The following is a 115,343-nucleotide window of genomic DNA, read 5'->3' on the forward strand; positions in this document are numbered from 1 at the left end:
CCCGGATCCCCTATAATTGCAATTGTCTTAGAGACACAATGTGACACTTAATTTGGATTAAAACTGCGCCGTTATGCGGACCTGCAATATTTGGACTTTGAATATTCCAATTTACCACATTGATAAACTGTCCAAGGAACTTTTGGTTTTGTAGTTTATCCTTATCGTTCATGATTATACATTATAGAACGTAGGTGAGCGATGTTGCACAGCCTAGGGTGTGAGGATAAGAACATGGAAAACAATGAAGTTGAAATCAAGAAGGTTGGGCCAATTGTCGAGACTGTCTGGGGCGTGTTCCTGCTTGTGGCGAGCTGCGCGCTAATCGTCTTTGCCGCTTAATCCTTGATTGCAAAAAAAAGAAAGTCCGTCTGTGTTGGAGACGGACTTCTTTTTTTCAATAGTTGGGTTTAATTTTTTATTTCGCTCCAGGCGCATTCGTTAGCAGGCGGGATATATCGGTTGTTGTAGTATGCAGCGCAAACTGTGGGGTTTGGAGCCTTTTCGCATGTAGTATCGCGAATTTCAACGAGCTTGTCATAGACGTCTCTGTTCTTTACAGATCTGAATAGCAATGAGTTCTGGAGGCATTCAAAACAGCATAGTCTGTCATAGACATGCATTGTCTTTTCGATTTTTTCAATCACCTTTGTATCACCTGTGGCAGAAAAATAGGCCCAGTGGGCATCGATATCTTCGCCTTCGCATGTGACCGAGTCCATGAAAAATTCGTGACCTTGAATATACTTGCTTATGCTTTGTTGTGCCGGGAATCCTGTTGGGAAGACTCGCTGAAAATCTTTCTGTTCTTTTTCATCGAGGTGAGACATAATCCAGTTCTCATCAAGGTAATCGCGGTTCTTTAAACTTATGAGGTTGATTAGAGTAGGGTAGTAAACTCTTGCGTTTTCCACATTGAGCGTATTTGCTCTAATTATAGCCACGATGAGTTCGTTCGTGTATTCGGGTTTCATCCTGTAGGCTTCACCGATGAACAGGTCTACAGAATCGGCTAAGGCGGGAGTTAAATCATCCCGCTTAAAGTTCTCATTTATTTGGGGCTTGAAAAATGCACAGCTTGATAGGACTAGAATGGCTAGAACAAATGATAGGTATAGTTGCTTTGTCATAAATAATCCTTAGTTTGGTTACAATATACATAAAAGTCCGTCTGTGTTGGAGACGGACTTCTTTTTTTAGAATGCTTTATTGTCTGTTACTTTTTTGCTTTCTTTGCCGTTGTGTTAGCGGCGGCCTTCTTTACAAGCTTTGTTTTAATCGGGGTGAATTTAATGCCTTCGGGAATAAGCTTTGCGATTGCTTTTGCAACTTGCTGTTGACCTTTATCGATTGCTGTAAGGTATTTGACGATCGCCTTGGAAATGTTATTGCAGAATTTTTCAGGAATATTTTCTTGAAGCTTTTCAAGTGTATTGGCTTTTGCGTTCTTGATATTGATCGAAGGTTGTACATTGAAACCGGCTATCTCGACAGCTTGTTGTATTGTGAATCGGTTTTCTTGGACGGCTAATGCATAATTTCCTGCATAGAGGCTTGCTGCGGAAGCGACTTCATGGATGTTGTTGAACCAAGGTCCAGTAGGTCCATGTGGTCCAAAAGGAGGCCCTCCCCAGGGCGTTCCGCATGGCCATGGTTCAAAATCGTCATAGTATCCGCTTGGTATATAACTAGTTATTATGCTGTGTCTTATTGCTTGTCTGAAAATATTGGTGGCTTCGAAGTCTTTATTCGGAGTGAGTTCAATACTATCGGGAATAAGCTTTTGGGCTTCCTTGATAATTTCATTCTGGCCTTTTTCGATGGCCTCTAAGTAACTGATTATAGCCTTGGCTATGTTATTGCTAATTTTTGCAGGAATGTTTTCTCTTAGTTTTGCAATAGGACTTATTTTGGAATTCCTGAAGTTGGCAGCTATGCTTGCTTCTAGGCCTGCATTGTGGATAATATCCAGTATTATATCGCCATTTTGCAAAAAGACTTTTGGGAATCTTACTGAATAATCTTTTACCTCAGCAATGAGTTCACTGATGTGGTGAGGCCATGGTATCGGGTGTCGCCACCAGGGTGTTCCACAAGGCCATGGCTCGTAAGTGTCTTTTTTTGTTGAATAAGCCGCAACTAGGGCTGTTACTGCTATTTTATTGAATAATTTGTGGACTTCAGATTCTTGAATTGTTGCTGTAGAATCTTTTTCATTTGTTTTGTTAGCCATTTTTTTCTCCTTAGGGTATATATATAAGTGTATATATTAAGAAGATAAAAAAGGATTAATGTAAAGTATTTTATACAAGTTTGAATTTTTAGTACAAAAAAACGGAATTCGTTCTGAATTCCGTTAAGTTGTTTGTTTTAATTTGACTTAGACTCTTCCGAAACGGCGTGTCTTGCGGAACGGCTTGTCGCCAAAGCTGCGCTCGTCGCGGTCCTTACGGAAGGGCTTGTCTTCGAACTTGCCGGGCTTGCGGTCGGCGAATTGGCGCTCACGGCGTGCCTTGCGGTTTTCGAACGGCTTGTCGCCAAAGCTGCGTTCACCACGGTCTTTGCGGAATCCGCCACGGCGTTCATCGTCTCGGAAGCCTCCCTTGCGGTCGCGATGGAAGCTGCGGCGTTCTTCGCGGCTGGCATGCGGTCTTGTTCCTGGTGCGGGACCCTCGGGTGGTTCGTCGGTCATCACGCGGAAGCGGGCGTCGTTGCCGCGGATGGTCATTTCGGACAAGATGTCGAGAACGTCTTGCGGGAGTGTGTTCGGGAGTTCAACGGTACTGAACTTGTCAAAGAGCTTGATGCGGCCGATGTTGCTGCTGTTGATGTTCGCTTCGCCGGCGATTGCACCCACGATGTCGCGCGGGGTGACGTGGTCAATGCGGCCAACGCCGAGGTAATAGCGCAAGAAGCCTTCTTCGACGCCGTTCAGGCCTTCCTTGCGTTCCTTACGCATACGCTTCTGTTCTTCGCTGTTGAGGCCGAAATCTTCGCCATTGCCGAGGAAGTCTCTGCCGCTGCGGACCTTTTCGCGGCGTTCCTTCGGAGCTTCGAGCGGCGGGAGGTTCGGGAAGAGCGGCTGCTTTTTCTGGTACATCTTGATGACGGCTGCTGCGATGTCTTCGGCGGTCATTTCGTTGACGGTACCGTCTTCGAGGGCGACGCCATCCTTCATGTTGCAGCCTTCTGCGGCGAGTGCGCGGACGAGTTCCTTGAACTGGTCGAGTTCACCGTAGCTCACGACGCTCTTGACTTTAGCCTTGAATGCTTCGACGCGCTTTTTGCTGATTTGTTCGGAGGTCGGCATTTCCATCACGTCAATCGGCTGGCGCGTAGCCTTTTCGATGGTCTTGAGCATACGCTTTTCACGCGGCGTGATGAACAAGATGGCGTTACCGCTGCGGCCTGCACGACCTGTACGGCCAATGCGGTGCACGTAAGATTCCGTGTCGTACGGAATGTCGTAGTTCACAACGAGTGAAATGCGGTCCACGTCAATACCGCGGGCGGCGACGTCTGTTGCGACGACGATATCGAGCTTGCCCATCTTGAGACGGTTGATGGTGCGTTCGCGCATGGACTGGGCGAGGTCGCCGTTGAGCGGGGCTACGTTGAATCCGCGGCTTTCGAGTTTCTCGGCTACTTCGGTGGTGTTCTGCTTGGTGCGCACGAAAATGAGTACGCCGTCAAATTCTTCGCCTTCGAGAACGCGGGCGAGCGCTTCGATTTTGTGTTCGTTTTTCACGAGCAAGTAGCGCTGGCAAATGTTTTCGACCGTGGTCGTCTTGCCTTCGATGCGGGCTTCTTCGTATTCGCCCAAGTGCTGGTCGATAATCTTTTTGACGCTATCCGGCATGGTGGCGCTAAAGAGGGCGCGCTGGGCATCGGCGGGGATTTCCCTGAGGATGGTTTCCACGTCTTCCATGAAGCCCATGTCGAGCATTTCATCCGCTTCGTCGAGGACGATAGCCTTGACCGCTCCGAGCGAAATAGAACCGCGCTTGATATGGTCAATCAAACGGCCCGGGGTGGCAACAACGATGCTTGCCTTGCGCTTGAGGGCGCGCAACTGGATTGCAATATCCTGACCGCCATAGACCGGAACAACAGTCACGTTCGGCATCTTGACGGCGTATTGCTGGATGGCATCCGAAACCTGGATCGCAAGTTCGCGTGTCGGCGTGAGCACGAGCATGGACGTTTCACGTCCGTTGAAGTTGATGCGCGAAAGGAGCGGGAGCGAGAATGCTGCTGTCTTGCCGGTACCAGTCTGTGCTGTTCCGAGAAGATTTGCTCCCTGCAAAAGCGCCGGAATTGCCTTAGCCTGAATGGGCGAGGGCGTTTCGTAGCCGGCGAGCTTGACGGCTTCGAGAACTTCCGGAGAGAGACCGAGATCGTCGAAAGTCACCAAAGATTCGTCGCCGACATCTTCTTCGTCTGTAGACTCTTCATTTAAGTTTGCCGGGCTAGTCGCAGCGACTGTTGCTTCATCAGTGGTTGTGTCATGCCCGGCTTGAACGGGCATTTCCTTTTCAACGCCGCTTACGGCTTCATCATCGTCGATAAATTCGACTTTTTCGCCTTTCTTGATCTTGGAATTTGCGCCGGATTCCAGAACTTCGCCGTTATCATCAACGACGATGCCGTCTGGATTTGCGGCAAAGAATGCGGCTTCGTCTGCCTGGTCTTCGTCTGCGCCGCTTGCGATGGCGTTCAAGAACGCATCCGCTTCGAGCTGCAATTTAGAGTTATCATTATTTTCCGGAACGTCGATTTCCGGGCCGCAAGAAATATCTTCTGCCATAAGTCACCTTCGGGATCCGTAAACTTCATCTGCAGCACATGCCGCGTCATCACTTTGCTCGAATCGAGCATTCAATAAGCCCCGAAGTGCACTCGCACTTATAAACCTGAAGTCTGTTGGGTCCCCAATAATTTGCGCCAAATGTAGAAAATAAAGGTTTGAAATCAAAGGTTTTTAAAAACGCTGGTGACGAAGTAATAAAAAAGAATGTTGCGCCCGCGTCGGAATTTTTCATAGACAGTTTAAATGAATTATACTATATTATGCAAACCTCGGAGAGATGCCAGAGTGGTCGAATGGGCCGGTCTCGAAATCCGGAGTCTGTCACAGGACCGAGGGTTCGAATCCCTCTCTCTCCTTTGAAACAAAAAGCGAAGCCGTAAGGCTTCGCTTTTTGTTTCAAGTGAAATAATAGTGGATGAGAACCCTCGCAGAGGGTTCGATTGACCGCGCGAGAGCGAAGCGAACACAGCGCGGTCAAGGATTACGGCCTCTGGCCGTAACCCGAAGGGCGGCGAAGGAACAGAATGTGACAGAGCCGTCCCATCCCTCTCTCTCCTAGAGAGAGGGTGAAAGGACTAGCGAAATGAAATGAGCTAGTTGTCCAATCCCACTCTCTCCTTGGAGTGAGTGAGAATGCTCTCGTATTGAGAGAGAACGTGAGGGAACTGAAAGTGACCGAACGATCCCATCCCTCTCTCTCCTTTAGAGAGGGCGCTCGAATTGTGAGAGCGTGAAAGGACTAGCGAAATGAAATGAGCTAGTTGTCCATCCCACTCTCTCCTCCCTCAAATTGGTAATAATCTCCCTAAAATGGTAGTTTTTAGCATTTTTCTGGTCTAAAAATGAATTTTTGTAATAAAAATGTATTCTTTTGCGAAAATTATATTATATTTATTTACGTGAACGTATCAGAGGGGAGCTTTGATTTGTTTGCAATGGGTGCAAACGCTATTTAGCTTTTAAAAGAAATAAACAGCATAATAAGGAACCGTGAATACGGTTTTGGTGTATTTGGAGTTTGTTCAAAAGTCTCTCATTCCAACTCGTAAAATACTGTCGCCCTCCAATCGAGGGCGACTTCCCGTTTTGCAAGTTTGGAACTAGTGCTTTGGCGTATGAGAAAGGATCGGCTTGATTGCCGGTCCTTTTTTATACCGCTTTGTGCGGTTAAAAAAAGACCGACTTTTCAGTCGATCTTTTTATACCCTGTGTCGCGGTTTGCTCGAGGGTATAAAAAAAGAACCCAACTTGCGTTGAGTTCTTTTTATACCCCCAAGCGGTTTCGAACCGCTGTTGCGGGAATGAAAATCCCGAGTCCTGGGCCACTAGACGATAGGGGCGTTTTGTGTGAGGACAAATATAGGATTTTATAGAATAATGTCAAGGGTGGATGGATAATTTTTTTTGAGGGGGCGCGGCTTTTCATAGTCCGCTCTTTTTATACCCTTTGAAAAGGTTGAAAAAAAGACCAACCTTGTGGTTGATCTTTTTTATACCCTGTGTCGCGGTTTGCTCGATGGTATAAAAAAAGAACCCAACTTGCGTTGAGTTCTTTTTATACCGCTTGGCGCGGTTACAAAAAAAGCCAACCTTGCGGTTGACTTTTTTATACCCCCAAGCGGTTTCGAACCGCTGTTGCGGGAATGAAAATCCCGAGTCCTGGGCCACTAGACGATAGGGGCGTTTTGTGTGCGCCAAATATAGATGTTTATAGGAAATTGTCAAGGGTTTTTATTTGAATTTTTTATTTTTTCTTCCGTGATTCTGAAAAAACGGCTAAAAAAGATACTTTGGCGTGGCGTTTTTCGCTTTTTGCCTGTGGCTTTGCTCGCGAGTGCTGCCGATGCGGCTTTGCTTTGGGGTGTTCGCTCTTTCATGGGGATTCTCCAGGGCGAGGCGATTTTCTCGCTTGTGCAGTGGCTTGTGCTGATGGTTGTTCTCACGGCGCTTCGCTTTGCCTTTTTTGTCTGGAAAATGAATATTTCCGAAAAATGGCTTTTTGGCGCTGGCTCTCTTGTGATGGCGTGGTTCCTGCATGCGCTCCGCTCTCTTTCGCCGCGCGTTTTCCATACGCCGGAAGGCGAAATGAAAGTCGAGGCTGCGTATGAATCGGCTGTTGTTCTGCAATCGAATGGTGGCGTGTTTTTCCAGGCGGTCCAGGCGGTTCTTCAGCTATTGGTGTTTTTGCCTGTGTTGTTTTACATTTCCTGGCCACTTACGTTGTTCCTCTTTGTTGTCGTTGTTCCGCTTGTGAGCTGGATGCAGCGCAGTCTGCATAAGATGGGGCCTGCCGAAGAAAACATTTTGACGGAGCGGTCGAGTTTTCGCAATTCGCTTTATCTTGCGCGAAAACTTTTCCGCCGCTGGAGTTCTGGCTTTGAACGCCGCGATGTTTCGAACGACTTGATGTCTCAAGTGCGTGTGCTCCGTGATGACGGGGTGGCGGTATCGCTCCGCAAAGGCGTTCTTTCGCTTGTTGCGGAATCGGTCTCGGTCTTGGCGATGGTCTTTGTGCTTGCGTTTTGCGCGCTCCTGATTTCGAAAGGCTGGATGGACGGCACGGGGCTTGTGCTTTACTGCTCGGCGGTTCTCCTTTGTTATAAACCTGTGAAGGAATGCGCTCGCGTGATGCCGCAGGCAAGGTCTGCGATGAGTGCGCTTCGCGTTTTGGAAAAGTTCGAAGCGTTGCCTTCGAAAAAATTGGACTCCAGTTCGGTTGAAAAAAGGTTCTCTTCGGACTTGGATTGTTTGGAAATCAAGCATGGCGATTTTTCTTACGAAGGAGCTTTTGCTACGCTTTTCAGTAATTTTTCGCTATGCTGGCAAACGAAAAAGCCGGTGCTGGTACGTGGGCGCAATGGCGTTGGCAAATCGACTCTGTTGCGCTTGATTGCTGGGCTTGAAGAATGGGATTACGGGAAAATTTCATGTTCCATTCCTTTAAAAAATAATGTGTTCTTTGTGGCCCAGGATTTAGAACTGCCTCCACTTCATTTGTTGAAAAAGCTTCTAGCACAAGCGAAGTTTGAGGCCGTTGCCGAATTTGCCCGCGCTGCCCGAGTGAACCAGATCGTTGCTAAAGAGGGAATGTCGGGGGGAGAACGTGCGCGTGTAGCTTTGGCTTGGGCGCTTGCTTCGGATTGCTCGGTAGTCTTGCTGGACGAGCCGTTTGCGTCTGTGGCGCTTGCTGACCGCGAATTGCTTTTGAGTGCTTTCCTTGACACGGCGGAACTGCTCCAGAAATGGGTTGTCCTCGTCAGTCACGATGTTCTTTCCCGAGAACAGGAACAAAGGTTCAATGTTGTGGAGATGGGTGATGCCTGATACAGAAAATAAGTTTTCTGCGTTTCTGTATCGCTTTCGCGGTTACATCTTGGGTGTAATGGCTGTAATTCTGGTGTGTGCGCCTCCGGGCAATGAACCCACCGCCCCCCTAATTGCTGTTCTTCTATACATTTTGAGTGCTTTTTTACGAGTGCAGGCTCGCCGGTTTATCGGCGAACATACTCGTGGCTACGAACATCAGGCGGATGCGCTTGTGACTTGCGGTCCGTACTCTCGCGTGAGGCATCCGCTTTACATTTCCAATACTGGTTTTGCTCTTGGAATCGCAATTTTTCATTTGGGTTTTTCGCTTTGGATTTTGCCGCTTATGCTTGTCGTGATTGCGTTCGAGATGGCGCTTTCGCGAATCGAGGATCGTTTCCTGGAACGGAAATTTGGCGATGTATGGCGCTTATGGGCGAGCGAAACTCCTGCGTTCTTTCCGCGTTTGCGAGCTTCGCATGGCGACTGTGCTGAAAAATTGCGGATGCTTCCTTTGCAAAGGACCTTCTGGCAGGCTTTTTTTGCGGATTCTTCCACTTGGCTGTGGCTCTTGTTTTGTAATTTATTACTGGTCGTAAGAAAAGTGGTGGTTTTCTATGTTTAAGGTTTTTGACATTGCAAGAGAGGCTTTAGGATCTGTAGCCAAAGTTGCTGCAAAAGTACCTGTTATAGAAAATAAGTACCATGTGAAATCGCGTCTGCGTGGCCCGTGGCCTAAGGGGCCGTTTCTTTGGATGCATGGCGCAAGTCTTGGCGAATGTAAGATGCTTTTGAATTTGGCGAAATTCCTCCAGGAGGATTTGCCGAATTGCCCGCGTCTTTTGGTGACGACGCAGAAAGTTGAAGTGGTTTCGTTTATCAAGGAGTCGGGGGCGGATGTGGCCGCCCATATTGCGCCAGTCGATGCACCTGCAACGATGAAGTCCTTTGTTTCGTCTGTCAAGCCGCTTGGACTTATTCTTGCCGAAAATGAACTGTGGCCGGGGTATCTTTCCTCGATGCTGCGGATTTCGACTCGGCCGCCTGTGGCTGTTGTTTCGGGGCGCTTCCATCATGCGGTTCCTGGAATGGACTATGCGGCGATTGGCTTTGTCAGCATGCAGACCGGGTCGGACTTGTCGCGCTTCTTCAGCGTTTCTGCGCGTTCGAACAGCTCGCGGATGATGATTGGCGGCGACTGGAAGCTTTTGCCTTGGGTCCGCTCGGGCAAGGCTGTTTTGCCTCCTGAAAATCCGACGGTCGATACTGTATTTGTCTCGATGCACATTCAGGAAATGCCGAGTCTCGGTCGCATGATTTTGTCTTCGATCAAGCGCGGTGAATCCGTGGTGCTTATGCCGCGTCGCTTGTCGGAAGTGGATGAATTCCGTAAGGCGCTTTGCGGACTTGGGGTATCGGTTGTTGACTGGCCCTTGGTGCAGAGCGGCTCAGTCTCGATGGTTCTCGAGTTTGGCAAGACGAAAGATGTGTTTGCCGTTTCTAGATCGGCGGTTGTTGGCGGCTCGTTTGCCCGTGGACTTGGCGTTCATGATTTTTGGGAGCCGCTTCAAAGCGGTCTTGCGACTTGTGTAGGGCCTTATGCCGCAGGGCAGGAAGAGACTGTGATGACGCTTGTTCGTGAAGGCGTCCTTGCGCAGTTACGCTCGGCTGAGGACTTTTCTCAGCGCAATAAGCCGGAATCCCGTTTGGTGCAAACATTTCTTGCTCATGAAAGTGCTAAAATTAGTGACTCGTATCAGCAGTTGCTGGAATTTTTGAAAAACTTGTTAAAGTAGATTAGGTGAATTATGAAAAAAATCGTTCTGGCTACGCCCCGTGGATTCTGTGCTGGTGTTGACCGTGCAATTCATGTGGTTGAAAAAGCTATCGAAAAATTTGGTACGCCGATTTATGTGCGCCATGAAATTGTTCATAACAAGTTTGTTGTTGAAACGCTTAAGGACAAGGGCGTTGTCTTTGTCGATGAGCTGGATCAAGTGCCGGAAGGATCCGTGGTGATTTTCTCGGCGCATGGCGTTGCTGAACGCATTTATGAAGAGGCTAAAGCCCGTAATTTGCAGGTGCTTGATGCGAGCTGCCCGCTGGTGCTTAAAGTGCATTTCAGCGCTAAGCGGCATTACAATGCGGGTCGCCATATCATCTTGATTGGGCATGCCGGGCATGCCGAGGTCGAAGGTACGCTTGGGCAGCTCCCGGAAGGCGCGATTACGCTTATCAGGAACGAAAAAGATGCGGAAATGGTTGATGTGCCTGCCGACAAGGAGCTGGCTTACATCACGCAGACGACGCTTTCTGTGGCGGAAACTCGCAAGATTATCGAAGCGCTCAAGCGCCGTTTCCCGAACATCATCGGGCCGGATGCGGGTGATCTTTGCTATGCGACGGGGAACCGCCAGGCGGCAGTTCTCGAGCTGTGCTCCGAGGTGGACATGCTTTTGGTTGTTGGTGCCAAGAATTCCTCGAATTCGTCCCGCTTGATGGAGCTTGGGCTTGAACAGGGCCTCCCGAGCCACTTGATTGCGGACGTGAACGATCTTGATCCGGCGTGGTTTGAGGGCATTGACACGGTTGGGTTGTCTAGCGGTGCGAGCGCACCGGAGGTGCTGGTCCAGGGCGTTGTCGATTGGCTGAAAGAAAAATTTGGCCCGATAGAAGTTGAAAATCTTGTAAAATTAGTGGAAAATACGAAGTTTAACTTGCCAAAAGCATTGCAAGATTAACTTTAGCCTTGACAGTTTTGAAATTTTTAGCTAAAATTGGTGCCTGTAAAAACAACGGAGTTTTAATATGAGCCGCATTTGTGAAGTCACCGGCAAAGCCGGTCTCGTGGGCAACATGGTTTCCCACTCTAACCGTAAGAAGTTGATGAAGCAGCTTCCGAACCTCCAGAAGAAGCGCTTCTACATTCCTGAAGAAGATCGCTGGGTGACGCTCCGCGTTAGCGCTGCTGGTCTCCGCACGATCAACAAGCTTGGCATCCAGGCTGTTGCTCAGGAACTCGGAATCTAATTTCTTAGATTGAAAGTTTGACGAAAGCCGCTATGCGTAGCATGGCGGTCTTTTGTGTATTTGTCGTTTTTTGTGCGGCCACCCGCCTTGTTATGCCGGACTCCGATCCGGCATCGGCTTTTTATACAAAAAATGCCCCGGCGCTTAGACCGGGGCTGACGAATTCTCTTTGTCAAGCCCTACTTGATAGGGCTTCTCCTTTTTTTTAAAGGAGATTCCCGGTCTAGCCGGGAATGACAAGCGTATGTCATTCGAAGATAATTTTACTTCCGACTTCCTACTGTCTACCGCCTACTTTCTAATGAACTGCGGGACGCCTTTGTACTTCGCCATGGCCTGCATGATGCTACCCATTTCCCATTCCTTTTCCTTGAGGCGGCGGCGGAGGAGGGCGACGAACACTTCCATGAGCATTTCGCAGTCGTACACGGAACGGTGCATCTTTTCTTCGTCGATGGTCATCGAGATTTCGCCACGCTTCATGAACATGTTTGCCATGAAGCCGAGCTTGTGGTTTGCAAGTTCCGGCATGATGGTCTTGGAAATGGCAAGGCTATCGACGACAGGGTTCCCAGGCGTGAACTGCGGGTTCTGTTCGTAGGCGGTGCGCAAGAAGCTGGCGTCGAAGTTTGCGTTGTGGGCTAGCAAAATGGATCCCGGTCCGCAGAATGCGGTGAACTGTTTGAGAGCTTCGCCGACCGGAGGTGCGTTTTCGACCATTTTGTCGGTGATGTGGTTCACGTTCGTTGCTTCGGCGGGGATGAGCATGTTGGGCTTTACGAGCGTGTCAAATTCCGAGATGAGCTTTGGCACGACGCGTCCGTTTTTCACCTCTACAGTGAACTTTACGGCGCCAATTTCAATGATTTCGTCTTTGCGGTTGACAAGACCAGTCGTTTCTAAGTCGAATGCGACAAATTTTGGAGGTAATGCGATCACGGCTGTGTTTCCTTATTTTGAATATTTTCGGGCAAAAGATACTTAATTTCGATGTCAATAGCTGTCAAAGGGAGCGGAATAATGAAATTATCCCATCCGTTTAGGCGAAAATGCTTGCCATATTTGATGCAAAAAAGCCAAAGGGGGCGGCCGCTCGCCTTGGAAAGCCACAGGGAACCCGGTTTTACCTGGAGGGCGGGGCCGTGCGGACCGTCGAGCGCCATGCCGACAAAACGGTCGTTCTTGAGCGATTTTAGCAGATGGCGGACATTTGTGGCCCCGTGCGTGTTGGAACCGCGGGTGACTTCGTAATGGAGCTGCTTGGCCGCCTGGGCGAAAAATTCGCCGTCGTTTGATTCCGAGACGAGGATGTGGACGTTCTTGTCCTTGAAGGCGGCGGTGCTTGCGAGCAGGTCCTTGTGCCAGAGTCCGAGGATCCCCGGGCGGAAGTCGTCGGGAACGCGCAGGCGGATGCGGAGGCTCCTCATCCAGAGGGCGCCGAGCGTGGCGAGCAATTTTGTCTTCATTTGGGTGAAATTCACGGCTAAAAATTAAAAAATTTCACTTTTTTTTGCGCGGACCCCTTGTAAGGGCGTCTTAAAATACTTATATTGCGTCTGCAATTATGGCGACGTACCCAAGTTGGTAAGGGGCGAGTCTGCAAAACTCTTATTCGGCGGTTCGAGTCCGCCCGTTGCCTCTCAAAAGACCTTTCGTGAAAGCGAAAGGTCTTTTTGTTTTCTCGAGGATTGCGGGAGGCGGGAACCGCGCACTCCATAAAAAAGCCCGCGCATTGAATATGCACGGGTCATGAAAAATAACTGGATCCTTCCGCCCTTTGGTCGTCAGGATGACGGGGACGCGGGCTGGGAAACTTATTCTGCTGGCGGAAGCGGGTTCTTGCGGGGGCGGCCACGCGGGCGCTTGACCGGCATTTCTGCTGCGGCTTCCGGGTGAAGTGCCTTGTTCTTTGCCATGAGCGCTTCGCGGATCTTCTTTGCGCGTTCTTCGATGCGCTGGCGGGCGAGGTCGGCTGCAGACACGATGACGGTCTTTGGCTTGTCGCCTGGCTTTGCGCCGAACGAGCCCTTGAGGACGCGGCCTGAAGGCGGTTTGGGCGGTTCCGAGATGACGCTCGTGAGCACTCGCTTGGGCGCTGCTGTGGGAACCGTCTTTTCGATAATCTTCTTGACTTCGGCGTCTTCGGCCTTAGGTGCGGCGTTCTTTGCGATTTTCTTCAGGATGCTGTTGATTTCGGCATCGTTTTCTGCTTCACGCTGCTTTGCGCTTTCGGGCTTGATGTACTTGGCCACGAGCGAATTGAACTTGGCGTTTTCGCTCTGCTCTTTGAGTTTTTGGCGCTCGCGCTTGGACGGGCGCTTGGCCCCGTTGTGCTTTTTACCGATAAATTTTTTCTCTTTGCTTTCCGAGTTGCGAATGATTTCTTCGTCGGAAAGACCACGCAGTTCGGGCGGAACTTCAGTGACTTGAAGAGCCTCTTTTCTAGTGGAATCTGTCATGATTTCTGGGTCTTTAAGCGGTTTTTAGCTTTGTCAAGGTTTTTTTTGCACTTTTTTTGCAAAAAATCTGAGAAAAATTTAAAAAAATTTGAAAAAAATGCTTGTCAAGGTCTAGAAAAAAAATTCTTTATGGACTATTTTTGGAGTACAATGCTTCGGTTTACACAAGAAATATCTCTCGCTTTGCGCTCTATCGCTAATGAAGAAGAAGCGCATGAAATGTCTAAGAAGGCTAGGGAGCAATTTGAATTTCTCGGAATCAGATTGGTTCCCCGTCGTGAAGTCACGTACCCGATTTTTGACAAGTACCCGCCAAAGGACGGGGACGAACTCGTGTCGAGGGTTGAGGACATGTGGGCGCAGCCGTATAGGGAATTCCAGTACGCGGCTTGTGACTACCTGTTCCGCCATCGTGTTCTTCTCGGTGGCCAGCACCTGAATTTTTTGAAAAAGCTCATTAAGACCAGAGCTTGGCGAGACACTGTCGATACCCTCGCTTCTTGCGTCTTGGGTGATTTGGCGCTACGTCTTCCGGCGTTGCGTACAAAGATTGCCTCCTGGATTCGCGACCCGAACATCTGGGTTCGCCGCAGTGCAATCATCTTCCAGGTGCAGTACAAGGACCGCACCGACTGGCCGCTTTTGCGTCAGTTCTGCCTCACTTGCGCGAAGGACGACGACTACTACATCCGCAACGGCATTGGTCGTGCTCTTTCTGAATACGCCCGCATCAATCCGACTGAAGTCCGCCGCTTTGTCCAAGATAACGCATTTGCTGAACAGACCGCTCAGGAAATCTTGCGCCTTATCTAAGTGAGATTGCTGGCGATCCGTTAAATTTGCAATGCGAATTGCGCAAAGCCTCGGCTTTTAAAGACTCTCGAAAGAGGGTCTTTTTTATTTGCTTTTCTTTTCGGCTTTCCCCTTTTCCTTTAGTGGAAAGCTGAAACGGCCCTGAAGGACGCAGCCTTTTGCCCCTGGGTCGCATTCCTGTTTGCGTTTCTCGCAAAATGTCTCGTTGAGGTATTTGCATTCCCAGCTCATAAGAATCTCCTTCTTGAAAGAGGTGGTTGTGCTTGCGGCACTTTTATTAATCTAAACAAAAAGTGGGCAAATAAGCCTATAATTTTGAGTGGGAATGGTCTAATTAAAATGTATATTGCTTGTAAATGAAGAAAAAACGAGCGAAAAAATCGGTGAAAAAGTCGTACAAGGCGAAAAGTTTTGTGGGTGTTTGCCTTTTTTTAATACCTGCACTTTTTGTGTTTGTTGTGTTCGGAGTTCAAGTTGGTTACGATTTTATTGTAAATGATTTTGATGACATTAGAGAACATTTATCTATATGGTTCTTTGTCGTATATTATGTTTTTATTGGTTTTATACTCTTTTTGATTTTGAATCTTAACCCGGTAAGGATAAATATTGATGGTGATGAAATTGAGTTTGTCTATGTTTGCCGGAATAAAATTCGCGTAAATATTGATGATGTAAAAGTGCTGAGCTATGCGGACTATGGAAAAACGTGGTATGCCATAGTGTATGTACGTAAGCGATTGATGCGTATTTCTTCAGCGGAATTCCCGGCTTTGAAATATTTGTTTGAAAAAACTTAAAAACACTCACCTTAATCAAAGTGGCACTACTAGCGTAGTGCACTTTGTGGCGGCTCGGTCATGGCAAATTGAGCAAGCTCATTTGTCACGACTCTCACCTTAATCAAAGTTGAGGGTTCGTCTGTATGGCGTGAATCCTGCGTTTTTGATGAAATTTTCGGCTTGTTCGATAGTCGTGAGCCCGTGGTTTTGGAGCACGTTCTCTTCGATGACGATGCTGTTGATGTCGTCGGCGCCGGCATGCAGCCCGAGTTCACCGAGCGAAAGTCCCATGCCGAGGAGCGAAACTTCGATGTGCGGGACGTTGTCGAGGTACAGGCGGCTGAGCGCGAGCAGCTTGAGGTATTCATCGCCGCGCACATGGCGGATCGGGAACTTGTCTGTCTGCGGCTGGAACGTCCACACGACAAAGCTCTTGAAACCGCCCGCAATGTCCTGCGTCTTGCGGACGTATTCAAGATGCTCGATGACTTCTTCGGCGGTTTCGGCGCTGCCGATGACGATGTTTGCACTGCCAGGGAGTCCTTTCTTGTGGCAGGCGGCAAGCGTATCGCTCCATTGCTGTGCCGGAAGTTTTTTCGGGCTTAAGATTTGACGCATGCGGTCGGAGAGTATCTCGGCGCCTGCGCCCGGGACGGAACTGAGACCTGCATCCTTGAAAATGTCAAGCAGTTCGTCAAGCGGTATGTTGTTGAATTCCGCAATGCGGACAAGTTCAACCGGCGAGAATCCGCGCACCTTAACGCCCAATTCTTGCGTGAGCATTTTCAGTACGTCGGTGTAATAGCTGAGCGGAATTTCTTTGTTGACTCCGCCTTGTAAAAAAATCTGGTCGGCGCCTTTGGCTTTAGCTTCGAGCGTCTTTTGACGGATTTCGTCTAAACTCAAAATGTACGCTTCGGGGTGCTTTGCAGGGCGGCAAAAACTGCAAAAGCTGCAAGTCACTTCGCAAACGTTCGTGTAGTTCACAATGCGGAACGCCGTGTAACCGACGCGGTTCCCGGGGAGCTTCGCCTGGCGTACGGTATCGGCTGCTTCGACGACCTCAGTCCAGGGGACGTTCTTTAAAATTTCGAGACCTTCCGCCGGAGTGAGGCGTTCTTGAGCGATTGCTTTGTTTAACAAGGAATTCATTGGTTAAATAATAGAAAAAATAAACCTCATACCTCAAAGGCTCGAAGAGCCGACCTCACACCCCATGCCCTGTTGACTAATTGTCCACGAAACTACTATTGCGGCTTGTGTTTTGGCTCACCGACGAGGATATATTACAGATGGGTTTAGTTAGGTAGAACACTGGTGTGTCCATGCTTGGTTTTGTGGAACCACGCTGTTGCGTGGCATATCTCCTTGCGTGTATCAAATCAGTTTGGAGGACTTGTCCTTTCGGGATGAAGAGTTAGGAATGATACAACAGGAGAACAGGTATGAAACACCTCAGTTTAAAGTGTGCAGCAATGGCTCTTGCTTTTGCTGCATCTGCACAGGCTTTTACCGTTACGGGTAAGGTCAACGATGAAAGCGGCAAGGCTATCGAAAAAGCCTCCGTAGAACTTCTTAAAAACGCACTCAAGACAACGACCGATTCCAAGGGCGAATTCAAGCTTTTCAAGGAAGAGGCCAATCCCGGTGATTCCTTGATTGGCATCCATTCCATTCGTCCGAGACTCGGCTATGTGAGCGTGATGAACGGCGTTCTGTCTTATTCCCAGAGTACGAATGAACCGGTGCGCATTCAGGTCTTTGACGCCGTGGGTTCCCGTGTCTTGAACGAGACCGTTTATGGCTCAGGTACGCTTGACATGCAGTCTGTCGTGAAATCTCAGGGTTCTTATTTTGCGCGAGTGAGCGTTGGTAGCGCAAAGAGCAATTTCCGCTTTGCATCCAATGGTAATTACGGGGTCTCGTTTGGCGAAGCTGTGGCTCGTGGCCTCAAGAAAGAAGAAGCCGGCGATAGCCTCCGCGTGATTGCAACGGATTATGATACGTTGACAGTTGCTCTTTCTAACTTGGATACAAACGTTACACTCAAGCTCAAAAAGACGGTCAAACAGCCGGAATACGCTTACGGTTGGGGCCTCAAGAACGATCCGGTGCCGACACGTGGTTGTGGCAAGGATACAAAGCTTGACTACAAGTATCGCGGTGACAAGCCGTATATCGATTTCAAGTGGAGCAAGGGTACGCGTACCGTTCGTATCGATATTCCCAAGAACTACGATAAGAATAATCCGTACAAACTCATTTTCGGTATGCAGTGCATGGGCGGCTGGGCCGGTGGCGTGCAGGATGAAGGCTATTATGGTCTGAAACCGCTTGATACGGAAAATACAGCCATCTTCGTCGCTCCGGAAGGCAATGGAAACCAGGCCCCGTGGGATCAGAACGACTACATTCTCTTCGATGAACTTCTTGCATACCTCGAAGGCAACTTCTGCATTGACTCTTCTCGTGTGTTCTCGACCGGCTTTAGCTACGGCTCCATGTTCTCTAACGGACTTTCCTGGAACCATCAGGACGTGCTCCGTGCTGTTGCCGTGTACGAAACAGCTGAACGCAATATTTGGCTCCCGCAGCGCAAGCAGATGGGCATCGGCTGGATGGGTGTGCTCGGCTTGCAGGACAATCTCTGCACTCCGGTCATGGGCCGTGCTGCTCGCGATATCATCTTGGAACTCAACTCCGAAGGTGGCAAGGCCAAGAACGAGCGTGCTCAGGAATACGGTGGTAACGGTCCGCACGTGTGCTATGACTACACGACTGTTGAAGAACGCTTCCCGGTTCGCTGGTGCACACAGAACGGTGGCCATATCTGGGACCACAAGGATCCGGGTTCGAACCAGTCATGGGTTCCGAAGACCACTTGGGATTTCTTCAATAAGTTCTAATATCTAAGATTCTTTCCTCCTCACAAAACTCTCGGTTTCGGCCGGGAGTTTTTGCCTCCCCAAAAGCAAAAAAATCAAAAAGTGGCGGTTTTTACGTTAATTTTAAGTTTTTTTTGAATTTTTGACGTAAAATTTTGATGTTGTCTGTAATTTTTGGGCCGGTTTTTCGATTTTTGCGCTGCTTAACGCCTCAAAAGTGGCACGAAAATGCTTTTTGAGTGAAAAAATCGGGATAAAAAACGAAAAATGGTCGTTGAAATTCAAGAAATTTGTTATTTTGTATGAAAAATTACGTAAAATTGGGGCGAAAATTATCGTTTTTGACGTAAAAAGAGCTGAAAATCATTTTTTTTTTGAAAAAAAATGGATTTTATTTTGTTTGAAAACTAGGGCGAGTCGTCGCTAATGTTGTAAAAATTTGCCGCTCCGTTGGGCTTTTTCTATCTTTGGGTGCATGGAATTCAAGCGCTTTGAAGCTCTGATCGAGATGTTTCCGCAGGTGCAGATTTTCAGCACCGAGGGCGAAGATCTCGACCGAGTCATTACTCATTTCTTAAATCAACGTGAAAATGTCTCCACGATGTCGGAGGCTATGCAACGTAAAATCCAGCAGGCGTTGGCCCCGTTCTTCCAGCAGCGTTTTATCAGCTTGCACGATGCGGAAGCTCCGCTGGTGCGCAACCTGCTTCTGGACAAGAAGTTCTTTTTGCAGACGGACCGCTACATTGACGATATGGCGTGGCCGCTGACTGACCCAGAAAAGCTTGGCGAAGCTTTGAACATTGCTGACCTTGCCGAAGGGATTCTTGACCGCAAGCTGTTGAGCCTTTCGAACGGCGAACTGCGCCGAGTACTCTTGGCCCGCATGTGGATGGAAAAGCCGGAATGGGTTTATTTCAACGACTTGTTTGGCGGACTCGACCCGGAGTACCGTGCGCATTTGGCGGGCTGCGTGGCTGACCTTGCAAAACGTCCGGGCTTGAAAGTCGTGGTGCGCCTCGCTCGCGAAGATGAACTGCTTCCGGAAATCCCGGCGTTCGTTTATGCTGACAAGACGTTCTCGCAGTATGAAGGTGAACTCCCGAAAGCCGCTGCAACCCCGAAGTTCAAAAAAGCAGAACTCAAGGATTATGAAATCGTTGATTTGAGACGAGAGAACGGCTCTGGCGAGCCTACAGACGAAAGACGAGAGAGTTGTGACTCCGCTCATCTCTCGTCTGATTCAGAAATTCTCTTTGACCTTAAGCACGTGAACGTCCGCTTTGGCGATACGGACGTGTTGAAGGACCTTAACTGGACGGTTCGCAAGGGTGAACATTGGGCGGTGATGGGCGAAAACGGTGCCGGCAAGAGTACGCTCCTCGGCATGCTTACCGCTGACCATCCGCAGATTTACAACAACGACATTACGCTCCTAGGTGAACGTCCGGGGCATGGCCTCAACATTTGGGACCACAAGGCAAAACTCGGATTCTTCTCGCCGGAAATGGCACTCCAGTACCGCGAAGACTTGAGCCTTCTGGATGTGCTTTGCACAGGATTCACACCGAACCTTTGCCGCGCTGAAAACATCACGTGGGAAGAAAAGGCTAAGGCTCGCGAATGGCTTACGTACTTGGGCTTTGAAGATACGTCGATTTCTATTCGCAAGATTTCGCCGATTGACAAGCGCCTGGTGCTGATGGCCCGTGCTGCAATTCGCCCGCCGAAAGTCCTTTTGCTCGACGAACCGACGCAAGGTCTCAAGGGCGAGTATCGCGAAAAGCTGTTCCACCTGTTGCAACTGCTTTCGACGGAGACGACGATTATCATGGTCAGCCATTACGAAGAAGAATGGCCGCCTTGCATGACGCATCTCCTCCGCATGCCAAAATTCTCGCTGAATTAGACGAACGCAAAAAGGTCCCGAAATGAACTTCTTATTCGTTGCTCTTGGCGGTGCTCTCGGTAGCGTACTTCGCTACTTCCTTTCGCTTGTGATCCCGAAGGTCGCCGGGTTCCCGTGGCCGACCTTTGTCGCAAACGTCCTGGGCTGCCTATGCATCGGAATTTTTTCGGGACTCTTCCTCAAGTGCGACTCCCTCTCGCCGAACCTCAAGCTCTTTTTGGTGACGGGCTTTTGCGGAGGCTTTACGACGTTCAGCACTTTTGCGAGTGAAAACCTGGCGCTTTTGCAAAGCGGAAAATTCGGGATGTTCATAGCCTACGCACTCGCCAGTTTTGTACTTGGTGTTGCCGCCTGTTTTGCCGGACTTTACCTCATGGGTTACAATCGGTGAAACTAATGACTATTGACTAGTGACTAATAACCAATTGTCAATCACTTTGTTAAAAAAAGTAAATGTGCATACGCTTCGATAACTTTTGATGTATTTTCTTTTAATACTGACTTATGTTGGTTGTAAAAAGGAAAACAAGTTATATCTATCAGGAGTTAATAATGGCAAAAGCAGCAAAAAAAGTTTTGCTTCTGTGTGGCGATTTTACCGAAGATTACGAAACGATGGTCCCGTTCCAGTCGATGTCCATGTTGGGTTACCAGGTGGATGCCGTGTGCCCTGACAAGAAGGCGGGCGAAACGGTTGCTACTGCAATCCATGATTTCTTGGGCGAGCAGACTTACGCAGAATCCCGTGGGCACAACTTTACCCTCACGGCAGACTTTGATGCTGCGCAGGTAAAGGATTACGAAGGCTTGTTCATTACGGGTGGCCGCGCTCCGGAATACATTCGCTTGAACGAACGCGTACTCAAAATCGTGAAGGAATTTTTCAAGGCTAAAAAGCCGGTGGCCGCCATTTGCCATGGTCCGCAGGTCCTTGCTGCAGCCGGCGTCTTGAAAGGCTATAAGGCTACGGCTTACCCAGCCGTTGGCCCGGATATCACTCTTGCTGGTGGTAAGTATGTGGCTGTGAACGTAGACGAAGCTGTGGTGGACCGCAACTTGGTTACGGCTCCGGCATGGCCTGGCGATACGGCTATTGTCCGTGAGTTCGTGAAACTCATGGGCGCAAAAATCAAGATTTAATATTTGCACAATTTTGCATTTTTAAGTCTCTTAAAAAAATAGCTCTCTTCAAAAAGACATATACTTCGGTATATGTCTTTTTTTCTTTCTGGACCTTTTAATGGGGTGAAAAATCTAGCTGTAAAAAGTCCTGGATCTTTTGCGTTGCCCAGGATTGATGGACTGCGATTTGTTAAATTAAAACAAAAACTTTTTTTACCCCATACCTCAAAGCGAGCTTGCTAGCGACCCCATAGTCCAAAGGCTCGTAGAGCCGAGCTGTAAAAATGCAATTGAATGAGCAAAATATTTTAAGTGCCTTGCGCGCGGTCCAGGATCCGGACTTGCACAAGAATATTGTAGAACTAAACTTTGTTCAAAACCTAAAAATTGAAGGCACGAAGGTTTCCTTTGATTTGCGCCTCACGACTCCGGCATGCCCGATTCGCGACCGCTTCAAGGACCAGTGCATCACCATCGTGAAAAGCCTGGGTGCCACCGAAGTCGAAGTGACGCTTACTTCTTCGCAGGGCCGCGTGGGCGAAGACAATTCTGCTGCAAAGGCTCCGCAGAACTCGCACATTGGCGAAGTGGCACATGTGGTTGCTGTGGCTAGTGGAAAGGGCGGTGTCGGTAAATCGACTGTGACGGCGAACCTCGCTATGGCGCTCAGCCTTTCTGGCGCTCGCGTGGGTATTCTCGATGCTGACATTTACGGCCCCTCTATGGGCCTCATGTTCGGGATCGACAAGGCTCCTGAAGTTTTCGAAGACAATACGATTGCGCCTGTCGAGGCGAAAGGCGGCATCAGCATCGTCTCGATGTGCATGTTCGCAGACTCCGACAAGGCGACCATCTGGCGTGGACCGATGGTTTCGCAGATGATCCAACATTTCATCCATCATGTGCGCTGGGGCAAGCTCGACTACCTCCTCGTGGACTTTCCTCCAGGAACGGGCGACATCCAGCTTACGCTCACGCAGAATTGCCCGATGGCAGGTGCGGTCGTCGTGACGACTCCGCAGCAGGTGGCTCTCGCCGACTGCCAGAAGGGAATAGCCATGTTCGATAACGTGGGCGTCCCGGTGATTGGCATTGTCGAGAACATGAGCTACTTCATTTGCGATGAGTGCGGCAAGCACCACAACATTTTCCCTGCCGGTGGCGGTCAGAAGATTGCCGAAAAGTGGGGTGTGCCGCTTATCGGTAAGGTCCCGATGGAACCTGCTGTTGCAGATTGCGGTGACAGTGGCACTCCGGCCGTGCTCCGCTACCCGAACTCCGAATCGGCGAAGGTCTTTATGGATGCCGCCGAAAAGATGGTCCGTACGCTTTCTGTGTTTGAATCTGAAGGCGATGGAGTCCTCAAAAACTTCAATTACGATTTCGAACAGCTGCCCGTGGAGGAAGTATGATCCAGCCAAAGAAAGTATTCAGGACAAAAGAGGGCAAGCTCGGTTTTGAATGGAATGATGGCAGTCGAGGCGCCTGCGATGCCCGTACGCTCCGTTTAGCTTGTCCGTGCGCACTTTGTGTGGACGAACATACAGGCGAAAAACTCCTCGATGAATCGACTGTTCCCTTGGATGTAAAGCTTGAACACATCCAGTCGATTGGTCGTTATGCCGTGGGGCTTTCTTTTAGCGATGGCCATCGTTCGGGAATTTACCCATACGATAAACTTAAGGAATTGACGAAATCCGCATAATAAACCATATTTGAAAGAGTCTAAGACAGTTTGTCCAAGGCAAAAGGTGTTGTTTTATGAGTGATTTTAACGAAGCTCTTTATTTTCGTGACTTGAATAGGTATCCTACGCTGACTCCGCAGGAGGAATCGGCGCTGTTGAAAATTATCAAGAACGGTGAAACCGAAGAAATTCGAAAGTCTGCCTTGCAGCGCCTTATCCGTGGCAACTTGCGATTTGTGGTGAGTGTCGCCCGCAAGTACCAGGGTCGTGGTCTTTCGCTTTTGGACCTCATCAATGAAGGTAACCTCGGTCTTTTCAAGGCGGCTAAGCGCTTTGACATGGACAAGGACGTGAAGTTCATCAGCTATGCCGTGTGGTGGATCCGTCAGTCTATCCAGAAGGCTTTGTTCGAACAGGTGGGCGCAGTCCGCATTCCGCCTAACAAGCTTGCCCTGGTGAACCGTTTCAAGCGCGCCTTGATGCAGAACGGCGGTGACTACGACAAGACCATCTCGATGGAAGAATTTGCCCCGTACGAACGCGATATTGTTGAAGTCATGGAAAAGATTGTCGATATCTCGCTCGACGCTCCGATTGGCGATGATGCCGGTGTCTCGAGCGCTGATTCTGTGAGTACGCTTATGGACGTGCTCGGCAGCGATGGCAACCAGGACGAGGACATGGAACGCGAAGAGCGCAAGAAGCTCATCCAGGAAACGCTTTCGTCACTCCCGCAGCGCGAAGAAGAAATCCTCCGCATGTTCTACGGCCTCGATACGGTCGAAGATACGACGCTCAAGGACATCGGCGAAGACCTCAAACTCAGCCGTGAACGCGTCCGCCAGATCAAGAACAAGACTTTGCGTCGCTTGCAGAAGAGCAAGGAACATAAAGAAAAACTGGCCGACTTCCTGGAAATCTAATTGGAACTCTAATGTCGAATCCTTCATCTGCGCCTCGTACTGCTGCGTACCTCTTTCTGATTTTTTTCTTTGGGGCGCTGCTTGCGTATGGCGGATTCAAGCTTTATAACAAATACGGACCGTCCAAGACGGTCGTAGGGGAGATACCGTTCGGGCTTGAGGCGGGCACTTCTGTGCTGAATGGCGATGCTCCGAATTTCAAGGCCGATGTCGAAAGCCTCCCGGTGCAGGCGCAGGCCGAATTCCGCCGTGCAGGTGAACTCTCGCGCAGCGGGGCGACCAAGGCCGCTTACGAAATCTACGATGCGCTTGTGCTCCTTTACCCGAATGTAGATGCTGCAGTCTGGGGCGAAGTCAATACTTTATTCCATATGGACTCCGTGTCGGAGTCGATGCGTGACCGCGCTGAACTCTTGATTGGGCGCCTCATGGCGCGTTACCCGAATACGGGCATCAGCTTTTACCTGGACAGCCGCAAGTCGCTCCTTGCGGGGAACTTGACGGTTGCCGTTGAACTGGCGAAGATGGCAAGCACACGTGCTCCTTCCATTTACGAGATTAGACTTTGGTATGCGGAACTCCTGCACAAAAATTCCAATTTGCGGGACGCCGCAAACGAATGCCGTGCGGCGATTAGCCTTTCTGCGGGTGACTCGCAGCGCGCGTTTGAACTCTTGGCGAAAGTCTACCATGACGACGGAATTCTGGACAGTGCGGCACTCGTCGTCGATTACGCCTTGACGCAGTTCCCGCTTTCTTCGGAACTGATGCTTTTGCGCGGCTACCTTGCTGAATACAATGGCAAGTTTGATGTGGCCGAAAAAACGTACCAGCGCATTCTTGCGTTCCGCCCGGATTACGAAAAGGCTCGTCGCGCGATGGCGACTATTGGCGAAAAGACAGCTCCTGGCAAGAACGGCCATTATGCAGGCTCCTCTCGTGACCGCGCTCAGGTGGCATGCGACATCCTTGCTCCGCTGGTCGAACGTTATCCTGAAAACTTGCCGCTCCGTGAAGCCATGGGCATTGCCTATACCAAGGCCCACATGTTTGACATGGCCCGCCGCGAGTTCAACTACATCCTCAAGAACGACCCGGATTACCCGGACATCAAGTCTCGCCTGAATGAACTCGAACAAGTGCGCAAGGCTGCCATCGAGGAATACAACAACGGTCTTACGGCAAACCTGAACCGCGCTGTGGATAGCCTCCGCGAATCCATGATGCCCGAACGGAAACACGACTTCTCGACAAAGTTGGGACATTACCTTGTTCGCTACGGTGCTTCTTCGCAGGAGTTCTTTAAAAAGTATTCCGCCTCCAATTTTAAACAAGTGAAACGCTTTGTCTGGCAGGAATCCTTCTATGAAAATCCCTACCATCACACCTATACGGTCGTCTTTGATTCATTGAACCGCTTTAAGGAAGTCCATGTGGTCGTTTTTGATTCCGCTTCTAATTCGAACCATCTTGGTGTGGCGCCTGAGATCTTTACGCGACTTCTCAAGCAAAATTCCAGAATTTCTGGCATTAGCAACAATACTGGCGAAACGGACTGTGGTGATGGCGTTGTCATGGATGCTGCTGTCTGGGAGACCCGCGATAACTTCGAAATCCTGGCCCGAATCGTCGGAAAGCCTGCCGAAGTGCGCATGGTTCGCCTCGATCGCAATAGATTGCCCCCGTCAGGCATGAAACTTTGCGATTATCTGCCGCTTCTTATGGAATTTTAGCTCGCAAATATCTATTTTATAGCTATATGTTCCGTGGTCGTTTTTTAGCTTTAATCTTGTTTGCTGCATTGTTGGATGGTTGCACGTGCTGTGCCTATTTGAATCACATGTTCAATGCAGAACGGCTCTATGACGAAGCGACCGAATTGCGGACTGCGCGTCTGGACAGCGTTCCTGACGAGACCCAGTCTTATCCCGGAAGCGAGGAATCGCAAAAGTACGAAAAGGTGATTGAAAAAGGCTCCCGTGTACTGGAACGTTTCCCCAAAAACAAGAAGCGCACTGCTGAAGCCGTCTTCCTCATCGCCGAGTCTTACAGGCACAAGGCCGACTGGCCGAAGGCCATTACCAAGTACGACGAATACGAACGCTACTTTGCCGATAACGATTCCATGCGTGCTGTAGAATATCAGCGTGCTTACTGCCTCTACCGCAACCAGGAATTCAATATCAGCCGATTTGCGCTGGAACCAGTCGTTGCTGACAAAAACCACCCTTATTATTTCCAGGGTCTCAATCTTCTCTCGCTTTTGGACGAAAAGTCCGAAGCCCCGGAACAGGCTATTGCTGCCCTTGAAGCCGTGCTTGCCGATACGAGCGGAACCCCGTACATGAAGGGCAAGGCGCATTTCCGCTTGGCCGGGCTTTACTACAAGATGGAAAACTGGGACAAGGCCCACTTGCACTATAATGCCAAGGAAATCGAAAATCTGAACGATCGCGAACGCCAGACGGCGGGCGAGCAGTCGGCGGAATGCCTTGTGAATATGAAGGAATATCTCAAGGCGGCAGATGAATTCAAGAAACTTTATAAAACAGAAGCTTACGAAAGACAGCGTCCGCTTTATTTAGTGCGCATTGGTGAAACGACGCTTTTGGCCGGTCGCAACGCCGATGCTTACGTGATTTTCAATAAGGTCAATTCGGAATACCCAAAGACGGAACATTCGTCCCGTAGCTATTTCAACATGGGTGATTACGAACAGTCCAAGACCTTGAATTACGAATTGGCCATGTCTTATTACGACAGCAGCTATATCGCACGGGCAATCAGTGATTATGGTCAAAAGTCCCGTGATCGCCGTAATGCCTTGAAACGCCTTGTCTCGATGCGTGAAAAGAACAATGAGATTCTCCAAAACAAGGATTCGATTCCTGACATGAAATCGTTCTTCAGCAATGAATTCATGATTGCGGAATTGTTCTTGCTCAAGCTTTCCGAAGCGGACAGCGCTGTTACTAGGCTCACAAACGTGATCGAGAAGTCCGATGATACGGCAAGCGTCATGCGCGCATCGTATGCGAGGGCTTTTATCTATGATGAGTTCTTGCACGATCCCGACACGGCTGAAGACCTTTACAAGGAAATCGTCGAGAAGTTCCCGAATACGGAATACGCGAAGCAGGCGCAGGCGAATCTTGGCATGCGTGTCACGATGAAAACTCGTGAAGACGAAGCCCGTGACCGTTACATGGTTGCAGAAAGCCTGTGGACTGTGGCATCTGAAATACCGGTAAGCAAGATGGATCAAGTGGATTCCGCTTACGCGACGGCCTTTAACGCTTTTGATGGCGTTTATAAGGACTACCCGCAGACGCAGTCGGGTATTCAGGCTCTTTACATGAAGGCCATTTATTTCCAGATGACGCCGGAACGCATTGATAGTGCCGTTGCCATTTACCGTAATTTACGTGATAATCATGGCCAGACGACCTGGGGAAAACGTGCCGCCTATGTCCTGAACACGCGCCTGACAACATCGGACGATGATATTGCAAGACTCCGCAAGCGTACTGCGCAGAATATTGAAAATATCGATAAAAAATCGGCCAAGTATTATGAGGAGCTGAAGGCGAAGCCTGAAGAAAAGAAGGCCGACATCATCAGCAAGGAAGACGAAATTCTCGAAAATACGTACAACAGCATGTACGACTTTGAGTAGGTCTATGGATTCCCGACTTGTTTTTGCGGTTCTCCTTTGTGTCCTGGTGGCTTTTTCGGGTTGCTCTGGATCGACTCACCGCAAGGGATACACCCGTGTAACTAGCGCTTCCCGTGTTCAGAAAAAAGCGCAAATTGGTTATACGTTTTCGGGAGATGCAAGTTATTACGGTAAGGGGTTTGATGGCAAGAAAACTGCGAGCGGTGAAATTTTTGACCGCAATGCAATGACTTGTGCGCATCGGTCACTTCCATTCGGAACGAAACTCAAGGTTGTTCGCGTAAAGACGGGAGCTTCTGTTGTTGTGCGCGTGAATGATCGTGGACCATATGCGAAAAGGCGTGTACTCGATTTAAGCGAAGCTGCGGGCAAAGTGCTTGGACTTGATAAAGCTGGCCATGCTCAGGTCACTGCGACTGTGATAGAATAGTTGTTGCGAGTGTAAATGCCGCGACTTGTCATGCCTGCCGCTGAGCAGGCATCTCCTTTTATCGTGTCATCTTGAGTGTGGTTCGACAAGCTCACCAACCTTATTAAGGTCCCTGAGCAAACGAAGTGCGTCGAAGGGCGAAGTATTCAGTCAATTTTTTTTATTAAATATGAAAATGTCAGCTTCTGACATCTTGTGATTCTATATTAGTGCACGTAAAGACACTAAACGCCAAAAGGTGAGTATATGAATCGCAAAGTAGTTAAAGTGAATAAGCATGTAGTCGAAATTCCGGAACAGACTCCGTGGGATTCCGGCTTTTCCATTTTCAAACGCCGCATTGGGGAACTGATGCAGTTGAGCGGTAACGACGATTCCGTTATTGATGATGACGACTTGATCCCGTATTACCGCATGGGCGAAAGCGAAACATTTGTGCTCTCCGCCCTCGGCTGCTCCATGTGCTAAAAACGCGGCAGTGCCGCGCGAATTTTAGCGTCATTCCCGCAGGAGCCTGTCATGCCGGACTTCGTTCCGGCATCGCCTTACACAGTTCTACTTCGCTTTGTAACTCACGAAGCGGACGTTGTTGCAAAAATCTTTGTGGATTCCCGTGAATTCCAGCCACGGATACTTCTCGGCTTCGGCCTTGAGCATTTCGCCTTGTTCCGACCCGATTTCGAGCAAAATAGAAGCTCCCGGCTTGAGCTTGCCTTCGGTCTGCTGTAAAAGCTTGCGGACAAGGTCAAGGCCGTCTGCACCGCCAAACAATGCGAGGGCCGGGTCGTACTTTGCGACTTCGGGCTGGAGCTTGTCCTTTTCGCTGTCGGGAATGTAGGGGAGGTTTGCAATTAGGCAATCGATTTTGGGTAAGGTCGCTGAGTCTGCCGAAGCGCCGGCGACATTTGCGATAACGTCTGCGGTCACTGCGTTCAGCAAGTCGCCCTGTGCAAAGGTCAAAGTGCTTGTCGGGGATGCCGCGCTTGCCGAAGCGTCTGCTGCGGAATTCGCGCTTTGTTCGCTAGAATTGCCCGCAAGGCCGTTTGCTTCTGCATTTGTTCGTGCAAGGGCGAGCGCGTCTTCGGAAACGTCTGTCGCCAAAATCTTGGCGCCTGCAATTTCTTTAGCACAAGCGATCGAAATGGCGCCTGTGCCAGTGCCGATTTCGACGATGAACGGCTTTTCGATGCCCTTGAGGCAGTCTGATGCCATGTCCACGAGCGATTCCGTTTCTGGGCGCGGGATAAGCGCACGGCGGTCGCACTTGATAATGAACCCGCGGAAGCTTGTGTCGCCGATGATGTGCTGCAGCGGCTCACTCGTTGCACGACGTGCAACCATCGTGCGAAGCACGTCCAGCTCCGCTGGCGTGAGCGGCTTTTCGAAGTTCAGGTACAAGTCCATGCGGTTCTTCATCTTGAGACCGTAGCTGATGATGTACTCGGCATCGAGACGTGCATCAGGAATGCCCTTCTTTTCAAAGAAGACCTTGGTACGGTTCAAAATTTCAAGAACGGTCATCTGCGGCTGTGGCATGGAACTTTCCTTATGGACGTGGCTTTGTCATTCCCGGCTTGACCGGGAATCTCCCTTACTTAAGCGTTGAACTTTCCGAGCTTTTCCTGGGCGTTTGCCATCTGGAGACCGTTGATGATTTCATCAAGATCGCCTGTGACAACCTTGTCCAGGTTGTAAACGGTGAGGCCAATGCGGTGGTCCGTCACGCGGTTCTGCGGATAGTTGTAAGTGCGGATCTTGGCAGAACGGTCACCAGTACCCACGAGGGCCTTGCGGTTTGCCGCTTCTTCCTTTTCCTTCTTGGCGATGACTGCGTCAAGAATCTTGGAACGCAACATTTCCATAGCGTGGAGTCTGTTCTGCAACTGGCTACGTTCAGTCTGGCAGCTCACCACCACACCCGTCGGGATATGCGTCAAACGCACGGCGGAGTCCGTCTTGTTGATGTACTGACCGCCAGCACCCGAAGAACGGTAGGTGTCCATGTGGATGTCTGCTTCGCGGATTTCCACGTCCACTTCTTCAGCTTCCGGGAGGATTGCGACTGTAGCTGCAGACGTATGCACGCGGCCCTGCGTTTCCGTTTCCGGCACGCGCTGCACTCGGTGAACGCCACTTTCGAACTTGAGCGTTCCATAGACACTGTCGCCTTCGATGAACACGCGGATTTCCTTGTAACCGCCTACGGTACCTTCGCTCAAGTCCTGGATGGTCATCTTCCAGCCCATCTTGTCGCAGTAGCCGCGATACATGCGGAACAGGTCGCCTGCGAAAAGTGCGGATTCGTCGCCACCCGTACCGCCGCGAATTTCGAGCGTTGCGTTACGGTAGTCCCACGGATCCTTCGGCACCATCAAAATCTGGAGTTCGTCTGTCACTTCGGGGAGCTTCTTTTCGATCTCCGAAATTTCGGCCTTGGCCATTGCGACCATTTCCGGGTCGGAATCGCCGAGAGCGATCTTGTATTCTTCAAGATCGTCCATCATCTGCAGGTATTCCTTGGCCTTCAAGACGGCCTTTTCGATACCCTTGTACTGCTTGTGAATCTTGTTGTAACGAGCCTGGTCACCGAGAACATCCGGATTGCCGAGTTCCGATTCCAGTTCTTCGTATTTTTCAATGAGTTTTTTAGCTTTATCTTTCATCGTGCCCAAATTTAGTAAATGGCGTCGTCCCTATTCATTACGGTTCCTTAATTACGGGGTCGAAGCGCTAGACTTTCACCATTTTTTTGTGAAGTACTCGTCATAGCCGATTTCCCCGCATCTCAGGGAATCCTTGCGTGAGTATGTTATGGTCACGTGTGGATTTTCCGAAAGCTCCCCGCAGTACGCGAACAGGAAGCCGACATGCATATCGAACGGTCTTGCCTCGTAACTACAGTTGTCGGATACATCTGCAATAGAGATGGTGTCTTTTGATATTTTTGTAAGGACGTGTACGGCTGGTGATGTGTCCTTGATATTCAGCACGTATAGCGGGCAGCCATTAATTTCGTGTAATGTACCCATTGCTTTTGCCGTTGCCGGGAACAGGTTGCTTAAGTTGTTATAATCTTCTTGTGTGGCCGCCTTGTGTAATCCGACTGTTCTTAACGATGCAATTTCAGGGCTTTCGAAACAGGTGCTATTTGTCGCGTCGCAGGAAACAAAAGTCTTGTTGTATGCAATAACATTCTGGTCGAAAGCGATTTCGGTGATGTTGTATTTTAGGAGGTAGCCGTTAAGGGTGCGGCTGGGAGATATGTCCGGATTGCCAATGGGGCCACCGCCTGGACCTCCATCGGTCGAATTACTTGAAGATGACGGGGGCGTAGTCGGATTGTCAGAGCTACTCCTTTCGGAAGAAGAATAACGTGATGTCGAAGACTGTGCTTTTGAGCTGCTAGAAGACTTGGTTGTTTCTGGAGGTGTCGTGATTTCTTCAGACGAGGAGGATCCTTCATCCAGTGGCGGACGATTTGCGCTCTGGTTTGGTTCTTCTGCGGTTCCTGCGATTCTGTCTGAACAGGCAAACGAGCAAAGTACAGCGAGTGCCGCTGCATTTGTTGTCAAAAATTTTTTGAATAGCTTAGTCATTTCCGTTCTCCCTTGCCTTTCTTGTGAGTGGGAATAACTGTAAATTTAGTCTATAAACTTGATCGATGTTCTTGTCGCCTGCGGCAATGCTCACGATTTTGCGGCGGCATTCGTCGAGTTCCTTGACGATTTGTTCGTAAGAGTCCTTGGAGATGCCCATGGTGATGCCGCTGAAGTTTCGTTCGGTGCGGGCAAGATCCAGTGAATTGGCGGCGATTTTCGCCATTTCGCGGTGCATTTCGCGGATGGCGAGCTTGGTTGCCTCGGGGGAACCTTTAATGGAGGTTTCCGTCTGGATGTACGTGTTTTCGCCGTTTTTTTTGAGAAATCCCGCTTTTGTCAGGAAATCGAGAGTTTGCTTAATTTCGGTGGCCGATACATCTGTGTAGCACATTTTGGCAAGCTCTCCCGGGGTGGCGCCTGGCATGAGCGGGGCGAGTTCCCGCAGGACAGGGTTTCTCCAGCTTTCGTAGAATTCAAATAAGTCACCCTCGATAATCCGGACCTTGTGAATTTTTGCAATGGAAAGCATTTCTTCGTAGGCGGCTTTCTTTTTTGTCTCGTCCGTTTCTTGGCCGAAGTTGACCATGGCCCTGAAGTAATCCATTTCAAAGCCGACTAACCCCATTGCCTGCCCGGTGCGTTCTATGCCGATGCGGCTCAGGTTGCTTTTCCCGTCGCAGACGACTTTCATGTACGAAGACGATGAAAAACCGGCGGCTTTGGAGAATTCGCGCCAAGAAAATACATGGCGAAGTTTGCGTTCTTCGTAGAAGTCGCGCATGTATTTCCGAAAGTCAGAGTACTCGATTATGGATTTCATTTGAAGATAAATATAAATTGAAAAGGAATAAAAATTGTTTTTATGCAACGTTTTATTGTAAAATTGTCTAAAAATGTGATTTTTGTACTATATGCTACGGTTTTTCTTACATATATGCAACAACTTGTAAAGTTTTAGATACAAAAAGATTATTAAAGGGATATTTCCTTCTATTTTGCGGTAAAAAAATTATCTTCTTCTTTATGAGTGTATATGGTTTTTATGCTGAGGTCAATATTGGGTGTGCATTGATTTTGATGCTCCTCCTTTATAGCATTAGGAGTTTGCCGACTCCTCAGCTTAAATATTCCCTTTTCAAGAACTTGGTGCGATGGCACATTGTCTATTTTTTGAGCGATGCCTTATGGTCTCTTGTTAGCGATGGCATTTTACTGAAGAACATATATATGGTTTTGCTGGTAAATTACCTCAATTCCATTCTTTTGCCGATCGTGGCCTATAGCTGTTTTGTGTTTTCTGAAATCACGACGCGGACTGAAATGACGCGTGAGCAAATAGAGTGGTTCCAGACGAAACTGCGAATCCCGATTTTGATTGAAATGATTCTTCTGCCGATTTCTTATTGGCTGTATCCTGGTTTTTGGCTAGATGAAAATTTGGAGCCACGAGGCTTGTATTATTTTGTACTTCTTATAATCCCTGCGTCCTATTTTATCATGGCGACGGTTCGTGGCGTTTTGCGGGGATTTGCTTTAAAGGATCGGCAGAACTTGAGAACGTACCTGGTCGTTGCCTGCTATACTCCTGGTGTTGTCATTGCGGGTGTCGCCCAGCTCTTTTTCTCCATGACTACGCCTATTTTCTGTTTCTGGTGTACGTTTATTATTTTATTTGTGTACTTGCATTTGCAGAATCAGCTGATTTCGACGGATTCTCTGACGATGCTCAACAACCGCAACCGCCTGAACCACTTTTTGCACCAGCAACGTGAAGTGAAGAATACTTACGTATTCATGGTGGATGTGGATCATTTCAAGCAGATTAACGATACGTGTGGACATTCCGTTGGTGACAAGGCCCTTGTCCTGGTGGCGCAAGCTCTGAAGAAATCGTGCGAGCATTTAAATGGATCGGTGTTTCTTTGCCGCTATGGCGGTGATGAGTTTTTGCTATTGGCTCCGACAGAAAAGCCAAGCGCCGTGGTCGAACAGATTAGGGAATGCTTGCGCGATGAAGTTGTGAAATGGGGAGTCTCGTGCTCTTTCGCTATCGCCGTTAGCGTTGGCTATGCCTTGTGGAATGGATCTCCTGATACCTTTAAAGACTGCTTGGTCGAAGCCGACAAGAAAATGTACGAAGACAAACGATTGGCTTAGCGGCTCGCTCGCCTCAGTAACTAGTCACTTCAAACTAGTTACTTGTTTTACCCTTCTAATTTATTCTTCAGGTAATGCTTTGATGTGTATGCAAAGTACATGATGTCGGCGATGACTAGTGCTATGCCGCAGACGAAGAATACCTGCTGGTGCATGCCGAAGTGATTTGCCATGGCGCCTCCCACAAGAATTCCTGTACCGATGCCGATGTCCCAGCCGCTGAGGTATGTGCTGTTTGCAGTCCCGCGCTGATCGTGGCGGGCGAGGTTCACGCACATGGTCTGGTAGCCAGGGAAGATAAGCCCGAGGCTTGTGCCGATGAGAAATGCGGATGTGAAGAACGCTATAGGACCGTGGCTAAAGGCAAGAAGAAAATAGGCGACAACATTCAAGGTCATGCCGGTGCCGACAAGGTGTATCAGGTAGCCTCGGTCAATCAGGCGGCCCGTCATGATGCGGTTCATGATAAGCCCTGTGGCAATAAGTGCGTAAAACCAGCCTGAACCGCCGATGCCGAGCTCTTTTGCGTAAATGGCGATGTAGTTCGTGACCGGGCCGTACGCGAATCCGACAAAGATGAAGTTTGCAAATTGCGGAACGGCGCGCGTGAGAAAGAAGCGGTCGAGCGAAAGTGGGGCGCAGATTTTCTTTTCGCGGGGCTTTACCTTGAGCGTCTGCACGAGCACAAGCCCGATAATGCAGAGGGCTATGGAAATCGCAAAAACGATTGTGTCGCCGAACGCTTCGTAAAGAAACATCCCGGTCATAGGGCCGGTGGCAAAGGCCAAGTTGACGCTGATCCCGAAATAACCGATGCCTTCGCCTCGGCGACTTGCGGGCAGTGCATCAATAGCCACCGTATTGCTTGCGGTACTGGAAATCCCGAAGAACAGCCCGTGGGCAAAGCGCACGACGGCAAGGATCGGCAACAGTCCGACAATCTTGTAGCCTACAAAACAGAGCGAAAATGCGAAAAATGTCCAAAAGTATAGCGGCTTTCGGCTGAATGTATCGACGAGGAATCCTGCGAACGGGCGGCAGGCAAGTGCGCCGATCGTGTAAAGCGAAATGATGAATCCGGCGGTCGCGTTGTCCGTCTGGAACTTGTCGAGAATGAACAACGGCAGAATCGGCAGCAGCTGGTAAAAACTAAAGAACAGCAGAAAATTGGCCGCAGCGACCGTGATGAACGTACGGCTCCAAAGTGTATTGTTTGTTGTATCGTTTCTTAATTCCATGGGAGTAGTAAAAAAATAGTATATTTAACTCTATGAAATATATGGAGTTAACAGCTTTTCTGCTCTTTTTTTGTATGATGGGCGTTGTATCTTGTACGGAGCCGAATCATTATTCGGATGTTTGTTCGGTGCCGAATGATTATTCAGATATTTTTAGAATGACGCCTGCGGATGTTGAAAGTGGAATCATCGAGGGGATGCTCCACGTAAAATCGACTGGGAAGAAGACACTGGTCGGTACAAATGATGTTTCCGCTAAAGCCCTAGAACGCCCGCAGATGAAGGTTGAATTTACCTATGATTTCGATTTGGGGCGCCATGAAGTCATTTGTAATGATTTTAATGAAATGATGAAGAATGTTTCGGGCTTGAAAGTCGATTGCCCTGAAGATTCGGTTCCTGCTGCTAATGTGACATTTTATGATGCCGTTCTATATGCAAATGCGATGAGCAAAAAGCATGGGGCTGACACGGCTTATGAGTATTCCTCGAAAGAACTCGATGCTGAAAAGCACTGTGTGAAAATGAAAAATTTTAAGTTCAATCCTAAAGTGGATGGCTTTAGGTTGCCAACGGAGGCTGAATGGGTCTTTGTGGCATCTGCAGCATGGTCGCCAAAAAATAGCTGGAATGCCTATAATTCTGATAATAAAGTCCATAAAGTCTGTTCGTTGATTGACAATGCGACTTTCTGTGATATGGCAGGAAACATGCTGGAACTTGTAAATGACTGGTATGGATCATTTAAAGATACTACAGTTGCCAATTTTGTAGGTTCGATGGACGGGGATGCTCTTGGTTCCTGCGTGGTAAAAGGCGGCAGCTATTATAGCGCTCCGACATCGGTGAATTTGTACAATAGGGGAGATACTTATCCAATTTTATCTTCAACTAGAGGGGATTATATAGGATTTCGTCTTGCTTATGGTTCTATTCCAGAAGCGACTTGGTTCCTGTATAACGGAAATACGGTCACTGTTCCTGTAGTCCCTCAGATAGAATCTTCTGAAATAAAAAAGCTCACAAATTCATATCAGGCGAAACTCGTCTTTCGGAATGATGAAACGGGTGGACTCGTTTATGTGAATTTTGCAAAAAATATGGGCATGTATCTGATCGAAGACACTGTAAATGTGTACCATCCTGAAATTTCTCCAGATGGAAAGCGTGTTGCGTTTTGCACGTCAATAGAAGGCTCTGAAAGGGAATCTGTTGTTTATGTTCGTGATTTGAATGAGTCTGGAAGCAATTTGGTTATGTTGCCCGATGAACATGCGGCTATTCCGAGATGGCGTGTTAATCCTAATGGCGATACCGTCATTGTCTATGTGTCTTCTGCGGGGAATAATAAGGGTGAACAGTTTATGCAGAAGAGCACATGGCAAGTCAAGTTTGCAAATGGAAAATTTGGTGTACCAGAGAAACTTTTTGATGGCGCGTATCATGGAGGTGTTTCAAAGGACAACCTCTTTGCTGTTTCTTCATCGCCGCTGTTGCGGGCCAGACTCTCAGACGGGAAAAAACGTGATGATGTGATTTGGTATAATGGCGAACAGGCCTGTAATGCATCGCTTGCAAAAGATGGTACAAACCGTACGTTGTTCCTTGACTTTGGAGGCTCGGCCGGTCGAGAATTTGTTGGAAGTGGTTATGGCGTTCATGAAAGATTACTTGTTGTCGATAGTACAGGACAAATTATTCAAACTGTAGTGGCGCCTGCTGGATATACGTTCGACCATACGGAATGGGTTGGAGGACTGTTGAAGGATTCGGCAAGTAATTTAGTTGTAGCGACGCTCACCGATGCTAATGGCTCACACCATAAGGTGGCCCTAGTCAATTTGGACAATGGTGATGTCGTGCCGCTTGCTGAAGGCGAGGAATTGTGGCACCCTAGTTTGTGGATCTGGCAGAATAGCCCGAATGTTCCCAAGCCTGTTGTCGATTTTGACAGTGCCGGTCTTTATTTTGACAGCGATAATGAAGAAGTGATTGGAGCCTCTACTGGATTTATATCTGAGGAAATGGGGATCAAGATGCAGTCGTTTTGGAAAAATCATGACAAGGCGAGTGTTTTTACTTTTGGAAGTTCCATGATGCTGAATGCGGTTATCGAGGATTCGATAAAGTCCTATAAAACCGTGAATATGGGTATATCTTTGACGGATATTCATTTGCATGATTATTTGATTAGGCACTATGTCCTGCCGTATGCGCCTCACGTCAAGTATCTCGTCGTAGAATTGTCTCCTGGATTTTTTTATAGGCATATTTCGTTTTTATCTGGTCCTGTCCTTTCGACTTCACCGGGTATTGTATATGATAGTAAGCATCTGTTGCCTGAAACGAAAAATGAAATTGCAGAGTTGAGTCAGTATCAGCAATTCCCGAAGGTCTTGCTAGGACAGCAGTATATTGAGGGAACTTTCCTCCTGCCATCTCTGAATTGGGGATTTCCGAATGTATTGGCGGATACCACGGGAATGGTATTTGACGATCCGTCTTTGCAGAACAACTTAAATATTCTAAAGGCGTTAAAGAAAACCGCCGATTCTTGCGGTGTAAAACTTATTGCTGCCATTCCGCCACGCAATCCAAAGTTTAAGGATACGAAAGCTTTTGACCCGTATGGCCCGAGTTGGGACGTGGCGCACCAGATTATCGATGCGGTTAAGGATATGGGCATCGTTATTTTTGATGAATACAAAGATGGCCACCACGACTATACCGACGCGATGGCCTTTAATTCTAGCCATGTGAGCTATCTTGGAGCGGCTCAGTTTTCGGCGCGTTTAGATGCCTTGCTGAAATCGCTGGAATAAGTCGCTAGTTGTTAGTCATTAGTCGATAGTCTAAAGTATGGCGACGAAGTCGCGAATATGAAACCAATAACTAATGACTATTGACCAGTTACTTCTTTTCAAGAGCGACGAGCGTTTCGAGGTGCGGGGTGCCCGGGAACAAGTCCATCGGCAACACTTCCTTGACTCGGTAGCCGTAACGTTCCCATTCGGCGAGGGCGCCTGGGATTTCGTCGGTGCCGCAGAAAATGTGGAGCACACGCACAGGCTTGCGCATCGCAAGAGCGCGGATGACGCCCGGTTCTGTTCCCTTGCGCGGCGGGTCCAACAAAATGCGTTCCGGTTCGCCAGGGATCGGCCGCGGAAGTCTCATTTGCACAAACGTCTCGTCAATCTTGCCGGCGATGAACTTGTAGTTTTTCTTCAAGAATCTAGCGGATGCCTTCGCGCAATCGATGGACGGACCTTCCCATTCCACGCCGAGCACGGACTTGGCGGCTTCACCGAGTGCAAAACTGAAGAGACCGTAACCGCAGTAAAGGTCCAAGAAGTGGTCGCCCTTTTCAAGACCGAGCAAGCGGCTTGCGGACTTGATGAGATTGTGGATCTGGCTTTCGTTGATCTGGCTGAATCCCGTTACCGGATATTTGAGCCTGAAATGGCCGAGGTCGAGCGAAAGTTCGCGCGGGCCGTAAAGTTGCTTGAAGTTGAGCGTGTCTGTCGGTCGCTTGGCTTCGAGATAGTAGTTGGAACCAGTCGGGTCTACGTAGGCATGTGCTGCGGTTACGTGGTACGGGCTCTGCTGCAAGACTTCGGAAATCTGCTTGAGCTTGCGCACGATGCTTGCATCGAGCTTTTTCACGTTGAAAATCACGACGCGGTACTTGTACGTGCCACGGATGATGAGCCAGTTGAGCGCATAAGCGAGCGGCTTGTATGCCGGCGTGATGAGCTTGTCGAACAGCAAGCGGTAAATGGCGTTGTGTTCTTCGGGTTCCAAAATGCTATCGTATTCGTTAAAGCGGAGGTCGCCCGGCTTCATTTCGACTTGGCGCTTGGACGTCGTGCGATAATTGCGCGGCATGGGGCTTGCCACAATCGGCTGCGGACCGCGTGCAAGGCGGTTGACTTCCCAAAATTCGCGGATGGCTTCGTTCTTGACCTTGAGTTCGTCTTTGTAATCGAGCGGAGCGAGGGTCTCGCCGTAAGCGGAATCCGATTCCTTCGTATAATTCGGGAGGTTATGGGCTATTGCTTGTTCAAAAAACATGAAATCCTCTTTTTCTACCCTCAAATTTAAAAAGTTCCCGGAAAGTTTAAAGTCTATTTTTATGCTAAATGGCTGTATGCTGTGGTTTGTTGTTTTTGGTCTGATCTCGTCATTCTCGACCGAAGGGAGGGAAACTATTATTTCCCGTATCTACGTTTGTAATAGGATACAGTAATGTCTTGTAGTTGGTGATTGTATGAATCAACGGCTAATGACGAAAAATCTCGAAATGCTTTTCTGGCACTTCGAGATTTTGTACATTTGTTGACAAAAGTTTTGAGTTGGGGTGATTTTATGAATTATACTCGTTTGCTTGTTTTATCCGCAATCTTCTCGACAATGGTTTTTATCGCTTGTGATGACGGTAATTCTGCTTCGCAGGTGGATGATTTTTCACCGTCGCAAGAAACGGTGGAGGCCGGTCGGACTTGTGTTCTTCTGCCTGCTTGCGATGCAATGGTCTTGCAAAATATTAATACCTGGCACTTTGTGCGCAAGGATGCGTTTGGCAAAGATGTTGAATACACTTACAAGGCCGATGGCCGGGATCTGATTCTGACCATCAAAAATGGGGATGGTTCTGTTAACTCCAAGACTTATTTCATGTACAATATGGAATCTGATGCCGGTGTGGAAATGGCATACAGTGCGGCAAAGGCTACCTGTAAGGACGGCGGTGGTAATGACAGAACGACGAAGGTGTGCTCATCTGTTTCTTCATCGATCCCATATGTATCTTTGACGGATGATCGCGACGGAAAAACATATAAAATCGTAGAAATAGGAAGCCAATGGTGGATGGCTGAAAATCTCACTTATGGAAGAGATGACGGTTTCTATGGCTGGTCTTCTGCTCTAAATTCTTGCCCTTCCGGCTGGCATCTTCCTTCGGTAAGAGAGTTTGAAACGTTGGTTGATGCTGTGGGCGGGGGTTCGAATGTTGATTCTGTGCTTGAATTGGCTAAAAACCTGAATGATAGTACGTCTTTGGCATTTTTTTGGAGCTCGGATTCCTGTGAGGTTACGGCTTATGACCGTAGGTATCCCATTCCGTCAGAAGAGTTTGCTTATTCTATGGAATTGAATTACTATAGCAAAAGTGTGTACATTGGTAGATGGTTGAAGTATCAGAGTGCTTTTGTCCGTTGCGTCAAGGATGATGAATAATTGAAATTTGAAAAAGTGACTTGCTAAGGATACTGTTGAATTGAAAAAAACTCTGGCTTTGAAGCTGGAGTTTTTTTTCTGTGAAAAATTTTACAAAAAAAATAGCGGGCCAAATAGCACGAAAAAGCGTGTATATAAAGTGGTGGAGGAATGTGTTCTCTGCTGCGTTACGACGCGGTCCGTAAAAAGGGAACTTTCTAATGATTAAAGTTTGTACTTGTGATAAAGCTAAAGTTGCTTATTTAAAATTTAATAATTATATTATAATTATAGCGCGGGCATTGTATGCAAATAGAATTCGCGTGGGATGAAAAGAAAAATGCGATTAATCAAAAGAAGCATGATGTTTCGTTTGAGGAGGCTAAAACTTGTTTTGAAGATGAATATGCGAGGGTGTTCTTTGATGTGGAGCATTCAGCTCAGGAAGATAGGTCTATTCTTATTGGGTTGTCGTCTTGTTTAAGAACACTAGTTGTTGTCTTTACTGAATGGAATGGCTTGAATCCCGATGTGTTGGTGAATCGTATAATCAGTGCCCGGAAAGCAACGAAAAAGGAATTTCAATATTATTGGAACGCGAGAAAAGGAGATTGCTTATGAAGAAAGAATATGATTTTTCAAAAATGAAGGCGGTGAAGAACCCGTATGCCAAAGTTCTTAAGAAACAAATTACAATAAGGCTGAACGTTGAAACGATCGACTATTTCAAGAATATGGCCGAGGAACTTGGTATTCCGTATCAGGTACTGATGGATTCGTACCTGACGGATTGTGCGAACGCCAAACGCAAGTTGAAAATCTCGTGGAGGTAAAAGGCCGCGTGTATGGCGCTCCCGGCATCCCGTTGAATAAAAAAAGACCTCTCGGAAGAGAGGTTTGTGAAAAAAAAGACCTCTCGGAAGAGAGGTTTGTGAAAAAAAAGACCTCCCAAAGGGAGGTCTAAGAGCGGCGGACCGGGATCGAACCGGCAACCATTAGCTTGGAAGGCTAAGGCTCTACCATTGAGCTACCGCCGCGAGCATGACAATTATACTAAAATATGACGATTTTTAAAGGGGTTCTTAAAAAAGTTGTTGGAAAAATATGAAAAAAATTCTAAATTTACGCTCGCATTAACAAAACAATCATATCAGAGGTAGCATACTTGTTCCCTAATCCGCGCGATCGTCGCATGCCCAACCGTCCCAGCGATGGGACCCGTATCAACGAAGATATCCATATCTCTCCGATTCGTCTCGTGAAAGAAGATGGCGAAGCTATCATCATCGAGACGAGCAAGGCATTGCAGATGGCGAAAGACGCCGGACTGGACCTTGTGGAAGTCTCCCCGAATGCTAAGCCGCCTGTCTGCCGCATCATCAACTACGGCAAGTACAAGTTCGAACAACTGAAGAAGGCTAAGGCTGCAAAGGCCAAACAGCACGTGGTGAAGCTCAAGGAAATCAAGATGCATCCGAAGACTGCCGAGAACGACTACCAGTACCGCATCAAGCAGGCTGGCGAGTTCTTGCAGGACGGTATGAAGGTAAAGCTTATCATGCAGTTCCGTGGACGCGAAATGGCGCACATGGACTACGGCAAGCGCCTTATGGAACGCGCCAAGGAAGACTTGGCCCCGTTTGGCGATTTGGAAATGGATTCGCGGGTGGAAGGCAACACAATGCTTTCTATCTACGGTCCAAAACGTGGTGCCGGTAAGAAACAAGACCAGGCACCGAAGCCCGTAACCGAGCCAAAGGCAGCAGGTGAGGCTTAACTATTAACCTACGAGGTAAAAATGCCTAAGATGAAAACTCACAGCGGTGCTAAGAAGCGCTTCCGCGTGACTGGTTCCGGCCATGTCAAGTTCAAGCGCGCTGGTATGCGCCACATTCAAGCTAAGATGAACACTAAGCGTAAGCGTAACCTTCGTAAGGGCGCTCTCGTTAAGAAAGTCGATACCTATCATGTCAAGCGTCTGCTTGTCGTAGCATAAGGAGAGTAAGAATGCCACGCGCAAAAACTAGAGTTCCTTCCCGCGAACGCCGCAAAAAAATCCTCAAGGCCGCCAAGGGTTACTATGGCCGCCGCAAGTCGAACCTTCGCCTTGCTATTGACGCCGTTGCCCACGCTGGTCAGTATGCCTATGCACACCGCCGCGACAAGAAGGGTGATTTCCGCTCTCTGTGGATCACTCGCTTGAACGCTGCTGTTCGTGAATTCGGCATCAGCTATAGCCAGTTCATTTACAAGCTTTCCAAGGCTAACATCAACATGAACCGCAAGGTTCTCGCTGACTTGGCCGTCGCCGATCCGGCAGCTTTTGCTAAGGTCGTCGAAATCGTGAAGGCTGCTTAAGTCCTGACTTAGCGAAAACGCGAGAAATTGTGCCCCGCCCGAAAAGGCGGGGCACTTTTGCTTTGTTCTGCTTTAAGGCAACGGCCAAGTGTGAGCCGGAGTCGCCAGGCGTAATCTGGCGATGTAGGCGAGAGCATGCGAATAGTCGGAGTCTCGTTTTTTGATCAATGAGCATGCGGTCGTGTCCCGCCGTCGCCGATCCGGCAGCATTTGCCAAGGTCGTCGAAATCGTGAAGGCTGCTTAAGTCCTGACTTAGCGAAAACGCGAGAAATTGTGCCCCGCCCGAAAAGGCGGGGTACTTTTCTTTTTGCATTGAAAAGGATATGCCCTCCCCATACGCGGATCATGCTCACATATGTGCTAGTAGCATTCAAGGCGAGTGTCGCGACAGGCTGCTTGCAGACTGTCATGATTGAGCCGAAGAAGCTGACGCAAAGCGTCAAAGCACTAAGTGATCAAAGAACTCGGAGGCGGGCATGACAAGCGTCGTCGGGCATGACAAGTTGTTTTAAAAGAAATCCACGTCGAGGACGGTTTTCTTTTTGCTTTTGGGTTCAACGACGGCGATGGAATATTTTGCTGTGCTGAGTAGGCGGTTGACGGTCGCAAGGACTTCGTCTTCGGTGATGGCGTGGATTTTCTTTTCGACATCTTCCATCGTGTGGAATTCGCCGAGGTGGAGCGTCTGTTCCGCCATGCGCAACACTCGCTTCTCGGGGCTGTCGGCGCCGAGATGCAGCCCGCCGAGGATGTTCGTCTTGGTGCGTTCGAACTCATCCTTGATGAACCCGTGGCGCAGGAACTTCTTGACTTCGGCGATGGAAAGCGCAAGTGCAGTCTTGAGCTGGTGCGGTTCGGTCGCAAGGGCAACGCCCCAGTCCACGCAGTCCTTGTAAAGGTCGGCGGTGGAATATACAGAATAGGCAAGGCCCTTGTCTTCGCGGATTTTCTGGAACAGGCGTGAAGCCATGCCGGCGCCCATCGCTACGTTGAAAAGCGAAAAAGCGCAACGGTCGCGGTCGTTCATCAGCGAACGGTCAAAACTCAGTCCCCAGAAAAGGTTTGATTGTGTGATGTCGCTTTTTTGAACAATCTTGACGCTCTGATGAGATGTGTAAATATCTTCCGGAATAGTTCCGTTAATCTTTTTTTGTTCAAACTTTTGAGCACAAAGTTCTACTAGTTCTTCGTGCTTGACCTTGCCCGAGGCGCAGACGTAGAGCGGAATTTCGTCAGTGACCTGGTGCCCGTACTTTAGCATCTGTTTGCGCGTGAGCGACTGGACTTGCTTCACGTTCCCGGTGATGGAATGCGCAATGCCGCAGCCTTTAAAATGGATGGCGTTAAAAACGTCGCCTACAAGTTCTTCGGGAATGTCGTCGTAGCTGTGGACTTCCTCGATGATGACGTGGCGCTCCTTTTCCATTTCTTTCTTGTCAAAGCGCGGGTGCATGAGCATGTCCGAAATCACGTCAATGGCAAGCGGCATGTCGCTGCTTTCGACTTGCGCGTAAAAGCCCGTCTCCTGGCGTGTTGTGTATGCTTCGAGATTCCCGCCGCGGTCTTCGATGGCGTGTGCAATTTCGAGTGCGGTGCGGTTTTCTGTTCCCTTGAAAACGAGGTGCTCGTAAAAATGGCTGAGCCCGAATTCATCGTGTGCTTCGTGGCGGCTCCCGCGCGGAACCCAGACGCCGACGGCTGCAGAATAGGCGTGCGGCATGTAATCCGTTAAAATGGTAATTCCGTTTTCGAGGACAGTCTGTTTGATGTTTTGTTTCATTTTTTGTAATACGCGCGTCTTATGGGAGCTGTAAGTTGCGTTTGCGGCTTAACGATAGCAATTTTGGGTTAAAATGTAACAAAAAACACATTTTTGGCACCCTTTCAATGCTGTGTAAATTTTTCTAAATTCTGCAACGTAAAAAATGATTCACAGGAGAACGAAATGGGAAAAGACTTAAAGGAAATGGCTCTTCAATACCATTCCATGGGCAAGCCGGGCAAGATCGAAATCGTGCCCACCAAGCCGCACAGCACACAGACGGACTTGGGCCTTGCATACACGCCGGGTGTGGCTTCACCGTGTCTTGAAATTGAAAAAGACCAGAACCTCGCTTACGAATACACGGGCAAGGGCAACCTCGTCGCTGTGATCAGTAACGGTACGGCTGTGCTTGGTCTCGGCGATATTGGCGCACTCGCTGGTAAGCCGGTGATGGAAGGCAAGGCCTTGCTTTTCAAGATTTATGCGGGCATTGACGTGTTCGACATCGAAATCAACGAAAAGGATCCGAAGAAGTTTATCGAAATTGTGAAGGGCATTGCCCCGACGTTCGGCGGCATCAACCTCGAAGATATCAAGGCTCCGGAATGCTTCGAAATCGAAGACACGCTCAAGGCTGAACTTGATATTCCGGTGATGCACGATGACCAGCACGGTACGGCTATCATTTCTTCCGCTGGTCTCTTGAATGCTATCGAAGTTGCAGGCAAGAGCATTCGCAACGTGAAGATGGTTGTGAACGGCGCTGGCGCTGCCGCTTGCGCTTGCACGAGACTTTATCTGTCTCTCGGTCTCAAGAAAGAAAATCTTGTGATGTGCGATAGCAAGGGCGTTATCCGCAAGGACCGCAAGGGTCTCACCGAAGCAAAGGCTTTCTTTGCAACGGAACGCACCGACATCGAAACGCTCGAAGACGCCATGAAGGGCGCAGACGTGTTCGTCGGCCTCTCCAAGGGTAACATCCTCACTCGCGAAATGGTCCGCAGCATGGCCGACCAGCCGATTGTCTTTGCTCTTGCAAACCCGACTCCGGAAATCAGCTACGAAGAAGCTATGGCAAGCCGTGGCGACCTCATCTTTGCAACGGGCCGTAGCGACTATCCGAACCAGGTGAACAACGTTATCGGTTTCCCGTACATCTTCCGTGGTGCTCTCGACGTTCGTGCAACGACGATCAACGAACATATGAAGCACGCCGCTGTCCGCGCGATTGCCGCTCTCGCTCACAAGCCGGTTCCGGATGTGGTGAACATTGCATACAACGCACAGCGTTTCACGTTCGGCAAGGAATACTTGATTCCGAAGCCCTTGGATCCGCGCCTCCTTACGGAAGTTTCTATCGCTGTTGCCAAGGCTGCTATTGAAAGTGGCGTGGCCCGCAAGCCGATTACCGATTGGGACGCTTACTACGATCGCCTCCGCGACATGATGGGTTATGACAACAAGCTCATCCGTCAGTTCAGCGATACCGCCCGCAGCAACCCGAAGCGCGTCGTGTTTGCCGAAAGCAACCTCAACATGCTCAAGGCTGCTGTCCAGGCTCAGGCCGAAGGCATTGCACACCCGATTATGCTTGGCAACCCGGAACGCATCCAGATGATTGCCCAGCGCGAACAGCTCGATCTCACGGGCATCAAGATTGTGAACCCGCGTTCTCCGGAAGAATTCGAACGCCGCCGCAACTACGCTGCAATTTACGCTGAAGAAAACGGCCGCAATGGCGTGACCTTCGAAGAAGCACGTGACGACATGTTTGAACCGAACCACTTCGGTATGATGATGGTGAAGGTCGGCGATGCCGATGCGCTTATTTCCGGTGGCTATTCCAAGTACTCCGAAACGATTGAACTTGCTAAGGAAATTATCGGTATCCGTCCGGAATACAAGCACTTCGGTGCTATGCATATCCTCAGCACTAAGAAGGGTACGTTCTTCCTCGCCGATACGCTCGTGAACCGCGATCCTGATGCCGAAACGCTCGTGGATATCGTAAAGCTCACGCACGACGCTGTCCGCTTCTTCGCTCACGAACCGGTGATGGCTATGCTCAGCTACGCAAACTTCGGTTCTGATAAGGAAGCTGCTCGCGGCACTGTGAACAAGGTCCGCGAAGCCGTGAAGACGATTCACGAACAGTATCCGGACTACGTTCTCGATGGCGAAATGCAGGTGAATGTGGCTCTCGACAAGGATCTTCGCGATACGAAGTATCCGTTCAACAAGATCAAGGGCCAGACTGTGAACACGCTCATCTTCCCGTGCCTCTCTTCTGCAAATACCACTTGCAAGATGCTCCTCGAAATGGGCGTTGGCGAATCTATCGGTCCTGTGCAGATGGGCCTTAACAAGCCGGTGCACTTCACCGACTCCGACGCTTCTGTTCACGATATCTTCAACTTGACCGTTGCCGCCGTCATCGACGCCATCGTTCAGGAAAAGAAGGACGAAGAAAAGAACAAGAAGAAGTTCGACAAGATCTGGTAAGTCGCGATTTTCGTTCGCCACAGCGCGGGCGCATCTCTTAGCTCTTTAAAAGTCGCCGCGGGTAAAACTGCGGTGATTTTTTTTGATAAAATTGCGCTATTTTGTCTAAGAATGAATTTGTTTGATTCGCTTGTACTGCTTTTTGTATATATTAAGTGCATAAAAGGGGGCTTGGAATGAAAAAGAACTTTTTTTGTGGCTTGGCTGCTTTTACGGCGCTTGCACTTATTGCCTGTTCGGGTGATAATAGCCCAATTGTTGTGATTGACCCGGTTGCAGGAGATTCTTCCAGTTCTGTAGTTGAGCAGTCTTCAAGCTCTATTGTAGAGGAGTCGTCGAGTTCGGCGATTGTTGAATCTTCGAGTTCGTCTTTTGTTCTTTCGTCTAGCGGTGAAGTTTCTTCAAGCTCATTTGTGAATTCTTCCTCCAGTTCGATTACCAAACCTTCGTCTAGTTCGATTGCGGTGTCTTCATCCAGCGAGTGCCATGGTATGATATGGTTTGGTCTAGAAGGTACAAATCGTGTTCCTGTTGAAGAGTGTGCTGGATCTTCGTGGCCCCAAAATGTTGTTGCCGATGGCCGTTGGTACGCGGAAACAGATAACAAGGATGGCGGAAAATCGTCTGTCGTTTGGCCGGTGGAATTTACAGATGGTGTTGATTCAATTTTGGCAATCGAGGAGCACTGTTCTGGTATCTGCGGTACGGCTGCTTTGGATAAGGGGTCATTGCCGTATCAGCCATTTGTGTCGGTCGGCTTTACGCTTGCGAGGGATAGTTCGGGCAATCCTGTTCCTGTCGATGTGTCGAACTGGGGTGGTATTTGTATCCATTATACGTCTGATATTCCGCCTTCGCTAGAATTGGATTTGGACGATTCTGTTGTGGAAGTACTGGAAGGTGCTGTGCCTGGCGCGGGTTTGTCGAAAGCTTCTACTGTGCAGTATAAATGCATTCAGTGGAGTGATTTTAAAATTCCGTCCTGGTTTAGAGGTGATGATCAAGGTTGGAAGGAAGATACGGGGACTAAGGCGGCAAAGCGGCTTGTCGGCGTGAAATTTAGGTTACAGACTTCATCTGGAAACTATAAGTTTAATGTTATCTCAATATGCGCTTATAATTCGTGGTCCTGTTACTAAGGTCCAGTTTGGTGTTTTTTTTGCGCTATTTTGTCTAAGAATGAATTTGTTTAATTCGTTTGTTCTCTTTTTATGTATATTAAATGCATAAAAGGAGGCGTGGTTTGAAAAAGAACTTTTTTGGGGGCTTGGTTGGCTTTTCGGCGCTTGCCCTTATTGCCTGTGCTGATGATAATGGCGCAAATGTGATTGACCCGATTGCGGGTGATTCTTCTAGTTCTGTAATTGAGCAGTCCTCAAGCTCTATTGTAGAGGAGTCGTCGAGTTCGGTAACTGTTGAATCCTCGAGCTCAGCCATTGCTGAATCCTCCAGTTCGTCATTTGAACTTTCTTCTAGCGATGAAGTTTCTTCTAGTTCGCAGGATAATTCTTCGTCTAGTTTGCAGTCCGATCCTTCGTCTAGCTCAATTGCCAAATCTTCTGTCAGTGAGTGTCGTGGTTTAATCTGGTTTGGTAATGATCCGGAGGAGGGGGTGCGCGTACCTGTTGAGACATGTGCTGAATCTTCGTGGCCGAAAAATGTAGTTGCCGATGGTGTTTGGCGCATTATGGAAACGGACGGCGAGGACGGTGGAAAATCGTCTATCGTTTGGCCGGTGGAATTTGTTGATGGCATTGATACGATGGCTGCGGTTAAGGATTCATGTTATGGAATCTGTGGAACGGCGGCTTTGGATAAGGGATCATTGACGTATAATCCTTTTGTATCGATTGGCTTTACGCTTGCGAGGGATGGCTCTGGCAATTCGGTTCCTGTTGATGTTTCGAACTGGGGTGGTATTTGCATTTCTTATATGTCTGAAGTTTCGCCTTCGCTAGAATTGGATTTGGGAGATTCCGTCAATACGAAAGTGCTGAATTATGCAGTGCCGTCAGCAGGGCTGACGAAAGTGTCTTCGGTAACGTCAAAATGCATTCCGTGGAGTTCCTTTAGAATTCCGTCCTGGTTTAATGGTGATGATCGTGGTTGGAAGGATGATACGGGGGCTAAGGCTGCTAAGCAGCTTGTTGGCGTGAGGATTAGATTACAGGAAAAACCCAAAAATGGCGGCTATAAGTTTTATATAACGACAATATCTGCTTATAATTCGGGGGCCGCTTTCTATGCCGCAGGTTCTGACTAGCCGTTAGTGGATTGTAAATGTCTTTTTCGAGAAACGCCGCGGGTAAAACTGCGGCGATTTCCGTATACAGTACAGGGTGTACTATATAGTATGAAGAAGTTTTCTGTGTTAGGGTGAATTTGCTTATTTTGATGTAAAATAACAAATAATGTACTATAAAATATTGACTGACGGTTTTGACGAGTATATATTTTACTTGTATGAAACCGATAATTGAATATCAGGATTATCACGCTTATTTGGGCGACTACTATGAAGAGCGTAAGCGTACTTCGGCGTTTTCGTGGCGTGAATTTGCAAAGATTGCCGGTTTTGTTTCGCCTTCGTACCTTAAGATGGTTTGTGAAAATAAAACCAAACTGAGTAAGGCTACGATGGGCCGTGTTGCTGAAGCCATCGGACTTGTCGGTTTTGAAGTGCGGTATTTCGAAGCCATGGTCCAGTTCGGTAATGCGAAAACAGATGAAGCTAAGAAAGTGTTTTTAGATCAAATGCAATCGATGGTGTTTGAACATAAGGTTCGAATTATCGATAAGGATGCGTTTGAATTTTATGACAGCTGGAAAAATCCTGTAGTACGAGAATTGGCGCCTTTGATGCCGGGCGCCTTGCCGGCCGATATTGCAAAAGTCTGTACTCAGGAAATTTCTGCACAGGAAGTCCGTAAGTCGTTGCAGTTCCTGGAACATAAGGGTTTTCTCAAACAAGTTGATGAAAATGTCTACAAGCAAACGGAAAAGTCCGTGGAAGGCTCCAAAGAAGGGCTTCCGATTGCGATACGGTCGATGCACCGCCAGATGGGATACCTTGCTATAGATTCTCTAGACCGTTTTGCGACGAATGAACGCAATGTTACGGGCATTACCATGGGTGTCAATCGCCAAACTTATGAACGTATTGTCCACGAGCTGGATGAGTGCCGTAAACGGATTGTGGCTATTGCTGAAGAATGTAGCGACATTAGGCAGGTCTATAGATTGAATTTACAGTTTTTCCCGCTTTCAAAAGAAGTGGTAAAAAACGAGGAGGCTTAGGATGTTGAAAAAACTGTACTTGGTGTGTGGCGTGGTGGCTCTTGCCTTGGGTTGTTCTGGGACTTCTACGGAACCGAATACTTTTACGGGAGGCGGTGTTTTGTGGAATCCTGAGGCGGGTGACCTGGCTGTCAATACGGCCGTTTATGCTACGACATGGCCGAAAGGTGCTGTTGAAAATGGTCACTGGTTCTGGGAAGTACAGACTGATGTTGAGGATGGCGGCCTTTCGATGATTGAATGGCCTGTTGCCCCAGGTGATGGTGCAGATCCTTTGGCTCCTATTATCGAGACTTGCAGCGGTATTTGCGGAACGGCTGTTTTGAAAACGGGTGATTTGTATTACCATCCGTTTGTATCGCTTGGATTCGTTCTGGCAAATAATGAAATTGGCGAATCTGTGCCGGTAGATGTCTCGAATTGGGGTGGCATCTGCGTTTCCTATTCGTCTGATGCAAGTCCTACGCTGGAGCTGGATCTGGGCGAAGAAGTGAATGAATCCCTTGGTTACGGTCAGCCTGCTGCTGCGTTGCCTAAAACGTACGATGGGGCTGTTGTTTCGAAATGCTTGAGCTGGGATGATTTCTTGATACCATCTTGGGCGAGGGCGAATGTCCCTGCGTACTGGAAGGGAAACGCTGGCGCGAAGGCTGCAAAGCAACTCGTTGCTGTTCGGTTTAAATTCCAGGCGATTGAAGGCGGGTATAAGTTTAACATCAAGTCTGTAAGGACTTTGTCCGGGGTTTCTTTTGACTATGGTTATCTGCAGCCTCCTGTTGATGATTCTGAGGATCGCCGAGGCTCGATTGGCGGGGATGGCGATAAAACGGACTCGGTTGACGTAAAGCGCCGTTCTGGAGATCTAGTCTATGAGGCTCTTGATTCGGTACTGGATTCATTGCTTAGCGGGGTGACTGGTGATGAAACGGAAGGTCCGTGGTTCTGGAGCATGGATGACGAAGCTCTCTATCTGAAGCACAATTTTGAGGATAATGAGCCTGATGCGTCTGTTCGCCTGTTTCAGCTGAAGGATGGGGTTGAAAAGCCTGTTTCGGTAGAAAACTTGAATTGGGAAGAGATGTGTCTTGCTTATAAGTCGAAAGAATTTTTGACATTGAAGTTTAACTTAAACCGTATGCCGAAAAATTTGCTTGGCGATAGAACGTCAATTACATTGCCGATAGGCCAGTTTGGAAAAGATAATTGTGTCAGTTCAGATGACCTTCCGGTAATGCTTTCTGGCTTGCTGCAAAGCTCTAAATGATTTTTTAAACTCCTTGGGGAGGAGGACAACAAAAGGACCCGGCGAAAGCCGGGTCCTTTTCCAAACAACAGGAGAATTAGTTTCTTAGCGGAGCTTGATCTGCTTAACGCTCTTCTGGCTGCCCATCTTGACGATGAGGACTGCTGCGCCGCGAGCGCTTGTATTCAGCTGGACTTCGTTTGCGCCGGCCTTTGCGTTGAAGCTTTGCTGAGCGATAATCTGACCCATGCTGTTCATGAGCGTTGCGGTACCGCGTGTAGCCTTGTTGGTGTTGAAGGTGGCCTTCACTGTACCCGGCTGCACGTTTACGAGCATTCTGGATGCGGCGACAGCGCGCGGCATGCAGATTCCGATGGAACCCTTGCCCCAGTCGCCATTTGCGTTTGCCGGGATGAGTTCGCCCTTGGCGATACCTTCCAGCTTCGGCTTCTTGGTGTTGAAGTTCTGGAGTGTGTCTGCGGTGCCGTCGGCCTTCCAGAGGAGGATGTTGTCGAGGTACATGTCGCCAGTGAATTGTGTGCCGTAAACGTTGATGCCGATGGCATTAACCTTGGAAAGGTCCGTGAAGGCGAGCTGATCGTCGCCGTCGCCGAATTCGATCTTGTAATTCTTGAAGGTTCCGAGGTCATCGACGTTACCGAGGCTGATTTCCTTCCAGTCCCAGCTGCCGGACATGTTGAAGAGGGAAACGCTTGCCCAGCCGTATTCGCCGCAGCCATCGCGGGTTGCGTCCAAGCACGGGCCTGCGGATTCGCCTGCGACTCGCATGTCGAAGGAGATGGCTACGTACTGGCTCCAGCTCTTGTTGACGTCGATACGCATGGTGCCTGCTTCGCTAGAGTCGGACTGTACGGTCTTGTAAATGATGTGGAGGGCGTTGTTGCCGTCGGTGATTTCTGGGTTTTCCTTGATGGTGGAGTCGATGGAATTGCCCGGAATTGCGGCGAGGTCGTAAGCTTCGCGCATGGCGTTGAGGGTTTCGTAATCGGTGATGTCGCCGACTTTACCCTGGTACTTGTTGGTCTGGCGGCGGATAATGGTGAAGTTGCCGTTGCCTTCATCGCCGGTATCCCACACGCAAGGGACGAGGCCGTTCTTCTTTGCTGCTGCGACCGTGTAGCCGTACCAAGCGGCGCGAGCCTTCAGGTGGGTTTTAAGATTGTTGCCGGAAAGTTCGTCGAGACGCTTGACGGCACCCATTTCGCCGATCACGACCGGGATGCCCTTATCGTAGAAGCGAGTCTTGAGGCCGCTGAAGAGCTGGTCGATGGATTTCTTGGAGCCGAGAGCCGAGCCGGAGCATGTGTGGGCTGCGTCGTTACCTGGAGTCTGGTCTTCCCAGTAGTAGAACATCTTGCCCCAGTCTTCGTCACCGCTAGTCATCAAGGAGAACTGATAGGGATAGAAGTGGACTTCGGCCATGGTGTAGCCTTCGCCAGCCGGGTCAACCGGGTAAAGTTCAGAGAGGAGCGGAGCCTTGTCAATTTCGGTACGCGGGGACTGCACAACCACGATACGGGTGGCGTTGTTGCCGCCGGTGGCGCGCACAGCCTTGAGGCAGGCTTCATGGAATTTCTTGAGGACCTGCATACGGGTGGCGTCGAATGCCCACTGGCCGTTGTCGGCACCGCCGTTCCACGGGTCGTTTACGCCCGGTTCGTTAGCGGAAGCGAAAATGAGGTGTTCGTCGTAAGCGGCGAACTTGGTGGCGATTTGGGTCCAGTAAGATTCCTGCTTGGCGGCGACTGCGTCTGCAGAGCTGTTTACGAGGCCGGTCTTGTCGTAGCCTTCGCCGTCAAAGACGTGGTCTTCGAGCCAGCCGCCGTCCCAGTGGCTGTTCAAAATGGCGTACATGCCGTTGTTGATGACGAGGTCCACGACCGTCTTCACGGAGTCGAGCCAGCCAGCGTTGATGGTGCCGTTGGAGGCGTGGGAGTCCCAAGCGCAAGGAATACGCACGGTCGTAAAACCAGCGTCCTTGATTGCCTTCACGTAAGCGGCGTCCGGGAACGGGTTGCCCCAAAGGGTCGGATTTTCAGGAACTTCCATCGTGTTTCCGATGTTGTAGCCGAGACCCATCAGAGGATAAATTTCGGTTGCCTTGGGAAGAGCAAATGCCGAAGCTGCGGCCAGAAGGATCGAGCTAGCGGCGATGCCAAAGGTGTTCAATCTCATGTCTAAGACTCCTTGTTGAGACTTGTGATTGGGTGCCGTTTCGCTGGAATTTTTATGATTTTAGAAATTTTTTGAGAACATAATTGGGCGTTGTAACCTGATCTCAAGCATCCCTTTTTCTCATACACGCGAGAATACACCCGTATTTCGCTTTATAATATACTTGAAAGCGATTGAAATCGCAACAGAAAAATTATTTACATAGAAATAAATAGCATGTTTGTAAGAACAAACGTGGTCTAAATCACGTCTGTCTGAGAACTTTTTTTGAGAACATGAGATCGGCGCGGGAGCCGAACGGTTCTGTGAGTCAAAAGCGACCCGTATAAACGGGTCGTGTTGACGAGAGCGAGGCGATGAAGGAATATTTCGAGTGAATTTGAGCCGAACGGTCTTTTAATGTGCTTCGAGCCAGTTTTTGCCGAATCCGACGCTCGCGACGAGTGGAACTTTAAGTTCCATGGCGCCCTCCATTTCGGACTTGACCATGGCAGATAGCTCTTCGACTTGATCCTTCGGGCACTCGAACACGAGTTCGTCGTGCACCTGGAGCATCATGCGGAGCGGGAGGTTCTCATCGTTGATGCGTTTTTGGATGCGAATCATGGCAATCTTGATGAGGTCGGCAGCGCTGCCCTGCACGGGGGTGTTCACGGCCATGCGCTCGGCCATTTGCGATTCCATGCGGTCGGAACTGTCAATGCCTGCGATGTAGCGGCGGCGGCCCGAAAGCGTTTCGACGTAGCCGTCGCGGTGGGCGGCTGCCTTAGTGTCGTCAATGAACTTTTGTACGCCCTGGTACATTTCGAAGTAGCCGTCGATAAAGCTCTTGGCCTGTGCCATTGGAATTTTCAAATCGCGGGAGAGGCGGAAGGCGGTCATGCCGTAGAGCACGCCGAAGTTCACGACCTTCGCGTCGCGTCGCATGTCGGCGGTCACGTCTTCGAGGCTGACGCGGTTGATGGCGGCGGCCGTGCGGGCGTGGATGTCGATGCCTTCCTTGTAGCTTTCGATGAGGGCAACGTCCCCGCTCAGGTGGGCGAGCATGCGGAGCTCAATCTGCGAGTAGTCCACTGCGAGAATCACGTTGTTCGGGTTCTGCGGTACGAATGCGGCACGGATTTGCTTGCCGAGATCGCTACGGACGGGGATGTTTTGCAAGTTCGGGTCGCGGCTCGAAAGGCGGCCTGTCGCGGTACCCCACTGGATAAAGCTCGTGTGGATGCGCTTCGTGTCCGGATTCACAAGCGTCGGGAGCACAGAAACGTAGGTGCTCTGCATCTTCTTGAGTTCGCGGTATTCGATGACCGCAAAGACAATGGGGTGTGCACTGCGGAAGCTGAGTTCTTCGAGGACGGCTGCATCGGTGCTGCGCTTTTTGATTTCGGGGAGGCCGAGCGTGTCAAAGAGCACTTCGCCGAGTTGCTTGGGCGAACCGATGTTGAACTCGCAACCCGCCATGTCGCAGATTTCTTTTTCGAGCTTTTCGATGCGGTGCTGCAAATCGGTTTCGAGCTTCTTGAGAATCTTGGTATCGACAAATGCGCCGACGCCTTCCATCTGGTAAAGCACCTTGAGGAGCGGCATTTCTTGGCTGAAGAAGTACTTTTCGTAGTCGTACTTCTGGAGCTTCATGCGGAGCGGAGCCCAGAGGCGGAGCGTGTAGACGGCGTCTTCGGCGCCGTATTCGGTGGCGTCCTTGATGGGGGTGCGGTTGAACGTGATTTGATTCTTGCCGCGTCCGATGAGGTTTTCAATCGGAATCATCTCGTGCTGCAAAAGTTGCATCACCTGATTGTCGAGGCCGAGCCCGGTTTGGCCGGGCGAGAGCATCCACGCGGCAATGAGCGTATCGACAATGTTTGCGGAATCGATTTGCTTTTGCGTGAGTCCGAAGGTGCGGGCGAGAACGTGCAAGTCGAATTTCGCGTTGTGGAAAACGAGGGAACGCTTGCATGCTTCAATAATCACGTCGCTATTGCAAGAGTCCGCGCTTTTTGAACTGCCGCCGTGTTGCTTGGAACTGCTGGCGGGGAGTGAGCAAGAATCGTTCCAAAATTCGATGAACCACTTTTGGGTGGCGTTGAAGTCGAAGTTGCCGCCTTTGCCGGCAGGGTACGGGAATCCAATGTCATCGGTATGCCCGAGCGGAATGTAGTAGCCCTTGGGAACGCAGCCATCTTTTGCGGCTGCGGCAAGGCAAAGCCCCACAATGCTGCATTGCATCGGATCGAGTCCGTCGGTTTCGGTGTCGATGCCGATTTCGGTCGCCTTGTCGAATTCCTTCTTCATTTGCTCGAATGTTTCTTCGTTGTCAACGCAGATGTAGGTGGGCGGAATGTCGGCGGGTGGTTCGGCAGGCTCACCAACCTTGTTGTTCTCGGCCCCCGTCGCTGAGTCGTCGGAATCGTCGTTGCGTACAAAACCAGTCTTGCTCGGAACGTTTTCGAGCAAGCGGATGAGGCTGTTGATTTCGTGTTCCCTGAAAATGTTTTCGAGCGTGTCGCTGTGGATGCCGCAGAATTCGAGTGCATCGAGATTGCCGTGGTAGGCGCGCTTTGTCTGTAGCGTCACAAGTTCGCGGCTGAGGAACGCCTGTTCCTTGTTGTTCGCGAGGTTGTCGTGCAAACCTTTCTTCTTGATGTTGTCGAGGTTTGCGTAAATGTTGTCCATGTCGCCGTATTCGGTCAACAGCTGGATGGCGGTCTTGGGGCCGACTTTCGGGACTCCTGGAACGTTATCGCTCGAGTCTCCCATGAGGGCGAGGTAGTCGCGGATTTTTTCAGGCGGAATGCCGTATTTTTCGAGGACTTGCTGTGGTCCAAAATCGATGCCGTCGGCGCCTTTTTCCAAGTGGAAAAGGTGGATCTTGTCGGTCACGATTTGCGACATGTCCTTGTCTTTGCTGATAATCACGACGTGGTCAAAACCGGCTTTGACGGCGGCTTCGGCAGCGCTCGCCATCACGTCGTCGGCTTCGTAGCCCGGTTCTGACAAAAGTGGGATGCCGCTTGCTTCCATCGATTCGCAGAGAAGCGGCATTTGTGCCGCCATTTCTTCGGGCATGGGGCCGCGATTGGCCTTGTAGTCCGGATAAAGTTCGTGGCGGAAAGTCTTTGTGTGCGCGACATCGCGTGCAATCGCAAAATGCGTGGGCTTGTGCTTTGCCAAAATGCGGAGGACTGCACCCCAGTAGCCGTGCATCATGGAAACGTCTTCGCCCTTGCTGTTGACGAGCGGGTTCTGGCTGTATGCGTAGAACATGCGGAACGCGAGTGCGAAAGAATCGAGAAGTAGTAAAGTCTTTTCTGCCATACTGGGGAATGTAGAAATTAGTAGGTAGTAGGAAGTAGGAAGTAGGCAGGAAATTGTGAGAGAAAAGTGCTTGTGGGTGTTGCGCTCGTGAACTTGCTTGCCTGTATAACCGAGCCGAAGCGGTTTGCTCGGAGTGAAATTTGTAGGCAGTAGACAGGAAATTGTAGGAGAAATGGGCTTGCGAGTGTTGTGAAAGGCTGCGATAAACTCAAATTTTTGAAAAATGGCGAAATTTACGTCAAAAAAGCTTGATTTGCGTTTGTTTGACGTAAATTTGTGATGTTGTCTGCAATGTTTTTGCCTGAAACTTAGTTTTTGGTTAATGTTTTGTCCGTAAAATGGCTGAAAATGGTGTTTGATTGTTTTGAAATGATTCTAAAAATTGGAAAAATGGAGGATTGTATCTGAAATTTTGTTAATTTATTTTGAATTTTACGTAAATATCTTATGCTTCTGTGGCTTTTTGACGTAAAATTTGCTCAAATTTCAATTTTTTTGTTTAAACACGATTTTGTACAAACGCTTTGTGCAGATTCTTGATCACATCGCTGGGGAGCATGCTGAATGCGCCGAGTTCTTCGCGCGTGATGCGGCCTGCTTTCTGGTGCAAAAGTGCGCCGAGTATGGCTGCTTCGGGAGTCGCCAAACCTTGTGCGAGGAGTGCTACGATAATTCCCGAAAGCACATCTCCGCTCCCGCCTTTAGCCATTCCAGAATTTGCAACAGGAATGATATAGACATTCCCGTCTGGCGAGGCAATATATGTTGGAGCGCCTTTTAGCAAAATGACTTTATCTGTACTTTGAGCGATTTCTCTTAAACGGCTTGGGGTTTCACAGCAGTTGGCAGGAAGTTCTCCGAAGAGTCTTGCAAATTCTCGCACGTGTGGCGTCAAGATTGCTGGCGATTGCAAATTGTGCAGGTATTCGATGACGGCCTGAATTTTCGACTTCTCGTCGTGATGTACCATGCCGTATCTGGGGCTTGTGTCGTCCAACATTGCAATTGCATTCAAGGCATCGGCATCAATGACTGTTGGCGCCTTGAGCTGCGGGAGTAATGCGAGAACGGCTTGTACCGTGCCTGCGTTTGTCGAAAGCCCGGGGCCAATGGCAATTGCGCTTGCGTATTTTGCGCGTTTTAGCAATGTCGGAATGTGCTCTTGCTGCAAAGTCCCGTGATTCTCGGAATTTTCGTCGTTTGCCCTATCTTCAAGACTGCAAAAAACTGGTTCTGAAAGCTTAGTCTGGATAATCGGCGCAATCGCTTCCGTTGTTGCAAGCGTAACTAATCCCGCGCCGCTGCGGAGCGCGGCTTCTGTGCAAAGCGCTGCTGCGCCCGGCATGTCTTTGGAACCTGCGATGATGAACGCTGTTCCTTGATTTCGCTTGTCGCCCCATTCATCGCGCTTGGGCAAAAGTTGCGGAATTGCTTCTTCTGTGACGAGGTAATTCTTTTCGTCAAATTGCAGGACGACTTTGTCAGGATAGCTTAGCGGGGCGACAACTGCTTTTCCGAATGCGGGGCCACCTTCTTTAGTGTAGGCGTCCAAACGCGGGAATCCGAACAGCATGGTTTCGTTCGCGTGAATGCAAATGTCATTGCGAACATGCGCTCCTGAATCGTAACCTGTGGGCGCATCTGCGGCAATGACAGGAAGCATGCTTTCGCTGATGATTTCTACGGCTGTTGCAAATTCCAGGCGAAGTTCGCCTTTAGCGCCGTTTCCGAGCATGCAATCGACGATGAGCTTGAAACCGTCGTGCAAAAGGAGCGATGCTTGCCTGGGTTCTTCGTTGATCTTCTTGAAGTCAAAAAGAGAACCGCCTGCCTGCAAAAAATCGTCAAGCGCTAATTTGGCTTCGTTCTTGAATTTGCTTTCTGGAGCAAGGCTAAAAACTGTACTTTGGATCCCGCCTTGCAAAAGAAGTTTTGCAAGTACAAGCCCGTCTCCGCCGTTGTTCCCGCTACCGATAAAAATGGCGATGGGCGCAAGTGCTTTTGATTGCACGAACTTGAATAATGCAAGGCCGGCCTCTTGCATTAACGTGTATCCGCTTTGGATGACGTCGTTTTCTGAAGGATCGCTCGCCGTCTTTTTTGCTAAAAATCCTTTTGACGCAGCGTCGAGATTGCGCATGCCTTCGGTCGAAAGGACCGGCTGCAAATTTAAGGACTGGAGCGAACGCATTTTGATTAAATGAACCAGTAGGTGATACCTATCTTGTACATCATCGTGTGGGCGCCCTTGAGATTGAGCGTTGACCAGCTGCTGTTGTCATCTTTGCCGGGCTTGAAATCTTCATCGTAGTAATATTTAACATCGGGGAAAACTTCGTTGAATCCCATGTACCAACGGAATCCGATGGATAAGTTGTCTAAAACATAGTATCCCGCGCCGATATTGATGCCAAGTTCAACTGGGGCTTGTTCGATATGTTCGAATTCCATGCCGCCATCAATCTTGTAACTTCCGTGGACGTTGATTGAAATTTGTGGACCGACTTCAAGATAGAACGTATTTGTGATGGATCCGCGCATGAAAAATGCGAGATCGATAAACATTTGGTTGTAGCTTCTGTAAAGGTTATCTTCTTCGTCTTCGTGGTTCAGGTTCAAAAAGCGGAACGCGATTTCTGGAGAGAAGTTCAGGCCGTCGATGATGTCAAAACGAAGTGTTGCACCAAAATCGCCGCCAAAACCGCTCGGCTCGTCTAGACCGTCGGAAAGATCTTTAAATCCCCAGAAATTTCCGAAAATAAATGAAGCTTTTGCGCCGATGCCGATATTGCCTTTCTTAGGTGCAGGAACAGGCTGTTCGTCGATAGGCATGGCGTCGTTGGTTTGTGCATCTGCTGCGGGCTGTGCGTCGATGGGCGCTGCCGCTTGTGCTGGGGCTGTTTGTTGTGCGTCGATAGGGGCGGCTGTCGTTGGTTGTGCGGAAACAATGGCTGTTGCGCAAAGTGCGGTCAAAATGACGGTTGCAAATTTCTTCATAAAAACTCCTTTTTGAGGCAATTCTGATGATTGACCCCTAACTTGTAATGAAAATATAATAAAGACGGCGTTGCATTGTTGTCGTAATAGACGCTAAAGAGTCTTTTTGGAGGGAAAGTGACCCTTGCCATGTTAAATGAAAATATGTATATATGAATTGTTGTTCATGTATTTAAACTATTAAAAACGGGTATGGATATGCATAAAGAACCGAATACGCAAAATGTTTCGCTCGATACGCTATTTGAACTGTCTGAATTCTTCAAGTTCTTTGGCGATACGACGCGCATTCGCGTGATTCACTTGCTCCTTTCGGGCGAGATGTCCGTGAGTGCCATTGCTGAAAAATTGAACCTTGAACAGTCTGTGGTGAGCCACCAGCTGCGTATTTTGCGCACGGCGAATCTTGTGAAGCCGACTCGTGACGGCCGCAAAATTTATTACTCGCTCGATGACGAGCATATCGGCGAGATTTTCAATACGGGTCTTGCTCACATTTTGCATAAGAAGAAGGGCTAAAAATGAATTTTGTTACTGATTTTGTCTGGGAATTTATCACACTTTTTTCGGAGATGGCTCCATTCCTTTTGCTTGGCTTTTTGCTTGCTGGAATTTTGCATGTATGGGTGCCGAATCATTTGTATGTGCCTAAGATTGCAAAGTCGAATTTTGCGTCGGTGCTCTGGGCGGCAATCTTTGGCGTCCCGCTTCCGATTTGTAGCTGCGGTGTGATTCCGACATCGATTGCAATCCGCAAGGAAGGCGCAAGCAAGGGCGCTAGCGTGAGTTTCTTGATTTCGACTCCTGCGACGGGAGTGGATTCCATCTTGGCGACGTATTCGCTGTTGGGACTCCCGTTCGCTATTTTGCGCCCGGTGGCGGCGTTTGTGACGGCGCTGTTTGGCGGCGTTCTGACGAACTTTGCAACGCGTGGTGAACCTGTAGAAAATGCTGCTGCGGTGCATGCTGATTCGGCAGTGAAACACGAACATCACGATCATGAACATCACCACGACCATGATGATTGCGACAATGATCATTGCGAATGTGGCTGTCATCATCACGAACACGAACATTGCGGTTGCTGCTGTGACGATGACCATGAACACTGTGAATGCGGCGGCCCTTCGGCAGGCTCAGGGACCTTCACGGGAAAGATTAAAGAGACGTTCCGCTATGGCCTTGTGAACATGGTGGGCGATGTGAGCAAGTGGCTCATGATCGGTCTTGTGCTTGGTGCGTTGATCTCTGCATTTGTTCCGAATGAACTGTTCCTTGCGCTGCGTGAATACCCGATTCTCTGCATGGTCTGCGTATTGCTTTTGGCAATGCCGATGTACACGTGTGCTACGGGTTCCATCCCGCTTGCACTTGCCCTTGTGGCGAAGGGAATTACTCCGGGGGCAGCCCTTGTGCTTTTGATGGCTGGGCCTGCAACGAGTATCGCTTCGATGCTTGTGGTCGGTAAGGCTTTTGGCAAGCGCACTCTCGCTGCATACTTGTTCTCGATTGCATTTGGCGCGATGTTCTTTGGCTTTATCGTCGATACGTTCTTTATGGACACGTTCCTCTCGGCGATGCTCCCGCAAGGTGCTGCGGATTGCCATGGACACGAGGCTTTAGGCGTGTTCGATTACGTTTGCGCTGGACTCTTGGCTGCATTTATGCTGTACGCAAAGTTTGCACATAAGGGCTGTGACGGTCATTGCGGTTGCGGCTGTGGCTGCGGCGATTCCTGCAAGTGCGCGGACTCTTGCGAAGATGACCACGATCACTGTGAATGCGGCGACTCTTGTGGATGCCACGAACATGGTGAACACGATCATCATGAGCATCATCACGAACATGCCGAGCCGGTCTCTAAAACCTACCGCGTGAACGGCATGAATTGCAGCCATTGCAAGGCTTGTGTCGAGAAAGCGGTTCGCCCGCTCGATGGGGTTGTATTTGCTGAAGCCGATGTTGCAAGCAAATCGTTGCACGTAGAATGGCACGACGACGATGATATCGACGAGACCGCTTTGAAAACGGCTGTTGAAGAAGCTGGCTTTGAATTTGTCGGAGCTGCTAACGCTTAAAATTCGCGTTTCCAGCTAAGCGCTATTCTATCAAAATACCATTCGCGTCCAGATTTTACAAGGTGAGGTTCTTCCTCACCTTTTGTGTGTTCGGTCGAGAAACTTCTGCGGCTTGAAATTGTTGTGGAAACGATCAAAGAATTTTTATCGTTCAGGGCGAGCTTTACGATAAAGTGAAGTTTGGCTATCATGAATTTATTGTAAGTATCGGCAAACTGTCCATAGTCTTTTTTGCTGTATTGCCCGTAAAGATTTGCCATGATGCCGACCATTTCGACAAATAGGGGCATCTTGTAGCCGATCATCGCTGTAAAATCGTAACCTAGTCCGTTTACATATCCTTCAGTGTTTTGCCAAGCCCAAAAAGTTCCTTTGTCTATGCCTGTAATTCCCTGATAGATCATTTGGTAATAGGTGTATAGGATGACGTGCGTCCAGTCGCCTTCGATAAGAGCGCCTGTATCGAACTGGAATGTTGCGCCGAGCCAGTGCGTGTGGTAGTAGTGCGTGAATGGAGTCAGGTTTTCGTATTTGCTGTTCTGGAATTTACAAAAGCCTTCGAAACCGAGTAAATTCCAGCCGGTTCCTATGCTTGCGCCAGCGTCAACAAGGAGGAACGGCAATGGTGAAAATGTGACGGTTACGATTGGGCGGATGGTGAGCGGCGAAAATTCCATTGAACCTTTTAGTTCGACATCGGCGCTGGATAGAAGTGCACCTTCGCCAAGCGGGGTGGGGATCGTGTATGAGGTTGCCCAAGTTGCTTTGGCGAGAATCCCGTCGAATGGGCCGGTCACTTTGGCGAAGTGATCGCCACCTTTTTTGTAATTGCTTTTGAGGTAGTATGCTCCATCAACGGTTAGCGTGTGCTCGAATTTTTTTTCGTCTTCGGCAAAGGAATGCGTTGCCGAAAACGGAAGTATTATGGCGACAAATGCCGCTGTCGTAAATACACCTGAAACTTTTTCTAGAAGAGAATATTTCATACCAACATCCTCTTCTAATATAATCTAAACTTCGCCGATGTGTGCAAGTTTTAATAGCGGCATTCCGGCCTCTCGGCTTTCGTCGAGATTGACCGTGAAATCGATGCTCCAGTCGTTAAAACCTTCTTCGTCCTGGAGCATTTGCTGTATCTGCATAATGTTCCCTTCGTACGTGACGATAGTGTGGCTGAGTGCTCGACCTTCTACGTCCATGCGGAACTTGTGGTGCTCGGCAGTGTAGGCGGCCATCGTTTCGATGAGTCGTTTTTCCGTCCACGGCGTTCCTTCGGCATCGGCTAAAAGCTCGCCTTCGGCAAGGTCGTCGGCAAGACTGTCCAGGACATCCGAGAAGTCTTGCTTTTGCAAACTCATCATAATCTGGAAAATGCGCTGGCGTACCATGTTGAGGAATCGCTTCTTGTCGTACGTGATGTCTGCGGCGGCCTTGTCTGCACCGAAAGCCTTTTCGACTTCGTCTTCGGAAGCGCCTTCGTCCAAGCGCTTCTGGTAATCTTCCGGGTGCGCCATCTTTTCCCATTCTTCCAAGAGGCTCGAGTCCACGCGGCGGATCATTTCGCCGAGGTAGTCCTGCATTTCCAGGAGTTCTTCGTTCTTGTAGCCGTCGGGTACGGTCTGAGAAAGCACCTTGTAAACGCCGTTCAAATGGCGGAGCAAAATGGCTTCCATGCGCTGCAAGTTGTATTGCTTCACGTAACCGCTGAATGTCGTGAAATTCTCGAACATCTCGCGCACGATGGACTTGGGTTCAATGTTTTCGTCCACCCACGGGTGAATGTCGGCAAAAGCATCGAACGTGTCGTAAATAAAATCACGCAGCGGTTTCGGGTATTCGACTTTTTCAAGCTCTTCGAGGCGCTGGTTGTATTCCATGCCTTGTGCCTTGAGTTCGTTCATGCGGGCATCGCGAGCCTTGCTCTGCTGGATGCGCAAAATGGCTTCGGGATTTTCGAGAATGCTTTCGCACAAGGTAATGACGTCGAGTGCGTATTCCGGCGAATCCTTGTCGAGCTTCGGGAGCGTGTCGAGCAGGTACAGCGAAAGCGGCTGGTTCATCGAAAAGTCGTCTTGCAAGTTCATGTTCACGCGCAAGTGGCTGTAGCCTTCGGCAACGGCGGGCACAAACTCGATAATCTTCTTTTCGACGAGACTCCTGAACAGCAAAAAGGCGCGGTGCTGCAATTGCTTCTTGCTTGCTGCACTTTCGTGGCAATCCTTGAGGAGTGCTCGCATGGCGCGGCAACCGTCCGTCGGTCGGCTCAAGATGTTCAAAAGCATTCCGTGGTTCACCTGGAAACTTGAAGTAAGCGGTTCCGGTGAAGCGTCAATCAAACGCTTGAACGTGTTTTCGTCAAACGGAATGTAGCCGTGTTCTGGCGGCTTACGCTTTTGGAATTTTTTGCCTGTCGTGCGCGACTTCGCTTCGAGTTTCAGATTCTCGATGACGTGCTCGGGCGCTTGTGCGACAACGTAGCCGACGTTGTCAAAACCTTTACGGCCTGCGCGGCCTGCGATCTGGTGAAAATCTCGTGCGGTCAAAATGGCGGTCTTGTCGCCGCTGTACTTGCAGAGCTGCGTAAAGAGCACTGTGCGAATAGGCACGTTCACGCCCACGCCGAGCGTGTCCGTTCCGCAAATGACTTTGAGCAAACCTTGCTGGGCGAGCTTTTCGCAAAGGATGCGGTACTTCGGCAAAAGTCCCGCGTGGTGCAGTCCGATGCCTTGCTTGAGCCAGCGCTTGACATCCGGACCGTACGGGCTAGAAAAACGGATTTCTTTAATGGCTTCGTTAATCTTGACTTTTTCTTCCTTAGTGCAGAGGTCCAGACTCATGAAGTTCTGGGCATTGCTGGCGGCAGCGGCTTGCGTAAAGTGTACCACGTACACGGGAGCCTTGCCTTCGTTCACGAGCTTTTGCACTTCGGTCGAAATTTCGGTGGTGCTGTAGCTGAAGTCCAGAGGCACCGGGCGCTGCGTGGAGCGGACGGTCACGGATTCACGACCCGTGTGCTTGGTCATGTCGCGCTCGAAAAATTCGGTGGCACCGACAGTCGCACTCATCAAGAGGAATCGGGACTGCGGGAGCGTCAAAAGCGGAACCTGCCAGGCGACACCGCGTTCGCGGTCGGAGTAATAATGGAACTCGTCCATCACGATGTCGGTAATGGTAAGCGTTTCTCCTTCGCAGAGCGCCATGTTCGAAAGAATTTCTGCGGTACAGCAGATGATGGGGGCGTCGCGGTTGACAGTCGCGTCGCCGGTCGAAAGTCCGACGTTCTCGGCGCCGAATTCCTTGCAGAGCGCCATCCACTTTTCGTTCACTAATGCCTTGATGGGGCAGGTGTAAACGCTTCGGCGGTTGTGTACAAGGCTGTCGAAATGGAGGGCGAGCGCAACCATCGACTTTCCGCTTCCGGTCGGCGTGTTGAGGATAACGTTCTTGCCGTCCAAAAGCTCAAGAATTGCTTCTTCCTGGGCGGGGTAAAGCGTCGTTCCGCGGGCTTCTGCCCACATCATAAATTGTTCCAGAACGTCTTCGGATGATATATCAGAACGGTGTCCGTTGACTTTTTCGAGAAGTTCATTCAAAAAATCTTTAAGAATACGCTTGTTTTGCTCTGCCATAATGCCCCAAAGATAACTCTTTTGAAAATAAATCGAAATAAGTTTACTATTTTCAAATGAAAGGAGATTTGTAATGAAAGGAATCGTACTTGCTGGAGGGTCCGGCACGCGTTTGTATCCGCTGACGATGGTCACATCGAAGCAATTGTTGCCGGTCTATGACAAGCCGATGATCTATTATCCGCTTTCGACGCTTATGTTGGCGGGTATTCGTGATATCCTCATCATTTCGACGCCGACGGACTTGCCGAATTTTGAACGCTTGCTTGGCGACGGTTCTGCAATGGGCCTCAACTTGAGCTACAAGGTGCAGCCGAGCCCGGATGGACTTGCACAAGCCTTTATCCTGGGTGAAGAATTTATCGGTAACGATTGCTGCGCGATGGTCCTTGGCGATAACATTTTCTACGGAAACGGTTTCAGTCAGCTTTTGAAGGATGCCGTCAAGAATGCCGAAAAAAATGGCCGTGCAAGCGTATTTGGCTACTATGTCGAAGACCCGGAACGTTTTGGCGTTGTGGAATTTGATGACCAGGGCAAGGTGATTTCTGTCGAGGAAAAACCGAAGGAACCGAAGAGCAATTACGCCATTACTGGCCTTTACTTCTATGACAACCGCGTGGCAGGATTTGCCAAAAAACAAAAACCGAGCGCTCGCGGCGAACTGGAAATAACCGACCTCAACAAGACTTATCTCGACAAGGGCGAACTTGACGTGAAACTCCTCGGTCGCGGTTTTGCGTGGCTCGACACCGGCACGATGGATAGCCTCATCGAAGCGGGTGAGTTTGTTAAAATGGTCGAAAACCGCCAGGGCATCCAGATTTCTGCTGTTGAAGAAATTGCGTACAGAAATGGTTGGATCAGCAAGGAAAAGCTCCTGGAATCTGCGGCCAAGTATGGCAAGTCGCCTTACGGCCAGCACCTCAAGAAGGTTGCCGAAGGTAAGATTCACTACTAATCTGTTAACGATGTTGTTCTAATTGCTTTGTAGCTCGGCTTTGCGGTCGGGCTTTCTTTGTATAAAGAAAATTTTTGTTATATTATTTCAATTCAAGCTCAAAAAGAAGGAGGAGAGCGATGAACCTTGTTCGGTTCGTATTGCCGATATTGTTTTTGGCTGCATACTGTTTTTCAAATCCAGCCCGTAACGTCACATTTCCGTTGAAACAGCCTGACGGAACAACGGTCCAGGTTCGCCAAGTGGGGGATGAGTATTTTCATTTTTATGAAACAGTGGACGGCTATATTTTGCAAGAAGATAAGCTTGGTTTTTACGCCTATGCTGGAGCTGATGGTAAATCTTCTGGAATCTACGCTCGAAATGCGGGGGCGCGCAATCAGGCCGACAAGGAATTCCTCTCAAGCCTTAATGAAAAATCGATTTATGAAAAAATGCTAGAAGATGCATCGCGTACTGAAAAATACAAGCTTGATGCACCTATGTTTTCTAATTCTCCAATAATGCGTTTACCTGAAGTAAATAGATCAATTACGCAGGGCGATGTCCGTGTACTTGTAGTTCTTGTCGAATATGCGGATGTGAAGTTTAAAAGTGCAGATCCTAAAACCCAGTTTAATGATTTCCTGAATAAGGAAGGGTATAATGAATATTATAATATTGGAAGTGTTAGGGATTACTTTATAAAAAGTTCCAATGGAGTGTTCCGCCCTACTTTTGATGTATATGGGCCTGTAACGGTTTCTGGAACGCGAGCTTCTTATAGTGTGGAATCTACTAGTAGTTTGAATTCCGGTGCGGCTAGAATGATTATATACGAAGCTTTGGATATGCTGAAAGATGAAATTGATTTTAGCTTGTATGATAAAGATGGCAATGATTGGGTCGATTATATCGGCTTGATCTATGCCGGTGTTGGATCTAATGGTTCGGGTGTAAAAGAAGCTATTTGGCCACATAGTAGTTCTTTAGATTATACCATAGAACTGGGTAATGGCAAAAGTGGTTATAGATATGCTTGTGCAAATGAAATAAATGTGACTGCGTATTACTACGATGAAACAACGGATATTATAGAGGGTATAGGCACAATGGCTCATGAATTTAGCCATGCTCTGGGACTGCCCGATTTGTACAATACCAAGTATAATGATGGTTGGGATCGTGGTACGCCGAGTGTATGGGATGTCATGGATCAAGGATCGCATAATTGCCCAGATAATGAAGACTATGCGACCGATTGTGCACCTCCGCTTTATTCCGCATTTGAACGCATGTCTTTGAATTGGCTTTCTTCGGTTGAACTTGATTTTGAAGGTGCTGTGAAACTGGATAAAATTGAGGAAAATGTAGCTTATCAGATTACTAATAAAGAAAATCCAGATGAATTCTTTTTGCTGGAATACCGAACGAATAAGGGATGGGAGTATCAATTGCCGAATTCAGGATTGTTGATTTGGCATATTGATTATCTACCTTCGGTTTGGAGAAGGCTTACTCCTAATAATGATAGAAGTCACTTGCGAGTGGACATTGTTGAGGCCGGTCCAGATTTTTGGCCTCGTGAATCGAACTCGTTCCCGGGAAGTGATAATGTAACTGAATTTGATCAGTTTGTTTTTTGGAATGGACAAAACATGAATATTACGCTTTCTGATATTAGTGAATCGGAGGATAAAGAGTATGTTACGTTTAATGTTCGCATAGAATCAAGTTCTTCTGTTGAGTCGTCGTCCTCTGAAAACTTGTCGAGTTCGGAAATGGAGTCTTCAAGCAGCGAAGAAGAATCTTCATCGTCCGAAATGCAAATTTCTAGTTCTGAGGAATATTCCTCTAGCTCAGAAACGGCTTCTTCTAGCTCCGAAGAGCCTTTGTCGAGCTGTGCTCCTGAATCGTCTTCGTCAGAACAGTCTCTGTCGAGTTCGGAAGTGGATTCTTCGAGTTCTGATGTGGAATCGTCTTCTTCTGAAGATGTAGAATCGAGTTCCAGCGAAGGCATTGTTGGCGTTTCTTCGAAGATTCTGGCTCAGGGAATTCGCGTGAATGCGAAAAATGGGGCTATTTATGTATATGCTCCGCAGCAAGGCCGAAAAGTGGTTAGAATCTTCTCGCCGATCGGTAGTTTGCTGCTCGAACGGGCGATGGATGGCTCCGAGCTTGTTGTAAACGACAAGATTCTTGGGAAAATGGGATTGATTTTGTCTGTAAGTCAAGAAAATAGGGCTTTATTTACGGGAATGATTAATACGCGCTAGTTATGGTATTTTGAAAAATGTAATTTTATTGTAAGTAAATTGCATTTTGTTAAAATAAAATAACTGTAATTTGTGGTTAAATGTGTTAATTTACTTTTAAAAGTGTTATTTTATATATGTGTGGTACTTTTTTTAAGAAGGAGATAAATATGAAAAAAGTTACTCTGTCAGCTGCAATTCTGACGTTGGCAATGATGGGCTGCTCTGATTCAGGGCTGGATAACTCTGTTGCTTCGGCAAACGAAGTGAATGCCGATCAGGGTCGTGCGCTTTTGGCTAAATTAACGCCAGAACCGATTTCTAGTGGCGAAGTTGGCCTTGAACATTCCGGATATAAAAGATATGTGTACCCGGAAGATGGAATTGCTGTTAGAGTGCACTCGAGACCTGATGACTTTACCTGGAAATCGAGAGGTCGAGCTACAATTTGGGTGGAGACTTCCGTTGCTGCTGATTTAGCAACTATTGTTTCTGTTGCCGTTGCTGGATGCACTATGGCGAACAATGGCGATGTGACTTGCGCGCATCATAGAGCCAATTGGGATTCTAAGGCTGCAACCAGGGGTTTTGACGTTTACACTGCAGAATTGCCCGTTCCCTATGAACAAGTGGGCGTCGTGGCGGCTTATGGAGCTGTGTGGAATCTCGGTAAGCCGAGCCAGAATGAGTTTAGTAGCGTGACTTATGGTGGTACTCTGCCGGATAGCTTGGCTTATTCTGTTTACCAAAAGTACGTTTTGCAGGCTGTCTACAATATTAATCATAGACGCCCCATCGACGAAATTCCGTAGTCCGTTGTCTTAGGACTCTCTTTGGTAAAAAAGAACTTAGCTTTGTTTAGTTGAGTTCTTTTTTATATGTATAGATAACTGAATTTTTAAATGTAAAATAATGCTAGTTTATAAATGAAATTTTTAGCTTATATTAATTGATAGAATTGCTCTGTTTATAAATTGTTGATAAATTTGATTGTTTTTTTTTGAAGTTATAGTAGATTTTGTTGATAACATGTTGTTTGTTTAAAATAAATTTTATTTTTTTTAATATTTTATCTTGATTATGTTATAAAAATGAATATATTTTGTTTACCTCATATAACATAAGGAGATAATATGAATAAAATTACCTTGTCTGCCGCGATTTTGGCAATGACGATGATGGGCTGCTCTGATATGGGCGTTGATAATTCTGTTGCTTCCACGAACGATGTGAAGCAGGAACAGTCTCATAATTCCTTGGCTAAGGTTAATGGAACTCCCTACGTTTTCCAAGAACCGTTAGCTGCCGTTGCCCCTAATGGTGGGCTGTTTAGTAATTCTAAATGGCTTCATTATCCTAACGTAGGTATTGATTTTACGGTAAAAACGTATATTGATCCGGGTTCCTTCATTCCTGTTGGTGAACTCCATATGGATAATGGCCCAACTCCCGATTACTTCCGTATAACGACTTATCCTCTTTATAATTGCGGAATAAGGACGATTAGTAAGAAACGTCAAGCTTCTTGCAATATATACAATTACAACAATTTAACAGTTGAAGTGTTTCCTAACGTAAGAGACGGTGTAACGCAAACGGATAATATTGATTCGCCTTTCCATCCAGGTAATGGTTATCAATATGAACAGTTGAATGTTATTACTTACTATATTGCTGTTTGGAATGAAGGTAAATCAAATCAGGTTATTTTGGCAGGCACTATTTACAATGGCAATCAGCTCCAAAACAGTCCTGAATTGGCTCAGATGGCTTATGAAAAGTACTTCCTTCCCGCTCAGAATTACTGGATTGTCACCCACTAGTTCTATTTCCTAGTCCTATTTTGACTATAAGGAACTCGGCTCTGCGCCGGGTTCTTTTTGCATAGGAAAACAACCAAAGACAAAAGTCCAATAACCATTGACTATTGACAATGACTGACAACCAAGTTCTAGCTTTTACCCCACTTCCTACATCTTACATTTTGCCGTCTACGGAGTACCTTTCTATATTTCCCATGTAAATTGGAGAAATGCATGAAACGATCTATTGTTATTACAGGCGGAGCAGGCTTTATCGGTAGCCATGTCGTGCGCCTGTTCGTGAACAAGTATCCTGAATACAAGATTATCAACCTCGACAAGCTTACATACGCAGGCAATCTCGCAAACCTCAAGGATGTCGAAGATAAGCCGAACTACAAGTTCGTCAAGATGGACATCTGCGACTTCGACGCGTTCTACAAGCTCATGCAGGATGAACAGGTCGATGGCATCATCCATCTTGCGGCAGAAAGCCATGTGGACCGTTCCATCAAGGATCCGTTCACTTTTGCTCGTACGAACGTCATGGGCACGCTCACGCTTTTGCAGGCTGCCAAGCTCTACTGGGAAAGCCTCCCGGAAAAGTACGAGGGCAAGCGCTTCTATCACATTTCGACGGATGAAGTTTACGGCGCTCTCAAGATGAACCACCCGGAGGGCATCACGCCTCCGTTCACGACGACAGCCTCCAGTTCGGAACACCATTTGGCTTACGGTGACGATTTCTTCTACGAGACGACGAAGTACACGCCGCACTCCCCGTATTCTGCTTCGAAGGCTGGCTCCGACCATTTCGTGCGCGCGTTCCACGACACCTACGGCATGCCGACGATCGTCACGAACTGCTCCAACAACTATGGCCCGTACCAGTTCCCCGAAAAGCTCATTCCGCTGTTCATCAACAACATCCGCCACAAGAAGCCTCTCCCGGTTTACGGCAAGGGCGAAAACGTTCGCGACTGGCTCTTTGTCGAAGACCACGCCCGCGCGATTGACGTGATTTTCCACAATGGCAAAATTGCTGAAACTTACAACATCGGCGGCTTCAACGAATGGAAGAACATCGACATCATCAAGGTCGTCATCAAGACCGTCGATAAGCTCCTTGGCCGCGCCGAAGGCGAAGACCTGAACCTGATTACCTACGTGACGGATCGCCTGGGCCACGACGCCCGCTATGCGATTGACTCCACCAAGCTCCAGAAGGAACTCGGCTGGGAACCGTCGTTGCAGTTCGAAGAAGGCATCGAAAAGACTGTGCGCTGGTACTTGGACAACCAGGAATGGCTGGACAACATCACGAGCGGCGACTACGAAAAGTATTACGAAAAAATGTACGGAAACAGGTAATGGGAAAGTTTAATTTCATAAATACTGAAATTGAAGGCGTAAAGATTATTGAGCCGACCGTGTTTGGCGATGCCCGCGGTTACTTTATGGAAACCTACAGCAAACGCGACTTTGCCGAAGGCGGCATTGATGTTGACTTTGTTCAAGATAACGAGTCGCGTAGCAAGAAGGGTGTTCTCCGCGGTCTCCATTTCCAGAAGCAAAATCCGCAGGGCAAGCTTGTTCGCGTGATTGAAGGCGAAGTCTTTGACGTGGCTGTAGACCTTCGCAAGAACAGCAAGACCTTTGGCAAGTGGGTGGGCGTCACGCTCTCCGCCGAGAACAAGAAGCAGTTCTACATTCCCGAAGGCTTTGCTCACGGCTTTGTCGTGCTTTCCGAAACGGCTTCGTTCGTTTACAAGTGCACCCGCTTCTATGCCCCGGGCGATGAAGGCGGCCTTATGTGGAATGATCCTGAAATTGGCATCAAGTGGCCGGTTGGGGATGGTTTTGAGCCGCTTCTTTCTGAAAAGGATACGAAGAACCCGTGTCTCAAGGACCTAGGTTTCGCGTTTGACTAAAGGCCAATGACTATTGGCCATAGACCATTAACTAATACCCAAATTCACTAATTAATTTGCTATTTTTTGATTACTATGAAAAATATTCTTGTCGTTTGCACTGGGAACATCTGCCGTAGCCCTACAGGGGAATACCTTTTGAAAAAGGAACTTGGACCGGGCTTTAACGTGATGAGTGCTGGGCTTGGAGCGTTGGTTGATAATCCGGCTCACGAAATATCGCAGAAGATTGCTTTGCAGCATGGCATTGATATGAGCGCCCATAAAGCGCGCCAAATCAATTTGGATATTCTCAAGTGGGCTGATTTGATTTTGGTGATGGAAAACGGACATAAAAGGGAACTTTTGCATAAATATCCGTGGCTTGAAGGTAAGGTTTTCCGTTATGGTGAATCCCACCAGGTCGATATTCCGGACCCGTATCGAAGACCTGAAAACGCGTTTGTTCTCGCATGGAATTTCATTTCCAAGCTGACACCGTATTGGGTTGAAAAGATTAGACAAAGTGAAGCTAATAAATAATTTAAAAAAGGTAATGTATGAATAAAATAGGTATAGCTCTTTGTGGTGTTGCTGCCGCTGTTCTGAATGGCTGCTTTGCGGCCCCTCAGATGCGGATGGACATCCCTACAGATTCCACAACCTATAATGGAATTACTTTCAAGTTGCATTCCATTGAAAAGGGCGATATGGGTGAACCGGTGGTTGCCGCTGTTAATCCATCCGAAGGCAAGTTGGAAGATTTGATGGTAGATACGCTCCCTGACTTGGAGTACAGGATTGGACCTCTGGACATGGTGCAGGTCGTTGTGTGGGAACATCCAGAACTGACCTCTCCGATGGGACAGTACCAGCCGGCCGGCCAGAAGGTGACGACTGATGGTAAGCTTTTCTATCCGTATGCCGGCGAACTTCAGGTGGCGGGTCTTACCGCTCAGGAACTCCGTCTTGAAATCACCAGACGCCTTTCCGATAAGATCCTTAATGATCCGCAGGTGGATGTCCGTGTGACGGGTTACCACAGCCGCAAGGCCTTTGTTACAGGTGCTGTGAATAAGCCTGGCTTTGTAAACTTTGATGAAAACCCGATGACGCTTCCGGATGCGCTTGCCGCTGTTGGGGGCTTTGAGGAATCGGCCGATCCTACGTTTGTGCAGCTCCGCCGTGGCGACAAGGTCTATAATATCGATTACATTCGCGCCTTCAAGGACAATATTGCTATAGAACGAATCCTTGTAAAGCCGGGTGACCAGGTTTTTGTTCCGCTGAAGTCTGATACGGAAAGAGATAGAAAGGTCTATGTCCTCGGTGAAGTTGCAAGAAGCGGCATTGTTCGAATGGATAACTACTTGAGCTTGGCTGAAGCCTTGGCTGCTTCTGGCGGTGTGAATGCTATAAATGCTTCTTCAAAGGACATTTATGTTATTAGAAATTCTTCGCCGGAAAAGATTGACATTTATCAGCTGGATGCAAAGAATGCTATGGCGCTTGCGATGGCTGACCGCTTTGAATTGAACCCGCGCGATATCGTGTATGTCGATGCTTCTGGCCTTGCTACATGGAATCGCTTTATCGGTCTGATCTTGCCGACGCTTAATGCTACTATTTCTACGTTTAATAATACTTCGAATGCTATTCAGCATGTGCAATACATTCATAACGAAGGCTGGAAGTAATCCGTAGTAAGGTAAAACTATATGATTAACTTGATTTTGTGTGGTGGTAGCGGAACGCGCCTTTGGCCGATTAGCCGCTCTCTTATGCCGAAGCAGTTCGCACGCCTTTTTGACGGTGCTTCCCTGTTCCAGCGCACGGTAAAGACGAATTCTCGTATTTGCAGTGCTCAGTACATTGTAAGCAATGCGGAACAGTATTTTTTGGCCAAGGACCAGCTCGAAGAAGTGGGCGCCAATGATGTCCGCTTCCTCCTGGAACCGGTGGGCCGCAATACGGCTCCGGCAATTGCGCTTGCTTGCCTTGGCCTTGATCCGGAAGATGTCGTTCTTGTGTCTCCGTCGGATCATGTGATCCGCAAGGCCGAAGCTTACGAAGAATGCTTGCGCAAGGCTGAAGAATTTGCAAAGAAAGGTTTCATGGTCACGTTCGGCATCACGCCGACGGGTCCGGAAACGGGTTACGGCTACATTGAAGCAAACGGTGACGATGTCAAGCGCTTTGTCGAAAAGCCGGACCTGGAAACCGCAAAGAAGTATGTCGCTTCTGGAAGGTTCTTCTGGAACAGCGGTATCTTCTGCTTCAAGGCTTCGACTTTCCTCGATGAACTTTCGACGTACTCGCCGGATATCTTGACGGCTGCAAAGATTGCCTTTGCGAACGCCAAGAAAGAAAACAAGGATGCTCTTGTCCGTGTCGATCACGAAGACATGATGAACATCCCTTCGAATTCGATTGACTACGCCGTGATGGAAAAGTCTGCCAAGGTGAAGGTCGTGCCGAGCGATATCGGCTGGTCTGACCTCGGCGCTTTCGATTCTCTTTACGGTGAATTCGACCATGACGAAAATGGCAACAACGTGAACGCAAAGCACTTGGCCATTGGTTCCAAGAATTCGCTCGTACTCGGCGGCCAGCGCCAGATTTGCACGATTGATTTGGACAACATGCTCATTGTTGATACGCCGGATGCTCTCTTGGTTGCACCTCTTGCGAGCAGCCAGAAGGTCAAGAAGGTCGTCGACGAGCTCAAGGCTCGCGGCTCCGACTTGCCGAAGGTCCCGCAGACGGTTAACCGCCCGTGGGGCACGTACTCCGTGCTTGAATCGACTGATCGCTACAAGATGAAGCGCATTGTTGTTCGCCCGGGCGAACGCCTCTCGTTGCAGAAGCATTTGCACCGTTCGGAACACTGGGTTGTTGTGAGCGGTACGGCAACATGCACCGTTGGCGACAAGGTGTTCTACGTGCGTCCGAACGAATCGACCTACATTCCGTCTGGAACGATTCACCGCTTGCAGAACGAAGGCAAGCTCCCGCTCGTGATCGTTGAAGTACAGGTCGGCGAATACACCGGCGAAGACGACATCATCCGTGTGCAGGACGACTACAAGCGCTCGTAAGAGAGTAGACAGTAGGAAGTAGACAGTAAGAAGTCTTAAAAGTGGCGGGCCTCGGCCCGCTATTTTTGTACCCAACGAAAAAAAAGCGAACCTCAACGGTTCGCTTTTTAATGCTCAAAGCGAGCTTTAGCGAGCGACCTCATGCCTCGGAGGCACGAAGTGCCGCGCCCATAGCTATTAGAACTGGCTCAGGAATCTCTGATCGTTAGCGGTCAAAAGTCCAATTTCCGGAATCTCGTGACGGAGCATGGCGATACGGTCAAGGCCGAAACCGAATGCAAAGCCAGTGAACTTTTCGGAATCAATGCCACAGTTCTTGAACACGTTCGGGTCCACAGAGCCGCAACCACCGATTTCCATCCAGCCCGTGCCCTTGCAACGACGGCAGCCCTTGCCACCGCAGAACACGCAGCTTACGTCCATTTCTGCGGACGGTTCCGTGAACGGGAAGAAGCTCGGACGGAAGCGAGTCTTGACGCCTGCGCCAAAGAGTTTGTTCATGAACACCTGGAGCACACCCTTGAGGTCGGCGAAGCTGATGTTTTCGTCAACGACAAGTCCTTCGCACTGCTGGAACATCGGAGCGTGGGTCGCATCGTTATCGACGCGGAACACGTGGCCCGGAGCGATCATGCGGAAAGGCGGCTTGTGCGTTTCCATGTAGTGAATCTGGGTGCCCGACGTGTGCGTACGGAGCATGACCTTGTTGTCCACGTAGAACGTGTCCTGCATGTCGCGGCTCGGATGGTCAGGCGGAGTGTTGAGAGCTTCAAAGTTGTACCAATCCGTTTCGATGTCGCGGCCGAAGTCCACATCAAAACCCATCTGCGCAAAGAAGTCGATGATTTCTTCGCGGACGTCGTACAGCGGATGCGTAGAACCGGCAGCAATACCTGCGCCCGGGAGCGTGATATCGACAGCGCCACTGGCGAGCTTCTTCTGGAGAGCTGCTTCGTTTGCGGTTTCGATAGCCTTGTCGATTGCTTCGGAAACGGCAACCTTCAGTTCGTTCACGAGCTTGCCGTATGCGGGGCGTTCTTCGGCGCTGAGCGAACCCATCTGCTTCATGAGGTCGGTGACGGCGCCCTTCTTGCCGAGGTACTTTACGCGGAGATTGTTGACCGCTTCTTGATTGGTGAGGTCCGTTTGTGCAAGTTCTGCATCAAAGGCCTGCTTGACATTGTTAATAGCTTCACTCATAGTACGGCAAAATTTAGAAAAATAGCGGCCTCATTGCACGAGTAGATGCAAAAAAACTCCCCGGTAGGGGAGCTTGCTAAAAAGAGAAGGTTCTATTCCACTCTACATTTTATCATGCTTTCATTGCAGGACGTGTAAAGGACGCGTTCACAGGGATTTTCACCTGCAAGGCAAAGACCCAGAGTGGCATCGTCGCATGTTCCGTTGCTGCACGTTGACGCGTTCGAGTTTGAACCAATGCCGTTGCCCCTTATCGTGATGTGGGCCTTTCTGTCGTCGCTTCGGCAATAGACATTTCGATTTTGCCACCCGTCAACTTTGATGAATACGGAATCGTTGCATGCGACATCGACGGTATTCCAGTCGCCCCATTCATTGTGGCCTCCGAGCTGCTTGATGGTATAGCCAGCCGTTGTAACTTCCGTAAAGCATTCGTAATTGATCTCTCCGGCATTGACGTATATGGAATATGTATTGGTGCCTGGATTGTCGGATACATAGATATCTTCTGATATGACACCTGTGTTGGACTTGCTTCCTCCGGCGATTCGTTGACCGTTCATACGAATTTGGATATCATAGCAGTTAACTCCCATGTATGTCCCGCTAATATTGACTTTGGATCCTGCAAGAACCTTGTTTTTACTGGTCTTGCAGTTAAATAAAGTGCTGTCGATGACATTTAACTTTGCTGAACATATTCTTTTCCCGCTTTTGGTGAAAAGCGTATAGGTGCCCGCTAAATTAGAGGTCTTGGATACAGGGATGATTTGCTCGGCATTCCTGTCGATCCATATATCTTCTGTCTTGAAGTTTGTTGATTGCAAGTAGACGTACATGCCGGATTCCATTCCGCTTGTAAAGTTTGCAATAAAGTTGGCGGAGGTTTCATTGGGTGTGAGATCCTTTTCGAAACTGCATGTGGCCTTGATTTCAGCAGGGGCGCTAGAACTACTTTCTATCGGTACTGTCGTGGAACTGCTTACGGTCGTAGAGCTGCTAGATAATCCAGGACGTGTGACCGTGATGGACATCGGTCCGCAGGTGGTGACATTTTTTCCATTTAGAATAAGCTGTACTGTATAGATGCCCGAGGCGAGGTCTGCTGTGGGCGGCAGCTCGTGATCGTATTTGCTTCCATGGCCCTTGTGAACATGAGTTTCCTTGACCACTTCACTGATGTTGTCGAGAAGGACTGCCTGCATTTCCCATTCTGTTTCTGCGGTTGCGGTCAAGTCTGCGGAAACCTTAGTTCCCGTTACCTTGCAATTCGAAACCTGGATGTTGTTTGATATGGTTGCTGTACCGCAATTTTTCTGGTTCCCGGAAACGGATATCTTGTATGTGTATTCTCCTGTTGAAAGAGCCGGAGACCATTCTTGCATTGCGCCGGTTCCATTCCCGGTAGCGGATGCTCTAGTGATTCCTTCGGAGTCTTCTGCTGTGAGTATATATTCGCAGCTTGAATTTGGACATCCTGTAAATCCGTATGTTAAAGTGACTTTGTCTGTCCCGCTCGTCGTTTCAGTCTTTTCGACACTGCATGTGATGTCGATGGGCGAAATTGTTACGGGTTCCGTTGTGCAACTGACATATCCGCTATCAATGCTTTTGGCCCTGATTTCAAAAATGCGGGTTATTGCTGTCTCGCTCTTGTTGACTTGGTCGTAAAGCCCTTCTTCGTTGAAGGTGAATACGCCGTTTTCGGGGCAGGAAAGCTCGGTCATTTCTTCAATGGCTCCTCCAGATTCTTTTACAGAACAGCCATTGATGGCCGCACCTTCCAGATTGGTGATGGTTGATGTCAGTCTCCAGGAAATTCCGTTGTATGTCGCCTTGCAGTTGCTGATGTTGAGAGCGTAAGGGCAAGATGATAAAACGGAATTCACGTGGTAAGATGAATAGGTGCTTTTAAGGGTTATCGTCTGGACAAATTCTGGGTTGAACGAATCCAGGTTCGACAAGTCGTTGACGTCAAAAGAATGTGTTCCGTTAGTTGTAATTTCTTTTGGAATGCTGAGGTTCCCGTTTTTGTCTTTTAAGTACAGTACGATTTTGTCGCCTTCTGCTTCTACGAAATCCGAAATCTCAATCAGCAAGATGGAACCACGTAGATTGACGATGCCTCCGTTTGCATCAACAGGTATTTCGAGTTCATCTTCTGAATAGCCGTATATTGGAGTGTCTGAATTGTAGATCTGTGCGTTTTGGGAGCAGCGTTCGATTTCACCGACCCAGAATGATCCGCAGCTTGTCCAGGTCCCTTCGAGGCTGGACTGGTCGGAACATTCTGAAATCTTGACTTTGGCATCGTTAATGGTTGTTGTTCCGTACGGTGTTGTATAAGATGTTCCGTGAACATCCTCTTCGGAGAAGTTGTATATAGATCCGCTAAGCTCTTTCCCAAAGAAGACTCCGTTTGCATCATGTTCGTTCCACCATGTTAAAAACCAGTTCCTGTTGAACTTGTTCCCTTCGCAGCCGGATGTTGCGTTGCCGGTCGCGTTGTCGCAGCCATTGTAGTAATAGGTTATTTTGCAGCCGTGGTCTTCAAACCAGCTCGAAAGCCCGACCCACGGAGAAACATTTTTGTTCTTGGGAACGCGCCCGCCAAGGTAGTTTGCCTTGAACGAACAGTTGATTGTTGGGTTTTCAAAACAGTCGTCTGCAAAGAAGTAACTGCTCCAGCCGATATCGTAGATTTTGAAAGATGGGTCCGAAATGCTGAAACCGACATAGCGGCTGTGTTCATCGCGAGAACCCAGGAACGTTGAAATGTCCAGTTCGGCTGTGGCTGTGGAATTTTCGACGGTTGCCGTTATGGACAGCTTGTTTTCTATGGAAAGCTCAATCCATAATTTAATCATGTCCTCGGACCTTATCGAAAGCTTCTGTGAAGAAGATTTTTTCAAGACTGCGCTTGTGCAGTTGGTGCTCGTGACTGTATTTGATTGACTCGTTCCTTTGCAGACTCGCGCTGTCAGGGCTTTGCTGTTGCTTGCGTCGCCAAAAATATTCAGGATGGTGTAAGAACTTGCTGAAGCGTCCGAGCTGAATATAAAGCCGGAACTCCATTTTTTGTTTGCGTTTTCAAGAATCGTTGTCTGCATCAGGGAACTCATGGTTCCGTGGATGCCCGCTTCTCTTGTGTTCAAGACGATTGTTGGATTGTCGTTTTGTAAGCCGTTGCTGAGTGTTATGGACCCATATTGAATTAATGGCGGAATACTTGCGCTATTTCCGTTGTTGGGGTACATGAGCTGCCAATCAGCATTGACGCCGGAGACGCTACAAGAATGGAGTTTCCCGCCTTCGCAGGAATTGATGCACTTTGTGGCGTTCCCGGAACAGAATGCCGTTAACGTTGTAAAGTCTTCGTAGAAACAATGCTTGTCCTTGTCGTTAAATACGGCGGTGATGGTATTGTTCGACGTTATTGGGCTAAGCGTATATTCATGGCCTGTTATGGATTTCGATGCCGTTGCGCAGTTTTCTCCGTCGCATTCCCAACGCGAGAATTTGTCGGATCCCTGTTCTATATATTTTGTCTTGATTTTCCAGCCGGCATAAACACTACAGACGATGTTGTCGTCGCTGTTCTTTTGACAGTAGCTTGAACTTGTAACGTCCGTGTAGTTGTCGTCATCATCGGCAAGCCAGATGGATACGCCGGAACCGCTAATTTCTGTGCCCTTTGTCTTTACGGTTAATGTATACCGCTTTCTTTTTAAAGAGGCGTAGAGCTTGTATTCTCCGTTTTGCTCGGCCTGCTGTATGGAATTGTTTTCTGTCGGCAGCAGAAGTTCGCAGTAGCTAGGGACATTGTTCATGTCCTTCAAGTGGATGGCCGTGTTTGTTGCGACGCTCCATTTGTTGTTTTCTGTTGTGACTTTTACGTTTGTTCCTACTGCGCGAACCCATTCTCCAGAGACGAGGTCGTCACAGTCGAGGTTGTTTGCCTTTTGGTCGTATCCTTGTTCTGAACAGATTTGGCTGTTCTCGCTCTTGCTGCAATATTGGCCTATGCTGCCACGTTCTACCGTAACATAGCCTGTCATGGTGACGCTTGTTGAAGAGAATTGCTTGATAATGCAACCGCTCATCGGGGACCTGAGGTAAATCTTGACGCTGCCTTGCTCTGCTGTTGCGGTCGTGGAGACCGTAAACAATTCAATTGTAGGTTGGTTGGGCGTGAAGGTCAGCGTGTAAACATCTTCAATGTCGGAAGTTTCTCGCTTGACTAAAGAAGTTCCTGTGATTGGTGTGACATGCCACCCGCTGGGTCGGGCTGATACGGCAACGTCGATTGTTGCGGGGCTTGGGTGCGAAGACGTTTCAACAGATGCCGAAACGGTTAAGTTGCTGCTTGTGGTGATGTCTATGTATTCTTCCGGGAATCTAATGGCAGGGGAAGAACCTGTCTCGCCAGTGACGACAACATAGAAAGGAAGGTCGCCCGTTTCGCCTTGGTGCTTGCAATTGTAGACATCGTCTGCAAGCATGTTGCCGTTTTGGTACAGCAGTCCATAAGTATTTAACGATGGATCGCAAGTGATTTTAGAGGGGTCCTTTTGTTCGTGTGCGCCATTTAGGTTGACAATGTCGTAGTAGTCTATGAGTTTCCCGTCGGGATTTTTAGTCAGGTAAATAACACGGGGGAGTATTACCGCTGAAGGAGATATCGGTTGTGCGGCTGCATTTCCGGACGTCTCGATTTTTTCACGGCTGGCATATTGGGATTCCAGAGAGATGATGAGCTGCGGTGATGTGGCTACGTAATAGGAATCGTATTGTACGGATGTTCCTGAAATGACTGTTCCGCCTTCCTCTTCGTCTGTACCTTCGGAGAGCTTTGTGTATTCCGGGTTTTCTTTAATGATGCCTGCGTTTGCAAGTGACTTTAAAACGCTTCCGTCAAATTCAAGATTGTTGCCGCCCTGGTATTTTTTGAGCTTTTTCCCGTCGGCCATGATAACGCTACCCTTGAAGTGGATGCCGTTAATTTCGTTTATATCTTCTTTGGAATAGACGAGATAGTTGTAGGTGGCTCCCTGGCGCCCTTTTAGCTGGCCTGAGGCCCCTTTTTCAAGATAAAGAAATACGATGCTTCCGTTAGATGTCGGTGGCAAATTTACGTTTCCAAGGGATGTGGTGACGTCAAAGACGAATTTACCTACAAGCTCTTTATTGACCGATTTGTCTTCTTGATACTGCCATTCGATAATCAGGTATTCGTCGTTGTAGAGCTTGTTTTCCTTTTTGGCATTGACGTAGCACATGTTGAGTCTATCGATAAAGCTGTCGTCGATATAAAATTTTTTATTGAGTCCGCAGAATGTATTTGCTTTCGCGGCTTTCCATGCGGATTCATTCTTTAAAAGAATGGGTTCTGGGATTCTATGCGTTGTCGGCGAAATCATCTGGCCGTGTTTATTCATTTTATTGATGTGTTCCCAATAATTCCCGCTGACATTTTTGAGGACGTTGTCTGTTGCGCTCCATTCCTGGATTCGTTCATTGGAAACTTCACTTGCGTTAAATGAGAAAATACGCGCTTGTCTACAGTTGTCTTCGTCATCGTTCTTGCAACGGTCCCTGTTGGCAAATGGGCGGGTCCATCCGTCCATATAGGCTCCGTAACTATAGCTGCTGTTTGTTTGCGTTTCGATTTCGAATTGATCGTTGTTGTAACGGTAGACTTTGCCGCCTACGGTAAAGACGCGTTTCCCGTTGTAGTCGCCGCAGTTGTTGTCGCCCGTATTGCAATAGGTTTTGATCTTGTATGGCATGTACAAATTTGCGCCGATCGCAAAATTTGTGTTGTTGTTTACATATCGTGTCAGTTCAAGCTGCTCGTTTCCGCCGTCAGGGGATGTATACTGATTGGTGAACACCCAGTTCAAGCCGACGTTGATGTCGTAGTCGTTCTCCCTGACAATTCTACCGCCGATAGTCAAGTTCCTGCTTACAAAAATTTTGCATAGTTGACTGATGTTGCCTTTTACATAAAGGTCTCCGTAAACCCTGATGGGTTGACCGTGTGGGCATGTGACATTCCCGCCAATGTAAATGATGGAAGTGTCGATGCCTGTTGTGCCGTAGATGAGTTCACCATCGCTGTTTAGGTTTCCGCCGAGATAAAAATCTCCATAATGGTGGACTGTTCCGCCGTAATTTGCGTTGCCTGTGACAATCATGTCGCCTTTGACAACAGGGTTGTTGCTGTATGCCCAGTCGCCGTTGATGTTGCCTGAACCAATGGTGTCGTTACCGGTGATGCCTTTGCTTGCGCCGTGGAAAGCCTTGTTGAATGTGAAACGCTCGCTGTTCTGGGGAATTTTTATACGGTAAAGCCCGTCCACTTTGAGAATGGCGACTTCAGTGTGTTCTGTTCCGTTGCGGGAGGTTCCCTTTGAAACGAGCTTGAGCTTGTATGTGTTTTTCTCGGTGTTGACGCCGGCAAGCCAGACGTCGTAACTTTGGCCCGCGCGGTCTAATTGCGGCAATACGGAGTTTAAATGGATCGGCCGCTTGTTGTTTTCGAGATATTGCTTGATGACTCCGCCGACATCGTTTGCATGGTTGGTCATCCAGGCGCGAGTGTTTTCGATGCCTGCTATAGCGCTTTGGTAAGCTTCTTGCCGTAACATTCTCGTTGCGCTAGAGCGGTTCTCTGATGTGAGCCATTTAAATGTCGCTGTTGCTGCGATTGTTGCAACAAGCATGAACAGAAGGACTGTTATTAAGGAAACACCTTTCTTGGACATAAACATAATTCCTCCTTAATCCTTTGTGCCATTGCTTGGAATGGGGATTATGAGCGAAAGAACGCTGGATTCGCCACGGACGCCCATGGTTAGCTCTAAACGTAATGCCTTGACGTTCTTCTTTTCGATGGGTGCTATTTCTGCACCGCTAAATGTGTAATTTGCGGATTCGACTTTTTTAAGTACAACTTCGCTAAGCGTTATTTTTCCGCTCCCGACTACGGGAGAGTAGCTTGCGAAAGTAAATGACATGCAGACGTTTTCGATTTTATGCATTGTTCTGAACCTGAACTTGCGCGCGCCTTCGGATGCTCCTGCATGTGTGGGCGGGTAGAACATGAAGTCGTTGATCTCGTTTGGACGCGCCCCGTCGTTTGTGTAGCGGAACCCGACTCCCATGTAGTCGCGACCTGGGCAGAATAGGCGGCTTGCGTCGCTGGAGTACGGCATTGAAAATGAAATTTCGTATTCCGTATTGGTTTCAAGAGTAATTTTCGCGCATCGCTCTTGCCAGTTGCCCGAAAGGTCGGTGGCCTGCGCAAGGAAAACCTGATTTGAGTTTCTTCCGTCGAGGACCGGTTCCTGATTGTCGAAATTGTAGTTCGATGCAAATCCGGATAAGACGACGCTTAAATCGCCATTGGGCGGTTCGACTTTTGTGAATGCCAGGTTGTCGTCGCCATAACGGGGGACCAGTCTGAATTTGTGGACGCTCGTGTCTGTGGATGGCAAAATGTGCGAAGTGCTTTCTGTCGCTCCTGGTTCGGCAGCTGTAATATTGAACCTTTGGACGCCTTCAGCCATCTCGACGACGTTTGCGCTGCTGCTTGGGCATTGGTCTATATCCTCTGCTCCAGAAACGGTTTTGCATCCTCTCTTTAGGACGCTCCCATCGACATACCAGAAGATTGAATCGACGGCAACGTAGTGCCCGTCTTGATCGTAACGGATGCGTTTGTATATCAGCGTGTCTAGGTTGCCGTTGTTCCCGATGCGGTAAGACGAAGAGTCTTTTTGGGCATTGTCGGCGTTGTCGGGGTCAATAAACACATCGTGGATGTGGTCTGTGCTAAAGTTGTCCATTGAAGCGCCTGCGGCGGCGGCCTCTTGTGAACTTTTCGCTCCGAGTTGCGTAATGTCCTCTTTGAGTATGGAACTTACGTTGCCAGCGTTTTGGTTGGCCTGTAGCATGCTCTGGGTGCGGACGCGCATCTTGGTGCTGTCGCTGAACGCCTGGCCTGCGATGAGAACGATTCCTCCGAGGAGAGCGATGTAGACCATCAGCTCGATGAGCGTAAAACCTGATGACGCTTGGCTAAAATTCTTCATTCTCTTCCCTCGTAATCGTTTTAAGTCAATAGAAGTAAAAATATGTAATTATGATTACATTTTCTAAAATTAAAAATAAGTTTTATGTATGTAAAAGTGATAAAAATTTCTTTTTTATTGTCTGATTTTGCGGTAAAATTGATGAAAATCAATGCTTTCTGGAATCTTTGAAGATTTCTGTCAAAAAAATTCCACATTTATGTTTTTTTACATATATCCACCGCGTGTGGCCTTTTCATGTTTTTTTGAATTTATCTTTCTCCATATATATAAATGAGTTGTCTTATTCCCTGTGTGGAATAGAGTTGGAATGAGTATGATGTTTTGTTCTGTGGGTGATTTGTGCCCGAAATGTCGCCGTAAGGCGGGCTTTACCTTAGTGGAATTGCTTGTCTATATGGCGATTCTTGGTGTTGTTGTCCTCGTTGCAGGGCAAGCTCTTACGGATAGTACAAGAGTTCGTGTTCGCACTCAAAACATGCTTGCTTCTTCGCAAAATGCAGAAAACGCGGCCAGTCTCCTGAAAGAAGATATCGCCCAGATGGGGGCGAAGGAATACGAAACAGATAAGTACTCTGGTTCATTTAATGTTGTCCGTGGTGTATTCATGGATCCTGACAATGCGGATGTCGATCAGGTGGATAAGTCTTCCTATTCGTTGCATCAGGGAAGTGGCGAATTTGACAGCCTGTACTTTAGGCGTATCCGCTATGATGATGATGGCAAGTATGTGGCTCTTGAAGCAGTCTCGTGGTATGTGCGCGATGGAGTCCTTTATCGCAGCTGTAAGCGTCTTGAAAGTGCGTCCGGGGCGGCTGCGGATGAATCCTGTCCTGACGACGGAGATCTGGAAGTCGCTATCGCAAAGGATATGGCGCGTTTCAAGGTTGTCCCGGCGAAGCCCAAATTGCTGAATTCCAGCACGGGCAAAGTCCTTTTCCCGCCTTCTGAAACGTCTTCGGATTTTCGTTTGCTTTCCCGTTACGATGGCAGCAAAATCCTCCGCTTGAACCTTGCTCCAGAGGAGGGCGGCAGCATTGTCAAGATTTCAGGTTTCACTTCGAATTTCGATGATGAAAACGATTCTTACTCGACTGAAAATAAGATGAACCAGGTCTATGCCGCAGAGGCAAATTCTAGTGCCGGAAACTGGTCTAGCCTGTGTTCTGAAATGACGTTTGCTCCAGGAATAGAATATGAAATTTCCTTTAAGCAGCCGCTTATGACGGGGACCGATTATTCGCAGTCTTTTATTCCGGGTAAAGATCATTTGTCTGTTGGTTTGCGTACAAAATCAGGTGAAAAAATAGCGGGCATTGATGATTTCCTGTTCTTGCCGCCGAACGATGAAAACTCTGCCGCCATTATTCGCAATTTCCGATTTTCTGTAAACAATGAAATCAAGGCGTGTCTTGCTTTTACATTTGTCTTCTTCTCGCCGCTTGCAGAAAAAGGAACTTTGAATATTGCAAACTTGACGGTGAAAAAAATACAGGATGTGAATTACGAGTTTGATCCAAGTTATGTTCCTGATGTCTTGGACAAGAAAAATATTCGTGCGTTCTTTGTGGATCTGAGAATAAATAAGCACGGCGAACAAGGTGGATCAAAATACGTTTTTGCAACGCCGAGTAATGGTGCGGCAGCAGAGTAGTAGGGGTGTGTTTATGCAGAAAAATTTTAAGCAGGGTGTATCCCTTATAACGGTGCTCTTGTTCATGCTCGTGGCAACGATTGCTGCTACGGCGACTTTTAAGTGGTTGAATTCTGAAGGCCGTTCGAGTGCTGCGCGCCTGATGCGTAGTGAAGCGCGTCAAGCGGCTTTGGCGGGCATTACATCTGCACGTACGTGGATGACGTACCACGGAAATGAAACGGGGGCAATTATCCGGCAGTTCAGAGGAAACGGGCACAAGCCGGTTCATTTGAACAATGTACTTGGCAATAGTATTGATAGCGATAATCAAAAATTTGATGTCTGGCTTGTCGGCGCTGAATCGAACTCGTCTCCATACACGGTGAAAATCCTTTCGACAGGTGAATCCCGTAATGGTACCAAGCACAGCGAAGTTGCGATTATGAAAATTTCAGGGCTTTACCAGGTGAAAGTTCCCGAGAAAAAAATAAGCATCTCGTTTGATAGGGCCTTCTTTGGTAAAACCAAAGGTATTACTGGCGATGACGCGATGGAATCCGCCATTGTCAATGGTGATTTTGGCGAAGACAACAACGTTCCGTCGATTTCAAAACCCCTTTTGGTGACGGGCGATTTTTCGTTCCAAGGTTCTGCAAATATGGGCGGTGACTTGTATGTTGGCGGCAATTTCAGGAACAGGGGCAGTATTTATTTTGGAAATGTCGATATGGACAGGAACTCCAATAACTATGCAAACTGCAAGGATCCTAATGCCAATGATGATACTCTTATTGTTTATATTGGCGGCTCGGTTGGTACCTGCGAAGGCGGCATTATTGCTGTTTGCGGAGACCTTTATGTAGGTGGAAGTGTCCCGCCGAATTGCGATGTCAAGGTTGCTGGTAATTTTACAGTCAATGGACACATGGAACGCGGTACTGATGATAACTCAAAGGGTGTTGGCGTTAAGAAGAACATGGTCTTTACGGATAGGGCCAGCTGGACAAAGAACGAGATGAATTATTTCAGCAGTACCGGCGGCGGTACCGTTTCTTCGTTCAAGGTGGGAAATAATCTTGTCTTGCCTCCGACAATGAATGGCAAAATGGATTTGCAGAACAACTATTCGTTTGGCTTGTCTGGAAAAGTGATGAGCTATACCACAGCCAATACGATTTTGCTGAATCAGAATCAGGGATTTGGATATGGACAGAAGCCATATGGCGTATTTGTCGAGGGTACGACGGCTTTGGAGGCTATGGGGCCAAGACCTCAAGATAAACGATATTTCTCTTTTAGTGCGACGAAAGGCATAGAAAACCGTAGGGTGTCCAAGTGGAGTGAATCAGACCCGCTGTTAAAAGCGATTGGCGATGAATACTGGTCTCGCCTCAAAAAGATGTACACTTATCAGGGACTTATTGGCCCTGATGGTGAAGTTCCGGTGCCTATTTTGCTGAATAACGAAGATTTGTGGACTACGAAAACCATGAATAAGTTCTGTGAAATCGATACCGTGTTCAATATGGACGATAACCATATTCAGAAGATCAATGAATGCTATGCGAAGGCGGGCGAAAATGAATTGTACAATGGTTTCTTGATCCTGGAATGGAATGAAATTGAAAAGGTGGACCCGACTAAGGCCCTGGATGGCAAATTTGTCTTGTATGCGCGTTCGAAACTGGGTGACGGCCACATGGTCATGATGCCTGCAACGACTGAAAATTCCGTGGTCCTGCTATTTCTTGAATCGGGTGCCGGGTTGCTAAAGGGCGATGGCAATGTGATGAATTATTTCATCTATTCCAGAGGCGATATTGATGAAGTCCAGAAGATGAATGTCGAAGGTTGCGTCATTATGGACAATGGCTCGACGCTTTTGAAATATCAAGGCCACAACAACTTCAAGTACAAGGCAGAAGTTGTCGAAGCCGTGCAATCAGCCGGGTTCATTATTGGAAACGAGGAATTTGAAAAGCTGGCCAATAAGACTAGTGGCGCTACGACGACATCGGGAAGCTCTGAATTGAGCGATACGGTTTATGTCGCCGTCTCGTCCCAATTGAAAATTACGATAGAATCCGAATATAAAAATGAAGAATCTTATGGCGGCAATACAGAAAATGTGAAACCTTCGATTCTCATAATGCCACGAATTATCTATCTGCCAAGAGATGCTAAAGGCAGTCTTTCGGATTATTACAATGTCGTGAATTTGAATGGCGCGAATGAACAAAAGAATCCGAACAACGTGTCCTGTAGCCCAACGGGGCTTCCCGCTGTTGAGAAGTTTAAGCTGTATGGTACGACTCTCCCGCAGGACGTCTTTAGCTGTAATTACACAAGCAATAACTATGAGAAAATGGGATTTTATGTTGTCGTTAGCGGTTCTGCTGGCGATGTCCCGGAAATTTCATTTGATAGGACTTCTGCTGAAATTACTAAGGGACATTCGGTCCTTGTGAATTTGCGATCCACAAAATCAAAGCCTGCGACGGTTGATATCTACCAGTCCCGTGAACCGGAAGGCTGGACCGTTACTGGGGCGACTCCCAAGAAGGAAAATGCGGATGGCTCTAAGCTATATACAATGCCTGTCTCCGGTAACATGACTGCATTCGAAGTGAAAATGGATGAAACCGCATCGGAGATGGGTTCTATAGAATTTCAGCTGGTGGAACCTTGTGAAAACTGTACGATTGCACCGGCAGGCCCGACAACAATGAGCGTTGTTGCTGAAGGTTCGTTTACGGTGGAACGTCGAGAAGTTGGAACGTATTGTAGCTTGCCGGAACATAAGGATGAGGATGCTTGCAAGCCGGGTGGTGAATTGCATAATAAGATCCAAGCTCCAGATTGCGGAAGCCTTGTTAAGGACGGAGTTACGTGGGTAACCGCAGAAGGTGTTGGCTGCAATACTGATGAGCTGAACAGAAAATGGTTCTGTAGTATTTATATTACGACGCCGGTTACATTGAAAAAGTCTGATAGTTTCGATGATACTTATTGTGAAGTCATCATGCCGCCGAACAATAAGATCATTTCTGCAAAGAATGATAAGGAATACCTTTACGCATCGATAAAGCGTAAACAGTATAATCTGCATATCGAGTTTAACGGTGCCGAAAATTCTGGTAATTATGTTGATGTATCTTCTAAGACTGGCTTAAATGGGGAAGCCCGTAAAATTTATACATGCCGAAAAGGTGAAATTTGCGATTATCCGATTTATGCCGGCAACTATTATGAATTGAAGGTTGGTGATGATGCCGGGTCGGACCATTTTACGCATTTCTCGTCTGAACCGAGCAATGTCGCCAATGAAGGCCGTAGGCTTACAATTTATGCGTCGGATAGCTATTCTATCGTTGCCAATTATAACGACCACGATACTCATTGTTTCTACGAAGATTTCGCACCAGATGAAAATAATAATGGATTTACAGCGTTCTGCGATAAGAGCGACGATTTTCCGCGCTGTATCGATGTGTGCTTTTCTAATCCAAATCCAGGACAGTCCTGCAAGATTTCAGAGGCTAAGCACTGGGCTGGACTCGAAGATGGCGCAAATCCCGACTGGGTGATGGTCTATGACAATAGGCAGGCGACATCTTCATGCCGTTGGGACTATTCATCGTGCAACTGCTCTACTGAAAATTATAAGGCTTGCCGTCTCCAGTGCAGAAAACGTGTTTGCACCACGGTTAAGTCTGGCGATCTTTTGGAACCTTCTATTTCGAACAACTACATTGCCGCTAATGCGGCCTCGGACGCTTCTGCGGAAGAGCCGAATGGCTCACAGAGTGTCATTCTCAATACGAAAGAAAATGGCAGCAATGGTACGCTCACTTCCATTTTCTCTACAGCGATTATCGATGTCAATACGGTTACGAACGACTTTTCCAATTCAGGCTTTATCTTTAGATCGAACGATGATGGCTCGGAATATTATTCCCTGAGCGTCTATGGCAAGCATGCGGGTGGTGCTTTCTCTCCGTATGTCTATGCAAAACTCTGCTATGTCAAGGGACAGACTGCCTCTGATGACGATGGCGCTTGTGTCGAAAGGTTTCTTTCTACGAGCGAATGGAATGTCTCGGAAACGGGCGGATTTACCAATTTGACAAAGATCGCCCTTGTCCTTAAAATCCAGAGTAATGTTGTTACTGCTGATTTGCAGCTCGATGGTAATTCTATTACAAAATCTTCAACTGAGTTTATGTTTGATCTTGGCGAATTGTTTGGTTCGACGCTTTTGCTGAACGATGCCTTCCATGAACATTCTGGATTTAAGCTTTCGAATAAGGACTTTAAACTGTACGATATTTCCTGGTCGAATTCGGCTTATGGCGATAATGCCTGCTGGGATCATCCTAAGTTGGTCTGCTCATTTAAAACGAACTACCTGGGTGGCGTTGTCCCTCAGAATGAATATGTAACACCCTGGGTGGGCGTTAGCTCGTACACGATGAACAGCTATAAGAAATGCCAAATAAAGTATTATTACAATGGCTGTGACAATACGACGATGATCCGGCTAGTTCCGATGATGCCGAACTTTAATATGGGCTTGCTCTATCAGCGTTACCAGTGCTTTATGGGAAATGGCTTAGGCTATTATTGGGAAAAAGGCTCGGAAATTGAAGGCTCCAGCTATCGTTTTGCTACAGAAGGCAAACATGGCTATTATTATCAAGATATCGAATCGAAATTAGGCGGCTTTGCGATGGATGCGAAAGTCTCTCTGGAATGTCCTCCTAGTGTCAAGACAGAAGTGCCGTCATCGTTACTTGCTGTTCAGTCTTGTGGTGAATTCTATGTTGGCGATATTATGATGTGCTCCAAGAATATTGATTTCTTGAATAGCACAGAAAATGTCGTCTGCACGGATTCCTGTAGTTTTGCCGTTTCAAATGAAGATGGCGTGAATGTCCGTAAATCGAAACTTTTGGTAGGACTGAACAATCCCAACAATTTCAATATGCGCATTTCGTTTACGGATAAGAAAGGAATCCTTTCCTCGTTCTATACAACTTCAATGGATGGAAATCTATCTATTGATGTGAACGGTATATCGAATGAAGATGGCTTTGATCCGCAGCATGTGATGCGTGTAAACATAAAGGTGATTGATGGTGGCTTTGTTGAATTGAACCAGCTGAAAACGAGCTGCCCTAACGCGCTTAGCATAAATTCTTGCAAGGTGCAGTATAATGGTACGTATTGGGATATTTCTGCAGATGTGAATAACGCGGATTACTGTACGGTTGAAAAGCCTGTAATATCAAACGCTGAATTTGTGGGGGGCAAGGAACCGACGGGCTGCCAAAAGACTTTCCGCTTAAAAGAAGAAGATCTGTATTCAAAAGATGACTTTGAACAAACTTATGAGTTTACGATTAAAGCTTCTAAAGGTACGGGGACGGACCAGGAAAACGAGGAGTTTACATGCGATCCGTATAAACTGATTCCTCTTGAAATCGCCTGCAATATTGATGAAACGAAAAATACTGTCAAGCGTGGCGCTGGTGTCCCGCCTTTGAATATATCGTTTACGAACTGCCCCGAAGGTGGTTGCTCTTATTCGATTAGCTTTGAAGGTGAAAATGTCGCCAGCGGTAATACCAAAAAGAAGGGGTCTTCTGATGAAACCTACACGTTCAATGATCTGAATACACCGTCAAAAATGCTCCGCGCTGGTGAATACTACTTTACGGTTTCTTCGGGTGGAAAAGAAAATTCGGATTGTAGTTTTGTTGTCGAAGACGTTCAAGGAAAGGCTGAAGCTTCGAACTGTGTCATTGATGAAGATACGAAGGTGTTTACGGCAAAGGTGAATCTCCTTGAAGGCGAAAGCTGGTCCGGTCAGATTTATGTTACGGATCAGTTGGGTTTCCCGATTGGTGGCGCACAGCAAGTCTATGAAAACGAGACGGTTTCGGAAATCAGCGTAGATTTGTCCTCGGTGCCATTCTCCAAGGGAATCAATACAATTAAGTTTATTGTGAATGGCGACCTGAATGGAAGTCATGGGTGTGAAGCCCGCTATACGCCACCTGAGGAAAAGGATGATTTGGAACTGGAATGCCCTTCCCTCATTTCTGTTGACGGCTATAGTGAAACTTTTGAAATGACCCCTTCCAAGGTTGTAGGCTGCGATGATGGAAAGTGTTTCTGGAGTGTTTCTGGAGATGCTTTGATTTCCCCATCAAGTGGCTATACATCTGGCCCTGTTACGGTTACGGAATCTTACGTGAGCAGCAGTAAGGAATATACGTTTACGTTGGGACACGAAGATCTTGAAAGCCGCAGCTGCCGCGTTGTTGTAGAAAGAACTTCGGATTTTGAACTGGATTGCAATATTGCAACGCAAACGGATGTGGAGCCTGGAGAGACGATTAACGTTCAGCCTTATTCCGTAACAGGCTGCAATTCGAATTGCTCGTACCGTATAGAAATGCAGAATTCTTCTGGCTCTGATGATTACATCAGCGTGGTTGGAGGTTCTGGATCCAATTACAATGGCGAACGGATTTCCTTTAAGGGGGCAAATTCGGGTGGAACGAAGAGGTATCGATTGACGGTTACCGACGCGATGAATTCCTCGAAATCCTGCCTGTTCGATATTGTTTATGCGAATTCCGGATGTCGTTCGACTGGTGATGACTATTTGATTTCGTATGATAAAAAAGATGTATCGTTGAACAAGACTTTTGTCGCTGGCTGCCATGATGTCAAAATTGGCAAACTTTGTAAGAATGCCAAAATTGAGAAAGAAGCATGCCGTTGTGAAGATGGTATGCCTCATAAATTCAAGGTCAACGGGCGTGAAATTGAATGTGGAATTTACTTTGATAACACGATTCCGAATCAGCTGACCTTGAATATGGAAATTCCGGAAAATTGCTCGGTATATGGCGATATAAAACTGTACGACTGTGAGTATGATCCGGATTATGTTGGAGTTGGTACAAAGTTGACGTATGAATTTGTTCCTTTTGGACCGGGGGCAAATGAAGTCTATACGGCGGCATTCAGCGCTGGCCATAAATTGTATTGCAATGTGGATCAGACGGAACCTTATGATCGCGTTGTCGGATCTATTGGCGATTGCGAGATTAGAATTCCTGCGTACAACACTCGAAATTACGGTAGTGCTTGCGAACTTCTGGGTGATATGGATTATATCCTGAATATCAGTGAGGATGCTCCCAGCGATTTGACGTGCAAATTGGATTGGTAAATAAGCGAATAGAACAATGCAAAAAAAGGAACCCTCGCGGGTTCCTTTTTGTAATTCCTGAAAGGGATAATTACTTGATGATGAGCATGGAATCGTCCCAAGCCTCGTGCTTTTCGAGGCCGAGGAGGTTCGCCGTCGTTGCTGCGATGTTCGACAGACCCCAGTCGCCTTCCTTGAGGCCGAGCTTGCCGCCAGTGACGTTATCGTAAAGGATGCACGGCACCTTGTTGAGCGTGTGGCTCGTCTTGGCCTTGAAGGAACCGTCCTTGTTGACCTTCGGCATGCCGGTCTTCTTGTCGATTTCGTACATTTCGTCGGCGTTACCGTGGTCAGCCGTGATGATGGCAACACCACCGAGGGCGTCGATCACCGGGAGGAGTCGTGCGAGGCCGATGTCCACAGCTTCGATAGCCATCGTAGCAGCGCGGAAGGAACCGGTGTGGCCCACCATGTCGCCGTTCGGGAAGTTGCAGCGGAGCGTCTGGTACTTCCCGCTCTTCAAGGCTTCGATCATGGCGTCGGTGATTTCGGCAGCCTTCATCCACGGGCGCTGTTCGAACGGAACAACGTCAGATTCGATTTCGAGGTAGGTTTCGCCGTCGAACTTGCTGGAACGGTTACCATTCCAGAAGTAAGTGACGTGGCCGTACTTCTGCGTTTCGGAGCAAGCGAACTGCTTGACGCCCGTTTCAGCGAGCCATTCGCCGCTGGTTTCCTTGATGGCCGGAGGCGGCACGAGGAAGCGGTTCGGGAGCTTGAGGTCGCCGTCGTACTGGAGCATGCCAGCGTAGCAGACGTGCGGGAAGCGCTTGCGGTCAAATTCATTGAAGGATTCTTCTTCGAAGGCGCGAGTGATTTCGATGGCGCGGTCGCCACGGAAGTTGAAGAACACCACGGAGTCGCCATCGTTGATGGTGCCGACCGGAGCGCCGTCCTTTGCAATCACGAACGGCGGGAGGTCCTGGTCAATAGCCTTGGTTTCGCCACGAAGGGTTTCGATAGCCTGCGTAGCGTTGTCGAAGTAGCGGCCTTCGCCGAGCACGTGGGTCTTCCAGCCGAGTTCCACCATCTTCCAGTTAGCGTTGTAACGGTCCATGGTGATCTGCATACGTCCACCGCCAGAAGCGATGCAAACGTCGAATTCCGGAGAGCGGAGTTCGTCGAGGAACTTTTCAAATGGGCCGACGTAATCGAGAGCGGAGGTTTCCGGAACGTCACGACCGTCGAGGAGGATGTGAACGCGAACCTTTTTGACGCCTTCCTTCTTGGCCTGAGCAACCATGGCCTTGAGGTGAGCGATGTTGGAGTGGACGTTACCATCGCTGAAGAGGCCGATGAAGTGGAGAACGGTGTTCTTTTCACGAACGTTGCCGGAAATTTCCTTCCAGGCATCGCGGCCGAAGATGTCGCCGCTGTTGATGGCGTCTGCAACGAGAGCTGCACCCTGGTTGTAAACCTGGCCAGCACCGATGGCGTTGTGGCCGACTTCGGAGTTACCCATGTCTTCGTTGGTCGGCATGCCCACGGCGCGGCCGTGAGCCTTCAGGAGGACGTTCGGGTACATCTTGAAGAGGTTGTCGAGAGTCGGGGTGCGGGCTGCCTTGATGGCGTTGCCTTCGACCTTATCGGTGATACCAAAACCGTCCATCACGATCGTGACAACGGGTCCCTTGATGCCAGGGAAATTGGAAAGCTTCTTGAGCATGTTGTGTCTCCTTGTACACGGCCCTGCATTTGGCCTCTGAAATTAATTCCGAGCACAAATTTAGAAAACACCGGAACCTATTGGTTCCGAGTTTTCCAAAGACACAATGATATGGCGCGCTACTTTTTCTTGCCCTGGTTTGCGACGGCTTCCATCTTGGCTTTGAGAGCTTCCTGGTCACCCAGGTAGTAGTGCTTTACCGGGTTCAAGTTGTCGTCAAACTCGTAAACAAGCGGGGTCGCTGTCGGAATGTTCAGGCCGAGAACTTCTTCCTTGCTCATCTTGTCGAGGTACATCACCAGTGCGCGTAGGGAATTGCCGTGTGCCGCGATCACAATGCGCTTGCCGGCCTTCATTTGAGGCTTGATTTCTTCAAGGTAGTAAGGGATCACGCGGGCAATTGTCGTTTCGAGGCTTTCGTTCTGTGGGAGGAACGATTCATCGACATCGCGGTACATGGCCTGCTTCTTTGCGCTGCGTTCGTCATCATCGGCAAGCACGGGCGGCTTGATGTCAAATGAGCGGCGCCAGATTTTCACTTGATCCTCTCCGAACTTTTCGGCGGCTTCGGACTTGTTCTTGCCCTGCAAGTCCCCGTAGTGGCGTTCGTTCAGTTTCCAGCTCTTTACGACTGGGAGCCAGGCGCGGTCCATTTCATCAAGCATGTGGTTCAGCGTGTGGATGGCGCGTTTCAGGTAAGAGGTGTAGCAGAGGTCGAAATCGTAACCTTCAGCCTTCAAGAGTTGGCCTGCGGCAGCCGCTTCTTCGTGACCCTTTTCGCTGAGGTCTACGTCCATCCATCCCGTAAAGAGGTTCTTCTTGTTCCATTCGCTTTCGCCGTGGCGTACAAGCACGAGTTTAATCATGAGGATTCTCCTATTCTATTTAATCATCACGATTTAATTATAGAAAATAATTTGGTAAAAATTAGAAAGGTCTAATAAAATTAGATTTACATAATAAAGTTAGACAAATCTAATTCAAATTTTATACCATGTTATTCAAAATAAGATGGTGCGAAATAGCTAAATACAAAAAAGACCTCCACGGGGGAGGTCCTTTTAAAGCATTTCCGTGTTTAGACGGCTATTACTTTTTGTAGAAATGCAAGGTCAATTCTACGTCGCCGTTTCCGTCAGGAGTGGTGTTCTTCAGGATCACGAACGCATAGAATCCTACGCCGGTACTCGGCTGGTAGTTCGGAGCGATTGCGACGAAGAATACGTCACCGGCCTTGGTTATGTCCGTAATTGTGGGCTGAAGAGCGCTTTCCTGATAGAGGAAGTCGTCTGTAGTCGGCTGGGCATGATCGTCTTCTGGAAGCCATTCACGGCCCCAGTCGTCAGACTTCGGTTCGCGGGACAAGTTGTCGTAAATTGCAAATTTGATATCCGTTGCGCTGCTGACATTGACTTTACCCTTGCTGTCAACGCGAGTAAAGCAGATATCGCCAGTTTCGGTCTGTGTAATTTCGCCAGTAGCCATATTAATGCACTTGCCATAAGCCGTACTGAACAAGATGGTCATGGTGTCGAGCGGATTTGTCGGAGCAGCTTCGCTTGAAGAAGAGCTTTCCGGAATCTGGCACTTGGCATCTGGACGCGTGAACGGAATGGAATCGAGCGACTTGGAATCGAGATATCCGTCAGTAGCTTCTGCGTAAATCATGAGCTTAAACTGGCCGCACGTGGAATAGCCTGGATCGTCAAGGTTTGTCTGGAGGGCGTATGCGCCAAGATCGACTGTTGTGCGACCGAGCGCATCAACGTCGAGCACATTGCCAATGGAATTGCCTTGTTCATCTCTGAACTCTGCAGAACCCATCATGGCTCCCGTAGCCACGTTGACGACATTTACCGTAACCTTTGTGAAATGGGCTGCGTCCATGTCTTCTACGGAGGATGAGTCGTTTAATTCAAGCCTTAAAACACCGTCGAACTTGACGTAGTTTAGGGATTGTGATGTGATTTCGAGATTTGTAAATAAAATAGCGGTATTTTCGGTGGTGTCTGGTGGTACCCATGCGCTAGAAGATGAACTCTGCGGGCCTGGCGGCTGAATCGGGCCACCTTCGCCACTTTCACCACAAGCAACGAATCCCAATGTGCCTAACGCAATAACCGATGAAAAAAGAAGAGGTGTTGTAAATTTAGAACTCATTGTAATACCCTTTTTAAGTAACCTTTTAGTGAAAAATAAACAAAAATTGTAGAAAACGTACCAGGAAATTAACTTTTTATAATAATACAAAAATGAATTTACATTACTTTATTGGCGCGTATGCGGATGTGATTTAAATTATAATAGTTTTGTAAATAAAACTATACACTAAGCGTTGAGAGAGCGTATAATATCGCGGATTCGGGCGGCTTCTTCGAAGTCGAGGCGGGCGGCTGCTTCCTTCATTTGACGTTCCAGGTCGGCGAGCTTGGACTCGGAGGCTTTGGAAGGTTTGTCGGGATGTGCGCCGGGGACCGCTGCTTTCTTTCGTCTCTCGTCTTTCGTCTTTCGTCTATAATTAGAGGGCTGCAACGGTTCCATCGGACGGATACCCAAATTAGTTTCTAGTTCAGAGTTACTAGTTACTAGAGAATCGTCTTCAATTTCGTTGTCGTCGCCGATATCGCCCAAGGGGTCGATGATTCGCAGGTCTTCTTCGATCTTGCGGGTCACGGACTTTGGCGTGATGTGGTGCTCGGCATTGAATTCCTCTTGCAAGGTACGACGGCGGTTCGTCTCGTCGATGGCTTTTTGCAGACTTTCTGTCATGTTGTCCGCGAACAAAAGCACTGTGCCGTTCACGTTGCGGCTTGCGCGGCCCATCGTCTGGATGAGGCTACGGTAGTTGCGCAAAAAGCCTTCTTTGTCGGCATCGAGAATCGCGACCATGCTCACTTCGGGGAGGTCGAGGCCTTCGCGCAAGAGGTTGATGCCCACGAGCACGTCGTATTCGCCGCTACGCAGTCCGCGGATGAGCTCGTGGCGTTCGAGCGTCTTGATGTCGCTATGGAGGTACTTCGCGCGGACGCCTGCTTCGATGAAAAATTCCGTGAGGTCTTGCGCCATCTTCTTGGTGAGCGTCGTGACGAGCACGCGGTCGCCGTTATTGACGACTTCTTCGATGCGGTACAGGAGCACGTCCATTTGGCCCTGGATCGGGAACAGCTCGATTTTCGGGTCCAAAAGTCCGGTCGGTCGGTTGATCTGTTCCGTGACAACGCCGTTCGTCTTTTTCAGTTCGTAGTCGCCAGGGGTGGCGCTCACAAAAAGCACTTGCTTCGGGTACATGTACTCGAATTCGGCGAAGTTCATCGGGCGGTTGTCGAGAGCACAGGGGAGGCGGAAACCGTATTGCACGAGCGTAGTCTTGCGGGACTTGTCGCCTTCGGCCATGCCGCCCACTTGCGGGATGCTCACGTGCGATTCGTCGATCATCAAGAGCCAATCATCGCCAAAGTAGTCGATAAGCGTAAAGGGGCGGGTGCCCGGAGCGCGGTCTTCGATGATGCGGGAGTAGTTTTCGATGCCGTTACACATGCCTGTTTCGCGGAGCATTTCCATGTCGTAGCGGGTGCGGCTCGAAAGTCGTGCGGATTCTAGCACCTTGCCTTCCTTGTCTAGCTCGGCGAGGCGGTCGGTGAGTTCCATTTGGATGCGTTGCAACATGCCCGCGCGGTTTTCTTCTTTGGTGACAAAGTGTTTCGCAGGGGCGATGGTAAGTTCTTCGACTTCCTTGATAACTTCGCCCGTGACGATGTTGAAGCGGTAAAGGCGGTCGACTTCGTCACCGAAAAGTTCGATGCGCAGCCCGTCTTCGTCGTAGCTCGGGTGCACTTCGATGACGTCGCCGCGGACGCGGAACGAACCTCGGTCGAGGCTAAAGTCATTGCGGGAATACTGGATGTGGACAAGGTCACGCAGAATCTTGTCGCGGTCGTAAACGTTGCCTCGTCTGATGCGGACCATCAAGTCGAAGTATTCGCTCGGGCTTCCCAAACCGTAAATGCAGCTCACGGAAGCGACGATGATGACATCGCGGCGGGTAAGCAGGTTTGCCGTTGCGCGCAGACGGAGCTTGTCGATTTCGTCATTGATGCTTGCGTCTTTTTCGATGAACGTATCCGTGTGCGGGATGTACGCTTCGGGCTGGAAGTAGTCGTAATAGCTGACGAAGTATTCCACCGCGTTGTTCGGGAAGAACGACTTGAATTCTTGGTAAAGCTGGGCGGCGAGCGTCTTGTTGTGCGTGAGGATGAGCGTTGGCTTCCCGACATTCTTGATGACGTTTGCCATGGTGAACGTCTTGCCGGAACCGGTTACGCCGAGAAGCGTCTGGAATTGTTCGCCGTTCTTGAATCCTTCGGTCAATTCTTCAATGGCCTTGGGCTGGTCGCCTGCGGCGCCGTAAGGACTTACGAGGTCAAAATCCGCACGAGTGGGCGCCTGGAACTGCTTGAGTTTTCCGGGCAAGCTCTTGGAAGGCGGTAGCGGTTTCGCTATCGGTTTTGCATACGGATCAGGAGTAATAGTCTTACGTGCGCGAGCCATAACTTAGTAGACAGTAGGAAGTAGACGGTAGACAGGAAAGATAGTAAAAGATTAAAAAATCCTTCCTACTTCCTACATCCTACTTCCTACTATTTTCTACATTTCATTCCATGCTTTGCAATCGAATTCTTGGCACGACGCATCACGGCACTTACAAGAAGGTCGTTGATGTTCCTCTTTTGCGCGAGGAACTGACGGCGCGTTCAATCCGCTGCATTGCACGCGATGGCGTCGAAATTGAAATCGATGTTTACGAAGACTTGCAGGAAGGTGATATCGTTGCCGAAACGGACTTTAACGTGTACGCGATAAAGATTTATGTGCCCAAGAAAAAGCCCGCCGAAGCACCAACGCCCAAGTTCAAAAGCTATTTGTAGTTAGTGCTTTGCAGCACTCGGCTCGGATGTCATGGTGCAAGCACACGACAAAAACGCCTCGGATATAGAAACATGCAGGCATGTTTCTGCATCACTCGGCTCGGACGTCATTGCGAGTCCGTAAGGACGAAGCAATCCACAGAACATTATGCGGTAATTCACAAAAATTTTTGTATGTTCTTTTCATGCAAGAAAAATCATACACTTACATCCTGTTCAATAAACCGCATGGAACATTATATACAGGTGTGACTTCGAATCTCATCAAACGAATGCAGGAGCATAAATCATTGACTTCTGGATTTACTGCAAAATATAATGTTACGCAATTAGGTTATTTCGAAGAGCATACTTCGGTTGTTGATGCGATTGAAAGAGAGAAAAAGATAAAAGCTGGATCTAGAAAGAAGAAAATTGCATTGATTGAATCAATGAATCCTCAATGGAAAGATCTTTTTTCTGAACTCGGTGTATAGATTGCTTTGTGGATTGCTTCGCTTCGCTCGCAATGACGTGCAATGACGTGCAAGTGCATTAAGCCTTTGCATTATTCCCTAATGCAGAGGCTTTCTTTTACGCTGATTTTCTCTTTGCCGAGGAGGTGATGGAGCTTGCAGCGGAAAAGCGGGATGGCGGCGATGGTGCCGAGGGCTACAATCGGGATTGCGATGTAGGCGATTCCGGGTTGGTTGATTTGCGGTCTGAAAAAGAGCCGTAGCATCAGGACAATCCACCAGTGGACAGCGAGAATCACAAGCGCGTTGCGGGAGATGTTTCGCAAGATGCCTTTGGTAATGCGGATGGGAGCAATGTCAGGAATCTTGCTTGCAAGCAGGAATGTGGCTATGAGACCGATAATGCCTGTGATGGAACTTGCAACAAATTGGGGGAGACTTTTGCCCAAGTCGTTGTTCATGATGCTGAAGTTCGGACTCGGCGATTCCAAGAACGCATAGGCGATATAGTTTGCGATTCCGATGGCGGCAACGATGATTGTGTTTTTTGCGGCGTGAGCTGTACTCGCAGAAATGGCGTTGTGGATTTTTTTGATGGGTTCCTTGCAAAGATATCCGCAGCCGAAGAAGAATAAAATCGTGAGGTCGCGCTCGATGCCCAGCGGCAAGTGAAAGTGGCTTTCATTCAGAAGCCAACCGCAAAGGAGTCCTTCTATGGACATCACGGCGAAAAACAGCTTGGGGTTGACTTGCTTTTTGGACATCTCGTGAAGCAGGTAAAAAAGCAAGCTGACGGAATAAAGCGTAAACACGAACCACAGTGGCCCCGCGCCGACTGAAGATTTTCCGGCGATGAAAATCTTAGCGATGTTCCAGTAGATGTATTGCCATGTGTTGTTGATGTCGGGAATCGTGTTCACGACCATCATCGTGGGCGATTTTGGGAACAACGCAAAGTTATAAACAACGGGGTCTAGCGCGAAAAACAGGAATGAAAGGAATAGATAGGGGAGCAACAGGACTTTTGTCTTGTGGGTAAAGTAACTCTTAAAATTTGTGAAACGTTTTGTACTGAATAGAAATCCTGAAATAAAGAAAAATGCGGACATGCGGAGTGCGCTTAAATGATACATTCCAAGGTGCGCGTTCGGGAAATTCTGCTCAATGTGGAACAGGCAAACGAGCAAAAGAACGAATCCCTTGAATTCGTCAATCCAACCGATTCTCGCTTGCCCGTTGTTGCTCATAACAAAGGTCCCTGAGCCTGTCGAAGGGTTAATACCACATTATCTCGTTGCCAATGGTAGTGCTTGGCCCGTGACCAGGGAATACGACGGTCTCTGCCGGGAGCGTAAGGAGCTTTGACTTGATACCACTTACGAGCGCAAATTCGTCACCACCGTAGAGGTCGCTGCGACCGCGGCTTCCTGCGAAAATGATATCGCCTGGAAAAAGGAGCGGAGGAACATTGTCTTGTCCATTTACCTTGCCCGGATTTTCGCAGAAGAAGGCGAGACCGCCCGGAGAATGCCCTGCAACGTGAATCACTTGCAGGCGGATTTCTGCAATTTCGATGATGTCTCCGTCATTCAGGTAATTGCCCAAAGCGGGGGCTAAATCGTTGCAGGGGAGGCCGAACATTTGGGCTTGTTCGTTCTGCACGCCTAAAAGGAATTCGTCGTCTTTGTGCGCTTCGGCCTTGACGCCAAAAGTGCGTTCTGCAAATGCGTTCCCGAGGACATGATCCAAGTGTAGATGCGTATTCAAAACACGCACGACTTTCAAATTTTTGCTTTTGAGGTAATCCGTGAGTGCAGCCTGCTCGTGTGCATTGCTCACGCTCGGGTCTATCAGGATGGCTTCGCCCTTGCTGTTGCTCAGGATGTAGCAGTTCACTCCGAATGGATTGAATACAAATTGCTTTATTTCCATAATAAACCCTTAATGTTTCCTATGGCGATTGCGTAAGCGGCGCTGGATGCGGCGTTCCCGTTTGAGAGTGTCCATTGAGACTGTGTGGAGTATGTCAATAACGCGTTCGCGGGCATAGGACTTGTTCAATTTTTTGTGCGTTACGTAGTCTAATAGGCACACGCATAAAAGTAACAATCCGACAAAAATCGAGAGCGAAATCGGCCAAAGATGGACGGTGAATTTAGCTGCAACGAGACCGAACGCGGGCGGCATCAAAATTGAACCGATGTAGGAACCGGCTAGCTGGATGCTGATGGCTTGACTTGAAAGCGATTCCCCAAAACGTGCGGGGGTCGCATGGATCAGTGAAGGATAAACGGGAGCGCAACCGAGTCCGAGCAGACAAATGCAGGCGGGCTGCAAGTTTAGCGGAAGCGGGATTGAAAGAATGAGGCATCCCACAGAGACAATGAAAATCCCAGCGTATATCAGGCGGTGGTCGGTAAACTTAATCGCAAAGAAACCGCTCGCAATACGGCCAATCATCACGGATGCAAACATTAGCGAGACGATGAATGCTCCGATTTCGGGCTTGAATCCGCAGGCGATGAGATAGGTGCCGCACCAAAGGCTTGTCGAAATTTCGAGTGCCGAATAAAAGAAGAACGTGAGGAACGAAAGCTTCATTCCCGGGACGCGGAGCGCCTCGCGGATGCTGATGTGCGGCGCATTGTTGCTGTCGGGGGCTGCGGTTCTCGGCGCATTTTCTGGGTTCGCGACTTTCGCATTTCCAGGAACGGTGCTTCCAGAACTTGCCGGAATGGTGACGTTTTCCGAGAGTCCTCCGCGCGCTTCCGCTCTTTTCCACAGCGGGAGAGAAATTAGAATCAGTACGAATATTGCGGCGAGGGCGATGGCGACGTATTCGTATGCCCCACGCCAACCGCCACCGGTCAAAATCGAGAACGAAAGGAGTGATGGCCCGAGCGTTGCTCCGATGCCCCAGCTTGCATGCAGCCAGTTCGTGTGCTTGGATTCCAGATAAATGGCGGCGAAGTTGTTCATCGCCACATCGACGGCACCTGCGCCAATGCCCATCGGGATGGCACAAAGGCAAAGGATGTTGAACGAGTCCGCCAATCCGTAACCGACAGAGGCCATTGCGGTAAGCGCAATGCTGTAGGCAACGAGCTTTCCGGTGCCTAAAATGCGGAGAACTTTCGGTGTGCAAAGGCTAGAGACGATTGTCCCAAGCGATGCGATAATGGAAAGAATGCCCGCCGCAGAAATCGGCGTTTGAAGGTCTAGATGCATTAAGGGCCAAGCCGCCCCAAGAATGGTGTCGGGGAGACCTAGCCCAATAAATGCAACGTATATGACAACGAGGAGGAAAATAACTTATTCCTTCACGCTCCAGGTCGTGCCTTCCTTAGAGTCCTTGATCACGATGTTCATCGCGGCAAGTTCATCGCGGATGCGGTCGCTTTCGGCCCAGTTCTTGTTGGCGCGTGCTTCCTTGCGGGCTGCGATCAAAGCTTCGATCTTAGCGGTATCGATGTTGTCGTTTGCGCCCTTCTTGGCGTATTCTTCGCGCGGCTGGTCGAGCTTGAGACCAAAGATCTTGTCAAAGTCAGCCACGAGTGCTGCCTTTTCGCCGTCATCGATGTCGCTCTTGAGCATCGTGTTCAAAATGCCGAGTGCGCGAGGCATGTTGAGGTCGTCGCCGATGGCGTCCTTGAATTCAGCCTGGAAAGCCTTGGCTGCTTCGCTTGTGATGGCGGTTGCCTTGCCAATTAGCGGGTCCGTCTTCTTGTGCAAGCTCTTAAAGGCTTCCTTGGCGCCGGTGAGGGCTTCCCAAGTGAAGTTCAGGTAGTTGCGGTAGTGGCTGCCGAGTGCAAAGTAGCGGTAGTCGAGCGGGTTGAATCCGCGTTCCATGAGGAGCGTGACGGTCAAGAATTCGCCACTGGACTTACTCATCTTGCCAAACTTAGTCTCGGTCGTGCCGTCTTCAAGCTTTTCTTCGCTTGCAGTGCGGAGAAATTCACCGTGCATCCAGAAGCGGCTGAACGGAACGCCGTTCGCGCATTCGCTCTGGGCGATTTCGTTCGTGTGGTGCACACGGATATGGTCCGTGCCGCCGCAGTGGATATCGAGCGTCGGACCGTTGTACTTCATAGCCATGGCGGAGCATTCGATGTGCCAACCCGGGAAACCAACGCCCCACGGGCTATCCCATTCCATGGCGCGCTTCTTGTCGGTTGGGCTGAACTTCCAGAGAGCAAAGTCGGTGGCGTTCTTCTTTTCGCCCATGTCGATGCGGCTACCCTTGCGGAGGTTTTCCACGTCGAGGCGGGCAAAGTCGGCGTAGCGCGGGAACTTGAGGCTGTCGAAGTAGATGCCGTCCGAAGTGCGGTAGGTAAAGCCCTTTTCTTCGAGCGTCTTTACCAAGTCAATCTGTTCCTTGATGTGGTCGGTGGCGCGGGTCCAGCGGGTCGGTTCCTGGATGTTTAAACGGTGCCAGTCGGCCATGAAAGCGTCGGTGTAGAACTTGGCGATGTCCCAGACGGACTTGCCTTCGCGTTTTGCGCCCTTTTCCATTTTGTCGTCGCCGGTATCGCCATCGCTCGTGAGGTGGCCCACGTCAGTGATGTTCACGATGTGGTTGACCTTGTAGCCGTAGTAGTTGAGCGTACGGACCAAAAAGTCTTCAAAAATGTAAGTGCGGAGGTTGCCGATGTGGGCAAAGTGGTACACCGTCGGGCCACAACAGTACATACGCACGGCGGGAACGCCTTCGGGAAGAGTGAACAGTTCTTTCTTGCGTGATGCGGTGTTGTAGAATTGAAGTGCCATAAAGCCTCCGGTTAATGCGGCGCAACATGCGCCAAACATGCTAATGCGCGAGGCAATTTAGAAATTTTTACAAGGGGCGGCAATTGTGCAGGACCAATAACCAGCTATAGGATTTATTAAACCCTGTTGTGTTGACTTCAACAGAAATTGCGTGGCGACAAGGTCTATTTTGGAGTATGGAATTTATATTAAGAAAAAATGGAGTGTTCTATGAAATTATTGAAATTGTCTGCGGTCGCGGTCTCTGCGGCTTTGGGCTTTGTGGCTTGTGGTGATGATAATGGTTTAAATGGACTTACGCCTGTGGAAACGTCCTCAAGCAGTGAGGCTTTGGGCGGTGAAGTGTCCAGTTCGAGCAGTGATGCTCTAGGACCCGAAATTTCCAGCTCTAGCGATGCCGTTCCTGGCATTGAATCGTCGAGTTCTGGCAATGGCAATCCTGGCGGTGAAATTTCCAGTTCGAGTGATGCTGTCCCTGGTGTAGAATCTTCTAGTTCTGGCAATGGCAATCCTGGTCACGATTTATCCAGCTCTAGCAACGTCGTTCCCGGCAGTTCTACTTCAGGTGATGATGAATCTGACTTGGAAGATTCGAGGAACTTGGATGGAACGCAAATTCTCTTGAAACTTGCAGGGACTACGGCGACTGTCGAAAATAACAATGGCTGTGTTGACGTCGCGGATAAAAGTGCAACAATCACTTGCCCGGGTGCGTATTACGTGACTGGCGAATCGTCTGATTTCCAGGTGGTGGTGAATACTCCGGCTACAGAAAACGAGGGCAATACGGGAATTTATCTGTACAACGCGACCATCAAGAGTTCGAACGCTCCGATTCTTGTGAAAAATGCGGACAAGACGGTCCTTCATCTGGTCAAGGGTACGACCAATCTTGTTGAAGACGGTAGCGGAAATCATTTGTTTACAAAGGTCAATGGCGCCCAGGATACGGCAAAGGCTGCCATTTATTCCAGGGACGATTTGAACATCAAGGGTGCAGGTTCCTTGACTGTCAAGGGCAAGTTCAGAAATGGCATCCAGTGCAGTAACGATCTTAAAATCAAGAATGGCAACATTACAGTTGAAGCCGAAGAAAACGCCATCAAGGGCAAGGGCAGTCTCCAGATTTCTGGCGGTACGCTGAATCTCACGGCCAAGAAGGGCGATGGTCTCGAAAGCGACGAATGTGAAGAAGGCCCAGATGGCAAGTGCAAATCCTTCATCGAAGGTAAGGGCATTGTCGATATTCGCGGTGGTAACATCACTATCAAGGCGGGTGACGACGGTATCGATGCCGCAAACTTCGTTGTTGTGAGTGATTCCACCGAGGCCGCTACCGTCAAGGTGAAATCGACGGGCAAGGGCATGGTGGCCGAAAAATTTATTTATGTCAACGGCGGTACCATTAACGTGGAAGCTGAAGACGATGCATTGCATACAAAATATAAGGTTTTTATGAATGCCGGAGATGTGACCGTTTCTTCGAAGGACGATGGTATCCATGCGGATTCAGCTTTGCATTTGAAAGGTTCGACAATCAATGTCATCACGGCTTCCGAAGGTCTTGAAGCTTACAAGATTTTTGCAGAAGGTGGCATAACCTCGACATTTGCAACCAATGACGGCTGGAACGGTGCTGGTGGCGCTAAGGAAAATTCTGGCGGTTATTCCATGTTTAGCGAGAGCAGTGGCCATATTGTCGTGAGCGGTGGTTACCATTACATCAGCGCTAAGGGAAGTATGATTGATGTTTTCGATGCGAACGGTTCTGGAAAGCAGACCGGTGGCGTGTTGATTCTTGAAATTACTGGTCAGAGCTACGAGTCCGGCATGGGCGGTGGCGGCGGTGGCTGGGGCGGCGGTTTCCCTGGTGGTGGTGGCTTCCCCGGCGGTGGCATGGGTGGTGGAGGATGCTCTTCCAACATGGCCGGAGGCCTTATTGATACGGATACTGGTTTCGAAATAACCGGCGGTGTCCTCCTTGCGTTTGGCGACTTTTCGACAGACATTCCCAAGTGCGCCTCTATGGCCTACACAAACGAAAACTTCTATGGTTCCGATAAGGCCGCTTTCAAGCCGCAATACAAGGGCAATACGATTCTTTACGGTGGTGAAGTGACTGCTGTTGGTCAGATGCAGACCAGTGGAATGAAGGAACTGAAGTTCCCGAACGGCGTGGTCTACATGTACAAGTAGTTTTTGATCTTAAAAATTTAAAGGCTTCTTCCTGAAAAATGGAGGAAGCCTTTTTTTAGTTTGTAAATAAAAAGTGATGATAAATTTGTTGCGTTGCTTTGATTTTGTTTGTATTTTTATTTCATGCATCTGGAAAGAATGGTGTGAAGTATACTTCAACAGATATGGATAATCTATTTAAGTGTTGGGGGCTTTAATGAAAAGAGAAATTTTTTGTATTGCTGTTGGCCTAGTTTTGTGCTCTTGTACAGATCGAGAAGCCTTGTCTCAATATGAGCCTATGTTTTTGAATGAAACCGATGCACGTGTTTTATTTGTGTATGGTTCTTTTGAAGATGGTGCGAAAAGTTTGGATTCTGTACAGATAATGTCTGGTGATACACTTTTTTGTGTTGCAGGAAAAAAATTTCCTTGGTTGGATGAAAAAGGTTTAAATCAAGGTGATGGTTCGTTATATGATGTTCGCCTTGTGTTTAAAAAGGATCCAGAAATGTGTTTGGATTTTGAAGGAAATGAAAAAATATCAAATGATATTAGAACGTTTTCTTCATATGAAAATATAGGGTTGTGCTATTTCTGTGCTAATCGAGCTGAAGTAACACCTTATGGTATGCTCTATCGCATAAACGAAGACTTGCTTAAACAGGCAAAACCTTGCGAATAAATTTTTGCAAAAATTTAAAAAAAGGCTGCTTTTATAGCAGCCTTTTCAGTCCTTCGATATTGCGAATGACGATCGCTCCGCGCTTGATTTCCACAAGACCTTTGGCCGCGAATTCCTTGAGCATGCGGGCGACCACTTCTCGGGCGGAGTTCACGTCTCGCGCAATTTCTTCTTGCGTCTTTTTAATCTCGGTTTTGCCTGTGCTTTTGTATGCGTCAAAAAGGTAAGAGGCGAGGCGCTGGTCAAATCGCTTGAACAGCATCTGCTGAATGGCCCAAATTGTCTGTGAATAGCGTTCCGTTTCGCGTTCAAAAACGAAGGAGCGCACGTGGATGTTGGTGTCCATCAGCTTGGCGCAAACGGAGGACGGAATGACGAGTACAGTTGTATCTTCTTCGGCGGTGACGATTGCTTCAAACGTGAGCTGGTGGATCACGCACGAGGCTGTCGAAACGCAAAATTCGTTCGAGTGCGCACGGTAAAGCGTGACTTCCCGACCTTCATCCGAGATGAGGCTCACGCGAATGCCTCCGCTCAAAATGAGGATGATCCCGAGGCATGCGGAACTGTTGCTGCTGACAATCTGGTCTTTGTTGAAATGCTTTGTCAACGCGCGCTGTGAAACTAACGCTTTTTCTTCAAGCGAAAGCTTTTCCCAAAATGGAATTTTCTTGACAATTTGACTAATCGGTTCGACCATAACGTGCTCCCTCTAGAGGGAATATATAAAATCATTTTGTTTGTCATTCCCGGCTTGACCGGGAATCTCCTTTTTTAAAGGAGTAGGAAGTGTGCTGTGATTGGAATGCTTATGCATAAAATGCCCGCGCACTCGGACTCTGCTTACTTCGGCTTGCTCAGTACAGGCCATACAGACGGTGGCGGGCTTGGTTTGATTGAATGGGAGAATAGAAATTATATCATCTTTACGATTTGGTCTTTCGGGCGGACGCCGACGGCAGAATTCGTGACCTTGCCATTTTTCATGACGACGAGCATGGGGATGCTTGTCACGCGGAACATCGCGGCGAGATCCCCCTCTTCATCGACGTTGACCTTGCCGACCTTGACCTTGTCCTTATATTCCTCGGCGATTTCCGAGATGGTGGGCGAGAGCATACGGCATGGGCCGCACCAGCTTGCCCAGAAATCTATCAGAACGGGCTTGTCGGATTTGAGGACTTCTTGTTCAAAGTTTTCTCTAGTGATTTTTAATTCAGCCATTGTTTTACCTTTCCTTTTTTTTGTTTTTATTTTAAACTCTTCTCTGGGGTTCATCCCCTCTTTACACCTATATTTTAGATAATCACAAGGCTTTAAACTGTGACTAGGTCACATTAACGAAAAAAATTTTTGGGGATATAAAAAAAGTCGCGATTTATTTCGCGACCTTTATCAGAGTTGTCATCCCCGTCGATGAACGGGGATCTCCATTACTTGATGGCGATTCGTTTGGTAAGTTTTGTTATTCCTTGACGAACGCGAACAACGTATAATCCTTCTGGAATTGATGAAAGCTCTATGTTGCCTTTGACATTCTTTGTGCTGAATACGAGGTGACCCTGCATGTCGAATATGTCGATCTTCGCGGCAGTCTTCGAAGCCAAACCTGTTACGAACAATGTGCGTCCGGCAAGGTGTATGGAAATGTTGTTTGCAGAAACACTCGGTTTGATTGCGATTAAAGAATCTCCACAGTTGTCTGTTTTGCAATCTTTAGGCGGGTTGAGCACTGAATCTGGGTAGGGCGTTTTGACTTCAGAAGCGGGGTGTGCTTTGAGGCTTGCCATGACGCTGTCATATGCGGGCTTTGGGTTGTATTGCTTGTCAAAGAGAAGCCCTTCGGTCTTGCCTTGCTGTTCGTCGAGCCAGCTGTGCGCATCGGTCAATCCCCAGATCACGAATTCACCCATGTTCGGTTCTTCGAGGAACACGTCCATGAATTGGCGGTACAAATGCCCCTGCTTGGCGTAGTCGGCTTCGGTGAGCTTGCCGGCCGAACCCTTCGGGAATCCGATGTCGAGTTCGGTGATGTTGAGTGTCACGTTGAGTTCAGCTAGTGCCTTGGCGAGGGCGCGCACGTTTTGCGGTGTCGTTTCGTGTGCGATTTCGATGTGCGTCTGGGTGCCTACGCAAGTAATTGGAATGCCATTAGCTTTCCAGCGCTTGACCTGTTCCACGACAAAGCTTGCCTTGGAACCTTCGCGGAGTCCCCATTCGATGGAATAGTCGTTGTAGCAGAGTTCTGCATCCGGGTCTGCTTCGTGTGCCCAGACAAATGCGGAGTCCAGAAATTCTGCGCCGATGCCCTCGTACCACACGGAGTTTGTCGAACGCCAGTCGGCATTGTAATCGTCGTTGACGGCTTCGTTGACTACATCCCATTCGGCAATTTGGCCTTTCCAGTGGCTGACAACTTTAGTGATGTGGTTCTTGAGGACGGCGAGCAGCTTTTCTTTTTGGCCTTTATAATCATTCACCCAGTTTGCGACTTGGCTATGCCAGGCGAGAGCGTGTCCGCGAACGCGGAGACCATTTGCCTGTGCGTATTTGACCATCTTGTCACCCTTTTCGAAGTTGAACTCGTCTTCCTTGGGTTCGGTGGCGTCGAACTTCATTTCGTTTTCGGCGACGACGACGTTGAATTGCGTCTTGTGTATTTCTTCGAATTCCGGTTCTATAGCGTCGTTGAACCATTCGCTGTTCAAGATGGTGCCGATAAAGCGGCCGCGCTCCTTGGCGAGCTGCCGGATGGTTTCGTCGGCGGCGTTGGCGTTCATAAAGCCTGCGCCAATAATTGCGGCGCCGAGTGCAATACGTGACAAAGAATGAATCTTTTTCATTATATATCCCTCTATCAACCCATTTGCACCAACCCGAAAGATATATAAAACATTCACGAAAGTCAAATAAAAAGGGATCAGGAAAAATCCTGGTCCCTGGTCCATTAAGAGGTGAAATCTATTTTATGGAAACCTTTTGTGTTAAATTCGAGAATCCGCTTTGCACTCGTACCACGTAAAGGCCTTCGGCTATTGTAGTGAGGTCAAAGACGCCCTTGTTGTTTTCTGTGCTAAAGACTGGGCGGCCCTGCATGTCGAAAATGTCCACCTTGGCAGTCTTCGAAGTAAATCCGGTCACGAACAGCGTGCGTCCGGCAACATGCAAAGAAAGGCTGCTCGGTGCGATGAATGGCTTGATGGCGTCTGTCGTATCCTTTTTCGTTGAATCCTTCTTGCTGGAGTCTTGAACAACGGTGTCTTTCTTGGCTGTATCTTTGGGCGGTTCGTAAGTCTGGAGTCTCACCAAGATGCTATCGAATGCGGGCTTCGGCTTCAAGTTGTCGTCATAGATAAGGCCTTTTTGCCTGTTTAGGCCGCCAAGCCAGCTCCATTTGTCAGAAACGCCCCAAATCAGGTACGTGTCCGCATTCGGTTCCTCGAGGATAATGTCGAGGTATTGACGGAAAGTTTGTCCTTGGCGCTGAAGGTCTCTTTGGCTGACGTTGATGCCGCTCTTGAATCCGATATCAAGTTCGGTAATTTTCAGCTTGACGTTAAGTTTTGCAAGTTCCTTGGCGAGAGAGCGGAGGCTGTCCGGCGAACCGATAAAGTGCTTGTCGGTGGTGGTGTCTTCCACGTGCGTCTGGGAACCCACGCAATGGATAGGAATGCCGTTTGCAACCCAGCGCTTCACTTGTTCCAGCAAGAACCCTGCCTTGGCTTTGGGGTTGATGCCTTGTTCGAGATTGTAGTCGTTGTAGCAGAGTTCTGCATCCGGGTCCACAGCGTGCGTCCAAACGAATGCGGAGTCGATAAATTCAGGACCGATACCCTGGTACCAGACGGAACCGGTGCGCCACTGGGGTTCGTTGTTGCTGATGGCTTCGTTCACCACGTCCCATTCGGCGACTTGACCTTTCCAGTGGCTGACAACCTTTTCGATGTGGTTCTTGAGAACGGCGAGCAATTTCTTTTTATCGTTCTTGTAGTTGTTTACCCAGCCCGGAACTTGGCTGTGCCAGGCGAGGGCGTGGCCACGGACGCGCATTCCGTTTTGTTTGGCGTACTTGACCATCTTATCGCCGTTGTTGTAATTGAACCTTCCTTCTTGCGGTTCGGTCGCGTCAAACTTCATCTCGTTTTCGGCAACGACAATGTTGAACTGTTGCTTGTGAATCTGTTCGTAATTTCCAGGAAGTCCGCCGCTGAACCACTGTGAGTTCAGAATGGCGCCGATGTAGATTCCGTTTTTATCGGCTAGGGATCTAAGGGTTTCATCTGCGGCGAAGGCGTTTGCCAAACCTGCGCCAAGTAGGGCCGTGCTAAGCACAAGACCCGCAAAAGCGTGAGTCTTTTTCATCTTTTGTACTCCTTTTAACCCTAATCCTAATGAGTACCCAATATTGTTTAAGATAAACAAAAAGTAAACTAAAAGATGTAAAGAAAAATATGCAAGGGAGATTGTTTATTTTAGGGGGCTAAAATAAATCGAAATCGTCAAATTTTTTCGTTTAGGGGGCGAAATAAAATCTGTTGAACATCTCCTTTTTAAAAATGAATATCTTTTTATCTGTAAAAGTTTAAGCTGGAGGTTCACATGTCCCGTTCCTTGAAGATTTCCCTCGCCTTGTCGGTTGCGTTTGCCGCATCTGCATTGCTTTCTGCCTGTGAAAAGCAGGAAGCCCAGCAGTCTAAGACCCAGGCTGCGCCGGTTGCCGAAGTGGCTCAACAACAGTCCAAGTCCGTCGTGGTTTACTTCTCCCAGACGGGTGCGACTAAAAAGCTGGCTCAGATTTTTAAGGAAGCCCGCAATGCCGATGAAGTCGAACTCCAGCTTGTAAAGCCGTTCCCTTCGACATACGATAGCACGATTGCCGAAGTACGTGCCGAACGCGAAAGCAAGCAGTGGCCCGCTCTCGTGAATGCAAAGGTGGAACTCGCCAAGTACGATACCGTGTTCCTCGGTTATCCGATTATGTTCGGAACTTTCACTCCGCCGATTTACACATTCCTTGACGCAAACGATTTGAGCGGCAAGGTCGTAGTGCCGTTCTGCACTTACGGTAGCGGTGGTCGCAAGGCGAGCGCTAGCGAACTTAAGACTCTTGAACCGAATGCCAATGTGACTATCGCTTATGGAATTTCCAACAAGCGAGTCAATGCCGAAGGCGGTGTTGAAAAGGCTAAGGAAGAAGTCGCGACATTCTTTGCAAATCTCGAAACGGGTAAGACCGAAGAGATGCTTGCCGGTGGCTTCTCGGAACAGCGCCCGCTCACGGCTGAAGATTCAGCCGTGTTTGCCGCAGCTACCAAGGATTACGCCTACTTGGGTCTGAAGCCGCTCAGCGTCTCAACGCAGGTTGTTGCTGGAATGAACTACCTCTTTGTTTGTGAAATGAAGGCTTTTGGTGGGCCGGCAACGCAGACGAACGTCAAGATTTTCAAACCGCTTCCGGGCCATGGTGAACCGGAAATGATCGTCGTCGAAAAGTAAATCATAACGTCATGCCCGACTTGATCGGGCATCTCCCTTAAAATTCTTGAATATGAATTATCTATCATCTGCTCTTGTAATAGCCCTCATCGCGTCCAGCGCATCTCTTGCCGCCCCCAAAGCAAAAAAGCAGGAACTCAAGGACCCGCGTGATAAGCAAAAGTACCGCCTTGTCAAAATCGAAGACCGCACTTGGATGGCCGACAACTTGAACTACAAAATGCCGGGCAGCACTTGCTATAGGGAAGATGACGATAACTGCATGGTCTACGGGCGCCTCTACACTTGGGATGCGGCAAAGTCCGCTTGCCCTGCCGGGTTCCGTTTGCCAACAAACGAAGATTTCGAAAGCTTGTGGAAAGCAGCCGGAGCCGACTTCAATGCCGGCTATTTGATCAAGGCGAATTACGGATGGTCTGGTGAAACGAACGGAAACGATACGCTCAAATTCAGCGCTATGCCATCCGGCAACATGTTCGATGACGGCACTTATGGCAACGAAAGCAAGTTCGCGTTCTTCTGGAGCGCAAACACCGAAGCGAATGAAGCTTCGGTGTGGTATCTTTCGTCAAAGTCGATGGGCTTTAGCTATATGATGAAGCCGAAAGCGTTCGGATTCTCAGTCCGCTGCGTACAGTAAACGGATAGAAAATGTTATACCAATCTGTTTATTCTAGGCAAAACAGGGGCAAAATCGTTTACATTCGACCGATTGCAAATTGCCCAAACAGAAAAGTGCAACATCTTCTTTCAAAATAGTGTATATTTGCGCAGTGGTTCGTTTGGCTCTGTCGGGCTAAACTGTACACTTGTGCCCGGCTAGCAAAAAATCCTCAATCCGTAAGCCCTTCCAAAACTGTTTTTCGGCTGCATGACCGTAGTTTTTAGGCTATTTCGGCAGGTTCCGACTTCGCAGCGTTTCCGTAGCTATACGGCCTGGCCTAACAGAGCCGAAGGGTCATTTTCGCAGCTTTTTCGCAGTTTCGACCCAAAAGTACGGCCTGGCCCGACAGAGCCTTTTATGCTACTGCTCAAATATACACTCTTTGGAGGACTCTGTCAAGCTAAATCGTATTTTTTCATAAAAATTGCGTTTCCGCGGCATGTTTTTCGCTTTTCAACTGCGGTTACGACAGTAAACCTATCTAGTCTTATAGCATTATTTATCTTTTTTTCAGTACCCGGATTCAATTCTGTTGATTACAATTCTGTTTTGCCTTTTCCATTCGCTGCCTCATGGATTATCCCGAACAAGAAATGTCCCTTTTTTGCGCTCAAAAATGTATTTTTAACTCTAGAAAGGCTTTTCCTATTATATGCGCAAATAAATTAATGGTAAAATAATGAAGAAGTTTCTGATTTTTGCAATTTTGTTGGCTCTTTACGGCTGCACATCGGATGACCCTTCCGAAATTGTCAAGCCTGAACCTGTAGAAATTCATTGGTCACTTTCGGGCACCTTCGGTAACGCCACTGTAGATTCTGCCAAGGCTGATACGGAACTGCCGCGAATGGTAAAACGTACAGG

General features: G+C 48.6%; 86 protein-coding genes and 5 tRNA genes (1 of these 91 running past the window's edge). 53 read left to right on the forward strand and 38 right to left on the reverse strand.

The genetic code is table 11. The features are described 5' to 3' along the window. Positions 1-410: 410 nt before the first annotated feature. From B7990_RS09925 to B7990_RS09935, 3 genes are all read right to left on the reverse strand, one after another. Positions 411-1,130, reverse strand: a complete 720-nt coding sequence (locus tag B7990_RS09925) for a hypothetical protein (RefSeq protein WP_254917465.1) — start codon at positions 1,128-1,130, stop codon at positions 411-413. Positions 1,131-1,216: 86 nt separating this feature from the next. After that, the gene (locus tag B7990_RS09930; RefSeq protein ID WP_088640817.1) at positions 1,217-2,233 is read right to left on the reverse strand and encodes a hypothetical protein; all 1,017 of its coding nucleotides are present in this window, start codon (positions 2,231-2,233) and stop codon (positions 1,217-1,219) included. Positions 2,234-2,380: 147 nt separating this feature from the next. Then, positions 2,381-4,807: a DEAD/DEAH box helicase gene (locus tag B7990_RS09935; protein WP_254917466.1), complete on the reverse strand. Its 2,427-nt coding sequence runs from the start codon at positions 4,805-4,807 to the stop codon at positions 2,381-2,383. A gap of 274 nt (positions 4,808-5,081) precedes the next feature. On the opposite strand from B7990_RS09935, the gene B7990_RS09940 reads away from it, so the two are divergent. Then, positions 5,082-5,166: transfer RNA gene (locus tag B7990_RS09940), tRNA-Ser, on the forward strand. Between the two features lie 911 nt (positions 5,167-6,077). Here B7990_RS09940 and B7990_RS09945 read toward each other — a convergent pair. Next, a tRNA-Glu gene (locus B7990_RS09945) sits at positions 6,078-6,150 on the reverse strand. A gap of 269 nt (positions 6,151-6,419) precedes the next feature. Continuing rightward, positions 6,420-6,492 (reverse strand) — tRNA-Glu (locus tag B7990_RS09950). Positions 6,493-6,628: 136 nt separating this feature from the next. Between B7990_RS09950 and B7990_RS09955 the strand changes: the two genes are divergently transcribed. The 5 genes from B7990_RS09955 (at position 6,629) to rpmB (ending at position 11,146) form a co-directional block, all read left to right on the forward strand. After that, positions 6,629-8,134 carry an ABC transporter ATP-binding protein gene (locus B7990_RS09955; RefSeq protein ID WP_254917481.1) on the forward strand — a complete coding sequence of 502 codons (1,506 nt, stop codon included), beginning with the start codon at positions 6,629-6,631 and terminating at the stop codon, positions 8,132-8,134. Further along, positions 8,127-8,741, forward strand: coding sequence for an isoprenylcysteine carboxylmethyltransferase family protein (locus B7990_RS09960; RefSeq protein ID WP_088640819.1), 615 nt, complete (start codon positions 8,127-8,129; stop codon positions 8,739-8,741). The genes B7990_RS09955 and B7990_RS09960 overlap by 8 nt, the downstream gene beginning before the upstream one ends. Then, complete coding sequence (locus B7990_RS09965; protein WP_088640820.1) at positions 8,734-9,912, forward strand: glycosyltransferase N-terminal domain-containing protein; 1,179 nt, start codon at positions 8,734-8,736, stop codon at positions 9,910-9,912. Before B7990_RS09960 ends, B7990_RS09965 begins: the two co-directional genes overlap by 8 nt. A gap of 12 nt (positions 9,913-9,924) precedes the next feature. Continuing rightward, positions 9,925-10,857 carry a 4-hydroxy-3-methylbut-2-enyl diphosphate reductase gene (gene ispH / locus B7990_RS09970; RefSeq protein ID WP_088640821.1) on the forward strand — a complete coding sequence of 311 codons (933 nt, stop codon included), beginning with the start codon at positions 9,925-9,927 and terminating at the stop codon, positions 10,855-10,857. 67 nt (positions 10,858-10,924) lie between these two features. Further along, positions 10,925-11,146, forward strand: a complete 222-nt coding sequence (gene rpmB, locus B7990_RS09975; protein ID WP_014546602.1) for a 50S ribosomal protein L28 — start codon at positions 10,925-10,927, stop codon at positions 11,144-11,146. Positions 11,147-11,437: 291 nt separating this feature from the next. Here rpmB and B7990_RS09980 read toward each other — a convergent pair whose 3' ends face one another. Together B7990_RS09980 and B7990_RS09985 are read right to left on the reverse strand one after the other, a co-directional pair. Then, positions 11,438-12,085 carry a PolC-type DNA polymerase III gene (locus B7990_RS09980; protein ID WP_014546603.1) on the reverse strand — a complete coding sequence of 216 codons (648 nt, stop codon included), beginning with the start codon at positions 12,083-12,085 and terminating at the stop codon, positions 11,438-11,440. Then, positions 12,082-12,612 (reverse strand): lysophospholipid acyltransferase family protein, encoded by a 531-nt coding sequence (locus tag B7990_RS09985; protein ID WP_254917467.1) that lies wholly within the window; start codon positions 12,610-12,612, stop codon positions 12,082-12,084. Before B7990_RS09985 ends, B7990_RS09980 begins: the two co-directional genes overlap by 4 nt. Positions 12,613-12,712: 100 nt before the next feature. On the opposite strand from B7990_RS09985, the gene B7990_RS09990 reads away from it, so the two are divergent. Then, positions 12,713-12,785, forward strand: a tRNA-Cys gene (locus B7990_RS09990). A gap of 175 nt (positions 12,786-12,960) precedes the next feature. Here B7990_RS09990 and B7990_RS09995 read toward each other — a convergent pair. Next, the gene (locus B7990_RS09995; RefSeq protein ID WP_088640822.1) at positions 12,961-13,605 is read right to left on the reverse strand and encodes a hypothetical protein; all 645 of its coding nucleotides are present in this window, start codon (positions 13,603-13,605) and stop codon (positions 12,961-12,963) included. A 150-nt stretch (positions 13,606-13,755) separates the two neighbouring features. Between B7990_RS09995 and B7990_RS10000 the strand changes: the two genes are divergently transcribed. Both B7990_RS10000 and B7990_RS10005 read left to right on the forward strand, forming a co-directional pair. Next, positions 13,756-14,418, forward strand: a complete 663-nt coding sequence (locus B7990_RS10000; protein WP_088640823.1) for a DNA alkylation repair protein — start codon at positions 13,756-13,758, stop codon at positions 14,416-14,418. 356 nt (positions 14,419-14,774) lie between these two features. Further along, positions 14,775-15,218 carry a hypothetical protein gene (locus B7990_RS10005; RefSeq protein ID WP_088640824.1) on the forward strand — a complete coding sequence of 148 codons (444 nt, stop codon included), beginning with the start codon at positions 14,775-14,777 and terminating at the stop codon, positions 15,216-15,218. 99 nt (positions 15,219-15,317) lie between these two features. Here B7990_RS10005 and B7990_RS10010 read toward each other — a convergent pair whose 3' ends face one another. Next, on the reverse strand, positions 15,318-16,352 hold the full coding sequence (locus B7990_RS10010) for a radical SAM protein (protein ID WP_088640825.1): 1,035 nt from the start codon (positions 16,350-16,352) through the stop codon (positions 15,318-15,320). Positions 16,353-16,645: 293 nt separating this feature from the next. Between B7990_RS10010 and B7990_RS10015 the strand changes: the two genes are divergently transcribed. The 11 genes from B7990_RS10015 (at position 16,646) to B7990_RS10070 (ending at position 28,300) form a co-directional block, all read left to right on the forward strand. Beyond that, positions 16,646-18,106, forward strand: coding sequence for an esterase (locus tag B7990_RS10015; protein ID WP_088640826.1), 1,461 nt, complete (start codon positions 16,646-16,648; stop codon positions 18,104-18,106). Between the two features lie 454 nt (positions 18,107-18,560). Next, entirely contained in the window at positions 18,561-19,994 is a 1,434-nt protein-coding gene (locus B7990_RS10025) for an ATP-binding cassette domain-containing protein (RefSeq protein WP_088640828.1), read from the forward strand. A 22-nt stretch (positions 19,995-20,016) separates the two neighbouring features. After that, positions 20,017-20,385: a fluoride efflux transporter CrcB gene (crcB, locus tag B7990_RS10030; RefSeq protein WP_088640829.1), complete on the forward strand. Its 369-nt coding sequence runs from the start codon at positions 20,017-20,019 to the stop codon at positions 20,383-20,385. 161 nt (positions 20,386-20,546) lie between these two features. Continuing rightward, entirely contained in the window at positions 20,547-21,134 is a 588-nt protein-coding gene (locus tag B7990_RS10035; RefSeq protein WP_088640830.1) for a DJ-1/PfpI family protein, read from the forward strand. Positions 21,135-21,400: 266 nt separating this feature from the next. Then, positions 21,401-22,528, forward strand: coding sequence for an Mrp/NBP35 family ATP-binding protein (locus tag B7990_RS10040; protein WP_088640831.1), 1,128 nt, complete (start codon positions 21,401-21,403; stop codon positions 22,526-22,528). After that, positions 22,525-22,821: a DUF971 domain-containing protein gene (locus tag B7990_RS10045; RefSeq protein ID WP_088640832.1), complete on the forward strand. Its 297-nt coding sequence runs from the start codon at positions 22,525-22,527 to the stop codon at positions 22,819-22,821. The genes B7990_RS10040 and B7990_RS10045 overlap by 4 nt, the downstream gene beginning before the upstream one ends. A gap of 56 nt (positions 22,822-22,877) precedes the next feature. Next, positions 22,878-23,726, forward strand: coding sequence for an RNA polymerase sigma factor RpoD/SigA (locus B7990_RS10050; RefSeq protein ID WP_072830344.1), 849 nt, complete (start codon positions 22,878-22,880; stop codon positions 23,724-23,726). An 11-nt stretch (positions 23,727-23,737) separates the two neighbouring features. Then, on the forward strand, positions 23,738-25,459 hold the full coding sequence (locus tag B7990_RS10055) for a tetratricopeptide repeat protein (RefSeq protein ID WP_088640833.1): 1,722 nt from the start codon (positions 23,738-23,740) through the stop codon (positions 25,457-25,459). 56 nt (positions 25,460-25,515) lie between these two features. Next, complete coding sequence (locus tag B7990_RS10060) at positions 25,516-27,402, forward strand: outer membrane protein assembly factor BamD (protein WP_254917468.1); 1,887 nt, start codon at positions 25,516-25,518, stop codon at positions 27,400-27,402. 4 nt (positions 27,403-27,406) lie between these two features. Then, complete coding sequence (locus tag B7990_RS10065; protein WP_088640835.1) at positions 27,407-27,832, forward strand: septal ring lytic transglycosylase RlpA family protein; 426 nt, start codon at positions 27,407-27,409, stop codon at positions 27,830-27,832. 246 nt (positions 27,833-28,078) lie between these two features. Continuing rightward, positions 28,079-28,300: a hypothetical protein gene (locus tag B7990_RS10070; RefSeq protein WP_088640836.1), complete on the forward strand. Its 222-nt coding sequence runs from the start codon at positions 28,079-28,081 to the stop codon at positions 28,298-28,300. A gap of 87 nt (positions 28,301-28,387) precedes the next feature. Here B7990_RS10070 and prmC read toward each other — a convergent pair whose 3' ends face one another. The 4 genes from prmC to B7990_RS10090 all read right to left on the reverse strand — a co-directional run bounded on the left by prmC (position 28,388) and on the right by B7990_RS10090 (position 32,251). Then, on the reverse strand, positions 28,388-29,368 hold the full coding sequence (prmC, locus tag B7990_RS10075; RefSeq protein WP_088640837.1) for a peptide chain release factor N(5)-glutamine methyltransferase: 981 nt from the start codon (positions 29,366-29,368) through the stop codon (positions 28,388-28,390). A gap of 59 nt (positions 29,369-29,427) precedes the next feature. Continuing rightward, positions 29,428-30,495 (reverse strand): peptide chain release factor 1, encoded by a 1,068-nt coding sequence (gene prfA / locus B7990_RS10080; RefSeq protein ID WP_088640838.1) that lies wholly within the window; start codon positions 30,493-30,495, stop codon positions 29,428-29,430. 75 nt (positions 30,496-30,570) lie between these two features. Then, a complete protein-coding gene (locus B7990_RS10085; protein ID WP_088640839.1) occupies positions 30,571-31,428 on the reverse strand; it encodes a hypothetical protein in 858 nt (285 codons plus the stop codon). Further along, positions 31,421-32,251 (reverse strand): TIGR02147 family protein, encoded by an 831-nt coding sequence (locus B7990_RS10090; protein WP_088640840.1) that lies wholly within the window; start codon positions 32,249-32,251, stop codon positions 31,421-31,423. The genes B7990_RS10085 and B7990_RS10090 overlap by 8 nt, the downstream gene beginning before the upstream one ends. Positions 32,252-32,535: 284 nt before the next feature. Between B7990_RS10090 and B7990_RS15115 the strand changes: the two genes are divergently transcribed. Then, the gene (locus tag B7990_RS15115) at positions 32,536-33,588 is read left to right on the forward strand and encodes a GGDEF domain-containing protein (protein ID WP_254917469.1); all 1,053 of its coding nucleotides are present in this window, start codon (positions 32,536-32,538) and stop codon (positions 33,586-33,588) included. A gap of 47 nt (positions 33,589-33,635) precedes the next feature. On the opposite strand, the gene B7990_RS10105 is transcribed toward B7990_RS15115, so the two are convergent. After that, complete coding sequence (locus B7990_RS10105) at positions 33,636-34,826, reverse strand: MFS transporter (RefSeq protein WP_088640841.1); 1,191 nt, start codon at positions 34,824-34,826, stop codon at positions 33,636-33,638. A gap of 41 nt (positions 34,827-34,867) precedes the next feature. On the opposite strand from B7990_RS10105, the gene B7990_RS10110 reads away from it, so the two are divergent. Beyond that, positions 34,868-37,648, forward strand: coding sequence for a TIGR02171 family protein (locus B7990_RS10110; RefSeq protein WP_254917470.1), 2,781 nt, complete (start codon positions 34,868-34,870; stop codon positions 37,646-37,648). A gap of 88 nt (positions 37,649-37,736) precedes the next feature. Here the strand turns inward: B7990_RS10110 and B7990_RS10115 are convergent, their stop codons facing one another. Beyond that, a complete protein-coding gene (locus B7990_RS10115; protein WP_088640842.1) occupies positions 37,737-38,897 on the reverse strand; it encodes a class I SAM-dependent RNA methyltransferase in 1,161 nt (386 codons plus the stop codon). Positions 38,898-39,191: 294 nt separating this feature from the next. On the opposite strand from B7990_RS10115, the gene B7990_RS15120 reads away from it, so the two are divergent. The 3 genes from B7990_RS15120 to B7990_RS10130 all read left to right on the forward strand — a co-directional run bounded on the left by B7990_RS15120 (position 39,192) and on the right by B7990_RS10130 (position 40,876). Then, a complete protein-coding gene (locus tag B7990_RS15120; protein ID WP_254917471.1) occupies positions 39,192-40,064 on the forward strand; it encodes an FISUMP domain-containing protein in 873 nt (290 codons plus the stop codon). 285 nt (positions 40,065-40,349) lie between these two features. After that, complete coding sequence (locus tag B7990_RS10125) at positions 40,350-40,664, forward strand: BrnT family toxin (protein ID WP_088640843.1); 315 nt, start codon at positions 40,350-40,352, stop codon at positions 40,662-40,664. Continuing rightward, complete coding sequence (locus tag B7990_RS10130) at positions 40,661-40,876, forward strand: CopG family antitoxin (protein ID WP_088640844.1); 216 nt, start codon at positions 40,661-40,663, stop codon at positions 40,874-40,876. The genes B7990_RS10125 and B7990_RS10130 overlap by 4 nt, the downstream gene beginning before the upstream one ends. Before the next feature lie 132 nt (positions 40,877-41,008). Here B7990_RS10130 and B7990_RS10135 read toward each other — a convergent pair. Further along, a tRNA-Gly gene (locus B7990_RS10135) sits at positions 41,009-41,080 on the reverse strand. 155 nt (positions 41,081-41,235) lie between these two features. Here B7990_RS10135 and infC point away from each other — a divergent pair. The 3 genes from infC to rplT are packed head-to-tail and all read left to right on the forward strand — an operon-like array spanning position 41,236 to position 42,401. Next, complete coding sequence (gene infC, locus B7990_RS10140; RefSeq protein ID WP_014545554.1) at positions 41,236-41,820, forward strand: translation initiation factor IF-3; 585 nt, start codon at positions 41,236-41,238, stop codon at positions 41,818-41,820. Between the two features lie 21 nt (positions 41,821-41,841). Then, complete coding sequence (gene rpmI / locus B7990_RS10145) at positions 41,842-42,039, forward strand: 50S ribosomal protein L35 (RefSeq protein ID WP_014545553.1); 198 nt, start codon at positions 41,842-41,844, stop codon at positions 42,037-42,039. Positions 42,040-42,050: 11 nt separating this feature from the next. Then, positions 42,051-42,401 carry a 50S ribosomal protein L20 gene (gene rplT, locus B7990_RS10150; protein ID WP_014545552.1) on the forward strand — a complete coding sequence of 117 codons (351 nt, stop codon included), beginning with the start codon at positions 42,051-42,053 and terminating at the stop codon, positions 42,399-42,401. A gap of 509 nt (positions 42,402-42,910) precedes the next feature. On the opposite strand, the gene B7990_RS10155 is transcribed toward rplT, so the two are convergent. After that, a complete protein-coding gene (locus B7990_RS10155; RefSeq protein ID WP_088640845.1) occupies positions 42,911-44,182 on the reverse strand; it encodes a pitrilysin family protein in 1,272 nt (423 codons plus the stop codon). Between the two features lie 165 nt (positions 44,183-44,347). Here B7990_RS10155 and B7990_RS10160 point away from each other — a divergent pair, with 165 nt between their 5' ends. The 5 genes from B7990_RS10160 to B7990_RS10185 all read left to right on the forward strand — a co-directional run bounded on the left by B7990_RS10160 (position 44,348) and on the right by B7990_RS10185 (position 51,230). Continuing rightward, positions 44,348-46,669, forward strand: coding sequence for an NADP-dependent malic enzyme (locus tag B7990_RS10160; RefSeq protein ID WP_088640846.1), 2,322 nt, complete (start codon positions 44,348-44,350; stop codon positions 46,667-46,669). A 176-nt stretch (positions 46,670-46,845) separates the two neighbouring features. Continuing rightward, the gene (locus B7990_RS10170) at positions 46,846-47,808 is read left to right on the forward strand and encodes a hypothetical protein (protein ID WP_141099255.1); all 963 of its coding nucleotides are present in this window, start codon (positions 46,846-46,848) and stop codon (positions 47,806-47,808) included. Positions 47,809-47,912: 104 nt separating this feature from the next. Next, positions 47,913-48,932, forward strand: a complete 1,020-nt coding sequence (locus B7990_RS10175; RefSeq protein WP_088640849.1) for a hypothetical protein — start codon at positions 47,913-47,915, stop codon at positions 48,930-48,932. 200 nt (positions 48,933-49,132) lie between these two features. Continuing rightward, complete coding sequence (locus tag B7990_RS10180; RefSeq protein ID WP_088640850.1) at positions 49,133-49,966, forward strand: TIGR02147 family protein; 834 nt, start codon at positions 49,133-49,135, stop codon at positions 49,964-49,966. Between the two features lies 1 nt (position 49,967). Continuing rightward, the gene (locus B7990_RS10185; RefSeq protein ID WP_088640851.1) at positions 49,968-51,230 is read left to right on the forward strand and encodes a hypothetical protein; all 1,263 of its coding nucleotides are present in this window, start codon (positions 49,968-49,970) and stop codon (positions 51,228-51,230) included. A gap of 84 nt (positions 51,231-51,314) precedes the next feature. Here B7990_RS10185 and B7990_RS10190 read toward each other — a convergent pair whose 3' ends face one another. From B7990_RS10190 to B7990_RS10205, 4 genes are all read right to left on the reverse strand, one after another. Continuing rightward, on the reverse strand, positions 51,315-53,405 hold the full coding sequence (locus B7990_RS10190; RefSeq protein WP_088640852.1) for a glycoside hydrolase family 5 protein: 2,091 nt from the start codon (positions 53,403-53,405) through the stop codon (positions 51,315-51,317). Positions 53,406-53,801: 396 nt separating this feature from the next. Next, a complete protein-coding gene (gene polA / locus B7990_RS10195; RefSeq protein ID WP_088640853.1) occupies positions 53,802-56,720 on the reverse strand; it encodes a DNA polymerase I in 2,919 nt (972 codons plus the stop codon). Between the two features lie 499 nt (positions 56,721-57,219). Continuing rightward, positions 57,220-58,911 carry an NAD(P)H-hydrate dehydratase gene (locus B7990_RS10200; RefSeq protein WP_088640854.1) on the reverse strand — a complete coding sequence of 564 codons (1,692 nt, stop codon included), beginning with the start codon at positions 58,909-58,911 and terminating at the stop codon, positions 57,220-57,222. 5 nt (positions 58,912-58,916) lie between these two features. Next, positions 58,917-59,717: an outer membrane beta-barrel protein gene (locus B7990_RS10205; RefSeq protein ID WP_088640855.1), complete on the reverse strand. Its 801-nt coding sequence runs from the start codon at positions 59,715-59,717 to the stop codon at positions 58,917-58,919. A gap of 192 nt (positions 59,718-59,909) precedes the next feature. On the opposite strand from B7990_RS10205, the gene B7990_RS10210 reads away from it, so the two are divergent. Next, complete coding sequence (locus tag B7990_RS10210; protein WP_254917473.1) at positions 59,910-60,236, forward strand: helix-turn-helix transcriptional regulator; 327 nt, start codon at positions 59,910-59,912, stop codon at positions 60,234-60,236. Positions 60,237-60,238: 2 nt separating this feature from the next. Further along, positions 60,239-61,795 (forward strand): SO_0444 family Cu/Zn efflux transporter, encoded by a 1,557-nt coding sequence (locus B7990_RS10215; RefSeq protein WP_088640856.1) that lies wholly within the window; start codon positions 60,239-60,241, stop codon positions 61,793-61,795. On the opposite strand, the gene B7990_RS10220 is transcribed toward B7990_RS10215, so the two are convergent. Then, the gene (locus B7990_RS10220; RefSeq protein WP_088640857.1) at positions 61,792-62,781 is read right to left on the reverse strand and encodes a hypothetical protein; all 990 of its coding nucleotides are present in this window, start codon (positions 62,779-62,781) and stop codon (positions 61,792-61,794) included. The two genes, B7990_RS10215 and B7990_RS10220, sit on opposite strands and share 4 nt — an antisense overlap. Positions 62,782-62,805: 24 nt before the next feature. Further along, complete coding sequence (locus B7990_RS10225) at positions 62,806-65,424, reverse strand: RNA helicase (protein WP_088640858.1); 2,619 nt, start codon at positions 65,422-65,424, stop codon at positions 62,806-62,808. 73 nt (positions 65,425-65,497) lie between these two features. Here B7990_RS10225 and rfbA point away from each other — a divergent pair, with 73 nt between their 5' ends. The 9 genes from rfbA (at position 65,498) to B7990_RS10270 (ending at position 75,429) form a co-directional block, all read left to right on the forward strand. After that, positions 65,498-66,385 (forward strand): glucose-1-phosphate thymidylyltransferase RfbA, encoded by an 888-nt coding sequence (rfbA, locus tag B7990_RS10230; RefSeq protein WP_088640859.1) that lies wholly within the window; start codon positions 65,498-65,500, stop codon positions 66,383-66,385. Between the two features lie 119 nt (positions 66,386-66,504). Then, complete coding sequence (locus B7990_RS10235) at positions 66,505-68,640, forward strand: M6 family metalloprotease domain-containing protein (RefSeq protein WP_088640860.1); 2,136 nt, start codon at positions 66,505-66,507, stop codon at positions 68,638-68,640. A gap of 191 nt (positions 68,641-68,831) precedes the next feature. Next, complete coding sequence (locus tag B7990_RS10240) at positions 68,832-69,431, forward strand: hypothetical protein (RefSeq protein WP_141099256.1); 600 nt, start codon at positions 68,832-68,834, stop codon at positions 69,429-69,431. A gap of 321 nt (positions 69,432-69,752) precedes the next feature. Next, on the forward strand, positions 69,753-70,442 hold the full coding sequence (locus B7990_RS10245; RefSeq protein WP_088640862.1) for a hypothetical protein: 690 nt from the start codon (positions 69,753-69,755) through the stop codon (positions 70,440-70,442). Between the two features lie 213 nt (positions 70,443-70,655). Further along, positions 70,656-71,792 carry a dTDP-glucose 4,6-dehydratase gene (locus tag B7990_RS10250; protein ID WP_088640863.1) on the forward strand — a complete coding sequence of 379 codons (1,137 nt, stop codon included), beginning with the start codon at positions 70,656-70,658 and terminating at the stop codon, positions 71,790-71,792. Further along, positions 71,792-72,352 (forward strand): dTDP-4-dehydrorhamnose 3,5-epimerase, encoded by a 561-nt coding sequence (gene rfbC, locus B7990_RS10255; RefSeq protein WP_088640864.1) that lies wholly within the window; start codon positions 71,792-71,794, stop codon positions 72,350-72,352. The genes B7990_RS10250 and rfbC overlap by 1 nt, the downstream gene beginning before the upstream one ends. Before the next feature lie 75 nt (positions 72,353-72,427). Then, positions 72,428-72,874: a low molecular weight protein-tyrosine-phosphatase gene (locus tag B7990_RS10260; RefSeq protein ID WP_088640865.1), complete on the forward strand. Its 447-nt coding sequence runs from the start codon at positions 72,428-72,430 to the stop codon at positions 72,872-72,874. 17 nt (positions 72,875-72,891) lie between these two features. Then, positions 72,892-74,028: a polysaccharide biosynthesis/export family protein gene (locus B7990_RS10265; protein ID WP_088640866.1), complete on the forward strand. Its 1,137-nt coding sequence runs from the start codon at positions 72,892-72,894 to the stop codon at positions 74,026-74,028. Between the two features lie 21 nt (positions 74,029-74,049). Further along, on the forward strand, positions 74,050-75,429 hold the full coding sequence (locus B7990_RS10270) for a mannose-1-phosphate guanylyltransferase/mannose-6-phosphate isomerase (RefSeq protein WP_088640867.1): 1,380 nt from the start codon (positions 74,050-74,052) through the stop codon (positions 75,427-75,429). A gap of 177 nt (positions 75,430-75,606) precedes the next feature. Here the strand turns inward: B7990_RS10270 and pheS are convergent, their stop codons facing one another. From pheS to B7990_RS10285, 3 genes are all read right to left on the reverse strand, one after another. After that, positions 75,607-76,629 carry a phenylalanine--tRNA ligase subunit alpha gene (gene pheS, locus B7990_RS10275; protein ID WP_072827927.1) on the reverse strand — a complete coding sequence of 341 codons (1,023 nt, stop codon included), beginning with the start codon at positions 76,627-76,629 and terminating at the stop codon, positions 75,607-75,609. Positions 76,630-76,721: 92 nt separating this feature from the next. Beyond that, the gene (locus B7990_RS10280; RefSeq protein ID WP_141099257.1) at positions 76,722-83,396 is read right to left on the reverse strand and encodes a pilus assembly PilX N-terminal domain-containing protein; all 6,675 of its coding nucleotides are present in this window, start codon (positions 83,394-83,396) and stop codon (positions 76,722-76,724) included. Positions 83,397-83,411: 15 nt separating this feature from the next. Next, positions 83,412-84,725: a prepilin-type N-terminal cleavage/methylation domain-containing protein gene (locus tag B7990_RS10285; RefSeq protein WP_088640869.1), complete on the reverse strand. Its 1,314-nt coding sequence runs from the start codon at positions 84,723-84,725 to the stop codon at positions 83,412-83,414. A 316-nt stretch (positions 84,726-85,041) separates the two neighbouring features. On the opposite strand from B7990_RS10285, the gene B7990_RS10290 reads away from it, so the two are divergent. Together B7990_RS10290 and B7990_RS10295 are read left to right on the forward strand one after the other, a co-directional pair. Beyond that, positions 85,042-86,379, forward strand: coding sequence for a type II secretion system protein J (locus B7990_RS10290; protein ID WP_176407273.1), 1,338 nt, complete (start codon positions 85,042-85,044; stop codon positions 86,377-86,379). Between the two features lie 13 nt (positions 86,380-86,392). Then, positions 86,393-93,607 (forward strand): hypothetical protein, encoded by a 7,215-nt coding sequence (locus tag B7990_RS10295; protein WP_088640871.1) that lies wholly within the window; start codon positions 86,393-86,395, stop codon positions 93,605-93,607. 70 nt (positions 93,608-93,677) lie between these two features. On the opposite strand, the gene gpmI is transcribed toward B7990_RS10295, so the two are convergent. From gpmI to uvrB, 4 genes are all read right to left on the reverse strand, one after another. Beyond that, positions 93,678-95,312: a 2,3-bisphosphoglycerate-independent phosphoglycerate mutase gene (gpmI, locus tag B7990_RS10300; RefSeq protein WP_073443165.1), complete on the reverse strand. Its 1,635-nt coding sequence runs from the start codon at positions 95,310-95,312 to the stop codon at positions 93,678-93,680. 119 nt (positions 95,313-95,431) lie between these two features. Then, positions 95,432-96,175, reverse strand: a complete 744-nt coding sequence (gene gpmA, locus B7990_RS10305) for a 2,3-diphosphoglycerate-dependent phosphoglycerate mutase (protein WP_173353400.1) — start codon at positions 96,173-96,175, stop codon at positions 95,432-95,434. Between the two features lie 226 nt (positions 96,176-96,401). Beyond that, positions 96,402-97,472 (reverse strand): hypothetical protein, encoded by a 1,071-nt coding sequence (locus tag B7990_RS10310; RefSeq protein ID WP_141099258.1) that lies wholly within the window; start codon positions 97,470-97,472, stop codon positions 96,402-96,404. Between the two features lie 168 nt (positions 97,473-97,640). Next, positions 97,641-99,860, reverse strand: a complete 2,220-nt coding sequence (gene uvrB / locus B7990_RS10315) for an excinuclease ABC subunit UvrB (protein WP_217897545.1) — start codon at positions 99,858-99,860, stop codon at positions 97,641-97,643. 110 nt (positions 99,861-99,970) lie between these two features. Here uvrB and B7990_RS10320 point away from each other — a divergent pair, with 110 nt between their 5' ends. Together B7990_RS10320 and B7990_RS10325 are read left to right on the forward strand one after the other, a co-directional pair. Beyond that, positions 99,971-100,237 carry a hypothetical protein gene (locus B7990_RS10320; RefSeq protein WP_088640874.1) on the forward strand — a complete coding sequence of 89 codons (267 nt, stop codon included), beginning with the start codon at positions 99,971-99,973 and terminating at the stop codon, positions 100,235-100,237. Positions 100,238-100,422: 185 nt separating this feature from the next. Further along, on the forward strand, positions 100,423-100,713 hold the full coding sequence (locus tag B7990_RS10325; RefSeq protein ID WP_088640948.1) for a GIY-YIG nuclease family protein: 291 nt from the start codon (positions 100,423-100,425) through the stop codon (positions 100,711-100,713). A gap of 71 nt (positions 100,714-100,784) precedes the next feature. On the opposite strand, the gene B7990_RS10330 is transcribed toward B7990_RS10325, so the two are convergent. The 4 genes from B7990_RS10330 to cysS are packed head-to-tail and all read right to left on the reverse strand — an operon-like array spanning position 100,785 to position 105,459. Then, positions 100,785-101,939: an acyltransferase family protein gene (locus tag B7990_RS10330; RefSeq protein WP_088640875.1), complete on the reverse strand. Its 1,155-nt coding sequence runs from the start codon at positions 101,937-101,939 to the stop codon at positions 100,785-100,787. 28 nt (positions 101,940-101,967) lie between these two features. Further along, positions 101,968-102,624, reverse strand: a complete 657-nt coding sequence (locus B7990_RS10335; protein ID WP_088640876.1) for an MBL fold metallo-hydrolase — start codon at positions 102,622-102,624, stop codon at positions 101,968-101,970. 9 nt (positions 102,625-102,633) lie between these two features. Continuing rightward, complete coding sequence (locus B7990_RS10340; RefSeq protein ID WP_088640877.1) at positions 102,634-104,001, reverse strand: sugar MFS transporter; 1,368 nt, start codon at positions 103,999-104,001, stop codon at positions 102,634-102,636. A 3-nt stretch (positions 104,002-104,004) separates the two neighbouring features. Then, entirely contained in the window at positions 104,005-105,459 is a 1,455-nt protein-coding gene (gene cysS, locus B7990_RS10345; protein ID WP_088640878.1) for a cysteine--tRNA ligase, read from the reverse strand. A 210-nt stretch (positions 105,460-105,669) separates the two neighbouring features. On the opposite strand from cysS, the gene B7990_RS10350 reads away from it, so the two are divergent. Both B7990_RS10350 and B7990_RS10355 read left to right on the forward strand, forming a co-directional pair. Further along, a complete protein-coding gene (locus tag B7990_RS10350; RefSeq protein ID WP_088640879.1) occupies positions 105,670-107,655 on the forward strand; it encodes a carbohydrate-binding domain-containing protein in 1,986 nt (661 codons plus the stop codon). A 196-nt stretch (positions 107,656-107,851) separates the two neighbouring features. After that, positions 107,852-108,319 (forward strand): hypothetical protein, encoded by a 468-nt coding sequence (locus B7990_RS10355; RefSeq protein ID WP_088640880.1) that lies wholly within the window; start codon positions 107,852-107,854, stop codon positions 108,317-108,319. Positions 108,320-108,350: 31 nt separating this feature from the next. On the opposite strand, the gene B7990_RS10360 is transcribed toward B7990_RS10355, so the two are convergent. The 4 genes from B7990_RS10360 to B7990_RS10375 all read right to left on the reverse strand — a co-directional run bounded on the left by B7990_RS10360 (position 108,351) and on the right by B7990_RS10375 (position 112,681). Next, on the reverse strand, positions 108,351-109,019 hold the full coding sequence (locus B7990_RS10360; protein WP_088640881.1) for a Crp/Fnr family transcriptional regulator: 669 nt from the start codon (positions 109,017-109,019) through the stop codon (positions 108,351-108,353). 215 nt (positions 109,020-109,234) lie between these two features. Next, on the reverse strand, positions 109,235-109,597 hold the full coding sequence (gene trxA, locus B7990_RS10365; RefSeq protein ID WP_141099259.1) for a thioredoxin: 363 nt from the start codon (positions 109,595-109,597) through the stop codon (positions 109,235-109,237). A 155-nt stretch (positions 109,598-109,752) separates the two neighbouring features. After that, positions 109,753-111,162, reverse strand: coding sequence for an endo-1,4-beta-xylanase (locus B7990_RS10370; protein ID WP_088640883.1), 1,410 nt, complete (start codon positions 111,160-111,162; stop codon positions 109,753-109,755). Positions 111,163-111,280: 118 nt separating this feature from the next. Next, positions 111,281-112,681, reverse strand: a complete 1,401-nt coding sequence (locus B7990_RS10375; RefSeq protein ID WP_088640884.1) for an endo-1,4-beta-xylanase — start codon at positions 112,679-112,681, stop codon at positions 111,281-111,283. Positions 112,682-112,918: 237 nt separating this feature from the next. On the opposite strand from B7990_RS10375, the gene B7990_RS10380 reads away from it, so the two are divergent. The 3 genes from B7990_RS10380 to B7990_RS10390 form a co-directional block, all read left to right on the forward strand. Next, a complete protein-coding gene (locus B7990_RS10380; RefSeq protein ID WP_088640885.1) occupies positions 112,919-113,815 on the forward strand; it encodes a flavodoxin in 897 nt (298 codons plus the stop codon). 52 nt (positions 113,816-113,867) lie between these two features. Beyond that, entirely contained in the window at positions 113,868-114,455 is a 588-nt protein-coding gene (locus B7990_RS10385) for a fibrobacter succinogenes major paralogous domain-containing protein (protein WP_088640886.1), read from the forward strand. Positions 114,456-115,158: 703 nt separating this feature from the next. Beyond that, positions 115,159-115,343: the 5' end (the start) of a hypothetical protein gene (locus B7990_RS10390; protein ID WP_088640887.1), read on the forward strand. The gene runs 262 nt beyond the window's last position; the window shows 185 of its 447 coding nt (coding positions 1-185); it begins with the start codon at positions 115,159-115,161; its stop codon lies off the right edge, out of view.

The organism is Fibrobacter sp. UWB4, assembly GCF_002210345.1.
GTDB lineage: Bacteria > Fibrobacterota > Fibrobacteria > Fibrobacterales > Fibrobacteraceae > Fibrobacter.

Coding starts and splice junctions, on each gene's coding strand:
- B7990_RS10350 (WP_088640879.1), top strand. CDS start 105,670: ATGAAATTATTGAAATTGTCTGCGGTCGCGGTCTCTGCGGCTTTGGGC.
- B7990_RS10205 (WP_088640855.1), bottom strand. CDS start 59,717: ATGAAGAAATTTGCAACCGTCATTTTGACCGCACTTTGCGCAACAGCC.
- B7990_RS10125 (WP_088640843.1), top strand. CDS start 40,350: ATGCAAATAGAATTCGCGTGGGATGAAAAGAAAAATGCGATTAATCAA.
- uvrB (WP_217897545.1), bottom strand. CDS start 99,860: ATGGCTCGCGCACGTAAGACTATTACTCCTGATCCGTATGCAAAACCG.
- B7990_RS10335 (WP_088640876.1), bottom strand. CDS start 102,624: ATGGAAATAAAGCAATTTGTATTCAATCCATTCGGAGTGAACTGCTAC.
- B7990_RS10360 (WP_088640881.1), bottom strand. CDS start 109,019: ATGGTCGAACCGATTAGTCAAATTGTCAAGAAAATTCCATTTTGGGAA.
- B7990_RS10035 (WP_088640830.1), top strand. CDS start 20,547: ATGGCAAAAGCAGCAAAAAAAGTTTTGCTTCTGTGTGGCGATTTTACC.
- B7990_RS10010 (WP_088640825.1), bottom strand. CDS start 16,352: ATGAATTCCTTGTTAAACAAAGCAATCGCTCAAGAACGCCTCACTCCG.
- B7990_RS10330 (WP_088640875.1), bottom strand. CDS start 101,939: ATGAGCAACAACGGGCAAGCGAGAATCGGTTGGATTGACGAATTCAAG.
- B7990_RS10055 (WP_088640833.1), top strand. CDS start 23,738: ATGTCGAATCCTTCATCTGCGCCTCGTACTGCTGCGTACCTCTTTCTG.
- B7990_RS10085 (WP_088640839.1), bottom strand. CDS start 31,428: ATGACTAAGCTATTCAAAAAATTTTTGACAACAAATGCAGCGGCACTC.
- B7990_RS10280 (WP_141099257.1), bottom strand. CDS start 83,396: ATGTCCAAGAAAGGTGTTTCCTTAATAACAGTCCTTCTGTTCATGCTT.
- trxA (WP_141099259.1), bottom strand. CDS start 109,597: ATGAACCCCAGAGAAGAGTTTAAAATAAAAACAAAAAAAAGGAAAGGT.
- B7990_RS10105 (WP_088640841.1), bottom strand. CDS start 34,826: ATGGAATTAAGAAACGATACAACAAACAATACACTTTGGAGCCGTACG.
- B7990_RS10310 (WP_141099258.1), bottom strand. CDS start 97,472: ATGAGTTCTAAATTTACAACACCTCTTCTTTTTTCATCGGTTATTGCG.
- B7990_RS10090 (WP_088640840.1), bottom strand. CDS start 32,251: ATGAAATCCATAATCGAGTACTCTGACTTTCGGAAATACATGCGCGAC.
- B7990_RS10225 (WP_088640858.1), bottom strand. CDS start 65,424: ATGGCAGAGCAAAACAAGCGTATTCTTAAAGATTTTTTGAATGAACTT.
- B7990_RS10180 (WP_088640850.1), top strand. CDS start 49,133: ATGAAACCGATAATTGAATATCAGGATTATCACGCTTATTTGGGCGAC.
- B7990_RS10045 (WP_088640832.1), top strand. CDS start 22,525: ATGATCCAGCCAAAGAAAGTATTCAGGACAAAAGAGGGCAAGCTCGGT.
- B7990_RS15120 (WP_254917471.1), top strand. CDS start 39,192: ATGAATTATACTCGTTTGCTTGTTTTATCCGCAATCTTCTCGACAATG.
- B7990_RS10235 (WP_088640860.1), top strand. CDS start 66,505: ATGAACCTTGTTCGGTTCGTATTGCCGATATTGTTTTTGGCTGCATAC.
- infC (WP_014545554.1), top strand. CDS start 41,236: ATGCCCAACCGTCCCAGCGATGGGACCCGTATCAACGAAGATATCCAT.
- prmC (WP_088640837.1), bottom strand. CDS start 29,368: ATGCCACAGCCGCAGATGACCGTTCTTGAAATTTTGAACCGTACCAAG.
- rfbC (WP_088640864.1), top strand. CDS start 71,792: ATGGGAAAGTTTAATTTCATAAATACTGAAATTGAAGGCGTAAAGATT.
- B7990_RS09995 (WP_088640822.1), bottom strand. CDS start 13,605: ATGACAGATTCCACTAGAAAAGAGGCTCTTCAAGTCACTGAAGTTCCG.
- B7990_RS09965 (WP_088640820.1), top strand. CDS start 8,734: ATGTTTAAGGTTTTTGACATTGCAAGAGAGGCTTTAGGATCTGTAGCC.
- rpmI (WP_014545553.1), top strand. CDS start 41,842: ATGCCTAAGATGAAAACTCACAGCGGTGCTAAGAAGCGCTTCCGCGTG.
- rfbA (WP_088640859.1), top strand. CDS start 65,498: ATGAAAGGAATCGTACTTGCTGGAGGGTCCGGCACGCGTTTGTATCCG.
- B7990_RS10385 (WP_088640886.1), top strand. CDS start 113,868: ATGAATTATCTATCATCTGCTCTTGTAATAGCCCTCATCGCGTCCAGC.
- crcB (WP_088640829.1), top strand. CDS start 20,017: ATGAACTTCTTATTCGTTGCTCTTGGCGGTGCTCTCGGTAGCGTACTT.
- B7990_RS10155 (WP_088640845.1), bottom strand. CDS start 44,182: ATGAAACAAAACATCAAACAGACTGTCCTCGAAAACGGAATTACCATT.
- pheS (WP_072827927.1), bottom strand. CDS start 76,629: ATGAGTGAAGCTATTAACAATGTCAAGCAGGCCTTTGATGCAGAACTT.
- B7990_RS10110 (WP_254917470.1), top strand. CDS start 34,868: ATGGAGTTAACAGCTTTTCTGCTCTTTTTTTGTATGATGGGCGTTGTA.
- B7990_RS10375 (WP_088640884.1), bottom strand. CDS start 112,681: ATGAAAAAGACTCACGCTTTTGCGGGTCTTGTGCTTAGCACGGCCCTA.
- B7990_RS10370 (WP_088640883.1), bottom strand. CDS start 111,162: ATGAAAAAGATTCATTCTTTGTCACGTATTGCACTCGGCGCCGCAATT.
- B7990_RS10065 (WP_088640835.1), top strand. CDS start 27,407: ATGGATTCCCGACTTGTTTTTGCGGTTCTCCTTTGTGTCCTGGTGGCT.
- B7990_RS10130 (WP_088640844.1), top strand. CDS start 40,661: ATGAAGAAAGAATATGATTTTTCAAAAATGAAGGCGGTGAAGAACCCG.
- rplT (WP_014545552.1), top strand. CDS start 42,051: ATGCCACGCGCAAAAACTAGAGTTCCTTCCCGCGAACGCCGCAAAAAA.
- rpmB (WP_014546602.1), top strand. CDS start 10,925: ATGAGCCGCATTTGTGAAGTCACCGGCAAAGCCGGTCTCGTGGGCAAC.
- prfA (WP_088640838.1), bottom strand. CDS start 30,495: ATGAAAGATAAAGCTAAAAAACTCATTGAAAAATACGAAGAACTGGAA.
- B7990_RS09960 (WP_088640819.1), top strand. CDS start 8,127: ATGCCTGATACAGAAAATAAGTTTTCTGCGTTTCTGTATCGCTTTCGC.
- B7990_RS10070 (WP_088640836.1), top strand. CDS start 28,079: ATGAATCGCAAAGTAGTTAAAGTGAATAAGCATGTAGTCGAAATTCCG.
- B7990_RS10115 (WP_088640842.1), bottom strand. CDS start 38,897: ATGTTTTTTGAACAAGCAATAGCCCATAACCTCCCGAATTATACGAAG.
- ispH (WP_088640821.1), top strand. CDS start 9,925: ATGAAAAAAATCGTTCTGGCTACGCCCCGTGGATTCTGTGCTGGTGTT.
- B7990_RS10040 (WP_088640831.1), top strand. CDS start 21,401: ATGCAATTGAATGAGCAAAATATTTTAAGTGCCTTGCGCGCGGTCCAG.
- B7990_RS10160 (WP_088640846.1), top strand. CDS start 44,348: ATGGGAAAAGACTTAAAGGAAATGGCTCTTCAATACCATTCCATGGGC.
- B7990_RS10265 (WP_088640866.1), top strand. CDS start 72,892: ATGAATAAAATAGGTATAGCTCTTTGTGGTGTTGCTGCCGCTGTTCTG.
- B7990_RS10000 (WP_088640823.1), top strand. CDS start 13,756: ATGCTTCGGTTTACACAAGAAATATCTCTCGCTTTGCGCTCTATCGCT.
- B7990_RS10295 (WP_088640871.1), top strand. CDS start 86,393: ATGCAGAAAAATTTTAAGCAGGGTGTATCCCTTATAACGGTGCTCTTG.
- B7990_RS10325 (WP_088640948.1), top strand. CDS start 100,423: ATGCAAGAAAAATCATACACTTACATCCTGTTCAATAAACCGCATGGA.
- B7990_RS10215 (WP_088640856.1), top strand. CDS start 60,239: ATGAATTTTGTTACTGATTTTGTCTGGGAATTTATCACACTTTTTTCG.
- B7990_RS10025 (WP_088640828.1), top strand. CDS start 18,561: ATGGAATTCAAGCGCTTTGAAGCTCTGATCGAGATGTTTCCGCAGGTG.
- B7990_RS10250 (WP_088640863.1), top strand. CDS start 70,656: ATGAAACGATCTATTGTTATTACAGGCGGAGCAGGCTTTATCGGTAGC.
- B7990_RS10210 (WP_254917473.1), top strand. CDS start 59,910: ATGGATATGCATAAAGAACCGAATACGCAAAATGTTTCGCTCGATACG.
- B7990_RS10320 (WP_088640874.1), top strand. CDS start 99,971: ATGCTTTGCAATCGAATTCTTGGCACGACGCATCACGGCACTTACAAG.
- gpmI (WP_073443165.1), bottom strand. CDS start 95,312: ATGCTCAAGAAGCTTTCCAATTTCCCTGGCATCAAGGGACCCGTTGTC.
- B7990_RS10290 (WP_176407273.1), top strand. CDS start 85,042: ATGATGTTTTGTTCTGTGGGTGATTTGTGCCCGAAATGTCGCCGTAAG.
- B7990_RS09935 (WP_254917466.1), bottom strand. CDS start 4,807: ATGGCAGAAGATATTTCTTGCGGCCCGGAAATCGACGTTCCGGAAAAT.
- B7990_RS10190 (WP_088640852.1), bottom strand. CDS start 53,405: ATGAGATTGAACACCTTTGGCATCGCCGCTAGCTCGATCCTTCTGGCC.
- B7990_RS10170 (WP_141099255.1), top strand. CDS start 46,846: ATGAAAAAGAACTTTTTTTGTGGCTTGGCTGCTTTTACGGCGCTTGCA.
- cysS (WP_088640878.1), bottom strand. CDS start 105,459: ATGGCACTTCAATTCTACAACACCGCATCACGCAAGAAAGAACTGTTC.
- B7990_RS10220 (WP_088640857.1), bottom strand. CDS start 62,781: ATGAAATATTCTCTTCTAGAAAAAGTTTCAGGTGTATTTACGACAGCG.
- B7990_RS10185 (WP_088640851.1), top strand. CDS start 49,968: ATGTTGAAAAAACTGTACTTGGTGTGTGGCGTGGTGGCTCTTGCCTTG.
- B7990_RS10200 (WP_088640854.1), bottom strand. CDS start 58,911: ATGCGTTCGCTCCAGTCCTTAAATTTGCAGCCGGTCCTTTCGACCGAA.
- B7990_RS10380 (WP_088640885.1), top strand. CDS start 112,919: ATGTCCCGTTCCTTGAAGATTTCCCTCGCCTTGTCGGTTGCGTTTGCC.
- B7990_RS09925 (WP_254917465.1), bottom strand. CDS start 1,130: ATGACAAAGCAACTATACCTATCATTTGTTCTAGCCATTCTAGTCCTA.
- B7990_RS09985 (WP_254917467.1), bottom strand. CDS start 12,612: ATGAAGACAAAATTGCTCGCCACGCTCGGCGCCCTCTGGATGAGGAGC.
- B7990_RS10355 (WP_088640880.1), top strand. CDS start 107,852: ATGAAAAGAGAAATTTTTTGTATTGCTGTTGGCCTAGTTTTGTGCTCT.
- B7990_RS10285 (WP_088640869.1), bottom strand. CDS start 84,725: ATGAAGAATTTTAGCCAAGCGTCATCAGGTTTTACGCTCATCGAGCTG.
- B7990_RS10005 (WP_088640824.1), top strand. CDS start 14,775: ATGAAGAAAAAACGAGCGAAAAAATCGGTGAAAAAGTCGTACAAGGCG.
- B7990_RS09930 (WP_088640817.1), bottom strand. CDS start 2,233: ATGGCTAACAAAACAAATGAAAAAGATTCTACAGCAACAATTCAAGAA.
- B7990_RS10260 (WP_088640865.1), top strand. CDS start 72,428: ATGAAAAATATTCTTGTCGTTTGCACTGGGAACATCTGCCGTAGCCCT.
- B7990_RS10050 (WP_072830344.1), top strand. CDS start 22,878: ATGAGTGATTTTAACGAAGCTCTTTATTTTCGTGACTTGAATAGGTAT.
- B7990_RS10270 (WP_088640867.1), top strand. CDS start 74,050: ATGATTAACTTGATTTTGTGTGGTGGTAGCGGAACGCGCCTTTGGCCG.
- B7990_RS10245 (WP_088640862.1), top strand. CDS start 69,753: ATGAATAAAATTACCTTGTCTGCCGCGATTTTGGCAATGACGATGATG.
- B7990_RS10240 (WP_141099256.1), top strand. CDS start 68,832: ATGATGGGCTGCTCTGATTCAGGGCTGGATAACTCTGTTGCTTCGGCA.
- B7990_RS10015 (WP_088640826.1), top strand. CDS start 16,646: ATGAAACACCTCAGTTTAAAGTGTGCAGCAATGGCTCTTGCTTTTGCT.
- polA (WP_088640853.1), bottom strand. CDS start 56,720: ATGGCAGAAAAGACTTTACTACTTCTCGATTCTTTCGCACTCGCGTTC.